Genomic DNA, 114178 nt, shown 5'->3' with positions numbered 1-114178 from the left:
TGGGCTATTTCAAAGCGGTGGGTACGCCGCCCTACGCTGTCTTCCTGCGGCCCAACCTGGTGAACGCCGGCGGCGGCGTGGAACTGAACGGCGCCTTCATCGGCACATTCGACCAGAAGACCGACGTGAAGGACTTCAAGTTCACCCTGGCGCACGAGATGGTGCACACCTTCATCCGCTCCCTGGACGCATCCAAGGGAGAGGGGCCGCAGAGCCTGTCGTCCTCATGGTTCAGCGAGGGCATCGCGGTCTATTACCAGAATCGCCTGCCGCTGCGCGCCGGCATGATCACGGGCGATGAGTTCCTGAAGGACCTCAACACCACCGCCGCCCGCTATTACACCAACGCCCTGAACGACACGCCCAACAGCGCCATCCCGGACCGCTTCTGGGCCGACACCCGCGTCCGTGTGCTGCCCTACGACCGGGGTGCCCTCTACTTCGCCCTGGTGGATGGCGAGGTGCGCAAGGCCAGCCACGGCAGGCGCTCCCTGGATGACCTGATCCTGGCCATGCTGGACCGACGCCGCCACGGCCGGCCCATGGACCATGCCGCCTGGGTGGAGATCGTCACCCGGGAGTTGGGCCCGCGCGGCCGGATTGAACTGGACGCCATGCTGAACGGCGCCCTGGTCCTGCCGGACGACGACGCCTTCGGCCCCTGCTTCACCCGCACCACGGCCCCCTTACGCCGCTATCAGCTGGGCTTCGATCCCGAGGTGCTGATCCAGCCCAAGCGGATCGTGCACGGCCTGATCCCCGGCTCCGCCGCCGCGGCCGCCGGCCTGCGCGATGGGGATGAGATCGTGAAGCCCGTGCCGCAGGACATGATCCAGGGCAACCAGCAGGCCACGCTGACCCTGCAGATACGCCGCGACGGCCAGGTCTTCCCCATCACCTACCTGCCCCGGGGCGAAACGGTGCAGGCCTATCAATGGGCCCGCCGCCCTGATGCGCCGGCCAGGTGCCGATAGGGCGGGAACCGGTGCGGTCAGCTTATGCGTGCTTCCGGCGGAATGCCGCATAAACCGACCGCCGCCACCCCGCCGGACCCGGGCATACGCAAAAAAGCACCCGCCAAGTCGAATAGAATTTAGGCATCGCAGGCGTCGATGGCCCTTCGCGCCCGAACGCCCCGCCCGAATAGGAAGTACGCCTTGAAATCTGCCGGTAAATCCGTCGGTCCCGCATCCACCGTTCCGCCCGGCAGCCCGTCCGGCGGCGACTTCTTCGCGGCCGCCCAATATTCCGACTGGGTGCGGGGCTCCTTGCGCGCGGTCGCCGGCCGGCCCAACGCCATCGCCCTGTACGACAGCACCATCAGTGAGCCGTCCGGCCTGCTGGCCGGGCTGGTGGCCAAGTCGCTGGTGACAGTGGATGGGGAGGGCGCCCCCCAGCTCAGCAGTCGTTATGTCAGCGTCTTCGCCAACGGAAACCGCTTCCTGGTCGACGCGCTGTGCGCGCGCTACGGCGAGACGCCGGAGCGGTTGCAGACCGTCACCGGCGTCACCGGCGGCCTGCAACTGATCCTGCGCGCCCTGGTGAAGCCGGGCGAGCGCGTGCTGATCGAAAATCCGGGGTTCAAGCTTCTCACCAACCTGGCGCTGGAGGCGGGCGCCGCGGTAGATGAGCTGGATCGGCCGGCACCGCATTTCGGGATCGACCCGGCCCAGGTGGCGGCCAAGCTGACGCCCCAGACCCGCCTGGTCATCCTGACCAACCCGCACAACCCCACCGGCACGATCCTGGACCATGCCACGCTGAAGGCCGTGGCCCAGGCGGCGGCCACCGTGGGCGCGTTGCTGGTGGTGGACGAGGTCTACGGTGATTTCGCCCGCCGGCCCTCCGCGGGGTTGGCGGCCAAGCTGGCGCCCAACATCGTCAGCCTGGCCAGCCTGACCAAGGTGTTCGGCCTGTTCGCGCTCAAGTGCGGCTGGATGGTGGCAGCACCCGAGGTGCTGGCCCGTATCCGCGCCGGCCAGCCGGAGGGCGACGTCGGCGTGTCCAAGCTGTCGCACGCCGTGGCCGCCCATGTCATGGAGAACGCCGACACCTTTGACCGGCACTGGCAGGCGGTCATGACCGCTACCACGCCCGTGCTGCGCCGCCACGCCGCCGCCATGCGGGATGAGGGCCTGATCGAGGGCGCCGTGCCGGCGGCCGGTTGCCTTTATTTCCCCCGTATCGTCGGGGTGGCGGACACCCTGGCGCTGACCCGCCACCTGTGGAACCAGGTCGATCTGCTGGTGGCGCCGGGCGAGTATTTCGGCCAGGCCGGCCATGTGCGCCTGGGCTACGCCGGGGATGCCGAGACGCTGGACCGGGGATTGCGCCGGCTGCACGCCGGCCTGCGGGCCTGGCGGGACCGCTAAGGAAAACGCGTCAACGGGGGAGTGGGGACATGCGGGCGGCGATACGGAACGGCATCAGCGCGGTGGCCCTGGCCTTGGCGGGCTGTGCCGCCCGCGATCCGGCGGTGGCGCCCCCGCCGGGGATCGCCCAGCAGATCACCCTGGCGGGCAAGCCGCTGCGCTACGTGGCCGAGGCCGCCACCCTGGACCTGACCGATGCGCAAGGGGTGGTGCGGGGCCACGTCTTCTACGTCGCCTATCGTGTTCCCGGGCAAGGCGGGCGGCCGGTCACCTTCCTGTGGAACGGCGGGCCCGGCGCCAATTCCACCTTGCTGCATTTCGAGGCCTTCGGACCCAAGCGGCTGGAGGGCGGGGCCCTGGTGGACAACGCCCAGACCCTGCTGGCCGACAGCGACCTGGTGTTCGTCGATCCCGTGGGCACGGGCTTCAGCCGCCCGGCGACGGCGGAGGATGGGTCGCGGTTCTGCAGCACCTTGGGCGATCAATCCGCCATCACCGATTTCGTGCAGGCCTGGACCGGGCGCCATGCCGACGCCCGGACACCGATCTACCTGGTGGGCGAAAGTTTTGGCGTCTGGCGCGCCGCCGGCGTGGCGGAGGCGTTGGAGAAGCGCGGCCGGCCGGTGGCGGGCGTCGTCCTCATTTCCGGCGGCATTCCCGTGGGACCGGTCTTGCCCAAGGAGCTGGTGACCGCGCTGAAGCTGCCCGGCCGCGCCGCCGCCGCCCAGGTGCATGGCCGCCTGCCGGCCAGCGTGGCGGGGACCAGCCCATCGGCCACGGCGGATTCCACCCGCGCCTGGGCCGAACAGGTCTACGCCCCGGCCCTGGCCCACCTGGGCGACCTCAGCGCCCAGCAGAAGACAGTGTTGGCCCAGGATGTGGCCCGGCACATGGGCGTGGATCCGTCCCTGGTCGACAGGACCACCCTGGCGGTCTCGTCCCGCCAGTTCCTGAACGCCCTGCTGCCCGGCCGCCGGCTGGACACTTTCGACATGCGCATCAGCACGCCGGCCGAGCCGGGGGCGGCGCAGGCGGACGCGGCGGAGCCGGGCGCCCCTGTCATGGTGCGCTATTTGCGTGAGACCCTGGGCTATCGCACCGACCTGCCTTACCTGGGGCTGGAGACGGACACCGACCCGGCGGCCAAGCCGGTGGGCGAGCAGTGGGATTACAATTCCGGCGACACCTCACCGGCCGCCTTCGCCGCCGCCATCGCCGCCGCGCGCGCGGGCGAGGGACCGCCCGGCGCGGAGCCCTGGATCCGCAGGGCCATGGAGAGGGACGGCGCCCTGCGCGTCTTCGCCGCCGCCGGGCTGTACGACAGCCTAAACAGCTGCGCCGCCAACGAGATCCTCAAGACCAGGCTGGAGCCGGGCCTGTCCGCCCGGCTGTCGGTGAATTGCTATGGCGGCGGCCACATGATGTACCGCGATGCCGAGGCGCGGGTGCGTCTCAGCGCCGATCTCGGCCGTTTTATCACCCACCGGCCCTGACCGGGCCCGGCGGGCAATTTTATTCATTGGAACTGGCGTGGCTTCAGCGGTACGGCCGTGGTGTGCTTGGCCTCCGACAGGGTGACGATGGAGCGGATGTCCTGCACGCCCGGCAGCTTCATCAGGCTGCTGAAAATGAACTGCTGATACCATTTGACGTCCGGCGCGACGACCTTCAGCAGGATGTCCATCTCCCCGAATACCGTATAGCATTCAAGGATCTCGGGGATGTTCTCCACACCCCGGAAAAAGGTCTGGCGTTCCTCGTCCGACAGCCGGGCCATCTTCACCTGGGCGAAGATCTGCATGTGGAAGCCCAGCTTCTCCCGGTCGACGATGACCACCTGGCCCTTGATATAGCCCTCGCCCTGCAGGCGCTGGATGCGGCGCCAGCAGGGGGATTGCGAAATCCCCACCTTTTCAGCCAGTTCCGCCGTGGTCAGTGACGCGTCTTTCTGCATCAGCGTCAGGATTTTCATATCTATGGCGTCGAGTTCCGCAGCCGGCATATCCTATGTGGTCCCCTGTTCATTCTGGCATCGCCCATGGGGTCTTCCGCCCCAGTCCGGCATAAATCTACCTTCTTTGAATCGTCCCCGGTAGTGCCGGTTCAGGGGGGCCACCGGGCGGCGGCCATGAAAAAGGCCGGGGAGAGCCCCCCGGCCTTGGAATGCGGCGACAGGCGTGCGTCACAGACGGCAGGCGCTGTCCTCTACGCCCGGCACGCGTTCCCAATGCCAGCTGGGCACGGCTTGGCCGCGGGGCAGGTAGGTGTAGCTCTGTTCCTGGCCGTCGCGCTTCACGGTGATGTCCATCTGCCTGGTCGCGTCATCGATCAGCGCCTGCTTGGGCGTGGATTTCACGATCAGGTCGCCTTCTTTCAGGCCGGCCTGGGCGGCGGGGCTGTCGGCGCGCAGATCGGCCACCACGCCCAGGCGCATCTCGTCATAGCCCAGGTCGAAGGGCCGTTCGTTGGTCTTCACGGCGCGATAGCAGGGGCCGAAGCCGGTGGCCGCCGGCTCGATCAGCTTGCCGGCCACCATGTCCTCGTATTCCTGCCGCGCGGGCTCGCCCAGTTCCCGCACCACCATGGTCACCCATTGTTCCAGGCCCACCGTCTCGCCCTGGCGCTGGCGGTCCAGCACCTCCAATGCCAGGTCGTCCAGGCTGCGCTTGCCGCCGGACGTGGCGCGGATTTCGGCATCCACACGGGCCAGGTACATGAAACCCCGGCCGTAGGGCACACGCTGGGCGCGGGCGTCGCTCCAGAACTTGGCGCCGGCCTGGGTGTTGGTCAGGGCCACGTAAGGGTTGGTGTAATAGCCGGACGCGTGATCGTTGACCACGCGCTGGAACTTGGCCTGGTCGATGACGCCGGCGCGCAGAGCCAGCACGGCGGAGTAATATTCGGCCATGCCCTCGGTGTACCAGGCGGTGGCGGCATGTTCCCCGCCATCCAGCTTGGGCCAGTTGTGGGTCATCTCATGGGCCAGCAGCATCTGGGTGTCGCTGCTGGCCGTGGTGCCGTCCACGCCGTAGCCGAACATGAAGGATTTGGCCAGGGCGGTGCCGCCGCCGGCCGGATAAGGGTTGGCGCGGATGAACACGCGATAGGGCGCGCCATCATCCTTGAAGAAGTGGGACATGTAGCCGTAGAGGCGCTGGATGCCCGTGGCCAGGCCGTTCACGTCGAAGGGTGGCTGGACCAGCCAGTAGAGGCCGAAGTTCCCCCCTTTCCCGTCCGCCGGCACGCTCTTCACCGACCCGGTGGCGTAGAAGGAGAAGGCCAGCAGCTCCGCCGGACCCACGGTGGACTGGTCGCCTTCGCCCAGGCTCCAGATCCCCCGGGCGCCCTTGGGCATATCCGACAGGTCCCACTTCAGGCTGATGCGATAGGGCTGCTCCCCCGCCGGCAGGGCCATGAAATAGACACCGGCGCCCATCAGGCCGTCCGCCTGCTGGCGCAGGTCGAACAGTGGCCCGTTGCGCGTGGCCACGCCGACGGCGCGGGGCGGGGTGCCGTACCGCACCACCACGTCGCCCACCGTGGCCCGGCCCACGTCATAGTGGCGGTAGGCGCCGGTGGGCGTGGGCGCCTCATCCGCCATGGTCAGGGGCAGAGGCCCCTTGTCGTCCCGCGCCACGATGGCGCTGGCGTCATAGCCCGCCGTGGGGGTGGAGACGATGGTGGTGGGCATGCGCAGCAAGGGCTGGCCTGCGGCCACGCCGGGATGGGCGATGCGCAGTTCCACGTCCATGCGGTCGGCCACGCCGCCGCCGGCATGCGGGCGCAGCACCACGTCCAGGGGCGCCGGCCCCTCGGCGGCGGCGGCCCCGAAGGTGAGCATGGAGGTGGCCAGCAGGCCCAAGGTCAGCTTTCTCATGAAGGGTTCCCACCTGTTCCGTCCGGCCGTTTCCCGGCCGCTCATACGCCCCCGCGTCACCGCATGATGGCGGGTGGCGCCGGGTTTATGTTTTCCAACTGCCGGGCCCGGGGCGCCCGCCCGGCATAGGCTATGCGCGATGGGTGCGCTTATTGGAATGTGCGCGGTTTCAGCGGGATGGCCGTGGTGCTCTTGGCCTCCGACAGGGTGACGATGGACCGGATGTCCTCCACCCCGGGCAGCTTCATCAGGGTGTTGAAGATGAACTCCTGGTACCACTTCACGTCCGGCGCCACGATCTTCAGCAGGGCATCCATCTCCCCGAAGACGGTATAGCACTCCAAGACCTCGGGAATGTTCTGGATGCCACGGAAAAAGGTCTCGCGCTCCTCTTCCGACAAACGGGCGATCTTCACCTGGGCGAAGATGTGCATGTCGAAGCCCAGCTTCTGCCGATCGACCAGCACCACCTGGGACTTGATGTAGCCCTCGTCATGCAGGCGCTGCACGCGGCGCCAGCAGGGGGATTGCGAGATGCCCACCCGCTCCGCCAGTTCCGCCGTGGTCAGCGAGGCGTCGCGCTGCATGTGGGTCAGGATTTTCATGTCGATGGCGTCCAGTTCCGCGTTCGCCATGGCTTCAGTCCTTCTTCAGCAGCGGCCAGGCGGCGGCCAGGTCCTGGACGACGTGGCCCAGCGACTTGTACAGCGTCACCTGTTCCGCCGACTGCCGGCCCTCGGCGTGGCCGGCCAGCACCTCCCCGATCTCCGCCGCCACGTGGGCGTCGCCGATCAGGCCGGCGGCCTTGGCCCGCAGAAACTCCGCCCCTTGGCGGAGCACGTGTTCCCGGCAATCGGCGATGAAGCGGGAGCGAATGACCAGGTCGTGATCCACCTCCGCCGGGCCGGCGATGCTGGAGCCCACGACGTTGACATGCGCCCCCGGCGCCACCCAGGCGCCCTGCAGGATGGGCTCCTTCGCAGCCGTCACGGTGCAGACGATGTCGGCGTCCACCACCGCCTCCTGCGCGCTGGCGGCGGTGCGCACGGGCAGGCCCAGTTCCGCCCCCAGCCGCGCGGCGAAGGCGGCGGCGCGGTCGGGGGCGCGGCCCCAGACGGTGATACGGCTCAGCCGGCGCACCCGGGCGATGGCGCGGGCGTGGGTCAGGGCCTGTTCGCCATAACCCAGCAGGGCCAGGGTCTTGGCCTCGGGCCGGGCCAGGGCGTCGGTGGCGACGGCGCTGGCCGCCGCGGTGCGGATGGCCGTGACTTCGCCGCCATCGACCACGCCCAGGGGCCGGCCGCTGTCGCGGTCGAACAGGACGATGACCCCCTGGTGCGAGGGCAGGCCCTTGTCGAAATTGTCCGGGAACACCGCCACCAGCTTGGCGCCGAAGGGACCGTCGTTGAGGGCGCCTGGCATGACGCCGAACATGTGGCCGTGGTCCAGGGGCAGCACGCCGCGCGGCAGCTGTTGCGTCTCCCCCTTCGACAGGGCCGTCATGGCCTGGCGCACGATGGGGATGCAGGTGTCATAGCCCAGGCGTTCCGCCACCGCGTGCCCGTCGACGATGGGCAGGGGCGACGTGGCGGGGTGGCGGGCGTTTTCATACAGCCAGGCGGTGGCGGCCAAGTCCTGCACGGCGTGGCCCAGGGACTTGTAGACAGTGATCTGCTCCGCCGTCTGCCGCCCCGGCGCCTGGCCCGCCAGCACGGCGCCGATCTCCGCCGCGATGTGGTCGTTACCGAGGATGCCGGCCGCCTTGGCGCGCAGGAACTCCCCACCATGGACCAGCACATGCTCCCGGTGGTCGACGATGAAGCGGCTGGCCGCAACCAGGTCGGTGTCGATCTCCGCCTGGGCCGGGCCGCTGGATCCCACGACGTTCACATGGGTGCCGGGGGCGATCCAGTCACCGCGCAGGATGGGGTCGGCGGCGGCGGTGACGGTGCAGACGATGGCGGCACCGGCCACCGCCCGTTGCACGCTGTCATGCGCCTGGGTGTCGATGCCGGTAGCGGCCTGCACCTGGGCGGCGAAGGCCAGGGCCTTGGCCGGGTCGCGGCCCCAGACGCGGATGTGGCGCAGGCGGCGGACGCTGGACAGCGCCAGGGCGTGGGCCAGGGCCTGGCGGCCGATGCCCACCAGGGCCAGGGTGTCGGCCTCCGGCCGGGCCAGGGCGTCGGTGGCGACGGCGCTGGCCGCCGCCGTGCGGATGGCCGTGACCTCCGCCGCGTCCGCCAGGCAGACGGGCCGCCCGCTGGCGCCGTCGAACAGCACCACCAGCCCCTCATGCGCCTTGCGGCCCTGGCCGTCATTGTAGACGCTGACCAGCTTGGCGCCGAAGTAGCCAGGCCGGTCCGCTCCGACGAAGGCCGCCGGCATGATGGCGAAGGTGCGGCCGGCGCCCAGGCTGATGAAACTGCGCAGCTGCTGGCGCACCCGTCCGGTGCTCAAGTCCACCATGGCCTGGCGGACGGCGGGTATGGCTGCCCCGTACCCCAGGGCCGCGCGAACGGCGGCGGCATCGAAAACGGCAAGGCCGGACGGTGCGAAACCCATGGGTGTCTTCCCTGTCATCCTGTTCCAGACCCACCTTAGGGCAGGGGGCGGGGTTTTTCTTTTCGGAGTTCCGGGAAAAGCCGGCTCCGGCCCGGTAAAATTTCCACGACCTTGCCAAACTGCCGCAGGTTTTATGCGCGGATGTCACGAAAGTGGGTGAGAAGCACCGCACTCCATCGCCGGCCTGATGGCACTCATGGCGGAAAGATAGTCCCGGGAATACTGCTGCCCGGCATATCCATGCGCCCATCATCCACCTCACGGATAAAATTTCCACACCGCCCGCCAAACGCCCGCAACTTCGCCAAAAATGCCCCCACGCTTTTAGCTAGCATAGGTTTCAGTCGGGCCCCGGTTTCAGGGCGGGGCCTGGCGCGCGACAGGGCGCCTTCCATAGCCACGAGTGACACGGATGAGAATGACGCGCAGGGACGTGATGCTGGCCGCCGGCACCCTCACCATGGCCGAAGTCGTGCCGGCCGCCGTGGGGGCCCAGACGGCCCCGGCCGCCGCGCCCAAGCCGGCGCTGCCCACGCGTTTTCCGGACAAGGCGTCCTTTTTCCCTAGCGACCTGGTCTACCTCGATAACGGGTCCCAGCACCCCATCAGCACGGGCGCCAAGGCCGCCGTCGACACCTATCTGTCCAAGCGCATGCTGGACCCTGCCGCGGCCCGGTATGATCTGCCGGACGATGGTGTGCGGGAGAAGTTCGCCCGGCTGGTGAACGCCGACGCCGACGACATCGCCTATGTGCAGAGCACCACGGCGGGTGAGCAGATGGTGCTGCGCGGGCTGGGTTTGCCCCAATCGGGCGGCCACATCGTCACCGACACGCTGCACTTCTTCGGTTCCCTGCCGCTGTATGAGGAGATGCAGCGCCGTGGGGTGGAGGTCACCTGGGTGGAGCCCAAGGACGGCCGCATCCTGCTTTCCGACCTGAAGCAAGCCATTCGCAAGGACACCAGGCTGGTGGCCTTGTCGCTGGTCTCCACCATCAATGGCTTCGAGCATGACCTGAAGGCGGTGTGCGACCTGGCGCACGCCCAGGGCGCCCTGGTCTATGCCGACATCATCCACGCCGCCGGCTGCGTGCCCGTGGATTTGAAGGGCAGCGGCGTCGATTTCGCCGCCTGCGCCAGCTACAAATGGCTGATGGGCGATTTCGGCCTGGGCTTCGTCTACGGCACCAAGGCCGCCCGCGCGCAGTTGGCCCGCACCGAGTACGGCTATTACGGGATGAGCGCGTTCAAGCCGCACATCTACCCCTTTGATCCGCCTGGCGGGATGATCGCCGACTACGCCTACGCCGACACGGCGGAGGGGACCTTCGCCCACGGCACCCACGCCCACACGGTGATCGCGCAGCTGGACCATTCCCTGGATTACATCCTGGGCGTGGGCGTGCCGGCCATCCAGGCGCACGCCCAGGATCTGATCGGCCGGCTGAAGCGGGAATTGCCCAAGCTGGGCTACAGCCTGATGACCCCGCCCGAGAGCGCCACCCCCCTGGTCACCTGCGCCTACGAGAACGCGCGGGAGACGCTGGGGCCCAAGCTGGCGGCGGCCAAGATCAAGATGACGGTCAGCGCCAACCGCTTCCGCGTCACGCCTTCGGTGTTCAACGACCACACCGATATCGACCGGCTGCTCGCCGCACTCGGTCACGCCTGAGGTCGTGCGTTTAGGTTGCCTGTTAAAAAGAGAGTTTTGGCAGTTGGGTTCATTGAAAAAAATACCGGGCAGGGTGGGGCGGTGACACGCCGTCCCACCCGCCGCAACGGGGACATGTTTCCATGCGCATCATCGGTTTGGCTTTGCTGGGCTGCCTGCTGGCCGGCCCCGCCCTGGCCCTGACGGCCGCCCCGCCCGGCGGCCCGGATGAGGGCGGCGGTGTCGGCGGCACCATCCTGGCGCCATCGGCCGGCGTCCAGTTCTACCGCCCGGACACGACCAAGGTGCCCTATTCCCAGGTCGTGCGCGTGGGCGACATCCTCTACGTTTCCGGCCAGCTGGGCGTGAACCAGGACGGCAAGGTGGTGGGCGACATGGGCGTCCAGGCCAAGGCGGCCATGGATAACATCAACGCCGCCCTGGCCCGGGTGGGCAGTGGCATGGGCGCAGTCTTCAAATGCACTGTCATGCTGACCGACATGGCGCAATGGGCGGCCTTCAACCAAGTCTACGTCAGCTATTTCAAGCCGGACCGGCTGCCGGCCCGCAGCGCCATGGGCGTCGGCGCCTTGCCGCTGGGCGCCGGGGTCGAGGTGGAGTGCTGGGCCTACGCGCCCAAGTAATGCCGGCGCTGGCTTTTCTTGATGCGCGCGCCGGCGATTGATGGAAAACAAGATACGGGGAAGAGTATGGGCAAACGGGTGCGCGGCCTGGTTCTGGGCCTGATGATGACGGCCGCGCCACTGGCCGCCCCGGGGACGGCGCTGGCCCAAGGCGCGCCGGTGCCTGAGATCGCGGGCCCTGTCTTGGGGCCGGTGACCACGCCGCACAGCGTCACGCTGAACGGCGAGACCGTGCGCTACACCGCCACCTTCGCGGAGACGGTGCTGAAGGACGCGGGCGGTAAGCCCCTGGCCACCCTGTCCGCCACCGCCTATGTGGCGAGCCCGATGGTGAAGACCCGGCCGGTGCTGTTCGTCTTCAACGGCGGGCCCGGCGCCTCGTCCTCGCCCCTGCATTTCGGCGCCTTCGGGCCGCGCAGCATCGTGAAGGGCGCCGACGGCAACCGCGTGATGGCCGACAACCCGCACAGCCTGCTGGCCGATGCCGACCTGGTGTTCATCGACCCGGTGGGGACGGGCTACAGCCGCGTGCTGCCCGGTGGCGACGGCCATCCCTACTGGAACGCCGATGGCGACGCCCAGGCGGTGCTGGGCCTGATCCGCGACTGGCTGCGCGATAATGGCCGCACGGGTGCTCCCGTCTACATCGCCGGGGAAAGCTATGGCGGCTTTCGCCTCGCCACCATGATGAAGTTCGCGGGCGACCTGCCCATCGCCGGCCTGATCTTCATCTCCCCCGCCCTGGACTTCACGGCGGCGGCGGAGAACCCCGGCAACGACCTGCCGTACATTTTCGAGCTGCCGGCCATGGCGGTGACGGCGTGGAAGCATGGCCGCGCCAAGATCGACGCCCAGACGCCGGAGCAGGTGTTCCAGGTGGCCGCCGATTACGCCGAGGGGCCCTATGCCCTGGCGTTGCTGAAGGGAGGACGGCTGCCGGTGGCGGAGCGCGACGCCGTGGCCGCCCGCCTGGGCGACCTGATCGGTCTGCCCGTCAAGACCATCGCCGACGCCAACCTGCGCATCGGCACGCAGAAGTTCCTGGAGACGCTGCTGGCCGATCAGGGCCTGGTGGTGGGCCGCCTGGACGGCCGGGTCACCGGCCCCGCGCCCAAAGACGCCCCGGCGGACCGTCCGGCCGCCGCCAAGGATCCGGCGCTGGGCCTGGGGCGCACCAACGTCATCACCTCCAGCGTGGCCACCGACTATTTCAAGCATGAGCTGAACGTGCCGGTGGACCGCGACTATGTGTCCCTGACCCTGGACGTGAACTTCGGCTGGAACTTCCAACCGGCCAAGCGCGAGGACGGATTCTACGTCAACGCCGCGCCCGACATCGCCCCGGTGATGAAGGCGCAGCCCAGGACCCGCCTGCTGCTGGTCGGCGGCTATTACGACATGGCCGTGCCGCTGCTGTCAGCCCGCTACGCCATCGACCGGGCCGGCATTCCTCTTGACCGCGTGACCGTTGCCGCTTTCGATGCGGGCCACAGCCCCTTCGACGGGGAGGCGGGGCAGGTTCGGATGCAGGAGATGATGCATGGCTTTTTGGTGGGGCGCTGATCGCGGGTTTGTTGGGGCAACGGCGATCGGCCTGGTGCTGGCGGTGTCCGGCGCGGCTTGGGGCGCGCAGGCTGCCAGCTCGCACCAGTACACCGGCCTCAGCCTGTCGGGCGATGGCAAGCGCCTGGCGGCGGTCGAGGCCGACAAGGCCGAGGGGGCGGGCAGCGCCGGCCATGGCGCCGTGGTGGTGCGCGGCACGGATGGCGCCGTCGCCCTGACACTGGACCCCTGCGCCGCCTGCCGCTATGCCGGGCCCGCCTGGTCACCGGATGACAAGGTCCTGGCCTTCGTCGGCACCTCCGGCGGCCAGGCCGTCCTCTATCTGGCGGAGGGTGGAGCAAAAGGCGGGACGGTGCGCCCGCTGGCCGCCGTCCAGGGCCTGGCCAGCACGCCGCGCTGGTCGCCGGACGGCACGGAGATCGCCCTGCTGGTGACCGAGAACGCCAAGAAGGAGGCGGGGGCCACCCATGCCGGCGCCCGCCAGGTGGGAGAGCAGGGCGAGGGCGACGACGTCCAGCGCATCGCCATCGTCACGGTCGCCAGTGGCGCCGTGCGCCTGGTCAGCCCGGACAAGACCTACGTCTACGACTACGACTGGATGCCGGACGGCAAGGGCTTCGTCGCCACCGCCGCCGAGGGCAACGGCGACAACAACTGGTGGATCGCCAGCCTGCGCGCCTTCGGCCGCGACGGTTCCGCCCGCGTCATCGCCAGCCCCCAGAATATCGGTACCGGGCCGCAGATCGCCTTTCCCCGCGTCTCGCCCGATGGCAAGACCGTGGCCTTCATCGGTGGGCTGATGAGCGACTTCGGCTCCTTCGGCGGCGACGTCTACACCGTGCCCGTCAAGGGCGGGGAGGCCAAGGACGTGACCGCCGGCTATGCCGGCACGCTGACCTCGCTGGCATGGCGGGGCCAACGCCTGGTGGCTGGCGTCACCGTGGGCGGGGAGACGGGCAGCGCCCTGGTCGATCCCGCCAAGGGCACTGTGACGGAGGTCAAGACCGCCCCTGCCACCCGCACCGCCGGCGATGGCCGCCTGGCGTTGGACCGCGCCGGCACCCACGCCGCCTGGGTGGCGGAGGGCTTCGATTTCGGCCCCCGCATCGAATACGGGCGCCTGGGCGACCTGGCCGCCATCACCCACGACAACGACGCCCTGGCGCCCCTGGTCACGGTCACCAACCTCAGTTGGAAGAACGATGGCATAGCCGTCCAGGGCTGGCTGGTGATGCCCAGGACGCCGGTGGCCGAAGGCGCCAAGCGGCCCATGGTGGTGAACATCCACGGCGGCCCGTCGGCCGCGCACACGCCGCGCTTCGTCTGGGGCGACATCATGGCCGCCTTCGCCAAGGCCGGCTACGCCGTGTTCCTGCCCAACCCGCGCGGCAGCTTCGGCCAGGGGGAGGCGTTCACCCGCGCCAATATCCGCGACTTCGGCGGCGGCGACCTGCGCGACATCATGGCCGGCATCGACACGGCGGAGGCTCAAGCCCCCATCGATGACGCCAAGCTGATGATCTTTGGCCGCAGTTACGGCGGTTTCATGAGCATGTGGGCCATCACCCAGACCCAGCGCTTCAAGGCCGCCGCCATCGGCGCCGGGCTGTCGGACTGGTATTCCTACTACGGCCAGAACGGCATCGACCGCTGGATGATCCCCTTCTTCGGCAAGTCGGCGTACGAGGACCCGGAGATTTACGACCGGCTGTCGCCCATCCGCTACGTCCGCAATGTGAAGACGCCCACCCTGCTCCATGTGGGGGAACGCGATATCGAAACCCCGGTGATGCAGACGCGGGAGTATTGGCACGCCCTGCGCGCCATGGGCGTGGAGACCAGCTTCATCATCTACGCCGATGAGGGCCACGTCATGCAAAAGGCGGAAAACATTGAGGATTTGAACCGTCGCATCATCGCCTGGTTCGACCGGCACATCGGCGCCGCCGGGACGGCCGGTGGCGCTCAGAACTAAGGGTGGGCGGGGTGTCGGCCGCGCCGGCACCCTTATGCCGCGATCGTGATGGTGCGGCATAGTTTATGCGGTGCCACGGCGGCTTTTCCCATATCGGCATAATCTATCCCCCCAGCCCGCGATAGGCTTTCCCCAATACAGGGATCCTGGCCCGGCCGCGCCGTCGGCGCGCCGGACAGGCTGGGCCGGCAACCAGGCGGCCCGCCCAAGCGGCCCCTTCAGGCGGCCCCAGGGAAAAAGCAGGAGCACCGGGCATGAACACACGCGTTTCCCCCCGCCGTCTGGCGATCCCCCTCTGGCTGACCGGCGCCGCCGCGCTGGCCCTGACAGCCGGTATGGCGCAGGCCGCCGCCGTCACCGAAAAACTGGTCATCATCCAGAATGGGGAGAGCATCGGCACCGTCACCGGCACGACCGATGGCGCGTCGGTCAGCGTCGACTATTACGTCGACGACAACGGCCGGGGCCCGAAGCACAAGGAAAATCTCACCATCGGCGCCGGCGACATCCCCACCAGCTGGACCGTGGGCGGCACCTCGCTGATGGGCGGTAGCGTCAACGAAAGTTTCAAATGGGAAGACGGCCAGGCCAGCTGGACCAGCCAGGCGGACAAGGGGGCGGTGCCGGCGGCCAAGGCGCCGCTGTATGTCGTCAATGACGACAGCCCCTGGGCCCTGGGCGTCTATGCCCGCGCCCTGCTGAAGGCGCCCGGCAACAGCCTGCCGCTGCTGCCCGCCGGCACCATGCGCCTGGTGAAGGTGAAGGCCGCCACGCTGGGCCAGGGCAAGGACGCCGTGCCCCTGACGCTCTACCGTATCGAGGGCGTGAACCTGCAGCCGGACTATGTGCTGCTGGACAAGGCGGGCCGACTGTTCGCCACTTTCGGCGGCCACTACCTGACCATCCGCCAGGGCCATGAGAAAGAGGCGCACGCCATCCAGGCCCTGGGCGCCGACGCCGAGCGTACGCTGGCGCGCGACCGGCAGAAGGCGCTGGCCCATCGCTACGCGCAACCGGTTCGGATCCGGAACGTTCATGTCTTCGATCCGCGCACGGGTACGCTGGGCGGCCTATCCACCGTCATCGTGCTGCGTGACCGCGTCACCGCGGTCATGCCGGCGGATCAAGATACCGCCGAACCGGAAGACCAGGTGATCGTGGACGGGCAGGGCGGCACGCTGATGCCCGGCCTGCACGACATGCATTCCCATACGACGCTCGATTCCGGGCTGTTCTACCTGGCGGCCGGCGTCACCGAGACGCGGGACATGGGCAACGACAACGCCTTCCTGCAAGACCTGATGCCCCGCATCGAGGCCGGGGAACTGGCGGGCCCGCGCATCACGCCCAACGGCTTCCTGGAAGGCCGCAGCCCCTATTCCGCCCGTTTCGGCATCATCCCGGAGACGGTGGCCGACGCGGTCAAGGCCGTGGACTGGTATGCCGACCGCGGCTATTTCCAGGTCAAGATCTACAACTCCATGACGCCCGACTGGGTTCGCCCCATCGCGGAGGAGGCGCACAAGCGCGGCATGACCGTCACCGGCCATGTGCCGGCCTTCGACACGCCCGACCGCTGCATCAGGGACGGCTATAGCGAGATCACCCACATCAACCAGCTGATGCTGGGCTGGCTGCTGAAGCCGGAGGAGGATACCCGCACGCCCCTGCGCCTGACGGCCATGGCGCGCGCCGCCGACCTGGACCTGAACTCCGCGCCCGTGCAGGCGACGGTGAAGCTGATGGAAGAGGGGCACATCGCCCATGACCCCACCGCCGTCATCCTGGAACGCCTGATGCTGAGCCGCGCCGGCGTGACGCCGCCGGGCGATGTCGACTATCTCGACAACATGCCCATCGGCTATCAGCGCTACCGCAAGCGCACCTTCGTGCCGCTGAAGTCGCCGGCCGACGACCAGGCCTACGTCAAGGCTTTCGGCAAGGTGCTGGAGACGCTGAAGCTGCTGCATGACAAGGGCATTCGCCTGCTGCCGGGCACCGACGACGTCACCGGCTTCACCGTGCACCGTGAGATGGAGCTGTACACCATGGCTGGCATCAGCCCGGCGGAGGTGCTGCGCCTGTCCACCCTGTCGCCCGAGGAATACATGGGCCACGGCGACGTGGGCACGGTGGAGCGCGGCAAGCTGGCCGACCTGGTGCTGATCGCCGGCGACCCCACCCAGGACATCCGCGCGGTGAAGAAGCCGCGCCTGGTGATGAAGGGCGGGGCCATCTACTACCCCAGCGAAATCTACCAGTCGCTGAGCATCAAGCCCTTCGCCGACGCCCCGCCGGTCACGGCGCCCAAGGCGGACGCCGGCCCTGGCGACAGCCTGGGCGCGCCCGGACTGTTCGGCGGTGGCCACGACGACGACATGGGCGACTAAGCACCCTGGGGCTTCAGAACAAATAGGAGTTGGGGAACAGCGATGGGCACTTGGAAGATGGCGTTGATGGCCGGCGTCATGCTGGCGTGTTTCGCAGGCAAGGCGTCGAACGCGACGGAGGCTGCGGGCGCGCCGCGCGTGTTCACCTCAGAGCACAGCGGCACCTTCAACGGCCATAAGCTGCGCTACACGGCGGCGGTGGCGGAAACCATCCTGACCGATCCGGCCGGGCAGAAGACGGCCAGCGTCTTCACCACCAGCTACATACGCACCGACGTGCCCAAGGGCACCGTGCGGCCGGTGGTGTTCGTTTTCAACGGCGGCCCGGGTTCGGCCAGCCTGTGGCTGCACATGGGCTTCGTCGGACCCAAGCGTGTTGACTTCGCCGACCCGGTGCACCCGCCGACGACGCCCCCCTTCCATACCATCGACAACCCCGACAGCCCGCTGGACGTGGCCGACATCGTCCTGATCGATCCGCCCGGCACCGGCTACAGCCGCATCCTGCCGGACGGCAAGCCGGAGCAGTACTACGGCACGGCGCAGGACGCGCAGATGACCGTGGACGTCATCGAGCGCTGGACGCGGGAGCATGACCGCTGGAATGCGCCCAAATACCTGATGTCGGAAAGCTACGGCACCATCCGCGCCGCCGTGGTCGCCCGCCTGCTGGCCGGCGGCCCCATGGCGACCGGCACCATGGACGGCATGACGCTGAACGGCATCATCCTGCTGGGCCAGGCCATGGACATGTCGGGCTCCGCGGGCGAGGACACGCGCTATCTGACAGCGCTGCCCACCCTGGCCGCCACCGCCTGCTATCACCATAAGGGGCCGGCCGGCTGCACCGCGCAGGGACAGGTGGCCGCCGCCCAGGCCTTCGCCGCCGACCGCTACCTGAGGGCGCTGTATGCCGGCAACGCCCTGGGCGATGCGGAGCGAGAGGCGGTGACGGCGGAACTCGCCACGCTCACCGGCCTGTCACCCGCCGTCATCAAGGCCAACGACCTGCGCGTGAGCACCACCACCTTCGCGCATGAGCTGCTGGCGCCGGAGGGGCAGGAGGTCGGGGCCTATGACGGCCGCTACACCCTGCCGCTGGCCGGCAGCGCCAAGGACCCGGTGGCCGACGACCCGGCCATGGGCCAGTACGTGCCGGGCTTCGTCGGCGCCTTCAACGACTATGTCCGCCAGGACCTGAAAGTGACGGTGCCGGAGGCGTACGAGGCCATTTCCTTCCGTACCGTCAATGCCCGCTGGGACTACGGCACGGCCTCCGGCGCCGAGACCAACCATGCCAAGGACCTGGCCACCGCCATGCGCCGCAACCCGCACCTGCGGGTCATGGTCGGCGCCGGCTATTATGACCTGGTGACCACCCTGGGCACCGCCGCCTACACCCTCGCTCATGCCGGCGTTCCCCAGGACCGGACGGAAACCCATCTCTACCCCTCGGGCCACATGCCCTATCTGGGAAACGAGGCGCGGGCCGCCCTGGCGCGCGACGTGCGCGCGTTTCTCAGCCAATAGTGTTCCCTCAATCGCCGGGCGCCCGCTTCCGCGGGCTTGGCTTCCTCACTGCGCCCTTCGGTACTCGTTCCGGCGGACGCCGTCGCGTCCTACAACGGCATGGTGATGCCGTTGACCGAGCACAATCAGGATTGGTTCCTTCCCCATGAGCGACAGCAAGGCCGGCCTTGAGCCCGGTGGCCTGAAACCCAGTGGCTTGAAACAGCGCGTCACCCTGATCGACCTGGTGATGCTCGGGGCCGGCACCGCCATTGGCGCCGCCATCTTCTCCGTCCTGGGGCCCGCCGCGCAGGTGGGTGGTGCCGGCATTCTGGTGGCGGCCGGGCTGGCCGCCTTGCCCATGGTGCTGTTCGCGCTGGTCTACGCCTACATGGCCTCGGCCGTGCCCCGCACCGCCGCCTCATACGAATGGCAGCGGCAGTTCAGCCATCCGGTCATCGCCTTTTCCATCGTTTGGCTGCGGGTGCTCAGCAATGCCGTGGTCATGATCGTGCTGGGCCGGGTGCTGATGAACTACCTGGGCATGGTTTTGCCCCTGCCGGCGGTGCCGGTCATCCTGGGCCTGTTCACCCTGATCTTCGCCCTCAACTACCTGGGCGTGGCCGTGGCGGCGCGGGCCCAGACGGTGCTGATGATCATGCTGCTGGGCCTGTTCGCCGTGCTGGTGGTCAGCGGCGCCCCGGCGATGAAGCCGCATTTGTTCGTGGAGGCGGTGACCGGCGGGTGGCATCCCATCCTGCTGGCCCTGCCGCTGATGATCCAGTTGTTCCTGGGCATCGAAACCGCGACCGAGGTGGGGGAGGAGGTCAAGAACGCCAAGGTGGTCGTGCCCTGGGGCATCGCCCTGGGCCTGTTGCTGACCGTGGTGGTCTACGTCGCCGTTTCCTTCACCGCCCTCAGCGTCGTGGGACCGGCGGCGCTGGGCTCAGCCAAGGCGCCCCTGCTATTGGTGGCGCAGGCGACTCTGGGTCGCTGGGCCACGCCGCTGATCGTCACGGCGGCGGTGGCGGCGCTCATCAAGTCGATGAACGCCATCTTCCTGGTCTACGCCCGCTTCCTCTACGCCATGGGCGCCACCGGTGTGCTGCCGGCGCCGCTGGGCCGCATCCATCCGCGCTTCGGCACGCCGCATGTGGCGACGGTGGTGGCCTTCCTGGCATCGTGCACCGGCCTGTTCCTGCCCGACAGCCTGCTGTTCCTGCTGCTGTCCATCAATGTGCCGACCATGATGAAATACTTCGGCTCGTGCCTGGCCGCCTACAACGTGGCGGACAGGCACCCCGAGGTGCGGGCCCAGGCCCGGCTGCGCTTCAGCCCGGGCCTGGTGAAGGCGCTGTCGGCCCTGGGCATGTTGGCCGCCCTGGTCATCGCGGCCCTGGGCTTCGGCACCGACTGGCGGCCCTACGCCCTGCTGGCCGTCTGGCTGGCGCTGGGCTTGGCCTATTACTTCCACACGCGGAGACAGCGCCTGGCGGCGGTTTAGCCGTTCAAGGCCGCGTTCTCCTCGTCCGTGAACAGCCGCGACCGGGTGAGGAAGCGCACGCCCTCCGGCCCCTCCAGGGAGAACATGCCGCCCCGTCCGGGGACGACGTCGATGGTCAGGCGGGTGTGCTTCCAATACTCGAACTGGGCCTTGCCCATGTAGAAGGGCTGGCCGCCGATCTCGCCCAGCAGGACGTCGCCGTCGCCGATCATGAACTCCCCGCGCGGGTAGCACATGGGCGCGCTGCCGTCACAGCAGCCGCCGGACTGATGGAACAGCAGGGGGCCGTGGCGGGCCTCCAGCCTCTTGATCAGCGCCAGCGCCTCCGGCGTGGCGTCGACCCTCAGCACGGCGGCCCGGACCACCGTTTCCGATGGTCCGGGATCCGTGGAGGCCTGGCTGTCCGGGTTGGGAATGGCCAGGCCCGCCATCAGAAGAAGCCCAGGGCGTTGGGGCTGTAGCTGACCAGCTGGTTCTTGGTCTGCTGGTAATGGTCCAGCATCATGGCGTGGTTCTCGCGCCCGATGCCCGACTGCTTGTAGCCGCCGAAGGCCGCATGCGCCGGGTACAGGTGGTAGCAGTTGGTCCACACCCGGCCCGCCTGGATTTCCCGGCCGAAGCGGTAGGCGCGGTTGATGTCGCGCGTCCACACGCCGGCGCCCAGGCCGTACAGCGTGTCGTTGGCGATGTGCAGCGCCTCTTCCTCGTCCTTGAAGGTGGTGACGGCCACGACCGGACCGAAAATCTCCTCCTGGAAGATGCGCATGCGGTTGTTGCCCTGGAACACCGTGGGCTGGACATAGAAGCCGCCGGCGAGGTCGCCCGACAGTTCCGCCCGGTTGCCGCCGGCCAGCACCTTGGCGCCCTCTTTCCTGCCGATGTCGAGGTAGGAGAGGATCTTCTCCAGCTGCTCGCTGCTGGCCTGGGCGCCGATCATGGTGTCGCCGTCCAGCGGGTTCCCCTGTTTGATGGCCTGCACGCGGGCCAACGCCTTGTCCATGAAGCGGCCGTACAGGCTTTCCTGGATCAGGGCGCGCGAGGGGCAGGTGCAGACCTCGCCCTGGTTCAGGGCGAACATGACGAAGCCCTCGATGGCCTTGTCCAGGAAGGCGTCGTCCTGGGCCGCCACGTCGTCGAAGAAGATGTTGGGCGACTTGCCGCCCAGCTCCAGGGTCACCGGGATCAGGTTCTGCGAGGCGTACTGCATGATCAGCCGGCCGGTGGTGGTTTCCCCGGTGAAGGCGATCTTGGCGATGCGGGAGCTGCTGGCCAGCGGTTTGCCGGCCTCGACCCCGAAGCCGTTGACGACATTGACCACGCCCTTGGGCAGCAGGTCCTGGATCAGTTCCATCAACACCAGGATGCTGACCGGCGTCTGTTCCGCCGGCTTCAGCACCACGCAGTTGCCGGCGGCGAGCGCCGGGGCCAGCTTCCACGTCGCCATCAGGATGGGGAAGTTCCAGGGGATGATCTGGCCGACCACGCCCAGGGGCTCATGGTAGTGATAGGCGATGGTGTTGTGGTCGATCTCCGAAATCCCGCCCTCTTGCGCGCGGATGGCGGCGGCGAAATAGCGGAAGTGATCGGCGGCCAGGGGGATGTCGGCGGCGCGCGTCTCGCGGATGGGCTTGCCGTTGTCCCAGGTTTCCGCCGTGGCCAGGGTTTCCAGGTTGTCGTCGATGCGTTGGGCGATCCTTTCCAGCACCCGGGCGCGGTCGGCGGCCGAGGTGCGGCCCCAGTCGCGCTTGGCCGCGTGCGCCGCGTCCAGCGCGCGCTCGATATCTTCCGCGTTCGACCGCGGCACCTCGCAGATGACCTGGCCGGTGATGGGCGTGGTGTTCTGGAAATACTCGCCGGACGCCGGCGGCACCCACTCGCCGCCGATGAAATTGCCATAGCGGGTCTTGAACGACACCGGGCTGCCGTACTGTCCGGGGGCGATCTTGGCCATGTAACGTGTCCTCCAGCTTGTTTTGCGCCTCAGGCGGGCGGTTTGCGCTGGCTTACTAATGGCAAGGGCCGTGCCAACGGCGCGGGCCATTTCAGGAATCCCGCCGGATCAAGCCCTTAATCCATGCCACTTAGGTCGGGTTGCGGGGGCCGGCGATCTGCCCCATGCTCTCCCCCAAAGACGGGCGCTGGACCTGTCGCATCGCGCGACATGTCCGCGACACCTGTCGCAAATATCGGGAGGATCAGCATGGCGAACGCCCCGCAAAGTCCGGCGGCCGTCCTGGCCATGGCGCGCGAGCGGCTGGGCGAGGCGGGCGGCCTGGAGGGGACGCCCATTCCGCCGATCATCGCCCGGTCCTGGCGCCGCTGCGCCGACCGGGGCCTGCGCGCCGACCGGCCCGCCCGCCAGGATCCGTTGTCGCGGGCCGACCTGGCGGTGCTGCGCGAGCGCCACCACACCCTGATGCATCTCGCGACACCGGAGCTGGACACCCTGCACCAGGCCATGCGCGACCTGGGCGGCATGGTGCTGCTGACCAACGACCGTGGGCTGATCCTGGACGCGCGCGGCGACGCCGGCTTCGTCCGCCGCGCCCGCCGTGTCTCCCTCCAGCCCGGCGCCGGCTGGGGTGAGGATGACGAGGGCACCAACGCCGTCGGCACCGCCCTGGCCGAACGCGCGTTGGTCCAGGTGCGGGGGGCGGAGCATTACCTGACCGACAACGCCTTCCTCATCTGCACCGCCATGCCGGTGATGGACCCCTATGGCGCGCTGGCCGGTGTCATCGACCTGTCGGGCGACACGCGCGCGGCGCGGTCGGACGCCCAGGGCGCCAGCGCCCGAAGCCTGGCCAGCATGGCGGTGGCCCACCTGGAACATCGCTGGACGGGCCAGGCGGCAGAGGGGCACGAGTTGGTGGTGCGCCTGCATGCCCACCCCGGCTGGCTGGGCACCCCGCAGGAAGGCCTGCTGGCGGTGGACGATGGTGTGGTGCGGGCGGCCAACCCGGCGGCGCTGGCCCTGCTGGGCCTGGACGCCGGCGCCATCGGCCGGGTGCGGCTGGAAAGTGTGCTGGACGGCGGTTTGGCGCGGGGCGAGCGTATCTTGCGCACCGCCGACGGCGGCCGCCCGCTGCATGCCCGCATCACCACGCCGGGCAGGACCCGCCCGGCGATACGCCGACCGGCCAAGGAATTGCCCCCGCCGGCGGCCACCAGGGACGGCATGCTGTGGGATGGCATCACCCGGCCGCTGCTGGACCGCGCCATCCTGGCGCTGGACGCTGGCATCCCCGTGCTGCTGCAGGGGGAAACGGGAACGGGCAAGGAGGTGTTCGTGCGCGCGGCCCATGCCGCCTGCGCGCGGGCGCAAGCCCCCCTGGTGGCGGTCAACTGCGCCGCCATTCCGGAAGGCCTGCTGGAATCAGAGCTGTTCGGCTATGAGGACGGCGCCTTCACTGGCGCCCGGCGGGGCGGCCATCGCGGCCAGATCCGCCAGGCCGACGGCGGCATCCTGTTCCTGGATGAGATCGGCGACATGCCGCCGGCCCTGCAGGCGCGCCTGCTGCGGGTGCTGCAGGATGGGGAGGTGACGCCCGTGGGCGGCCGCCCGGTGAGGGTGGATTTCCTGCTGGTCACCGCCACCCACCGCGACCTGGCGGCCTGCGTGGCCCAGGGCACATTCCGCGCCGACCTTTATTACCGGCTGAAACATCTGGTGGTGACCCTGCCGCCCCTGCGCCAACGCCCGCTGGACGGCATCATCGATGCGCTGATGGCCAGCTTCGGCGCCGCCGACCGGGGGATCCGCCTGGCCCCCGCCGCCCGCGACCGGCTGCGCCGCCATGACTGGCCCGGCAACCTGCGCGAACTGGCCAACCTGCTGCGCACCCTGGTGGCCCTGTCGCCGCCGGGGGCCCTGGTCACCCCGGCCGACCTGCCGCCCGACCTGGCGTCCGCGGCACCGGTTGACACCCCGGCGCCCAACCTGAAGACGCGGGAGGATGACGCCATCCGCCAGGCCCTGGCCCGGCACCAGGGCAACATCAGCGCCGCCGCCCGGGAACTGGGCGTGCATCGCAGCACCCTGCACCGGCGGATGCGGCTGGATTGATCCTGCGACCGGCCAGGGGGGCTGGTCACGGGGCGATGACGGTCAGGGGGCGATGACGGCCAGCACCGCCTGGGCCATGGCGTGGTACCCGGCATCGGACGGGTGCAGGTGGTCACCGCAGTCATAATCTGCGCGGATGCGGTCGGGGTGGGCGGGGTCGCGGACGGCGGCGTCGAAATCGATCACGTCGTCGAACGCGCCGCTGGTGCGGATCCAGGTGTTGATCTTTTGCCGGACCGCTTCCTTCTCCGGCGTGGCGTAGCCGGGGAAGGTGGCGCCCATGGCGGGGGTGAGGGTGGCGCCATGCACCCGCAGGTGCCGCGCCCGCGCCCGGTCGATCAGCTGGCGATAGCCGGCGATGATGTCCTCCCCCGTCACCACCGGGTGCGTCGCGCTGGTCCGCAGGGTCGGCAGACCGCTCAGGCCCAGGTCGTTGATTCCCTCCAGCAGGACGAGGTCGGTGACACCGGGGACCGCCAGCGCGTCACGGTCGAACCGGGCCAGGGCCGACGGGCCGACCTCCCCGCGCAAGATCCGGTTGCCGCCGATGCCGGCGTTGGCGATGCCGATGTCCCGCAGGCCCTTGGCCCGCAGCAAGGCCGCCAGCTGGTCCGGCCAGCCACGCATCAGCCTGTCCTTGGCGCCGAAGCCGTCGGTGATGGAATCGCCGAACGCGACGATGGTCCGGGCCTTCGCGCCCGAATGGACAAGTAGGGCGGACACGATCTCCCGCGCGTCCTCGGCCCGCGCGCCGTCCAGGGCGACCGCCTCCGTCCGGTCATCGCCGGGCAGGATGTCGGTGTGATGGTTGTTGTCCGCCTGCGGCACCGTCACCGGCTGGGGCAGGTGCAGGCTCACCACCAGCACGGCGCCGGCATCGAGCGGCAGATCCAGGGGATCGCTGACCAGCGGGGCGCCCGCCGGCACGCGCACGGCGCGGGTGCCATCGAAGGTCAGGGTGCGGAAGGTGCCGGGCGCCACATGCCCCTGGACATCGGCAACCGCGACGGTGGCATGGTCGACCAGCAGATCCTGCGGCAAGGTTTCGGCCGAGAGCCGAACGCGTAGCTGGTCGCCCCCGGCGCTGATGCGCAGGGTGTAGCGCACCGTGCCCTGCGTCTCTGGCGCCGGCTTCCAGAAGGGCAAGGGCAGCTTTTCGATGGGCAGGGAGGGGCTGGACGCCCAGGTGGTGATCCAGGTGCCGGCATCGGCCGCCCCGGCCGGGCCGCATAGGCCCGTGACCAGGCCAGCCGCGAGCAGCGCGGAAAGCATCGTGGGTCGCCGCATGGATGTGATCCTCCCTTCAATTTTTGTTGGCGGCGTTTGGGCTGGCGGCCGCCATGGCCCCATCCTATCGCCGCAATAAATGGATGTTAGGCATAACTTTTATGGCGTGCCGTCGCCCGAGGCAAGGGCAATTTGCAACCGATTGCAGAGGCCGCTGATCATCCATGCCGGTGGCCAGGCGTCACTTCGGACTTGGCCGAAACGGCGCCTGGCGGGGCCTTCCTCACACCCGCAACTGATCCCGGATGGGCAGGCTGCGGATGCGCTTGCCGGTGGCGGCGTGGATGGCGTTCAGCAGGGCGGGGGCGATGGGGGGTACGCCGGGCTCACCCACGCCGCCCAGGGGCGCGTCGTACTTGGCCGCCGGCATCAGGTGGACGCGGATATCCCTGGGCGCCGCGTCGATGCGGGTGACCTCATAGGTGTCGAAGTTGTTCTGCTGGACCTGGCCGGCCTTGAAGCTGATCTCGCCCAGCGTGGCCAGGCTGACGCCTTGGGTCACCGCCCCCTCCAACTGCGCCCGCACCCGGTCGGGGTTGATGACGGGGCCGCAGTCGAAGGCGATGTCGACGCGGGGGATGGTCAGCTTGCCCTGGGCGTCGACATCCACCTGCACAACGGCGGCGGCATAGCTGGCGAAGCTGCGGTGGGCGGCGATGCCCCGGCCCTGGCCCTTGGGCAGCGGCTTGCCCCAGCCGGCTTCCTTGGCCGCCCGCTCCACCACGCCGCGCAGGCGGCCGGTGTCATAGGCGTAGGCCACGGGGTCCTCGTTGTAGTTCCAGCTGTCTGACATGTCCGCCGGGTTGATCTGGCGCGCCGGGCCGATCAGCTCCAGCAGGAAATCCTTGGGGTCGCGTCCCGCGGCCTCCGCCAATTCCGCCACGAAGCTCTGCACCGCGAAGGCGTGCGGGATGTTGGAGACGCTGCGGAACCAGCCGATGCGCGTGTGGCTCTCGGCTTCAGGGTTCTCCACCCTCAGGTTGGGCACGATCCAGGGCGTGTTGACGGCGCCCATGCCCAGCTCCGACGCGCCCTCATGCTTCACGCCGGCGGTGAAGGTGGCGCCGATGGAGGGGGCCACGGTGCGGTGCAGCCAGGCCACCGGCTTGCCCTTGGCGTCCAGTCCGCCTTCCAGCCGTTCCACCGACACGGTGTGCAGGAAGCCGTGGTGCAGGTCATCGGTGCGGGTGTAGGTCAGCTTCACCGGCCGGCCGTCCATGGCGCGGGACAACAGGGCCGCCTCCGCGATGTAGTCCGGCTTGGACTTGCGGCCGAAACCGCCGCCCACCAGGGTCTGGTGGACGGTCACGTTCTCCGGCGGGATGCTCAGCACCTTGGCCACCGTTTCCCGCGTGGTCTGCGGCGCCTGGGTGCTGCCCCAGATCTCGCACTTGTCGCCCGTCACCTGGGCGGCGGCGGCCGGTGGTTCCATGGGCGCCTGGGCCAGGTGGGGGATGTAGTATTCGGCCGTGACATGCTTGGCCGCCGTCTTCAGCGCGGCGTCCACGTCACCCACGGCCCGCACCACCTGCCCGGGGGCGCGGGCCGCCGCCTCCAGCTCCGCCCGGTAGGCGGCGCTGTCATAGCCAGCGTTTGGCCCATCCTCCCAGGTGATCTTCAGCTTCTCCCGCCCCTTCAGCGCGGCCCACGTGTTCTCCGCCACCACGGCCAGGCCGCCCTTGGGCAGGAAGCCGGAGGGCAGGGGCGCGGTGTTCAGCACCACCACCTTCAGCACGCCCGGCACCTGCAGCGCCTCATCCACGTTGTAGTGGCTCATCTTGCCGCCATGCACCGGCGGGCGGGCCACCACGGCGTACAGCATGTTGTCCCGCCGCACGTCGATGCCATAGGTGGCGTGGCCGGTGGTGATGTCGAAACCGTCGACCAGCCCGACGTCGCCCCGGCCGATATAGCGGAACTTGGCCGGGTCCTTGAAGACCAGCGTCTCGCGCGCCGGCACGGGCAGTGCCGCAGCGGCCGCCGCCACCTCGCCATAGCCCAGGCGCCGGCCGCTGGCGGCGTGCACCAGGCTGTGGTCGTCCGCCGTCACCTCCGCCGCCGGCACGCCCCACTGGGCGGCGGCGGCCTGGACCAGCATCTGCCGCGCGGCGGCGCCGATGCGGCGCAGGGCCTGGAAGTGGTGGCGCATGCTGCGCGAGCCGTCGGTGTTCTGGTTGCCGTAGCGCGCCTCGTCGCCCAGCGCCTGGTCCACCTTCACCTTGGCCCAGTTGGCGTCCATCTCGTCGGCGATGACCATGGCCCAGCTGGTGCGCACGCCCTGGCCCATCTCCGCCCGGTGGCACAGGATGGTGACGGTGCCGTCGGTGGCCACGGCCACGAACAGGCGCGGGTCGTCCTTGACCCCGCCGGGCATGGCGTCGCCGCCATACTTCTTGGGCGTGTCCTCCGCCCGTGCGACGGGGCCGAGCCCACCGGCCAGCCCACCGGCCAAAACGAAGGTGCCGGCGCCCAGGCCCATCAGGACGGCGCGGCGGCTGAGGTTGCTGATCCCGTCCATCACTTGGCGCTCCCGCTGCTGGACTGGGCGCTCCCGCCGCTGGCCGTCTTGCGCTGCACTTCGCCGGCCGCGCGCTTGATGGCGGCACGGATACGGGGGTAGGTCGCGCACCGGCAGATGTTGCCGCTCATGGCGTCGTCGATGGCGGCGTCGCTGGGATGGGGCGTGTCCTTCAGCAGGGCCGCCGCCGACATGATTTGCCCGGCCTGGCAATAGCCGCACTGGGCCACGTTCAGTTCGCGCCACGCCACCTGCACGGGGTGCATGCCGTCGGGCGACAGGCCCTCGATGGTGGTGACGGCCACGCCGGACAGGTCGCCTAGCGTCGTCTGGCAGCTGCGTATGGGGGCGCCGTCGGCGTGCACGGTGCAGGCGCCGCACAGCGCCTCGCCACAGCCGAATTTGGTGCCGGTCAGCCCTTGGACATCGCGCAGGTACCACAGCAGGGGCATTTCGGGATCGCCCTCGAAACGCAGTACCTGCCCGTTCAGCGTGAACGTGATCATGTCAACCGCCCATTCATTGTCGTGCCGAACAGTGTGCCACCGGTCCCGGAAGAGGGGAACCGTTCTCGGGCGGCCCCGGTGACGCAGGCGGGTGGCGGTCCGCCGTTGGCGAAACAGGAATACGCACCATGATCAATGCCGTCGCCCGCGCTTCCCCCGGGCGGCATACAGCTTCCGCGCGCATGAGTTGGAGCGGCCGATACGGCTAGGGTGTGGCCCTCCAGCGGGCCGCCTCCCTCCCGGGCCCGCCCTCGACAGGGTACCGCATCCCATGCCGCTCGTTCCCAACTGCACCTTCGCCCATCCGCAGGGCGCCCAGATTCCGGCGGAGCCGGCGCCCAACGCCGCTCCTCCGTTGGCGCCCATGCAGGGTGACCACGTATTCGGCGACGTCGTCGGCGTCATCCGCAACGCGCTGTCGGACATCTTCGGCGGCGGGGCCGTCTGGCCCACCCGCATGGCCAACTACAGCGGCGTGCTGGCGGAGGTATGGAACGGCCTTTCCTCCGTCGATCTCGGGCATGCCAACATCGGCGCCCCCGTGGTGACGCGCGCCGGCCTGCCGGAGCAGGACCAGCACGCCCACATGTTCGGCGGCTACGCCAGCCGGCTGCGCTGGTGCCTGGCGGAGGTGGTGTGCGCCGGCCACGTCGGTGGTGTGGAGGACAGGCGCATCGGCGGCGTCACCACCCGCTGGCGGGGGGAGGTGCTGCAGGCCCTGGATGACGTGCTGCGCCACTTGGTGGATGAGACGGCGCTGCTGGCCTATATCCGCGCGCCCCACGCCACCCGCCAGGCCGCCCCGGCCACCGTCGTCCACCGGGCCATCGCCTTGGGTGAGGCCACCACCCGGGCGGGGGAGACCGCCGGACCGGGCCAGGCGCAGGTGCAGGCCATCCTCAACCGCTATCAAAGCCTGCCCGGCCTGCTGGACGGCTTGCTGCGCCGCTTCGAGGGGCCGGTCAAGCGCCTGGATCCCAACACCAATGGCTGGACGGTGCTGCCCAGCGCCTGATGCCGGAACCGGTCAGCCGATGCCCTGCATTTTCTGCGTGAAGGTCAGCTCGATGAACTCCCCGGGGTGGACCATCTGCAGGGTGACGGAAACGATCATGTAGCCGTTCAGGATGTCCTGCGCGGTCATGGTCGACCCCAGGCCGCATTGGACGCTGAAGGCGTCGCTGGCCTTGTCACCCAACAGGCCGCCCTGGCTCCACAACCCTGTGAGGAAAGTGGAGATCATGGACGTGACGGTGACCCAGGTCTGACCATCATTCGCCGCAAAAACAAACTGTTGCAAGGCGGTCTTGATGGATTGCTCGATGTATATCAGGGTGCGCCGCACCTGGATGTAGCGGTAATCGTTGCTGTTGCCATCCAGCGTGCGGGCGCCCCACGGCACGGTGCCGCGATTGATGAAGGCGCGCAGGATGTTGATCGCGTTGCCGTTCAGCGGAAGGTTGTAGTCCCCCTGCTGCGCATCGGTCAGGGTCACGGTGGGCGCCACCACGCCGTTCAAGGTCAGGTTGGCGGGGGCGTTCCAGACGCCGCGATTGGCGTCGTTCTGTGCCCAGACGCCGGCCATGATCCCGCTGGGCGGCGCCACGTTCAGCTTACGCGCCATGATACCTTCGATCTGGGCCAGCAGGGGCAGGGCGTTCAACAGGTATTGGTTGGTGGTGCTGATCTCACTGGGGCTGGGCGCCGGGGTCGGGGGCACGGCCGGGAAGGCCGTGGCCAGCCGCGCCTGAACCTCCGCCAGCTGGGCGCCGGTGTACAGGGCCGATGCCTGCTGGCCCAGAAGCTCCCGCATCAGGGCGGCGCTGCCCTGAAGGCGCGTGTAGTCGACTTCGCCCTCTGGGGTCAGGTTGGTATGCAGCGCCGGGGCATAGGCGGCACCATAGCTGAAGGCGTCCACGGCCGGGACGATGGCGGTGTAGAAGGCGTCACGCTGCGCCGCCAGGCCGTCGACGGTCCCGCCAGTGGGGCTTGTCGCACCCGGCAAATCCAGGATGGCCATCCGGTCCCCCAGGGTACCCGCCTGGGTGAGCATGGCCGTGACCACCACCGCATAATCGGCGTCGGGCAGCAGACAGGCATCCGGCACCACCGTCATGGTGGGGCCGGCCTGCGCGCCGGCGGCTTGCAGGCCGGCCAGCAGGGTGTCCTTGGCAACCCGGCCGGCGCCGTAATCGGCCACCGACACGACATAGCAGGCACCACCGCCATTGGCGTAAAAGGCCTGGATGGCCTGCGCCAGATTGAATCGCGGCCCGCTGGGGTCGACTGTGTAAGAAGCGGTCCCCTGGCCGTTCGGCTGTGTGGCCTGGAAGTCGGCCGGCCCGGTCTTGGCTGGCGTCACCTGGAAGGGCTGGGCATAGGCGCCGCCGAAACAGGCCGTGTAGTCGGCAAGGGCGCTGATCGCGACGGCTTGGCCGGATAGCGGCTTCTGGCTGACGGGGTCGCGGGCATATTCGGTATAGCCGATGAAGACAGGGACGGCGGTCTGCACCCCGATGATGGACGTCGGGAAGGCCGAGGATTCCGTCAGATAAACGCCGGGCGTGGCGCGGTTGATCAGGTTGGGCACGGGCGGTGTTCCCCATCGTTGGCACGTTGCCGTCAGTATGCCTACCGCACAACACACGCCCAAGGCGAATATCGCCGCCTCATGTCCGCTGCGTCAGCTCGCGCTTGGCCGTGGCCACCACCCGCCGGCTGAGGTCCGCCAGCTGATCGGCGGCCAGGCGGCTCACCTGCCAGAACAGGGGCACGTCCAGCACGGCGCCGGGCACCAGTTCCACCAGCCGGCCCGCGTCCAGATGGCCGCGCGCCAGCTGGGCGGGGTTCATGCCCCAGCCCATCCCGGCCAGGGCGCCGTCGACGAAGCCCTGCGTCGACGGCAGCCAATGGGTGGGGTGGACGACATCGCGGCCCAGCGCCCGCCGGATCCAGTCATGTTGCAGCCGGTCCTTCTGGTTGAAGGTGAGCGCCGGCGCCTGGGCCAAGGTCTCGGCCGTCACCCCGCCCGGAAAATGGCGCGCCATGAAGTCCGGGCTGGCCGTGGCGTGATAACGCAACGCGCCTAGGGCCGTGACGCCGCAGCCCTGGATGGGCTTTTCCAGCGAGGTCACCGCCGCCAGCACCCGGCCGCGCCGCAGCCAGTCGGCGGTATGGTCCTGGTCGTCGATGACGATGTTCAGCAGATGGTCGCAGCCTTGGGTGAAGGCGGAGGCCGCCGCCAGGAACCAGGTGCCCAGGCTGTCGGCGTTGACGGCGATGGCCAGGGTCACGCGCGGCACCGGTGCCGCCAGGTCGACCAGGCCCGGCAGGTGGGCCGTCAGCTCCCGTTCCAGCATGCCGACATGGTCCATGTGGCGGCACAGCCATTCGCCCTTTTCCGTGGCGGTGCAGGGTGTGCCGCGTTCGACCAGCACGGCGCCCAGCCGTTCCTCCAGCTGCCTCACGCGCTGGGACACGGCGGAAGGGGTGACGTTCAGCGCGGCGGCGGCCTTCTCGAAGCTGCCGGTCTGCACCACCAGCGCCACGGCGCGCGCCGCCGGATAATCGATCATGGCTAAGTTTCGCTAAATTCGGATTAGGTGATTTAATTAGCCTAATCCGCGAGTGGCGCCTACCACAAGGCTTGGCCACCGTCTGGAAATCGCCGTAACCATGGATGTCTCGGTTTATATCGCGGGCCTGAGCATGGGGCTCAGCCTCATCATCGCCATCGGCGCGCAGAACGCCTTCCTGCTGCGCCAGGGCCTGCGCGGCCAGCACGTCTTCGCCGTGTGCCTGGCCTGCGCCCTGTCGGATGCCATCCTCATCGGCGTCGGGGTGGCCGGTTTCGGCACCGCCGCCGCCTGGCTGCCCTGGCTGGACCCGGTCATGCGCTATGCCGGCGCCGCCTTCCTGGCCTGGTATGGGGCCAAGAGCCTGTGGTCGGCCTGGCGCTCCACCGGCGCGCTGACGGTGGGGCCCCAGGCCGAGGGACCCGGCCCGGTCAAGACCCTGTTGGCCTGCCTGGCCATCACCTGGCTGAACCCGCATGTCTACCTCGACACGGTGGTCCTGCTGGGCACCATCTCCACCCAGTTCGACGGTTTCCAGGCGTCCTTCGCCGCCGGTGCCATCACCGGTTCCTTCCTGTTCTTCTTCTCGCTGGGGTATGGCGCGACCAAGCTGCGCCCGATCTTCGCCCGCCCCGCCGCCTGGCGGTTGTTGGAAGGCGTCATCGCGCTGGTGATGTGGGCCATCGCGGTCAGGCTGGTCACGGGTGGGTGACGCCCGGCGGGGGAACCGTGCCGGCCCCGCCAGGTTGTATGCTCCACCAGCTGAAGGAGGCCACCCCGTGCGTACCCTGACCCCGATCGATGTGTGGGAAGCCCCCTCCGTCCGCCGGACCATCACGACGGTGGACGAGGCTTCCAACTGGCTGATCTACCGTTGGCCGGAGGCGCACCTCAACGATCCCGCCCGCCAGGCGGCCACCGCCGCGTGCCTGGCTGCCCTGGACGGGTCGGGTGAGGCGGAGGCGGCCCGCGCGGCCTTCGTCACCGCCGCCGAGACCGCCCACATCCTGGCGGAATAACCTTGGCGGTTCCAGCGGGCCCGGCGGCCGCTGGAACCAAGCCGCGCTTATTTGCCGTGCAGCGCCTTCACCGCGTCCAGCATCAGTTGCACGTGCTGGTCCGGGTTGTTGTCGGTATAGCTGGCGACCACCTTGCCGTTCTGGCCGATGACGTAGGACGTGCGGTTGGAGATGGCGGGATTGCCCTGGTTCTTGGCGTCGTACTCGGCGGCGATCTTGGCGTCGGGGTCGGCGGCCACCATGAACTTGTCGCGGCACTCGACGGAGGAGAACTCGGCCACGCGGTCGATGTTGCCGGCGGTCACGCCCACCACGGTGGCGCCGTACTGCTTGAACGTCTCCGTCGCCTCGGCGAACTCATGCGCCTCCACCGTGCAGCCCTTGGTGAAGGCGGCGGGGAAGAAGTAAAGCACCACCGGTCCCGTCTTCAGCGCGTCGGTCAGTGAAAAGGTCGAGGTTTTGCCGCCTAGGGCCCCTTGGGCGGTGAAGGCCGGGGCCGCGGCGCCGTTGGGCAAGGCCGCCCAGGCCGGAACCGTGGCCGCCAGGGAGAGGGCGGCGGCGAGAACGATGGTGCGCATGTCATCTCCACAGAGTTTATCGGGACGCGTCGGCCCAGGTTGGGGGCCTGACCCTACGCCATTCAAGGTCCCGGCGCGGGGCGGTGTTTTGCCTCAGGCGCGCTTTGGCGCCTCACGCGATTCCCGCCAGCCCCCGCGCGGCGGCGACGAAGGCGTCCACATGCGCCGGGTCGGTGTTCCAGGCGGTCACCAGGCGGATGCACGCGCCGTCCCAGCGGTAGAAGTGGAAGCCGGCCGCCTCCAGCCCGGCGATCATGGGCTCCGGCATCACGGCGAAGACCTCGTTGGCCTGCACCGGGCTGCGCAGGCCGACGCCGGGCAGGGCGTCCAGGCCCAGGGCCAGGCGCGTCGCCATGGCGTTGGCGTGGGTGGCCAGGCGCAACCACAGACCGTCGGTCAGGTAGGCGTCCAGCTGCGCCGACAGGAAACGCATCTTGGAGAACAGGTGGCCGGCCCGCTTGCGGCGATAGGCGAAGCTGTCGGCCAAGGCCTTGTCGAAAAAGATCACCGCCTCCGCCGCCAGGGCGCCGTTCTTGGTGGCACCGAAGGACAGCACGTCCACGCCGGCGCGCCAGGTGATGTCGGCCGGGGCGCAGGCCAGGCTGGCCACCGCGTTGGCGAAGCGGGCGCCGTCCATGTGGACGCGCAACTTGTGCGCCCGCGCCACGTCCGTCAGGGCCATCACCTCGTCGGGGGTGTAGACGGTGCCGGACTCCGTCGCCTGGGTCAGGGTCAGGGCGGCCGGTTGCACGTGGTGGACGACGCCGGCGCCGCCCTTGTCCAAGGCGGCCTTCAGCGCCATCGCGTCCAGCTTGCCATGGGGCCCCGCCAAGGAAACCAGCTTGGCGCCGCCGGACATCAGCTCCGGCGCGCCGCATTCATCCACCTGCACGTGGGCCTCGTCATGGCAATAGACGGCGCCGTAAGGTGGGGTCAGCACCGACAGGGCTAGGGCGTTGGCGGCGGTGCCGGTGGCGACGGGGAAGACGGTGACGTCGCACTCGAACAACTCGGCCAGGTCCCGGGTCACCCGCGCCGTCAGCGGGTCACCGCCGTAGGAGGGTTGCGCGCCGTCATTGGCCGCGGCCAGGGCCGCCAGGATCTCCGGGGCCGCGCCCACCACGTTGTCGCTCATGAAGTTCATTGAGGACCGTCTCGCCTGTTGCTGGATGTCGGATGATGATCGGTGGCGGCGCGCACGAAGAGGAAGCAAAAAAGTGTGGAAATGCCCAATGCTGCCGTGCGTCGCCGAAATATTGGGCAGTCGCCCGAGGCCTTCATTCCAGCGCCGGCTTCCTGACAGGGGCCATTAAATCTCTGTCATGTAGGGTGATTACGCTGGTGGGTGGCCGGCCGGTGTGACCGTAATCACGGCGTCCGGGGAACCTGCGGGCGCATCGTCTGGTTGGGTTCAGACACCCCACCCGTGGAAGATGGGGTGTCCGATGAAGTGGTTCCAGTAACGACCGCGATCTGGACCTTTCCGGTACTGGGCTCCAGCAGGACGATCTGTTGGGCACCGCCGGGAAGGGCGACCTGGACGGCCAGGCGGCTACCCACGCTGGTCATGGCTTCGATGCGGCTGCCTTCCGGCAGTTTCAGCAGCGGGGCCAGGGCCTCGGGCGGCAGGGCCGAAGCGGTGGTGGTGCCAGGGGTCGCCGTATCGGCATGGCGGCCGAAGGCGCGGGGGTGGTTCGGGTCGGTGGCACGCCGCCAGACCTCCACCCCGATGAAGGTGAAACCGGCGACGATCAGTACGCCCATGATGACGAGGAAGGTCTTTATTGTCCGCACTTGCTTCAACCATCTGTGCCGCCCCGGGCCAGCCTGCCGACACCGCCGTCGCGCGCTTCAGCGCCGTGGCGGGTGAGGGCGGGGCTGACCGCCTGGACCTTGGCGCCCCGGTGGTGGACGGCGCGGAGGATGAGGATCTGGAGGGCGACGAGGCGGGTTCCGCCCTGGTCGCCGTCACCATCCCCGACACCGCGGCCCGCGACCGGTTGGACAAGGCCCTGGCCCAGCTGGTGCCGGAGGCCGCCGGCCTCACCCGCTCACGCCTGCAGGCGCTGATCGGGGAGGGGCGCGTGGCCTTGGGTCAGCCGGGCGGCCAGACCATAGACGACGCCTCATACCGGGTCAAACCCGGCCAGGTGTTTCAGATTTCCGTGCCGGCGCCGGAACCAGCCGTGCCGGTGGCGCAGGACATCCCGCTGACCATCGTTTTCGAGGACGATGACCTGCTGGTGATCGACAAGCCGGCCGGCCTGGTGGTGCACCCCGCCGCCGGCAATCCCGATGGCACGCTGGTGAACGCCCTGCTGTTCCATTGTGGGGAGCGGCTGTCCGGCATCGGCGGCGTGCGTCGGCCGGGCATCGTCCACCGCCTGGACAAGGATACCAGCGGCCTGATGGTTGTGGCCAAAACCGATCGCGCCCATGCCGGCCTGTCGGCCCAGTTCGCCGACCGAACTCTGTCGCGCACCTACCACGCCGTGGTCTGGGGCTCGCCGGCGGCGGGTGAGGGGGAAATCGAGGGCAATATCGGCCGCCATCCGACGGATCGCAAGCGCATGGCCGTGGTAAGCAAGGGCGGTAAGCCGGCGTTGACCCGCTGGCGCACGCTGGCCCGTTACGGCCTGCTGGCCGCCCATGTGGAGTGCAAGCTGGCCACCGGCCGCACCCATCAAATCCGGGTGCACATGGCCCAGATCGGCCATCCGCTGGTGGGCGACCCGCTGTACGGCAAGGCCCGCCCCACCGGCGCCCTGGGCGCCCGGCTGAAGGAGGCGACGCCGGACGCACAGGCCCAACTTCTCGGTTTTCGTCGCCAAGCGTTGCATGCGAAGGACATCGCCTTCCGTCACCCGGCCAGCGGTGACATGGTTGCCTTCACCAGCGACCTGCCCGCTGATCTTGCAGGGCTGATCTTTAGTTTAGAATGATTTTAAAATGTGGTCGGATACGAGTCAGAGGCGTATACTGATCAATGTGTCACCCCAACCCCGTCCGGGGGGCTCCATTTGAGCATCCGGTACGGGGGGACCGCCCGATCCCCGGGGGTCCTTAACCGTGAAAGGTTGTTGACCATGGCCACCTTGCCCGCCATCCCCGCCGTCAGTTCGGAATCGAGCCTGTCGCGGTATCTCCAGGAAATCCGCCGCTTCCCCATGCTGGAGCCGGAGAAGGAGTTCATGCTGGCCAAGCGCTGGCAGGAACATGAGGACGGCATCGCCGCCCACCAACTGGTGACCAGCCACTTGCGCCTGGTGGCCAAGATCGCCATGGGTTATCGCGGCTACGGCCTGCCGCTATCGGAGCTGATCTCCGAAGGCAACGTCGGCATGATGCAGGCGGTGAAGCGCTTCGACCCCGACCGCGGCTTCCGCCTGGCCACTTACGCCATGTGGTGGATCCGCGCCGCCATCCAGGAATACATCCTGCACAGCTGGAGCCTGGTGAAGATGGGCACCACGGCCGCGCAGAAGAAGCTGTTCTTCAACCTGCGCAAGCTGAAAGGCCAGATGCAGGCCATCGAGGACGGCGACCTGTCGCCGGAGACGGTGACCGCCATCGCCACCAAGCTGGACGTGCCGGAACAAGACGTCGTGTCCATGAACCGCCGCTTGGGCAGCCCCGACCATAGCTTGAACGCGCCCCTGCGCGTGGATGGCGAGGGCGAGTGGCAGGATTGGCTGGTGGATGAGACGGAAAGCCAGGAAATCCGCCTGGCCGACCGGGAAGAGTTGGGCAAGCGCAAGGCCCTGCTGGCCGGCGCCATGAAGGGCCTGAACGACCGTGAGCGTCGCATCCTGGCGGAGCGCCGCCTGCGCGACGACCCGACGACGCTGGAGGACCTGTCCCAGGAGTTCGGCATCAGCCGCGAGCGTGTGCGCCAGATCGAGGTGCGGGCGTTCGAAAAGCTTCAGAAGGCCGTGAAGAACGCGGCCCTGGAGACCCATTTGGCCTAATTCTGGACGTGGACGCGCCTGACCGGACGACAACGCCACGGCAGGCGCCCACGGGCAAGAACATGAATTCAAGGGCAAGTGGCAGTTGGACGGAACGGCGGGACCCTCGGGTTCCGCCGTTGCCTTTTGCGACAGGGCCTATGGCAGTTCCCTTTAAAAGAGATATGCCGTCGTCACAATCTATCAGAAAGCAAAAATCAAGATGACCTGTTGGTTTTTTCGCTGATATTTTGATTCTCGGTAGGGCAAACTTCAAATTAATGACCTTTTATTAACGAAGGGTCGCTATCACATAGGCTCACTGCGGTGATGAACCTTAAAGCCTGAGACCCAGATGAGCCATAGGGCCGACGTTGACAGCCTCGATATCGGATACCGGCGCCTCTCGGCCGCGGAAATCGAGCAGGCCCTGACCCTGCATCTGCGATACCTCCAGGGGCAGCGGGGCGGGGCGCGGGCCAGCCTGAAATTCTGCGATCTCTCCAACGCCGTGCTGCGCGGCCGGGTGCTGGCCGGCGCCGACCTGACCGGTGCGCGGCTCAGCGAGGCCGACCTGTCGGAGGTGGATTTGCGTTCCGCCTGCCTGTTCGGGGCGGACCTGCGTCGCGCCACGTTGGAACGCGCCAACCTGACCCGGGCCGACCTGCGTGGCGCCGCCTTTCGCGGGGCCAGCATGCGGCGGGTGGTGATGGTGGAGGCCGACCTGCGCGACGGTCACCTGATGCGCAGCAAGAATGGCGAGCTGACGCCCAACGTGCAGGGCAATCCTTCGGCCGAGCTGGCCGAGGCGTCCATGACCAAGGCCGACCTCAGCTATGCCAAGCTGTCCAACGCCTTCGTCGTCCAGACCGACCTACGCGACACCGACCTGCGCGGCGCCGTCTTCGTGAAGGCGGACCTCAGCGGCTCCGACCTCACCGGCTGCAACCTCGAAGGGGCGGACCTGTCCGAGGCCAACCTCAGCGGCACCAAGCTGGATGGCGCGGTGCTGACCCGCGCCCTGCTGCGCAGCGCCAACCTGTCCAAGGCCAGCCTGCTGGGCGCCCTGCTGGACGACGTCGATCTCTCCATGGCCAACCTGACGGGGGCCGACCTGGTGCGCCGCCTGGACGATATCGAGGGCACCATCGGCGAAACCCTGCGCCAGCACCGCCTGTGGATATTGAGCAATGGCGGCAAGGGCAAGCGCGCGGACCTGTCGGCCACCGACCTCAGCGGTCAGGACCTGTCCAACCTGAACCTATCGGCCGCCATCCTCAGGCAGACGACGCTGAAGGGCGCCAACCTCAGCGGCACGGTATTGGCCATGGCCGACCTGTCCATGGCCGACCTGCGCGGCGCGGAACTCGCCGGTGCCGATCTGCGCGGCGCCTGCCTGGAGCGCGCGACCCTGAACGAGGCCAACCTGGCCAACGCCGTGGCCTGCCCCATGGATTTGCGCAACGGCCACGAATGGCCCACCAATTTCAGCAAGGCGCGCATGGTGCGGGTGAACTTGGCGGGCGCCGATCTGACCATGGCCCGTCTGGAAGACGGCGACCTGACCCAGGGCAATCTGCGCAACGCCGTCCTGACCGGCGCCAGCCTGACCGACGCGACCCTGACCATGACCGACCTGCGCCAGGCTGACATCCGCAACGCTGACTTCCGCGGCGCCAAGAACTTTTCCGCTGAAGCCTTGGCCGTCTGATCCGGTAGCATGGCGCCATGACCGATGAGACGACACCCGCCGCAGCCGACCGCCGCCAGGCCACGCGCCTGTCCGGCGACGCCTACCCGTTGCGGGTGGGCCGGCTTCAGGCCCGCCTGGTCGACTGGTCCGCCAAGGGCATCGGCCTGCAACTGCACGGCGGGGTGGAGGATATGGTCCCGGGCCAAGCCCTGACCGTCAGCATCCACAGCGAGCTCACCAACGGCGTCGCCCTGTTCCCCATCATCGTGCGGCGGGTGGATGCGGAGCGGCGGATCATTGGCGCGGATTTCCTGGCCGACGCCGAGGATGCGGCCGATTTCCTGGCCTGCCTGCTGGCGGCGTCGGCGGCCGATCACTGACTCGGCAGGCCTGGCCACACAGCCGCCGTCGGATGGTGAAATTTCAGAATAAGTAAAGCCGTTCAGGCGCAATTCAAATTCCGCCGTCGGCCCTCCGTTAAGCATTAGGTGCGTGTGACGATCGAGCTGGATCGGCGTGATCCGTTTGCCGGTGGCCCGGTACGTGCGACCCGGGATTCCGCAGTTTTCCTAAAATGTCGCAGCTACGACCGCCGAGGTGGCACTCATCCACGCCGGGCCCTGCGGAGTGGCGATGGGAGCGTGATCGGCAGGGAAAGCCCAGCATGTTATGGGCAACTACTGACAGGTCAGATGCCGCGTCAGGACTTTACGGCCGGCAAATCCATCGCTAGGATGGGGCAACTTCGTCGCTATCGTTCCCTACGGCGGCGGTTCAGTCGTTGCATCGCTTGTCAGGGATAGGCATGGGGCCGGGGTTCGGAAAAGAGGCATGTCAATGCCGGACATGCCCCCGTCGCAAGGCTCTGTTCATGCCCCCCCGTTGCCGAAAGGTCGCTTTTGCCTGGAGCTACGTTACTGAGGACGCATTGCCATTGGCATTATGGCATGCGGAAATCGTGACGGTTGGGCCGTCGTTAACAGCTTCTGACAGGTCACGGATTCTGAATGGCCATTGTTCAACTCCAGCGGCCTGTCGCCAGCCCTGCAGGCCGATGCCTAAGCTTTATTCGTCCGGGGGGAATGATCCCATGCCTAACCATCCCACCGCCTGCCGCCATGGGTTGAATCTACCGGGGGGCGTCCAATGAGCGGGCCAATGACCGGGCCAGTCTTCACCTTTCGACAAGGCACGGCGCCGCTGCTGATCTCTTTCCCCCATGTCGGCATCCAGATACCGGGTGACATATCATCCCGCCTGGTGCCGGAGGCCCATGGCCTGGTCGATACCGACTGGCATGTCGACGCGCTGTATGACTTCGCGGCCAAGCTCGGCGCCTCCACCCTGGTGGCGGGCTACAGCCGCTACGTCGTGGATCTGAACCGCCCGGCCGACGACGCCAACCTCTACCCTGGCCAGGCCGGCACCGGCCTGATCCCTGAGGTCATGTTCGACGGCACGCCCTTGTATCTGACGGGGCAGGGGCCGACCGATGCCGAAAAGGCTGCCCGCGTCGCCACCTATTGGCAGCCCTATCATGCCCAGCTGGTGACGGAGCTGGAGCGCATCAAGACCCGGCACGGCTATGCCCTGCTGTGGGACGCGCACTCCATCGCGGCGGAGGTGCCGCGCCTGTTCGACGGCCGACTGCCCGACCTGAACCTGGGCAGCAACGCCGGCGCCGCTTGCGATCCGGCCATCGCCGAGGCCGTTTACGCGGTGGCCCAGGCCAGTGGCTACAGCGCCGTGTTGAACGGCCGCTTCAAGGGCGGGCACATCACCCGCCACTACGGCCAGCCGGCGGAACATGTCCACGCCCTGCAGCTGGAGCTGTCGCAGGACACGCACCTGACGCCCGGCCTGGTCCCCGCGCTGGATGAGGGGCGCAGCAGCCGCCTGCGCCCGGTCCTGCGCCAGATGATCGAAACCTTCCTGTCCTCCGCGACGGCGCGTTATTCCGTTGCCTGAAGGCAGGGCCATAATAGTTTGATTTCTCTCGGGAGTTCTCGTGCCATGCACACCTTCACCCTGGTCCCCGGCCGCCTGACCCTGGCTGACCTGCGCGCCACCCTGGCTGGCCCCGTCCACCTGGTGGTGGATGACGCCACACTCGCCCATGCGGAGAAGTCCGCCGCCACGGTGGACGCCGTCATGGCCGCCGGCCGCACCGCTTACGGCATCAACACCGGTTTCGGCTTGCTGGCCAAGACACGCATCGGCAACGACCAACTGTCGCAGCTCCAGCGCAACCTGGTGCTGAGCCACGCGGTGGGCACCGGCCCGCTGCTGGACGACGCCATCGTGCGCCTGATCCTAGTGCTCAAGATTTCCAGCCTGGCGCGCGGTTACTCCGGCGTGCGCGGCAGCGTCATCCGTGCGCTGGCGGCGCTGGCCAACCATGGTGTCTACCCCTGCATCCCGTCCAAGGGCTCCGTCGGTGCCTCGGGCGATCTGGCGCCGCTGGCCCATCTGGTGGCGCCGCTGCTGGGCGTGGGCGAGGTGCGGGTGGACGGCCAGGTCCTGCCGGCCGCCGAAGGCATCAAGCGGGCGGGGCTGGCGCCCATGGAGCTTGGCCCCAAGGAAGGCCTGGCCTTGCTGAACGGCACCCAGGTATCGACCGCCCTGGCCCTGAACGGCCTTTTCGCGGCGGAGCGGGTGTTCCAGGCGGCCCTGACCGCCGGCGCCCTGTCGGTGGACGCGGCCCGTGGGTCCGACACACCCTTCGACGCCCGCATCCATGAGCTGCGCGGCCAGAAGGGCCAGATCGACACCGCCGCCGCCTATCGCCGCTTGCTGGACGGCAGCGCCGTGCGCGCCAGCCACCTGGATTGCGAGCGGGTGCAGGACCCCTATTGCCTGCGCTGCCAGCCGCAGGTCATGGGCGCCTGCCTGGACCAGTTGCGCATGGCGGCGGGCACGCTGCTGATCGAGGCCAACGCGGTTACCGACAACCCCCTGGTCTTCCCCGACACCGGCGACATCCTGTCCGGCGGCAACTTCCATGCGGAGCCGGTGGCCTTCGCCGCCGACCAGATCGCCCTTGCGTTGGCCGAGATCGGCAACCTGTCGGAACGCCGCATCGCCATGCTGGTGGACCCGCACCACAACGGCGGCCTGCCGGCCTTCCTGGTCAAGGACGGCGGCATCAATTCCGGCTTCATGATCGCCCACGTCACGGCGGCGGCCCTGGCCAGCGAGAACAAGGGCCTGGCCCATCCGGCCTCGGTCGACAGCATTCCCACCTCCGCCAACCAGGAGGACCACGTCTCCATGGCCACCTGGGCGGCCCGCCGCCTGATCGACATGGCCGACAACGCCGCCGGCATCGTCGGCATCGAGGCGCTGGCCGCCATCCAGGGCCTGGAATTCCACCGGCCGCTGAAGACCTCCGAGCCGCTGGAACAGGCCCGAGCCAAGCTGCGCGCCGTGGTGCCGGCCTACGACCAGGACCGCTACTTCGCCCCCGACATCGCCGCCGCCAAGGCCCTGGTGGTGAACGGGGACCTGGGCGCGGGGTTGGAGTTCGCTTAAGAGGGGCGCCATTGGGGCGGCATGAGCAGGAGGGAAGCGGGCCTTGTCCACCACTGAGGAACGCTTGAGCGAACGGGCCTACCAGGCTCTGCGCGCCGACATCATGCTCTGCCGCCTGACGCCGGGGCAGCGGGTCAGCGAGGCCCTGCTGGCGGAGCGGCTGGGTTTCGGCAAGGCGCCGGTGCGCACCGCCTTGGCCCGGCTGTGCCAGGAAGGGCTGATGGCGGCGCGAGCGCGCAGCGGCTTCACCGTGGCACCCATCACGCCCGAAGACATCATGCACTGCTTCCAGATCCGCCTGGCGTTGGAGCCCATGGCCGGGCGACTGGCGGCGGGGCGGCTGACGACGGCGCATGTCCGCCGGCTGGTGCGCGCCACCACCATAACGGTGGAACCGGACGACCCTGACCAGCACCGCAAGATCCTGGAGGCCGACCAGGACTTCCACGAAACCATCGCCGAGGCGTCGGGCAACCCGCGCCTGCAGCAGATCCTGCGGAACCTGTTCGAGCGCGGGCAGCGCCCCCTGTTCATGGGCATCCCCCAGTCGGAGGGGGCGGCGGCCTACCGGGCGGGCAGCCAGCCGGTGCTGGCCGCCCTGTTTGCCGGTGATGGCGAGAAGGCGGCCCAGCTGCTGTATGAGCATGTCTACGCCGGCCAGAATTTCGTCATCGAGGCGGTGCTGCGCCAATATCCGTCACCGGAGGATGAAGGCGTGGATTAAAAATTTGATCGCGTTCAGGGCCCGGGCTGGGACGGGCGTGCCGGAACGTGCTAGGACGGGAATAACGGATAGGACAGGGCCCCGGACGTGCGGCCCACCTTGTGGCGCGAACGGGGAAAGGGACGGGTATGGGGTTGTGGACGGTCAAGCCGGTCGATGCGCTCATCGCGGCCGGTGAGGGGAAGCAAGGGGTCGCGAAGCTGACGCGCGGCCTGGGCACGTTGGACCTGATCCTGGCGGGCGTGGGCTGCACGGTGGGGGCCGGCATCTTCGTCATGACCGGATCGCAGGCCGCCACCCATGCCGGCCCGGCGGTCGCCCTCTCCTTCGCCTTCGCAGCACTGGCCTGCCTGTTCGCCGGGCTGTGCTTCGCCGAACTGGCCACCGTCATCCCCGTCGCGGGCAGCGCCTACAGCTACACTTATGCCACGCTGGGTGAAATCGTGGCCTGGCTGGTCGGCTGGAACCTGGTGCTGGAATACATGATCAGCGGTTCGGCCGTGGCCGTGGGCTTTTCCGGCTATCTCAACGCCTTCCTCGGGCAATGGGGGGTGCATCTGCCCACCAACCTGGCATCGGCCCCCTTGTCCTATTCGGATGAGAAGGGCTTTGAATGGACCGGCGCCTTCATCAACGGGCCGGCCGTGTTCATCATCGCCCTGTGCGGCGTGGTCCTCAGCCTCGGCATCAAGGAAACCGCGCGCTTCAACAACATCTCGGTCGCCATCAAGGTGGGCGCCATGGTGTTGTTCGCGGTGGTGGGCATCTTCTATGTCGACACCGCCAACTGGCATCCCTTCATCCCGGAGAGCACGGGCGACGGCGCCTTCGGCTGGTCCGGCGTGTTCCGCGCCGCCGGCACCCTGTTCTTCGCCTACATCGGTTTCGACGCGGTTTCCACCGCGGCGCAGGAGGCGCGGTCGCCTCAGCGCACGGTGCCGCGCGGCATCCTGGGCGGCCTGGCCGTCTGCGTCACCTTGTACGTGGTGGTCGGCATGGTCATGACCGGCTTGGCGCCCTACACCATGCTGGACGCGCCCGAGGCCATTTTCATCGCCATCAAGAACGCCGGCCCGTCCCTGGCTTGGCTGGGCATGATCATCAACCTGGCCGCCATCCTGGGCCTGGGCTCCGCCATCCTCATCTGCAACTACGGCCAGATCCGCATCTTCTATGCCATGGCGCGCGATGGCCTGATGCCGCCGTCCTTCGCCTCGGTCAATCCGGAACACCATGTGCCGTGGCAGGCGACGCTGTGGGTGACGCTGGTGGCCGCCATCATCGGCGGCATCGCCCCCCTGGATGTGCTGGGCGACCTGGTGTCCCTGGGCACGCTCATGGCCTTCGCCCTGGTCTGCGTCGCCACCCTGGTGCTGCGCGTGCGCGACCCGCACCGCCCGCGCCCCTTCCGCGTGCCCTACCTGCCGGTGGTGGCCGTCACCGGCGCCGTGATCTGCGTGGCGCTGATGATCTCGCTGGGCCTCAGCAACTGGATCCGCTTTGGCGCGTGGAGCCTGCTGGGCCTGGCCATCTACTTCGCCTACGGCATGCGCAACTCCGCCCGCCAGCGCGAGGCGCAACTGGCGGAGTGATTGCGGAGCGGGAGGGGCTCACCCCTCCCAATCCCTTTCCAGCCGGCGGCTGGAAAGGATGAAGAACAGGGCGCTCAGCAGGTAGAAGCCCAGGCCGATCAGCATGGAATAGCGCAGGGCCTCCGCGCCAAAGCGGGGGGCGAGAAAGTCGGACAGGCGGCCGAAGAAGAAGATGCCGAAGCCGATGCCCACCAGGTTGTTGATGAACAGGAAGATGGCCGAGGCGGTGGCCCGCATGGCCGGCGGCACCACGTGCTGCACGGCGGCGATGACGGGGCCCAGCCAGGCCAGGCCCAGGGCCAGGGGCAGGGTGCACAGCGCCGCCACCAGCCACAGCTCCCGGGCGAGGAAGCCCAGGGCGTAAAGCGGCACGGCGATCAGGAAGGCCACGGCCGGCACCAGGGGATAGGCCGCTTTGGCGCGGCCGCCCAGCCGGTCGGCCAGGGCGCCCCCCGCCCAGATGCCCAGTGTGCCGGCCACCAGGCTGCCGACACCCAGCAACAGCGACACGTCCTTCAGCGCCATGCCGTGCATGCGCGCCAGGAAGGCCGGCATCCAGAAGGCCAGCCCATACCCCAGGACGGAGCAGGAGGCGGCGCCGGCGGACAACAGCCAGAACGACGGCTTGGTGCCCAGGATGGCCAGAACGGCCCGCAGCGGCACCGGCTCGGCCGCGTTCTTCACGGCGTCGAACGCGCCGCGTGCCGGCTCGCGCACGCAGATCAGGAAGATGGGCGTCATGACCAGGCCGGCGATGCCGCAGACGGTGAAGGCCAGGCGCCAGTTCACGGCCGTGGCGATGTAGCCGCCCAGCAGGATGCCCAGGGCGCTGCCGAAGGGAATGCCGAAGGAATAGACGGCCAGGGCGCGAGCGCGCTGGTGCTTGGGGAAATAGTCGCTGATCAGGGAATAGGCGGGGGCCACGCCGCCGGCCTCCCCAACGCCCACCCCCATGCGGCACAGGAACAGTTGCCAGAACAGGCCCACCTGGCCGGTCAGCGCGGTGAAGCCGCTCCACAACGCCAGCGACACCGCCATGATGCGCACCCGGCTCATGCGGTCGGCCAGGCGGGCGATGGGGATGGCGAGGAAGGTGTAGAACAGGGCGAAGGCCGGCCCGCCCAGCCAGCCCAACTGGGTGTCGGTCAAGCCCAGCTCCGCCTTGATGGGCACGGCCAGGATGCTGAGGATCTGCCGGTCCACGAAGTTCAGGGTGTAGACGACGAACAGCGCCGCCATCACCAGGACGCGATATCCTGGCCGGACCAGGGTAGGGGCCGGCTGAAGGGCGGTCTCGGTCATCGTGCTCTCGCTCATGGGTGATCCTGGCTGATCTCTAGCATGGGGAAGCGGGCGGAACCGCTGATCTGGATCCCGCCCGCTTGGGGGCTCGAACGGACCGTTGTCAGAAATGCAGGCCGATGGTGCCGGTGATGGTGCGCGGCGGGCCGTAATAGGCGGCGAAGGAATTGGCGTAGGTGGCGCCGCCGAAGGGATAGCCGCCCACGCGGTAGCGTTCGTCCGTCAGGTTCTTGGCATGCAGCCCCACCTGCCAATGATCGTCGGCGGAGGTCCAGATGAAATTCAGGTCCAGCAAGGTGTAGCCCGGCTGGTCCAGGATGCTGGCGGTGTCATACAGTTGAGTGAAGCTGCGGTAGGATACGCTGGCCGAGGAATTCAGGGTGCTCTTGTCGTCGAAGGGCAGCAGGTAGGACAGGGTGAAGCCCGTGGTCCATTTGGGCGTGTTCTGGAAGCCGCGGGTGTTGGCCACATCCACGTACTGCCTGCTGGTCAGGTCGTAGGACAGGAACTTGTCGAACTGCGCCAGGGTGTAGCCGACATTGGCCTGGGCGGTCAGCGCGCGGGTCAGCTTGGCCACGGCCTCGAACTCCAGGCCGTAGATGTGGCTGGCACCGGCGTTATCGACGAAGCTGGCGATGCCGGTGGCGGTGGGAACCTGGGTCGTGACCTGCTGGCCGCTATAGTCGGCGTAGAAGCCGGCCAGGTTCAGGGTCAGGCGCCGGTCCAGATAGTCCCCCTTCAGGCCCACCTCATAGCTGTTGACCGTCTCGGGGTTGTAGCCCTTGACCGTGTCGGGGGTCAGCACGGCGTCGCCGCGCATGTCGAAGCCGCCGGACTTGAAGCCCTTGGAATAGGAGACATAGCCCGTCACGTCCGGCGTCAGCTTGTAGCTGACGCTGGCGCGCGGCGTGAATTCGCCGAAGCTGCGGTCGTTTGTGTAGTTGGTTCGGATGGAGAAGGGCGCCTGCTGCTTGCCGCCGAACATGGGGCTGCGGATGCCCAGGTAATAGGCGCGATAGACGCTGCCGGTCTTGTCGTCGTTGGTGTAGCGGCCGCCCAGCGAGACCTTCAGGTCATCGGTGATGTCATAGCTGAGGTCGGTGAAGCCGGCGATGCTCTTGGTCTTGACCGAGCCGGAGGTCAGGATGCTGAGGCCCAGGTTCTGCACGTCGGTGTCGAACGCGCCGGCGGCGGTCGCGTCCATGTAATAGATGCCCGCGACACCCTGCAGCCGCTCACCGGTGTAGACGGCCTGTACCTCCTGGCTGAACTGGTGGTCCTTGTACCAGGCGGGCACGTCCAGATAGGGCTGGGGCAGATTGTCGAAGTCGATATTGGTCTGGGTGTAGCCGTCGCGATAGGCGCTGATGGCCTTCAGCAACCACTGGTCCGACAGCTGCAATTCCGCCGTCAAGGACATGCCCCGGTTGGTCACGAAGTTATGGTCGCCCACCCCGGCCATGGTGTCGTAGTCGTCGGGCAGGGGCGCGGCGCCGGCCGGTGTCGCCGTTTCGCGGTGGCCGCTCTTGGCGTTGGACATGTCGTTGGTCTGGTCGGCCGCCACCTTGATGGTGAATTTCTCGGTGGGCTTGAATTCCGCGCTGATGCGGCCGGCCACCACGTCCTTGTTGTACTGGTCGGCGCCGGTGTAGAGGTTGTGGCCATAGCCGTCGTGGCGGTAGATGGCGACGGCGCCGCCAATGGCGAACTTCTCGCTGAGCGGCGTGCTGCCTGACAAGATGACGTTGTGCTCGTTATAACTGCCGAACTCCACCCGCGCGTTGGCGGTGGGCTGGTCGGTCATGTCGCGGGTCACGTACTTGATGGCGCCGCCGATGGTGTTGCGGCCGTACAACGTGCCCTGCGGCCCGCGCAGCACCTCGATGCGGCTGACGTCGTAGATGTCCAGCACGGCGCCCTGTGGGCGGGCGACGTAGACGTCATCGACATACAGGCCCACGCCGGGCTCGAAGCCCCACAGCGGGTCCTGCTGGCCCACGCCGCGGATGAAGGCGATGAGGGTGGAGTTGGAGCCGCGCGCCACCTGCACCGTGGTGTTGGGCGACTTGTATTCCAGGTCGGTCAGGTTGACGGAGCCCTGGGCCTGCAACTGGTCGGCGGAAATGGCGGTGACCGCCACCGGCACGTCCTTCAGGTTTTCCGCCCGGCGGCGGGCCGTCACCACCACCTCCTGCAGCACGTCGCCGTCCGTGGCGGGATCGGCGGCCTGTTGCGCCCATGCCGTATCCCCCAGCACCAGACCCGCGACCGAGACGCCCAACAACCAGCGTGCAGCCTTGCTCATTCCCTTTGTCCTCCCGTCCATGGCCCCGTTCATGGGCCCGTTCTTTCGCCCGTTGATCGCCGTTCCCCACCCAGCCCATCAGGGCGGCAGGCCGGCGGCGAAGCCGGTGATGATCTCGTTGAAGCGTTCCGGCTCCTCCAGGTGCGGCGCGTGGCCGGAGGCGGCGAAGGTCACCTGCCGCGCCTGGGGCAGGGCCGTCCCCAGCCAGTCGGCCGTGTCGGCGGGATAGAGTTGGCTCAAGCCCCCGCGCAGGATCAGCGTGGGCAGGTCCAGCCGGCCCAGGTCGGCCCGGAAATCCTGGGCCAGCAGGTCCAGCCATAGGGCGGCCATGGCCTCGGCATCGCACCGCGCGACCTCTTCCTCCACCCAGCGGCGCAGGTCGGTGTGCGGGCTGCCGGCGGCGAAGATGCGCCGCGCGATGCGGGGCGCGAACGCCGCCCAGTCCGTGGCCAGCAAACGCGCGGCCTGGGGCCCGCGCGCCTGAACGGCCCCCCGCAGGCCCCAGGGCCAGCCGGCGTCGTTGCACAGGCGCGGGCTCATATCCACCACCACCAGGCCAGCGACGCGGTCCCCCGCGCCCTCCAGCAGCGCGCGCCAGGCGACCATGGCCCCCATGGACCAGCCCACCAGGACGGCGCCGCGCAGGTCCAAGGCGGCCAGCAGGGTGCGCAGCGCGTCCGCCTGCCCCCGCACGGTGGGGTGGGCGCCGGGCGTGCCACCATGGCCGGGCAGGTCGGGCGCCAGCACTTGAAACGACGCGGCCAGCCCGGTGACTTGCGGGGCGAAGAAGCCGCCGTGGGTGGCCCAGCCGTGCAGCAGCACCAGGGGACGCCCCTCGCCGGCCAGGCGGTGGGCCACTAGGCCGCCGCCGGCCGGTATCAGCGGGCATGAGTCCGCCCCGCGTGGCCGGGCCCCGGCCTGTCGCCCCAGTTCGTGCATCGGTGTTTTCCGCGCTTCGTGGTATCCACCGACGGTAGCGTCGGCGGATCATCCTCCCGCCGTCATGCTTGCCGTAAGATGAAAGTTGAGTCAACGTTCAAGTTCTAGAAAACGAGAGAGGGAGGTTGAGGCATGGCGCGTTCACCCGAGGCGGCGAAGCGGGCCGCCGGCGATGGCGAAACCGATGCCATGACGCGGGGCGGTGTGGGCGAGGGGCCTGAGGCCGAGGCGGCGCCTGGGGAATCGTCCGCCGACAAGACACCGCGCACCGAACGGGGAAAGCGCACCCTGCGCAAGCTGCTGGACGCCGCCGCCCTGGAATTCGGTGAGCGCGGCTTCCACGAGGCGTCGGTGAGCGGCATCACCCAACGCGCCGCCGTGGCCTTGGGCACCTTCTACACCTACTTCGACAGCAAGGAATCGCTGTTCCGGGCGCTGGTGGAGGATATGGGCGCGCTGACCCGCCGCTGGATCGCGGAGCGGGTGGCCCACGCGCCTGACCGACTGACGGCGGAGCGCCTGGGCCTGGAGGCGTTCATCGAGTTCGTGCGCGCCCATCGCAACCTCTACCGCATCGTGATGGAGGCGCAGTTCGTTGCCGAGGATGCCTACCGGCGCTACTATCAGGTGTTCGCCGACGGCTATATCAACAATTTGGAGTCGGCCAAGAAACGGGGGGAGATACGCGAGGGCGACGTGGAGGTGCGGGCCTGGGCCTTGATCGGCGTCAGTGTCTTCATCGGCCAGCGCTATGCCGTCTGGGGCGACGACCGCCCGGCGGCGGAGGTCGCGGCGGAGGCGGCGGACTTCATCGCCCGGGGCCTGAAGCCGTAATTGACCAAGCCTTAAGTTGACTGGATCATTTCTGAACCGGAACGACGAGGGAGCGGGGCGCCCGGCGCCAAACCATGTGGGATCTGTTCGACCTGACGGCGCAGCGCGCCCGGTTGTCGCCGGACCGCAGGGCCCTGGTGGACCTCACTGCCGGCGAGGGGGCCGGCGTGGCGCTGACCTATGCCGGCCTGGACGACCGCGCCGCGCGTGCCGCCGGCCTGCTGGCCGCCCTGGGCGCCGAACCCGGCGACCGGGTGGCGGTGCTGTGCCGCAACCGGCCGGATTTCTTCACGCTGCTGTTCGCCTGCGCCAAGCTGGGCTGCCTGCTGGTGCCGCTGAATTGGCGCATGCCGGCGGCGGAACTGGCCCCCGTGCTGGCCGATTGCCAACCCCGGCTGCTGTTCCATGGGGGCGAGGATCGGGCCACGGCCCAGGCCCTGGCCGCTGGGCCGGCCCTTGTCGATCTGGACGATGACTTCGAAGCTCTGGTGGCGAAGCAGCCGCCGTTGCCGTCCCGCGAGGTCTGGCCGGCCGATGACGTCTGGTATCTGCTTTACACCTCCGGCACGACGGGGGAGCCCAAGGCCGTGCTCTACACCTACGGCATGGCCATGGCGAACTACGTCAACCTGCGCCAGGGCGTGGATTTGTCGGAGGACGACCGCACCCTGAACTACCTGCCGCTGTTCCATACCGCCGGCATTAACCTGCACACCCTGCCGCTGCTGATGGCGGGGGGCGAGGTGCTGGTGCAGTCGCAATTCGATGCCGGCGCCGTGCTGGACCTGATCACCCAGGGCCGCATCACCACCTTCTTCGGCGTGCCGGCGGTCTATCGCCAACTGGCGCTGCATCCCCGATTCAGGACCACCGACCTGGGCGCCGTGCGGCGCTGGGCCTGCGGCGGCGCCCCGCTGGAGGATGCGTTGGCCCGCCGGTTTGTCGAGCGCGGCGCCCTCGTGTGCAATGGCATGGGCATGACGGAGACGGGTCCCACCCTGTTCCTGAACGACCCGGCCGGGGCCGCCGCCAAGCTGGGATCCATCGGCAAGCCGCAGATCCTGTGCCGGGTGCGCGTGGTGGACGGGGCCGGGCGGGACGTGCCGCCTGGTCAAGTGGGCGAGGTCTGGGTCAAGGGCGCCGCGGTCACGCCTGGCTATTGGCGCCAGCCGGCGGCCACCGCCGCCGCCTTTTCGCCGGACGGTTGGCTGCGTACCGGCGACTTGGTGCGCCAGGACGGAGACGGCTACTACTACCCCGTGGGGCGGTTGAAGGAGATGTTCATCTCGGGCGGGGAGAACGTCTATCCGGTGGAGGTGGAGAACGCCCTGCTGCGTCATCCCGGCGTGCTGGAGGTGGCCGTGGTGGCCGTGCCCGATCCCGTGTGGGGGGAGGTGGGGCATGCCCACGTCCGCGCCCAGCCCGGTACCGACGTCGACAGCCTGGCCAGGCATTGCCGCGGGCTATTGGCCGGGTACAAGGTGCCGCGCCGCTTCGTGCTGGTGGAGGATTTTCCCCGCACCGCCGCCGGCAAGATCCAGAAGCACCGCCTGGTGCCACCGCCGGGCCTGGATCTGGCCTCGTGATCCTCAGCCGCGCCCTGACCCAGGACGATTTCCACGCCTTCGCCCGGTTGTCGGGCGATGACAACCCCATCCATGTCGACCCCGGCCACGCCGCCCGCACACGCTTCGGCCGCACCGTGGCGCATGGTGCGCTGCTATGCGCACTGCTGCGCGGCCTGGCCGCCGATGCGCGGCCGGGGCAGCCCCTGGCCCGCCTCGCCGTGACCTTCCCGGCCCCGGCCTACGCGGACGAGGCGCTGACCTTCCGCGCCGACCCTCAGGACGGCGCCCATGTGCGCCTGCTGGCCCAGCGGCAGGTGGATGGCCAGGCGGTGTGCGACGGGGTGGCCACCCTGGCCCCGCTGGCGCCGGATAGGGACTGGCACGAGCCGCCGCCGGGTGCCGCCGCCCACATCACCCGCCTTTACGCCGACCAGGATTTGGCGCTTTACGAGCGCCTGACCGGCCATCGCCTGCGCGAGCCGCTGGTGCTGAGCCTCTTCTCCTTCCTGCTGGGCGTCCGCCTGCCGGGGCCGGGCACCAACTACCTCAAGCAAGACACGGTGTTCTGGCGCCGCGTGCCCTTGGATGCGGCGCTGTCCGCCACCGTGGCCATCATCCGCCTGCGGCCTGAAAAGCGGCTGGTGGATTTGGCCACGGTCTGCCGTATCCACGACAGCGGGCGCGACGGCGAGATCGTCGCCACGGGGCGCGCCCTGGTGCTGGCGCCGCACTGGACGCCGGATGACTGGGCCAGCCATGCCCAATTGGCCGCTTGCCAGGCCTGACGGTTGGGCGTATCCACAAGCCGCCGGTATTCGTGCCGGCACTGTTGCATCAGGAGCGGGACCGGCGTCCCGCACCAACCTGCCAACCCAGGCAAGGTGGTTTCCGCGTTTACGCGGAGATGTGGCGGCCCCCGGTTTTCCGGGCGGCGGCAACCAAGTGGGTCGCAGCGTATGGTCGCGTCATGCCGGGTCCGTTCCGTTTGGAGTGGACCTTCCGTGCATATTCCCGCCGCTTTCCCGCTCGATACGCCCGCCACCGTTACGCAAGAGGAAGAGGCTTCGCGAGGCCCTGTCCTGGATACGGCCCCGGGCATCGCCAGCCATCCGGGCGACACCGTGCACCTGCTGCGGGAAGAGCGCATGCCCCTTGCCGGCGTGCCGGACTGCGTCGCCCGCACCTACGCCGTCGTCCACCGTCGCCACGGCCTGTACACCCATATCTACACGGTGCTGGAAAGCCGGCAGCATGTGCGCCGGGTGACCCATTTGCGGCGGGTTCTGGACGGTGAACGGCTCGCCGCCGCCCGTGCCTGGGTGCTGGCCGGCCGCCACCTTGGACGCCTGGCTTTTTGACGCCAGGTTTGGGTCAGGTCTTCGGCATCGCCGGCTGCAGATAGCGCATCAGCACCATCATCTCGGCGGCGTAGCCGTCGACATCGGGCGGGTCGTCCATGGCGTGCAGGATCTGCGCGCGCCCTTGCATCCAGGTGGACACGATCTGCGCCTGGAAGGGGGAGAGGGAGGCCTGGAGGCCCACCACGTAGTCCAACGCCGCGCGGATGCGCGAGCCGCGATCCTGGCGGAAGGCCAGGTACAGCGGCACCAGCGTGGCGTCGCGGCAGGATTCCAGGGCGAAGTCACCCATGGCGTGGGTGGTGTTGCGGCCGGCGATGCGTCCGCCTTCCACCGGCGTCAGCATGTGGTCGGCGACGGCCCGCAGGAAGATGCCCAGCGGCGGCGGCTCGCGATGCACCGTCGGGATTTCGCGGCGCAACTCCTCATGGATGAACTGGAAGGCGCGCCGGATGATGTCGCCGCGTGAGCGGAAGTAGTAGGTGGTGGAGGAGAGGGAGACGCCCGCCCGCTGCGCCACCGCGCGATGGGTCACGGCGGCCACGCCCTGGTCGATGATGGTGGCGACGGCGGCGGCGACGATGCGCCGCTCCGTCTCTCCCACCGGCTCCCCGGCGTCATCGCCCGCACCGCCGGGACGACGCAGACGCCCATACCATAAGGCGCCGCGGCCTTCTTCCGGGTCGCACAGTTGGCGGATGTTCTCCACCACCGACAGGGCGAAGCCCGACGCGCCGCCAGCCACCAGCAAGGTGGACCGGTCGCCCACCAGATAGTGGGTCATGATGTCGGCGATATGGGTGGGCAGGCCGGCCAGCGCGAACAGGTCGCGATAACGGCCCCGGCGCTCCTCATACCACTGCGTCAGGATGGGGCGCAGGGCGGGGGTATGGCGGGCTTGATGGATCAACTCATACCACACCAGCTCGATGGTGCCCTGGCGGGACGACAGGTCCAGCGCCTGCACCACCAGCGCGTCGGCCAGGGCGTGGACGGGCAGGCCGCCATCGCCCAACGACACGCGGAACTGTGCCCACGCTTGCCGGTCACGCTCCGCCGCGGCCAGGAACACGGCCTGGGTCAGGCTGTCCTTGTCGCCCAGGTGATAGGGGACGGCGCTGGTGGACAGGCCGGCGGCGGCGGCCAGGTTGCGGACGCTCAGCGCCTTCAGCCCGCCCTGCGCCAGCAGGGTGTGCGCCTGGTCGATCAGCCGTTCCCGGGTGCCGTCCTGGGGCCGGGCCGCCGTGCGGGATGGCGGCGAACCTCCCGCCGCCGCCGGCGGGGCATCGGAAAGGGACGGGTCCAGGGGGGGGATCAGGCCGGGCTTCATGACCGCGCTTTTATCTGCCGAAGCGCACTGATAGTCCATCCCCGACACGACGGCAACGGCGCCGTGTCAGAATACGTCACAACGGTCCCGAAAGGGCGGCCCGGCCCGGGGTCACACCGGCTGGCAGTAGGCGCCGCCTAGTGATTTTCGGCCAGATACGCGGCGCTGAAGGTCTTCTTGGCTTCGGCGATGGGGCTCAGGGTCGGATAGAATTGCACGAAAGTAGTGTTCACCGCGCCGTGCTCCCGATGGCAGCTGTAGCAGCTCTGCTCCACCGGCAACTGCTCCGCCGGCGGGGGCGCCGCCTTGCCCGCGTCGAAGGAATAGAAGCCCCAGCCGTCGTCGTGGAAGCGGGCGGAATCTTTCACGTGGACCTCCAGCCCCATGACCTCCGGCGTCTGGAAATGGCCGGACTTGTTGATGGAGCCTTTGTCCGCCGCCCCGCGCACCTCCAGCACAAAGGTGGTCTTCTCCGGCCAGGTGCCCGTCTGTTTGAAGGCCAGGTAGGCCTCACGGTTCACGAAGACGTTGTCGAACATGGAATGGCCCATGCGCATGGCCGGGCCATAGGCCATGTCGATGCCGGTGGTGACATAGACCCATTCCCGGTAGTCGGCGGGGAAGGTCAGGCGGTCGTCCTTGTCGAATTGCGGAACGAAGGGGGCGGGGGGGCCGTCCGCGGCGCCGGCATCGATGGCGGGGGTGATCAGCAGGCAAAGCAGGGGCATCGCCGCCGCGAGGCGGCGGGCAGGGGAAAACCAGGCCATGGGGCCCTCCGGTGGTTCAGGGTTGGATGGGACGGCTCAGCTGCTGCCGGCCGGTGAGAAATGCGCCTGATATTGGCTGGGGGACACGCCGTAGCGTTGGCGGAAAGCCCGGCGGAACGCGTCGGCGCTGCGGAAGCCGATGGCGGCGGCCAGCGTCTCCACGCTCACGCCCGGCTGCACCAGGCGGCGGCATGCCTCGCCCAGGCGCAGGTCGGCGACATAGTCGGCTGGGGGGCGGCCCAGGGCGGCGGTGAAGCGGCGCCGGAACTGCCGGGGGCTGAGGTTCACCCGCGTCGCCAGCTCCTCCACCGACAAATCGCGGTCCAGGTTGCCCAGCATCCAGGCCGACAGGTCGGCGAAGCGGTCGGCCGCCCGGCTTTGAAACCGCAGGGGTTCGGAGAATTGCGCCTGGCCGCCCGGGCGCTTCACGAACACCACCAGTTCCCGGGCCGTCGCCAGGGCCAATGCCGGCCCATGGTCCTCCTCCACCAGCGACAGGGCCAGGTCGATGCCGGCGGTGACGCCGGCCGCGGTGTAGAAATCGCCGTCCTTCAGGAACAGGGCGTCGGCGCAAACATTCAACCGGGGGAAGCGGCGGGCCAGATCGGCGGCGTGGCGCCAGTGGGTGGTGACGCGGCGGCCGTCCATCAGGCCGCTGGCCGCCAGGCCGTAGATGCCGGTGCAGACGCTGGCCACCCGGCGGAAGCGATGGGCGTTCCCGGCAAGCCAGCCGGCCACGGCGGCATTGGTCACCGGCTCGCGCAGGCCCTTGCCGCCGGCGATGATCAGCGTGTCCAGGTCCGGCACGTCATCGGCCGCCAGGCTGTGCGCCGGGGTGAAGGTCAGCCCGGACTCGCTGGTGAAAGGCCCCGCCTTCACGCCCAGCGGCACGACGCGGTAGGGGCGCCCACTGGATCCAGTATTGGGGGCCGGCAGGCCCGCCTCGCCCCATTCCGCCAGGTCGGCGGCATTGGCGAAAACCTCGGCCGGACCGGTCACGTCCAGGGCGTTGACGTCGTCATAGCCCAGAATTCCGATGCCTGCCGGCGCGCGCGCCATTCCCCATCCCCGTCACCGCTGTCCACCCAAGGACATCTCATGGCCGGCAGTATCGGCCGGGTGGGCGCCGCGCGGAAGGACATCCATCCGACACCATCGGCCATGGCCGGTGGCACCCTGCCAAGTGGCACCATGTGGCCCCGGCCGGCGGCGGTTCCCGACGCCGTGGTCCGCGACGGTTGGCAGGCGGGGCCAGGGGGACTTACACGCTTCAGGGCACCTCGTGGCCCTGGCTGGCCTCCAGGATCTGGAACCAGTGCTGGCGCTGCATCTTCAGCTGGGCGGCCTGCATGTAGGCGCGCACGCGGTCCAGCCGCGTGGTGCCCAGCACCGGCACCGGACGCGACGGGTGGCGCATCAGCCAGGCCAGCGCCACCGTGCCCGGGTCGCCGACGCCCATTTCCGCGCCCACGGCCTCCAGCGCCGCCAGGGTGCGGCGCGCTTGATCCGTGGCGCCGGTGAACAGGCCACCGCCACCCAGCGGCGACCAGGCCATGGGCCGCATACGCAGTTCCAGCGCCTGGTCCAGGGTGCCGTCGAACAGCGGTGCCAGGCTGGTGACCGAAAATTCGATCTGGTTGGTCACCAGCGGCCGGCCGAGGCGGGACTGCAGCAGCCGCACCTGTGACGGGTTGTGGTTGGACACGCCGATGTGGCGGATCATGCCCGACCGCAATAGCCGATCCAGCGCGTCGGCGGTGTTGTCCGGGTTCATCAGGGGGTCGGGTCGGTGCAGCAGCAGCAGGTCGATATAATCCGTGCCCAGGTTGCGCAGCGACTGCTCCACCGAGGCGATGATGTGATCGCCGCAGGTGTTGTAGTGCTTCACCACATGGCCCGGGCGCTGTGGTGACAGCAGGGCGATGTCGCACTTGGTGACCAGCTGCAGGGCGGAGCGCTTGCCGCCCCATTCCTTCAGCGCTTGGCCGAACAGGGCCTCCGCCCCGTAATCGCCGTAAATGTCGGCATGATCGAAGCTGCTGATGCCCAGTTGCAGACATCCGTCCAGGAAGCGGGCAAGCTTTGCCGGGGTGCCGGTTTCTTCCCCCTCGCGTGAGCGCCAGGCGCCCCAGACCAGCGGCGACAGTCGCGGGCCTTCGGCGTGCAGGCAGCTCTGGGCGTCGGGAACGGGCGGGGTGTGGGTGGGGGTGCCAGGCATGGATCAGGATCCGGTTCTGAGATGGGAATGGAAACCGTATGAAAATCGTCTTGGGAGGGGGACGTCCTTGCCGTCCCGTCCGTCCTGCGCCGATCTTCGACCTGTCCAGGGACCGCCGTCGAGTGGAAAACGTCAAGCCCACGCCCTATACCACGCCCAGCCCCCTTACGGCGGCCACAGGCGGGGCGCCGCCAGCCAAGTGTCCCCTCAATCAAAGGCCCACTGCCATGAAGGGTAGGACCGTCCCCTTGCGGCCGCGCCGGCGGTCCTGGCACAATCCATGCATTCTTGTCAGGCCATGCGTCGTCCACACTGGCGGTGCCGGTATTGAGGAGGGATCGCGATGGGCCTGACCATACTGTTCGATGACAGCCGCCGGGTTCCCGACGACATCCTCAGCATGACCGGCGTGGGCAGTTTCGGTGGCCTGATCCACGGCCGCCGCACCTTGCTGCGCCACGTGCAGGAGGCGGCGCAGGAGGCGGGCCTGCCTCCGCCCGTGGTAGCGACCACCCGTGCCGCCCTGGATGAGGCGGCGGAGCGGGCGGGGACGGCCCCGGCGTCCACCCAATTCCTGCTGTTTCCCGCCAATCTCGCCGCCGCCGGCGCGCGCGGGCAGCTGACGCAGTTGCTGAAGACCTTGGCCCAGGCCAGCGGCAACCAGGCCTTGCCCGTGCGTACCGCCGCGGAATGGACCGGCCTGGTGTTGGTGGAACAGCGCCTGGCCGAGGGTGCCCTGAGCGCCCTGGCCCAGGGGCGCCTGCGCGAATTCGTGTCGCGGCGGCGCAAGGACTTCACGGCACCCGACCTGGCCGACACGGGCCTGATCGATTTGCGCGACCCGGCGCAGTTCGTCGGCTTCCTGGCCAACAACTTCGACGCCCGCCACTTCAACTCCATCAGCGACGGGCCGGACTATACCCTGGTGAAACGGTCGCGCGACCGCGCCAAGCTGCGGCGGGAGTTCGAGTATTACGGCTTGCTGCCGGCGCAGCAGCGCATCTTCTTCGTCCAGCCCTTCGACTTCCAGGATGACGGCGAGACCGCCAGCTATCGCATGGAACGCCTGCTGATCGCCGACATGGGCATCCAGTGGGTGCATGGCACCATGACCCCGGCGGAGTTCGGCCTGTTCCTGGACCGGGTGTTCAGCTACGTCACCCAGCGCCCGGCGCGGCGCGTCGGCCGGCCGGAGGGCAGGGCCGTCATGGACCGCCTCTACCGCGACAAGGTGGCGGAGCGGGTGGCCCTGCTGAAAAGCCTGCCGGCCTATGGCGACCTGGCGCCTCTGCTGGCCCGCGCCGTGGGCGGCATCGACGCGCTGGCCGACCGCTACCTGGCGGCCTACGAGGGTCTGCGGGACCGCTTCCCCGCCGACCGGCTGGTGGTGGGCCACGGCGACCTGTGTTTCTCCAACATCCTGTATTCCAAGGCGACGCAGCTGCTGCGCTTCATCGACCCGCGCGGCGTGGAGTCGGCGGACGAGCTGTATACCGACCCCTATTACGACCTGGCCAAGCTGTCCCACTCCATCCTGGGCGGCTACGACTTCGTCAACAGCGGGCAGTATGAGGTGGCGCTGGGCGCCGACCTGGGCCTGACACTGGCCAGCAATGCCGGGGAACGCGCCTGGGCGCAGGAGCTGTTCCGCGAGCGCCTGGCCCAGGCGGGCTTCGATCCGCTGCTGGTGCGGCTATGCGAGGCCTCGCTGTTCATCAGCATGGCGCCCTTGCACATCGACGTGCCGAAGAAGATTTTAGGCTTCGCCCTGACCGCCCGTTCCATCCTGGAAGAGATCGAGCAGGCGCGCGCCGCTTGAGTGAAGGAAGGTTCGCCGGCCCATGACCACTGCCGCCCCGCCCACGGTCATCATCACCATGGCGGGCATGGGCCAGCGCTTCCGTGACGCCGGCTATACCGTGCCCAAGTACCGGATCGAGGCGCACGGGCGCACCCTGTTCGCCTGGTCCATGCTCAGCCTGCGGTCCTTCATCGCGGCCGGATCGCCCTTCATCTTCGTGGCCCTGCGCCAGGACGGGGCGGAGGACTTCATCCGCGCCCAGGCGGCGGCCCTGGGCATCCGCGACGTGGCGCTGGTGGAGCTGGATGCCCTGACCGACGGCCAGGCCACCAGCGCCCTGGCGGCCCGGGACGCGGTTGCCCATCCGGACCGGCCCATGCTGGTCTACAACATCGACACCCATGTCGATCCAGCCCACCTGCCGGCCGACGCGGTACGCGGCGATGGCTGGGTCCCCTGCTTCCCCGGCCCCGGGGCGGCCTGGAGCTTCGCCCGCGCCGATGAGACGGGCCGCATCGCGGAACTGCGGGAGAAGGAGCGCATCTCCGACGACGCCACCGTCGGGCTCTACTGGTTCTCCTCCTTCACGCTCTACGCCCGGTCCTATGCCGCATTCTTCGCCGACCCGGCCAACATGGCGAAGGGGGAGAAATACATCGCCCCGCTCTACAACCACCTGATCCGGGCGGGCCTGCCCGTCTACCTACACCGCATGCCGTTCGAGGCGGTGGTGCCGCTGGGCACCCCGGCGGAGGTGGCGCGCTTCCTGGCGGCGGTGCCGCCGGTGCTATAGCGCGCAAAGGTGAGACGCGGGTGACAGGTGTCATTCCACCCCATTAATTTCTATGGGCAGGGATGTCGGCCGCGCCATCGCGGCCGCAGTCACAGTGGCGTCGGTCCGAGCGGCTTTCAATTCCGCCACCAGACCATCCCACCCGCCTCGTGGCTCCAGTACAAATTGATCGGGTCGCAGTCGCCGTCCTCTATGGACAGGGCCACTGTCCCCCTGCCGATCTTGCAGCCGGACAACTGGCCCTCTTCCGTGTCGCAAACCAGCTCGTTTGTGCGCAACGTGACCGGGAGGCTGCAGACGCCCTGTTGAACCCCGCCGCCAATCGCGAATTGAATGATTTGGGGTTGAAGCTGGCCTCCCTGGCGTATGGCCAGGAGAAGCAGGTGGTCGCGATACCCCAAAACCGCTTGGTCCGGAGCACCATCGCCGTTGACGTCGCCGCACACCATGGACCCCGCATCCCACCGCACATCTGGGGCAGACCGCGCCAAAACAGATAGGGTTTGCGCGGCAGCGCGCTGGGTAGGGCAGGAGGCAGCCGCCACGATACGCGGCGCGAACATAGCCAAGAGGCCAAGCGCCATCGTCACGCACCACCGGCGGCGCGGCGGCGTTCTCACGCCAGCACCCCACCCAGGATCATGTCCTGGTGCAGGCGGATCAGGTCTTCCTCGCCCATGCGGCCGCCGGGGTTGTACCAGGTGCACACGCCGGTCAGCATGGCCAGGATGGCGTAGGCGGTGACGGGCGGGTCGGTGCGCTTGAACTGGCCGGCGGCCATGCCGTCCTCCAGGATGGCGACCAGCAGGCGTTCGTAGTCGCGGCGCATGGCCAGGATGGCGGTGCGGTTCTCACCCTCCAGGCTGCGCAGCTCGGACCCGCCGATGAACACCTCGTCCGTGCGGCGGATGTGGTATGAGACGTGGAAACGGATGAAGCGCCGCAACCGGTCCAGGGGATCGGCCGCCCCCTCCAGCGCCGTGGCAACCTCGGCCGACAGGGCCACCATGTGGTCGCGGATCAGGATGAACAGCAGTTCCTGCTTGGACTGGATGTAGTTGTACATGGACCCGGGCTGGATCCCCACCTGCTGCCCCAGCTGGCGCAGGGTGATGGCCTCATAGCCATGCTCACGGATCAGCCGCAGGCCAGCCGCGCGTATCGCCACCATCGTCTTCGGGCCGCGTGAGCCCACCGTCCGCACCATGCTGAAAAATCCAATTCCTGATGTTTCCGGGGCTTAGGGCCGCCGGCGCCCGCGACTTTTCAGCTTGCCGCTGGCGGCCGTCAAGATCACGCCCCATTTGGTCCCTAAATCACCCTTGCGGCCCGCTCGAAAGAAACGTATGACCGTTTGTAAATAAGCAATCTCACATTCCCCTAGGGAGGACAAGCCCGCCATGTCGATCTCCGCCGCGTTCCCCACCATGGATTTTGGCCTTGGCGAAACCGCCGACATGCTGCGCGACGCCGTGGCGTCCTTCTCGGCGGCGGAGATCGCCCCGCGCGCGGCGGAGATCGACCGCACCGATCAGTTCCCCATGGACCTGTGGCGCAAGCTGGGCGATCTGGGCGTGCTGGGCGTGACGGCGGAGGAGGAGTACGGCGGGGCGGCCATGGGCTATGTCGAGCACATGGTGGCGATGGAGGAGATCAGCCGCGCCTCCGCCTCCGTGGGCCTCAGCTATGGCGCCCATTCCAACCTGTGCGTCAACCAGATCCGCCTGAACGGCTCCGTGGAGCAGAAGCGGCGCTACCTGCCCAAGCTGATCTCGGGCGAGCATGTCGGCGCCCTGGCCATGAGCGAACCCGGCGCCGGTTCCGACGTCGTGTCCATGAAGCTGAAGGCCGAGCGCCGGGGCGACCGCTACGTCCTGAATGGCACCAAGATGTGGATCACCAACGGCCCCGACGCCGACACCCTGGTGGTCTATGCCAAGACCGACGTGACGGCGGGCCCCAAGGGCATCACCGCCTTCCTGATCGAGAAGGGCTTCAAGGGCTTTAGCTGCGCGCAGAAGCTGGACAAGCTGGGCATGCGCGGCAGCCACACCGGCGAGCTGGTGTTCGAGGACTGCGAGGTGCCGGAAGAGAACATCCTGGGCCAGGTGGGCGGCGGCGTCCGCGTGCTGATGAGCGGCCTGGACTATGAGCGCGCCGTGCTGGCCGCCGGCCCCCTGGGGATCATGCAGGCCTGCCTGGACGTGGTCGTGCCCTACGTCCATGACCGGGAGCAGTTCGGCCAGCCCATCGGCGAGTTCCAGTTCATCCAGGGCAAGGTCGCGGACATGTACGTGGCCCTGAACTCCGCCCGCGCCTACGTCTATGCCGTGGGCCGCGCGGCCGACGCCAAGAAGATCACCCGCAAGGACGCGGCGGGCGCCATCCTGCTGGCCGCCGAAAGCGCCACCAAGTGCGCGCTGGACGCCATCCAGGTCCTGGGCGGCAACGGCTACATCAACGAATACGCCACCGGCCGCCTGCTGCGCGATGCCAAGCTGTATGAGATCGGCGCCGGCACGTCGGAGATCCGCCGCATGCTGATCGGCCGGGAACTGTTCCGCGAAAGCGCCACTTGATCGGTGGCTTCCGCGCCTGACCTATCCGCCTCTGCCTGACAACCCGTCCCTGTTAATGGGGGAGGAACACCCGCGTCATGCCCCAGCTGATTTCCCAGATCGACACCCGCGCCGCCGCCTTCGCCGACAATGTCGCGGCCATGCGCGCCCTGGTCGACGACCTGCACACCACCGTCACCGGCATTAAGCAGGGTGGGGGCGAGAAGGCGCGGGCCAAGCACCTGTCGCGCGGCAAGCTGCTGCCCCGCGACCGGGTGCGCCACCTGCTGGACCCGGGCAGCCCGTGGCTGGAGTTCTCGCAACTGGCCGCCCACGGCGTCTATGACGACGTGGTGCCGGCGGCCGGCATCCTGACCGGCATCGGCCGCGTCTCGGGCACCGAGTGCGTGGTGGTGGCCAACGACGCCACGGTCAAGGGCGGCACCTACTACCCCCTGACGGTGAAGAAGCATCTGCGGGCGCAGGAGATCGCGCGGGAGAACAACCTGCCCTGCGTCTACTTGGTGGACAGCGGCGGCGCCAACCTGCCGAACCAGGACGAGGTCTTTCCCGACCGCGACCATTTCGGCCGCATCTTCTACAACCAGGCCACCATGTCGGCGGCGGGCATCCCCCAGATCGCCGTGGTCATGGGCAGTTGCACGGCCGGCGGCGCCTATGTCCCGGCCATGGCGGACGAATCCATCATCGTCCGCAACCAGGGCACCATCTTCCTGGGCGGCCCGCCCCTGGTGAAGGCGGCCACGGGTGAGGTGGTGAGTGCCGAGGATCTGGGCGGCGCCGACGTGCACAGCCGCACCAGCGGCGTCACCGACCACCTGGCCCAGAACGACGCCCACGCCCTGGCCATCGCCCGGCGCATCGTCGGCAATTTGAACCGGGTGAAGGTGCCGGCGTTGGCCCTGCGCAAGCCGGTGGCGCCCAAGTACGCCGCCGAGGAAATCTACGGCATCATCCCCACCCACAGCCGCAAGCCCTTCGACGTGCGCGAGATCATCGCCCGCCTGGTCGACGGGTCGGAGTTCGATGAGTTCAAGCAGCTGTACGGCACCACGCTGGTCTGCGGCTTCGCCCACCTGTGGGGCTATCCCGTCGGCATCATCGCCAACAACGGCATCCTGTTCTCTGAAAGCGCGCTGAAGGGCGCGCACTTCATCGAGCTGTGCAATCAGCGTGGGATTCCCCTGATCTTCCTGCAGAACATCACCGGCTTCATGGTCGGGCAGAAGTATGAGAACGCCGGCATCGCCAAGGACGGCGCCAAGCTGGTGACGGCGGTGGCCTGCGCCCGGGTGCCCAAGTTCACCGTCATCATCGGCGGCAGCTTCGGCGCCGGCAACTACGGCATGTGCGGCCGGGGTTATTCCCCGCGCTTCCTCTACATGTGGCCCAACGCCCGCATCAGCGTCATGGGCGGGGAGCAGGCCGCCGGCGTGCTGGCCACCGTGAAGCGCGATGGCCTGGAGGCCCAGGGCAAGAGCTGGGGCGCCGAGGAGGAGGAGGCGTTCAAGGCCCCCATCCGCGCCCAGTACGAGCACCAGGGCCATCCCTATTACGCCAGCGCCCGCCTGTGGGACGACGGCATCATCGACCCCGCCGAGACGCGCATGGTGTTGGCGCTGTCCCTTTCCGCCGCCCTCAACGCGCCGGTGGAACCCACCACCTATGGCGTCTTCCGGATGTGAGATCAAGACCATGACTGATGTTCTTGCCACAGTGGATCAAGCCGGCGTCGCCACTGTCACCCTGGACCGGCCGGCCCTGCATAACGCGTTCAACGAGGGCGTGATCGCCGAGCTGACCCAGTTGTTCGACCAGCTGGGCGCCGATCCGGACGTGCGCGTCATCCTGCTGAAGGGCAATGGCCCCAGCTTTTCCGCCGGGGCGGACCTGGACTGGATGCGGCGCATGGCGGGCTATAGCCGCGACCAGAACCACGCCGACGCGCTGGGCCTGGCCACCATGCTGCGCACCCTGAACCGGGCGCCTAAGCCCACCATCGCGGTGGTCCACGGCGCGGCCTTCGGCGGCGGCGTCGGCCTGGTGGCCTGCTGTGACATCGCCGTCGCGGCCGAGGGCGCCACCTTCTGCCTGTCGGAGGTCAAGCTGGGCCTGATCCCCGCCACCATCGGCCCTTATGTCGTGGCCGCCATGGGGGAACGCGCCTGCCGCCGCTATTTCCTGACGGCCGAGCGGTTCAGCGCGGCGGATGCCCAGGCGGTGGGGCTGGTGCACCAGGTGGTGCCGGCCGACCAGCTGGACGAGGCCGTGGCCACGCTGGTCAAGCGGCTGGGCGATGGCGGCCCGCACGCCCAGATGGCCGCCAAGGCCCTGGTGTTCGACTGCGCCAACCGGCCGGTGACCGACGCGCTGATCAGCGACACGGCGGAACGCATCGCCCGCATCCGGGCCAGCGACGAGGGGCGGGAGGGTGTCGCCGCCTTCCTGGAAAAGCGCAAGGCCAGTTGGGTAAAGGGTGGGGACAAGTGATGATGATCGATACGCTGCTGATCGCCAACCGCGGTGAAATCGCCTGCCGCGTCATCCGCACGGCCCGGCGCCTGGGCATCCGCACCGTCGCCGTCTATTCCGACGCCGACGCGGGCGCCTTGCATGTGGCCATGGCGGACGAGGCGGTGCGCATCGGCGCGGCGCCGGCCCGCGACAGCTATCTGCGCATGGACGCCATCCTGGACGCGGCCGCCCGCACCGGCGCCCAGGCCATCCACCCGGGCTATGGCTTCCTGTCGGAGAACGCCGGCTTCGCCGAGGCCTGCGCCGCCGCCGGCCTGATCTTCGTCGGTCCGCCGGCCAGCGCCATCCGCGCCATGGGCGGCAAGTCCGAGGCCAAGGCCCTGATGGAAACCGCCGGCGTGCCCCTGGTGCCCGGCTACCATGGGGAGGAGCAGAACAGCGGCGTGCTGGCGGCCGAGGCAGCCCGCATCGGCTTCCCCGTGCTGATCAAGGCGTCGGCCGGCGGCGGCGGCAAGGGCATGAAGGTCGCCACCTCGGCCGAGGACTTCCACGAACAGTTGGCCTCGGCCAAGCGCGAGGCGCAGGCCGCCTTCGGCAATGACCGGGTGCTGATCGAGAAATACCTGGGCCGTCCGCGCCACGTGGAAATCCAGGTGTTCGCGGACAGCCACGGCAACTGCGTCTACCTGTTCGAGCGTGACTGTTCCATCCAGCGCCGCCACCAGAAGGTGGTGGAGGAGGCGCCGGCGCCCAACCTGCCGCTGGAGCTGCGGCAGGAGATGGGGGCGGCGGCCGTGGCGGCGGCCAAGGCCATCGGCTATGTCGGCGCCGGCACGGTGGAATTCCTGCTGGATCCGGTGGAGACGGGCGGCGACGGCCGCTTCTACTTCATGGAGATGAACACCCGCCTGCAGGTGGAACATCCGGTGACCGAGTACATCACCGGCCAGGACCTGGTGGAATGGCAGCTGCGGGTGGCGGCCGGCGGCGCCCTGCCGCTGAGCCAGGACCAGCTGGCGGTGAACGGCCACGCCATCGAGGTGCGCCTCTACGCCGAGGATCCGGACAAGGGCTTCCTGCCGCAGACCGGCACCCTGTCGCACCTGCGCTTCCCCCCGGCCGGACCGGCATCGGGCGGGCATGTGCGCGTGGATACGGGCGTGCGCCAGGGCGATGTCATCTCCATCCACTATGACCCCATGATCGCCAAGCTGATCGTGTGGGATGTGGACCGCCCTGCCGCCGTGCGGCGCCTGCGCCAGGCCCTGGCGGGGACGGAAGTGGGCGGCCTGGCCGCCAATATTCCCTTCCTGGCGTCCATCGCCGGTCATCCGGCCTTCCTGGCGGCGGACCTGGACACCCGCTTCATCGAGCGGTACCAGGCCGACCTGCTGCCCCCGCCGGCTGCGCCGGACGATGACGTGTTGGCGTTGGCCGCCCTGGGCGTGCTGCTGGAGCGCAAGGCGGAAACGGTGGCCGCCGCGGCCCGGACCAACAACCCGTGGAGCCCCTGGGCCACGGCGGACAGCTGGCGCCTGAACGACGCCGTGGCGGAAGTCCTGACCTTCGCCGATGGGCGCGAGGGCGGCGAGCCGCAGGAGGTGCGGGCCTGCCGCCGGCGCGATGGCGGCTTCGACATCACCCTGCCCAGTGGCCAGGAACTGGCGGGTAACGCCCGCTTTGAGGCCGATGACGCTCATGGGGAAGGCCGCTTGGTGGCCGAGGTCGGCGGGCGTCGTCTGACGGCCGGGTGGTCACGCCGGGGGCGGGAGCTGGACCTGTTCCGCCCCGGCCGGCACCACCGTTTGACCCTGATCGACCCGCTGGACGTGGGCGTGGTCGATGCCGGCGGCGGCGGGCGCCTGGTGGCGCCCATGCCGGGCAAGGTCATCGCCGTGCTGGTGGCGGCCGGCGACCGGGTGGAGAAGGGCCAGGGCCTGGTGGTGCTGGAGGCCATGAAGATGGAGCACACCATCAAGGCGCAAGGACCGGGCACGGTGGAAAGTGTACGTTACACCGTGGGCGACCAGGTGCCGGACGGCGCCGAACTGATCATCGTGAAGGGGGATGAGGCATGAGCGCTTCGGCCATTCGCATCGTCGAGGTCGGCCCCCGCGACGGCCTGCAGAACGAGGCGGCGCTGGTGCCCACCGACACCAAGGTCGCCCTGATCGACCGCCTGTCGGCCACCGGGCTTCCGGTGGTGGAGGCGGGCGCGTTCGTCTCGCCCAAATGGGTGCCGCAGATGGCGGACACGGCCGATGTGCTGGCCCGCATCCAGCGGCGGCCGGGCGTCGGCTATCCCGTGCTGGTGCCCAATGAGCGCGGCTTCGCCCAGGCCCTGGCGGCGGGTGTCACGGAAATCGCCGTCTTCGCCGCCGCGTCGGAGGCCTTTTCCCAGCGCAACATCAACTGTTCCATCGCCGAGAGCCTGGACCGCTTCGCCCCCGTGACCCGCCTGGCGCGGGACAACGGCATCGCCGTGCGCGGCTACGTCTCCTGTGTGCTGGGCTGCCCCTACGAGGGCGCGATCGACCCCGCCAAGGTGGCGGAGGTTTCGGCCCGCCTGGTCGACCTGGGCTGCGCCGAAATATCCCTGGGCGACACCATCGGCGTGGGCACGCCGGCCAAGGCGGCGGCCCTGGTCCGCCGCGTGGCCGAAGAGGTCCCGGTGTCCCGGCTGGCCGCGCATTTCCACGACACCTACGGCCAGGCCCTGGCCAATCTGCTGGCCTGCCTGGACGAGGGCATCCGGGTCATCGACAGCTCCGTCGCGGGCCTGGGCGGCTGCCCTTACGCCAAGGGGGCCACCGGCAACGTGGCGACGGAGGATGTGGTCTACATGCTGGAAGGGCAGGGCCTGTGCACCGGCGTGGACCTGGACGCGCTGTCGGCCATCGGCGGCTGGATCTCAGACGCCATCGGCCGCCCCAACGCCAGCCGCGCCGGCCGCGCCCTGCTGGCCAAGGCGGGCTGAGGCGCGGCTACTCGCCGATCTTACGCAAGATCAGGTCATGAAGCGCGGACCCGGGCTGGCTCAGCCGGGTCCCGGCGCGGGTGACCAAACCCAGGGTGCGGCTGAGCTCAGGGTCGCGCATTGGTATGCCCACCAGCGCCGGATAGGCGTTGTTGGCCAGGGCCAGGGCGGGGAGCACGGCCACGCCCAGCCCGGCCGACACGAGGCCCAGCGCCCCGGCGACGTGGTTGGCCTCGTAATGGATGGTCGGCCGCCGCGGCAGGCCGGCCAGCACGTTTTCAATCAGGATGCGGTTGCCGCTGTTCAATGAGACGGCGATCAGCCGTTCCGCCTCCAGGCCGTCCCAGCGGGCCGCCGTCGCCGCCGCCAGGGGATGGTCGCGGCGCACCGCCAGCACATAGGGTTCGCTGCGGATGGGGGTGAAGTCGACCTCAGCGTTCTGGGCGCCCAGGAAACTGATCCCGATATCGGCCTCGCCCTCCATCACGGCATCCAGCACCTTGCCGGCGCTTTCATCGATGATGCGGATCCGCACCCCCGGATGGGTTTGGGCGTAAAGACGCAGAATGTCGGGCAGCACGTGGTTGGCCACCGACGGCACGCAGGCCACGGTCACCAGTTGCTTGGCCCGGCTGGCGCGTTCCACCATGCTGGCCCGGGCGAGCTCCAGCTCTTCCAGGATGACGACGGCGTGGTTCAGGAACTGGCGGCCAGCCTCCGTCAAGTCCACCTTGCGCGTCGTCCGCTCCAGCAGGCGCATGTCCAACGCCGCCTCCAGCTTCTCCACCCGCCGGCTCAGCGCCGGCTGGGATAGGTGCAGCCTGTCCGCCGCCGCGCGGAAGTTCAACGTCTGCGCCACCGTGACGAAGGCCAGCACCTCCCCAAATTCAAAGTCCAACCGCATGCCGCGCGCTCCAATTGATGCGCCATCATTATTAATTGAGAAGATAAATGCAATTCATGTTCGGTCGTCGGCGTTCCACAATGACCGCGACATAAAAACCGGAGGAGACGGTGATGACCGGAAGTGTCCCGCGTTCCGCGGGCGGCGTCATGTCGCGCGTGGTCGCCCTGCTGCTGGCGCTGTCGCCGCTGCCGGCCAGCGCCGCGGAACTGCACGTCGCCAGTTCGGGGGGCTTCGCCGCCGCGTACAAGGCGCTGGCGCCCGAGTTCGAGAAACGCACCGGGCATACGCTGGTGTCCGTGTGGGGCCCGTCCATGGGCGACACGCCGGAGGCCATCCCCAATCGGCTGCGGCACCATCAGGATATCGATGTCGTCATCATGGTGGGGGACAGCCTTGAGACGCTGGTGCGGGCCGGGCAGGTGATGGATCTGGACCACAGGGTCCTGGCCCTGTCCAAGATCGGCTTGGCCGTGAAGGCCGGCGCCCCCCATCCGGACATCTCCACCGTCGCCGCTTTGAAGAAGGTGCTGCTGGACGCCAAGTCGGTCGCCTATTCGGACAGCGCCAGCGGCGTTTTCCTGTCCACGCTCCTGTTCCAGCGCCTGGGCATCGCCGACGCCATGAAGGACAAGGCGCGCATGATCCCGGCGGAACCGGTCGGCGCCGTGGTCGCGCGCGGCGAGGCGGAGATCGGTTTCCAGCAGATCAGCGAATTGTTGCCGCTGTCTGGCATCGACATCGTTGGCCCCCTGCCTGACGAGGCGCAGAAGGTGACGCCGTTTTCCATCGGCATTGTCGCCGGAACGCGGGAGACGCGGGCGGCCGAGGACTTGATCGCGTTCCTGTCCTCGCCCGACGCGGCGTCGCTGATCATCAAATCCGGGCTGGTGCCCGCCCCCGCAGCCCCCCGCTGAGGATCGCCCCCTATGCCGAGTTCCAATGCCAAGCAGCCGTCCAGGCTGGCCACGGTGCTGCGTGTGACAAGTGGCAACTTCCTGGAGATGTTCGATTTCTTCCTCTACGGTTTCTACGCGCCCTACATCGCCAGCACCTTCTTCCCCAGCGGCGACGACACCGCGTCGCTGATGCTGACCTTCGCCACCTTCGGCGCCGGATTCCTGATGCGGCCGGTCGGCGCCGTCATCCTGGGCAGCTATATCGACAGGATCGGGCGCCGCAAGGGTCTGGTGCTGACCCTGGCCATCATGGCGCTGGGCACGGTGCTGATCGCCTTCGTGCCCGGGTACGCCAGCATCGGGCTGCTGGCCCCCGCCCTGGTGCTGATCGGTCGCCTGTTGCAGGGCTTTTCCGCCGGGGTGGAGATGGGCGGCGTCTCGGTCTACCTGTCGGAAATGGCCACGCCGGGTCGCAAGGGCTTTTACGTCAGCTGGCAATCCGCCAGCCAGCAAGCGGCCATCATGGCCGCCGCCCTCATCGGCTATGGCTTGAGCCGGATTTTGACGCCGCAGCAAATCCACGACTGGGCTTGGCGCATCCCCTTCTTCATCGGCTGCCTGATCGTGCCGGTGATCTTCGTCATCCGCCGCTCGCTGGAGGAGACGGCGGAATTCCAGCACCGGCGGCATCGCCCCACCTTCCGGGAAATCGTCCGGTCCATCGCCGCGAACTGGCGGCTGGTGCTGGCCGGCATGATGATGGTGGTGATGACGACGGTGTCCTTCTACCTCATCACCGTCTACGCGCCGACCTATGGCAAAAGCGTGCTGAAGCTCGATGCCGGGCAAAGCCTGCTGCTCACCTTTTGCGTCGGCCTGTCCAATTTCATCTGGCTGCCGGTGATGGGGGCGCTGTCCGACAAGGTGGGCCGCCGGCCCCTGCTGACGGCCTTCACCCTACTGGCCATGCTGACGGCCTATCCGATGCTGAGCTGGCTGGTTCATGATGTCAGCTTCGGCACCATGCTGGTGGCTGAGCTGTGGCTGTCCTTCCTGTACGCCAGCTACAACGCGGCGGCCCTGGTGACCCTGACGGAGGTGATGCCCCCGGAGGTGCGGACGGTCGGATTCTCCCTGGCCTACAGCCTGGCCACGGCGCTGTTCGGCGGCTTCACGCCGCTGGTCTCGACTTGGCTGATCGACCTGACGGACGACAAGGCGGCACCCGGCCTGTGGATGGCCGCCGCCGCGCTGTGCGGCTTGCTGTCCGTCCTCATGGTTTACCGGCGTGACCCGTCGACCGCGCGGATGCTGGCGGATACGCCATGATGTTAATACCTTGGATGAAGGCGTCCGACGTTCCGGACCAGGCCGGCCGCCGTTGACACAGCCAAGCCACTGGACATCCGGTGGCGGGGCGGTAGAAGATGGAGCAGGCACGCGCCCGGCGACAGGGCCGGCCATATTTTGAGGGTGGAGCTGGCGGCAAAGACCGGCCCACCCGTACTCAACTTCGGGGAGTAGCGCACAATGACCTTCACCCACGGAATCCATCGACGATCCCGTTCGCGGGGCGAGCGCCCTGCCGCACCCGGCCTGTCCGGTGCCAGGGAGGCATGCGCATATAGTTGACCTGTCAACGGTCGGCCATCGCGCCCTTGAACGCCCCATACCCATCATGACCGTCTGCGCCGATGGAAGCGGCGCGGCATCGTTTGCCGTCGGCTGTGCCCACGCCCCGCCGGCCCTCAAGGAACGATGCCGCACATCCAGCGCTTCCGTCGACGGCCGGCGCACCTCCCCGGGCCAGGCAGGCCGGGACGGCGCCGGGCCACCCGCCAGCGGTTTCGCGGATCGAAAGGTAGAATATTTCCATGAGCAGCACCGTCACGACGTCCCTCACCGGCGCGCCCACCACCAACCAGGCCCTGCTGGACTGGGTTGACGAGGTCGTCGCCCATTGCCAGCCGGCGGCCGTCCATTGGTGCGACGGCAGCCAGGAGGAATATGACCGGCTGTGCGAAGAGATGGTGGCCCAGGGCACCTTCATCCGCCTGAACCCGGCCAAGCGGGCCAATTCCTTCCTCTGCCGGTCCGACGCCGGCGACGTCGCCCGGGTGGAGGATCGCACCTTCATCTGCACCCCGACGGCGGAAGAGGCCGGCCCGACCAACAACTGGGCCGATCCGGATGAGATGCGCCAGACGCTGCGGGGCCTGTTCAAGGGCAGCATGCGCGGCCGCACCCTCTACGTGGTGCCCTTCAGCATGGGGCCCCTCGGTTCCCCCATCTCTCACATCGGCGTGCAGCTGTCCGACAGCCCTTATGTCGCCGTGAACATGCGCATCATGACCCGCATGGGCGAGGCGGTGCTGCGCCAGCTGGGCGATGGCGACTTCGTGAAGTGCCTGCATTCCGTGGGCGCCCCCCTGACGGCCGGCCAGAAGGACGTGGCCTGGCCCTGCAATGCCAAGCACAAGTACATCGTCCACTTCCCCGAGACGCATGAGATCATCAGCTTCGGCTCCGGCTATGGCGGCAACGCCCTGCTGGGCAAGAAGTGCTTCGCGCTGCGCATCGCGTCATCCCTGGGGCGCGAGGAGGGCTGGCTGGCTGAGCACATGCTGATCCTGGGCGTGGAAAGCCCGGAGGGCGAGAAGACCTACGTCGCCGCCGCCTTCCCCTCGGCGTGCGGCAAGACCAACTTCGCTATGATGGTGCCGCCGGCCGCCTTCGACGGCTGGAAGGTACGCACCATCGGCGACGACATCGCCTGGATCAAGCCGTCGCCGGACGGCACCCTGCGTGCCATCAACCCGGAGGCGGGCTTCTTCGGCGTGGCGCCGGGCACCAGCCTGAAGTCCAACCCCAACGCCCTGCTGACCCTGCACGCTAATGTCATCTTCACCAACTGCGCCCTGACCGATGACGGCGATGTGTGGTGGGAGGGCCTGACCGAGACGCCGCCGGCCCACCTGATCGACTGGGAGGGCAAGGACTGGACGCCCGCCAGCGGCCGCAAGGCGGCGCACCCCAACGCCCGCTTCACCGCCCCGGCCAGCCAGTGCCCCAGCATCGACCCGGCCTGGGAAGATCCCGCCGGCGTGCCCATCAGCGCCTTCATCTTCGGCGGCCGCCTGTCGCGCACCTTCCCGCTGGTGTTCGAAACCCGCGGCTGGAACGAGGGCGTGTACTGGGCGGCCACCCTGGGCTCGGAGGCGACCGCCGCCGCCGTGGGCCAGGCCGCCATCCGCCGCGATCCCTTCGCCATGCTGCCGTTCTGCGGCTACAACATGGCGGAGTACTGGCGCCACTGGCTGGACATGGGCAACAAGATCAACGACCTGCCGCGCATCTACCGCGTCAACTGGTTCCGCAAGGACCAGGACGGCAAGTTCGCCTGGCCGGGCTTCGGCGACAACATGCGCGTGCTGAAGTGGATCGTGGACCGTGTGCGTGGCCGCAGCCCGCAGACGGAAGAGAACCTGTTCGGCCTGACGCCGCGCTATGAGGATCTGACCTGGACCGGCCTGGACTTCGGTCGCGACCAGTTCGACGCCGTCATGGCGGTGGACGAGGTGGAGGCCGAGACGGAACTGCGCGATCAGTCCGAACTGTTCGGCCGTTTCGGCGGCGACACGCCCCAGGAACTGATCGATCAGCAGGACGCCCTGCTGGACCGCCTGGCGCAGAACCGCGAAGCGGCCTGAGAACGGCGCCCGGCAGGTGAGGGCGGGCGCATGGACGAAGCCCCGGATGGTCCGCCATCCGGGGCTTTTTACTGACTGCCAGCCTTTGGGGCTCCTGTGCCTCCGGGGCTCAGTAGCCCTTGGCCCAGTAGACGAAGGCCACCGTGTTCCAGCTGGCCGGGCCATTGGGGCGGCCACCGGCGTCCTGGCCGCCGATGACGAAGCCGGTCAGGCTGGGATCGTCGAAGGGGATCTTCACCACGGTGGAGGGGGCGAAGCCGCCGCCCGGATCATAGGACATGGTGATGCTGACCTGGCGGCCGTTGCCGGGCGGGATCACCACCTGGCCCACCAGCTTGTTGTCCTGGGCGCCGGTGCCGTTCCAGGTGATGGGCGCCTGGCCCGTGACCTCGACCACGATGCGCTGGGCCCAGTAGGCGGAGTTGGTGAAACCGTTGATCTTGATGGTGGTGCCGTCCGGCACGGGGAAGGTGGCGGTGTTGTACATGCTCTTCTCCAGGGCTGGCGCGACAACCTACGCGCGCATAGACGATGTTCCTCCTAATACATCGTTTTGCGTGAGCTTCCCACAAAAATAGATTGCTCAGGTTGTGGCGCTTCCGCCTGCCCCCGAAAGGGAAGGGCCGGCCGTCGGCACCGGTTCAGCCGCCGGCGCCATGGCCGCCAAGCTGGCGGCGTAGCGGCGGCACACGACCAGCGCCAGCAGGATGCAGGCGCCCAGCATGGCGGGCACGGTCAGCAGCAGGGACATATCCAGCCGGCTTTCGTCGCGCAGCACCTTGTCCGTCACCAGGGCCACCACCGACGGGCCCGCGCCCAGGCCCAGCAGGGTGGCGATCAGTGCCGCCACGGCATGCTGAAAGCCACGCAGGCGGTTGGGGGTGATCTCCTGCAAGGCCGGGGGGCTGGAGCCGATGGCCAGCGTCATGCAGCCGATCAAGGGCCCCAACCACGCCAGCGCGCCGTCGCCGTCCGGCGCGCGCAGGGCGGGATAGAGCAGCAGGCAGGACGCGCCGGCGCCCATGACCATCACGGCCAGGCGCCCCTGGGCCAGGCCCCGGCGGCGCAGTAGATCGCCCAGGATGCCGGCCAGCAAGGCGCCACCGGCGCCGAACACCATCAGGCGCCAGCCCATGCCCTGGCCGATATCCAGCGGCTTCATGTGATGGATGCGGGCCAGCAGATGGGGCAGCCAGGCGCCCAGGCTGTACAGCGCCATGGCGGCGAAGGTGCCGGCCAGGTTGACCAGCAGGGCATTGACGCCATGGGCGCGGTAATAGGCCCGCACCTCGGCCCAATCGGGCGCGGTGTGGGCCCCGGCCCCCGTCCGCACCGGTTCCCGCACGCTGGCGACCCACAGCGCCATCAGCAGGCCGATGGGCCCCAGCATTAGGAACACAACCTGCCAGCCGCGCAGGTCGCCCAGCAGGGGCAGCACCACGTCTGGCGGCAGATGGTGCAGCACCAGCCCGCCCAGGATCAGGGCCAGCCCGGCCCCCACATAGGGGCCCATGTTATACAGCCCGATGGCCAGGCCCAGCCGGCGGCCGTGGAACAGGTCACCGATCAGGGAGTAGGCCGACGGGACCATGGCCGCCTCGCCAAAGCCCACACCCACGCGGGCCAGGAACAGGGCAGGGAAGGACCGCGCCAGGCCGCAGGCGGCGGTGAACAGGCTCCAGGCCGCGACGCCGGCGGCCAGCACCGCCGTGCGCCGACGCCGATCGACCAGGCGGCCAATGGGCAGGCCGCCAACGGCCAGGAACAGGGCGAAGGACAGGCCCTGCAGCAGACTGAGCTGCAGGTCGCTCAAGCCCAGATCTGCCTTCATCGGCACCGCCAGCAGGGTCAGGATCTGGCGGTCTATGAAGGCCAGCACATAGGCCAGCACCAGCACCACCAAGACATAGACGGAATAAGCCACAGGATTTCCCCACAGTTCCTGGTCCGGCGCCGGCTCTTTGTCCCCAACCCGGCGCCGGATCTTCTCACGGAAGTATACACATCCTTGTAGTCACTTACTTGTAGTCACTTAAGAGTGTGGTGGCGGTACCATCCTCACCGCTGCCGTGCCGGGCGAAATGCGTTAGAATGGAACGAAACCTTGGCAGGGAAGGGAGGGGCGGCATGACCCATCGCACCGCCGACTTGGTCGATGCCTATGAGGACAGCCTGCAAAGCTGTGAGATCCAGTTCCGCTCCTTCGGGGCGCGGGCGTCCTTCCACGGGCCCATCCGCACCGTGCGCTGCCATGAGGACAACGCCCTGCTGAAGCACACGCTGTCCGAGGCGGGCGAGGGCGCCGTGCTGGTGGTGGACGGCCACGGCTCGCTGCGGACCGCCCTGGTGGGCGACGTCATCGCCGGCCTGGCGTTCAAGCACGGCTGGGCCGGCCTGGTGCTGTGGGGCGCCGTGCGTGACAGCGTAGCCCTGGCCCATATCGACCTGGGCATCAAGGCGCTGGGCACCAACCCGAAGAAAAGCGCCAAGACCGGCGCCGGCCAGGTGGACGCGCCGCTGTCGTTCGGCGGCGCGCAGTTCACGCCCGGCGCCTGGCTCTACGCCGATGAGGACGGCATCGTCGTCAGCGCTGCGCGCTTGTGAAGCCATCAGACACCGGCTCACCCCGGCAGCGGAATGAATTCCTTGTCGTCCAGATCCGGCAGCTTCATGCGGCCGGCACGCCAGTCGGCCTTGGCCTGCTCGATCCGCTCCTTGCGGGAGGAGACGAAGTTCCAGTCGATGTAGCGGTCGCCCAGCGGCTCGCCGCCCAGCAGCATGACCACGGCGGGGGTGACGGCGGTGAACAGCACCGGTTGGCCGGGGGTGAACACCAGCATGTGGCCGGCCTCCACCGTCCTGCCGTCCACCTCCACCGAGCCGACGGCGACATAGGCCGCGCGCTCCGGATACTCGGCCGGCAGCTGCGCCTTGGTGCCGGGCTGCAGCACCCAGTGCACGTAGAACAGGGGGGAGTGGGTCTTGACCTTGGCCTTGGCGCCGAAGGCCTCACCCGCCACCAGCCGGGCCCACAGGCCGCCATGCTCATAGGTCGGCAGGTCATCCACGCCGTGGTGGTGGAAGCTGGGGGCGGTCTCCTCGTCCGCCTCGGGCAGGGCCACCCAGGCCTGGATGCCGTGCAGGGCGCCGCCCTCGGCCCGCGCCTTCTCGAAGCGTTCGGAATGGGTGATGCCGCTGCCGGCGGTCATCCAGTTGACTTCGCCCGGCCGTATGGCCTGTTCGGAGCCGACGCTGTCGCGGTGCATGATCTCACCATCGAACAGGTATGTGACGGTGGACAGGCCGATGTGCGGGTGCGGGCGCACGTCCCGCTCCAGCGGGATGCCCTTCGGGAAGTCCACCGGGCCCATGTGGTCGAAGAAGACGAAGGGGCCGACATGGCGGCGCTGGGCCACGGGCAGGATGCGCCCGACCTCGAACCCGCCCAAATCACGCCGCCGCTGGTCGATGACGAGTTCGATCATGATGCCTTTCCCCCTGAATGCCGTGGCCCCGGATATCGTGGCCTCGGATATCGTGGCGGAAAAGGATGCCAAGGACCGGGGCGCGGATCAACCGCGCCCCGCGCAACATGTCAAAGCAGGTGGCGCAACAGGGCGGTGGCCGCCACGCCGACGATGACGGTGGGCAGCATGGAGAAGCGGCAGGCCATGGCCAAGGTCACCGCCAGGCCCAGCAAGTCCGCCGGATTGGTGGTGGTGAAGGCCGGGGCGATGACGGAGATCAGCACGGCGCCCGGCACCGCCTCCAGCACCGCGGTGGCGCGGGGGCTGAGAGCGCGCTTGCGCAGCACCAGGTACCCTGTGACGCGGGTGGCGTACGTCACCGCCATCATGGACAGGATGGCCAGCAGCGACGGGACATCCAAGGCGACATAGCGGGAGAAATCGTTCACGGCGCGGCCTCCGGCGTTTCGGTGCCGGCGACGAAATAGGCGACGGCCAGGCCGGCCAGCGTGCCGGCCGGCACATACCAGGCGCCGGGCACCGCCAGATGGGTCAGGGCGGCCACGCCCAGGCTGACCGGCCAGGGCAGGGCGCGGCGCCAGCCCTTCCACATGCCCCGGATCAGCACCAGGAAGACGGCGGTGAAGGCCATGTCGAAGCCATAGGCGTGCGGGTCGCCCAGCACCGGGCCCACCACGGCACCCAGCACCGTGACCGCCACCCAGGCGACGTAGAGGGAAACGGCCAGGCCGGCGTAGTAGGGCAGGCTGATGCCCGGCCGGCCGGTGACGGCCATGCGGCGGCGGGCGTCGTCCATGCCCAGGGCCCAGGTCTCATCCGCCATGACGAACAGCACCAGGGCCGCCTGCCAGGGGCGCAGGCGCCGCAGATGGGGGGCGAAGGACGCCCCCATCAGCAGGTGGCGGCAGTTGACCAGCAGGGTCATGCCGGCGATCAGCGCGATCTGCGGCGGGCTGCGCCACAGCTCGATGGCCACGAACTCCGACCCGCCGGCGAAGTTCAGGCCGCACATCAGCGCCACTTCCAGCGGGCTCAGGCCCTTCATCGCGGCCTGGGAGCCCAGCACCAGGGCGAAGGGCGCCACGCCCAGCAGGATGGGCGCCATGGCGGCAAGGCCCCGGCGGAACTCAGCCCATACCGACCGGCCGGGCTCCCGCTCGTCCGGGGCGATATCGTCGGGCACGGCGGTGGCGGTCATGGATGGTCCGTTGGTCAGGGCGGGCCAAGGGCGGGGCCACAGGGAAGCAAGACGCGCATGGTAGGCGAATGGTGCGCGTGGGGAATTGCATAGTCCGTGCCCTTGCCCCGCCAATTTGGCATCCTGCCGCCCACGCGCCGCCCCCGTGATACGGGCAAACCTTCGGGGGCGCCAATAACGTGGCCAATAACGCGGAGGACGCAAGGAATGCTGACAGTGGACATGGCCGACCTGCCCGCCCTGGTGGGGCGGGATCTGGGTTACTCCGACTGGGTGGTGGTGGATCAGGACCGCATCAACGGTTTCGCCGACGCCACCGGCGACCATCAGTGGATCCATGTCGACGTGCCACGCGCCACGGCGGCGCTGGGGGGAACCATCGCCCATGGTTTCCTCACCCTGTCGCTTCTGGCTGCCTTCAGCTACCAGACGCTGGAGGTGCGTGACGCCGGCAAGGGCGTGAACTATGGCTTCAACAAAATCCGCTTCCTGGCGCCGGTGCCGGCCGGGTCGCGCCTGCGCAGCCGCCAGACCCTTGAGTCGGTTGAGGAAAAGGGCGGTGGCTGGTTGTTGACCCGCACCGTCATCATTGAAATCGAAGGCCAGGAAAAGCCCGCGCTTTTGGCCGAATGGCTGACCGCCGTCTATCCCTGAAGGCTAAGTGATCAATTCTTCGTTTGGGCGGCACGGCGAGTATATGCCGCCCATCGATTCCCCTATCCATTTTAAAATACCCATGCGCCGCGAAGGGATTAAGCATATAGAGCTGCGATTATTGCCAAATTCCGGCCATATTACGGGGTTGAACTCTGGTCGGTAACAGGCAGGCGCATCGTTTCATGTGATGCCCGCCGTACGCGGATACGGAGGAATAACCATGAATACCCGTCTTCTTCTGAGCAGCGTGGCTTTCGCCAGCCTTCTGGCCGGTGCGGCGTGCGCCCAGTCCGAAACCACCACCTCGCGCACCACGACGACCACCGCCGTTCCGGCGGCCCAGTCGCGCACCACCACCACGGAAACCACCACGCAGCAGCCCCCGGCCCCGGATGCGGCCATGCCCGGCACCACCCAGTCGACGGAGACCTACAGCTCCCAGTCCGGCTCCGACGATGATCGCACGGCCAAGTCGAAGACCACCACCACCACGTACCCGGACGGCAGCAAGTCCACGCGCAGCAAGAGCAAGGTGGAAACCCCGGACGGCAGCACCGTGGAACATCAATCGACCCAGACCGATGGCTACGGTAATTCCACCAGCACCTCCACGACGACCAGCACGCCGCGCTGACGCCTAATGGGGTGCGGCCTGCACCCGTAATAGCGTCCCAGGATAGCGCGCTGAATAAAGAAGGGTGGGATGTCCCGGCGGGACATTCTGCCTTTCTTTATTTGTTTATATTGAAAATATACTCCCAATATACGTTGATTTTGATAGTATTCTGGCAAATTTATTCCCTCGATCTGCCGAAATCCAGCCATATTCAAAGATAAATTTTGAATCCGTAGCAAGGCGGGCGCGATGACTTCAATGGATGACACCCGCCACGACTCAATGGAGGAATAATCATGAACACCCGTCTTCTTCTGAGCGGCGCGGCCCTGGCCAGTCTGCTGGCCAGCGCGGCCTGCGCCCAGTCCGAAACGACCACGACCCGCACCGTCACCACCAGCGCGGCGCCGGTGGCCCAGTCTCGCACCACCACCACCGAAACCACCACGGTGCAGCCGCCCGCGCCCGACATGATGGCGCCCGGCAGCACCCAGTCGACCGAAACCTCCTACAGCTCGGTCACCGGCTCGGATGACGATCGCGTCACCAAGTCCCGCACCACGACCACGACCTACCCGGATGGCACCAAGACCACGCGCAGCCACAGCAAGGTGGAGACGCCGGACGGCAGCGTGGTGGAACGCCAGGCGACCCAGACGGACGGGTACGGCAACACCAGCACCACGACCACCACCACCAGCACGCCGCGCTAAGCGCCGCTGGTATCCACCGATCCTTGCGGTCGGTGAACGCAGGGCGGGATGTCCCCGGGACGTCCCGCCCTTTCTTATGGATATGCTATTGAAAAAACTCGCGTAAACTCAGGAAACGTTGGGATAGTTTATGGTGCTATTTTCATCTTCAATTGAACGACCAATATTTTAAATGTTTGGCCATTGTGGCCTTAGACCTAGGCATATTGAATCCATTTCCTTGCCAAATTACCGCCATCATTGGGTAATGAACTGGCATCCGTAGCAAGGGCAGGCGCGGAAACTTGAAAGCGCTTGCCGCACTGCGATACGGAGGAACACCATGAATACCCGTCTTCTCCTGAGCGGCGTGGCTGTCGCCGCCCTGCTGGCCGGCGCCGCCAACGCGCAGTTGATCGGCGGCCATGCCACCGGTGCCGTCACCGGCGGCGTCAACAGCACCCTGACCACCGCCGCCGGCGCCAACCTGGGCGCCCGGCAGGACGCGATGGCCGGCTTGAACACCCAGGCCGCCACGCATGCCGCCAGTGGCACCGCCGCCACCGCCGGCCGGGTGACGGACAGCGCCGCCGTGACCGCGCAGAACAGCGCCAACACCGCGACCGATGCCGCCAAGGCGAACGCCAACGCCGCCGGTAATACCGCCGCCAGCGCCGCGGCCACCACCCAGGACGTGGAGAACGGCACCACCGCCGGCGCGATGGGCGTGACCAATGGCACCGCCGCCGGTACCACCCAGACTTCCGGCAGTACCAGCACCACGGCCGTGGGCGCCACGAAGGCTCCGACGCCGCTGAACGGCGCCGCCGACATGTCGACCGGCAGCACCGGCGGCGCCGGCGTCTCGGCCGGCAAGTCTGGCGTGTCCGCCGGCGATCATGCCAAGGTGCAGACTCAGGACAGCGTGTCCGCCGGCGGCGCTTCGGCCAAGGTGAACGCCTCGACCGGCACGTCGACCAGCACCGGCGTGACGCCGCGCTAGGCCCTAGCGGCGCTTAATGACGATAGGCGGGACAGCCGAAGGGCCGTCCCGCCTTTTTTATTCAACTGAAGACGATGGTCTTCTGCCCGGTCACCAGGATGCGGCGCTCAATGTGCCAGCGGACGGCGCGGGCCAGGACGGCGCACTCGATGTCGCGGCCGATGTCCACCAGATCCTCCGGCGTCTGGGTGTGGTCCACCCGCTCGATGCCTTGCTCGATGATGGGGCCTTCGTCCAGGTCGGTCGTCACGTAGTGGGCGGTGGCGCCGATCAGCTTCACGCCACGGGCATGGGCCTGGTGATAGGGCTTGGCGCCCTTGAAGCTGGGCAGGAAGGAATGGTGGATGTTGATGCAGCGGCCCGCCAACTGGCCACAGAGGTCGGCCGACAGGATTTGCATGTAGCGGGCCAGCACCACCAGATCGGCGCCGGCCTGGTTCACCACGTCCATGAAAGCGGCCTCCTGCGCCGCCTTGTCCCCCTTGACGGGCAGGTGGTGATAGGGAACGCCGCTCCATTCCACGAAGGACCGCATGTCGTCGTGGTTGGAGATGACGGCCGGGATGTCGATGGGCAGGGAGCCGGAGCGGGCGCGGTGCAGCAGGTCGTACAGACAATGGCCGAACTTGGACACGGCGATCACCACCTTGGGCTTCACCGTCATATCCACCAGCTGCCAGTCCATGCGGAAGCGGCGGGCGATCAACTGAAAGCCCTGGCGCAGGCTGTCCAGGTCGGGAAAGCCCGGTCCGTCCGGCCGGAAGGCCGTGCGCATGGAGAAGCTGTTGGTCAGCTGGTCGTTGAAATGGTTGGATTCGGTGATCGAGGCGTCATTGTCGGCCAGATAGCTGGAGACGGCGGCCACCACACCCTTCACGTCGGGGCAGGTCAGGACCAGGACGTAGGGGCTGTGGGGGGCGGGGGGCGGCTGCGACGTCACGGCGAACGATTCCTCAAGGCATGCGGGTGTTATTTGGAAGGAAGTTGCCCGGGTCTAGCATAAACCAAGGGCGTGTCACAGCCCTGGGCGCGTGCATGCCGGCCATCCGCGCGGGGCCGGTTCAGGCCCGTTCCGTGAGATCCTGGGCGATCTGCCGGGCGGTGGCTTGCACCATGCCTATGGCTTCCGCCAAGGAACGGACCAGGGGCGTATGCTGCATGAAAGGCACGGTCAGGGCCGCCACCGCCGCCCCGGTGCCGCCGATGACGGGGGCGGACAGGTCCGTGACACCCAGGGCGTAATCGCTGGTGGCCTGGGCATACCCCTGGGTGCGCACGGCGTCGGCGCGGGCGACGAATGGCGCCACCCGGTCCGGCCCCACGGCGCGTTCCAGCATGGCGCGCCACAGGACCTGGGTGTGCGGCGGCTGGAAGGCGTAGAGCACCATGCCGGACGTGGCCTCCACCAGGCTGCGGTGATAGCCGGGACGGACGGAGAAGCCCAGATGGCCAGGGTTCTCGATGCGCGCCACCACCACCATCTGGTCGTCCGAGGCCACCGCCAAATGGCAGGACTGGCCGATGGCCAGCGCCAGCTCGCGCATCCGGGGCAGGGCCGCCTCCAGCAGGGTGCGCACCGATGCCCGGGCCATGCCCAAGGTGAACAGCTTGTTGGTCAGCTCATAGCCATCGGCCGTCGCCGCCGGCGCGATGTAGCCCCGGAACTCCAGCACCTGGATCATGCGGAACAACTCGCTGACCGAGCGGCCCAGCCGCGCGGAGATTTGCGACGGTGTCATGGGCGCGCCGTGACTGGCCATCAACTCCAGGATGTCCAAACCCTTCTCCAGGGCGGGCGCCCGGTACTTGCGCACGGCGTCCCCCGCGCCATCGCCGGTCAAGCCGTCGGTGGCGTCGAGGTCGGGCACGGTATCATCGGGAAGGGTGGTCATGGATAATCCGGCCTGGACCTGAGGGCTGGGGGAGCGGCTCTCCGGCTATGCCATCAGGGCGCCCGCCGGGCAAGAGATGGCGTGAGGCGCCTTGACTTACGGTAAGGGGACGATGATTTTATATGCGGAAGGCGATTTCGTATATGAATGGAAAGTCGCCCCGCTCCGGGAAGGCCCCAATGGACGCATCCTCTTCCTTCACCCCGACATGCCCGCCCTTGCCCCCGCTGGGTTTCGGCGCGGCCGCCATTGGCAATCTGTACCAACGGGTGGAGGAAGGGGCGGCCCGCGCCGCCGTCGCGGCGGCGGTGGATTCCGGCATCCGCTATATCGACACCGCGCCGCACTATGGCTTCGGCCTCAGCGAGAGCCGCCTGGGCGCCGCGCTGGCGGAGCTGGACCCCGGTGAGGAACTGCTGGTTTCCACCAAGGTGGGCCGCGTGCTGGTCCCGGTCGGCGCCGGCGCGGGACAGGTGAGGCATGGCTTCGCCGACGCCGCCCCCTATGAACCGGTGTTCGACTACAGCTATGACGGCGTCATGCGGTCCTACGCCGAAAGCCGGCGGCGGCTGAGGCGGAAGCGTATCGACCTGCTGCTGGCCCATGACCTGGGCACCATGACCCATGGTGACGGCCACGCCACGCATTTCCGCCGTTTCCTGGAGGGCGGCTACCGCGCGATGCGGGAGTTGCGGGAGCAGGGGGCGGTGAGCGCCATCGGCCTGGGCGTCAACGAGTGGCAGGTGTGCCTGGAGGCGATGGGCCATGCCGACTTCGACGTCGTTCTGTTGGCCGGCCGCTACACGCTGCTGGAGCAGACGGCGCTGGACGCCTTCTTCCCCGCCTGCGCCGCGCGCGGGGTGAGGGTCATCGTCGGCGGCCCCTACAATTCCGGCATCCTGGTGAACGGTACCCGGGGCGCCGCGCCGCTGTACTACAATTATGAACCGGCGCCGGCCCCCGTCATCGACCGCGTGCGCCGGCTGGAGGCGGCCTGCGACCGCTTCGACGTGCCCCTGGCCGCCGCCGCCTTGCAGTTTCCCCTGGCCCATCCGGTGGTGGCCAGCGTCATCCCCGGCATGGCGGACGCGGCGCAGGTGGCCCAAACCCGGGCCTTGATGGACACCGTCATTCCGCCGGAGTTGTGGCGGGCCCTACGCGCCGACGGCTTGCTGCACCCGGACGCCCCCGTTCCCACCCCCAACGCGACGAAGGCCGCATGAGCACGCCCATCTCCCCCCTCATCCTGCTGCATCCGGATGACAACGTGCTGGTCGTCCGCGCCGCCATCCGCGCCGGCGACGCCCTGGACATCGATGGCGCCCCTGTCACCGCCGTCCAGGACGTGACCGTGGGCCACAAGCTGGCCCGCCGCGCCCTGGCGCCAGGGGACAAGGTGCTGAAATACGGTGCGCCCATCGGCTCCATGACCGCCGCGGTGGATATCGGCGGCCATGTCCACATGCACAACATGAAAAGCGACTACATCGCTAGCCATACCCGGCAAGTCGTTGGAGGCCATTGAAATGCGCGGTTTCTTGAGAAGCGATGGCCGCAAGGGCATCCGCAACGTCGTGGTCGTGGCCTATCTGGTGGAATGCGCCCACCATGTGGCCCGCCGCATCGTCACCCTCAGCGATGACATGGACGTGCAGCTGATCGGCTTCCCCGGCTGCTATCCCAACAGCTACGCCTTCCAGATCATGAGCAAGCTGTGCACCCACCCCAACGTGGGTGGCGTGCTGCTGCTGTCCCTGGGGTGCGAGAGCTTCAACCGCGAGGCGCTGCGCCAGGCGGTGGCGGCCAGCGGCCGGCCGGTGGAAACCCTGGTCATCCAGCAGGCCGGCGGCACCAAGGCCACCATCGAGGCCGGGCGCGCCGCGGTGGCCCGCCTGAAGGCCATCGCCGGCCAGACCCCGGTGGTGCCCATGGCCCGGCATGAGCTGGTGGTGGGCACCATCTGCGGCGGGTCCGACGGCACCAGCGGCATCACCGCCAACCCGGCCGTGGGCCGCTGCTTCGACTGGCTGGTCGAGGCCGGCGCCACCTGCATCTTCGAGGAGACGGGCGAACTGGTGGGCTGTGAGCGCATCATGTCCGACCGCGCCGTGACGCCGGAACTGGGGGCGGAGATCGAGGCCTGCGTGCAGAAGGCGGAGCGCTACTACACCATCATGGGCTTCGGCAGTTTCGCCCCCGGCAACGCCGAGGGCGGCCTGACCACCCAGGAGGAAAAGTCCATGGGCGCCTATTCCAAGTCCGGCTCCTCCCCCATCAGCGGCCTGATCAAGCCGGGCGACATCCCGCCCACGGGCGGCCTGTACCTGATGGACGTGGTACCGGATGGGGAACCGCGCTTCGGCTTCCCCAACATTTCCGACAACGCGGAGATCGTGGAACTGATCGCGTCGGGCAGCCACGTGATCCTATTCACCACCGGACGCGGCTCGGTCGTCGGTTCCGCCATCTCCCCCGTCATCAAGGTCTGCGCCAACCCGGAGACCTACGCCCGCCTGTCGGAGGATATGGACGTGAACGCCGGCCGCATCCTGGAGGGCAAGGCCACGCTGGATGAGGTGGGGGCCGAGATCCTGGGCCTGGTCGAGGCGGCGGCGGCGGGCGAGCGCACCGTGTCCGAGGCCCTGGGCCACCAGGAATTCATCCTGACCTACAAATCGTTCGAGCCGGTGGGCCCCGCCTGCCTGCCCACGCGGGCCGCTTAAGGGAGATTACTATGGGACGTCTCGAAGGCAAAACGGCGCTGGTGACGGCGGCGGCGCAAGGCATCGGCCGCGCGGCGGCGGAATTGTTCGCGCGTGAGGGCGCCACCGTCCACGCCACCGACATCAACACCGACAAGCTGGCCGAGATGGCGGGCTGCCGTCCCCATCGGCTGGACGTGCGCAGCGACGCGGACGTGGCCGCCATAGCGGCGGAGGTCGGGCCCATCGACGTGTTGTTCAACTGCGCCGGCTTCGTCCATGCCGGCACCATTCTGGAGTGCGACGCGGCCGCCTGGGACTTTTCCTGGGACCTGAACGTCAGCGCCATGTACCGCACCATCCGCGCCTTCCTGCCCGGCATGCTCGAGGCGGGCAGGGGCAGCATCGTCAACATGTCGTCGGTCGCCAGTTCCATCAAGGGCGTACCCAACCGCTTCGCCTATGGCGCCACCAAAGCCGCCGTCATCGGCCTGACCAAGGCCGTCGCGGCCGACTTCGTGGGCCGGGGCGTGCGTTGCAACGCCATCTGCCCCGGCACGGTGCACACCCCCTCGCTGGATGAACGCCTGGCCGCCACCGGCGATTATGCCGCCGCACAGGCCGCCTTCGTCGCCCGCCAGCCCATGGGCCGCCTGGGCCGGGCGGAGGAGATCGCGGAACTGGCGCTCTACCTCGCCAGCGACGCCTCCTCCTTCACCACCGGTGCCATCCACGTCATCGACGGTGGCTGGACGGCCTGAGAAGTTCATCAAATGGCCCTCACTCGCCGGGCGCCGGCATGCGCTGGCCTCCGCCACTGGTAGTACGCCTATCTAAGCCGGAAATCGGGCCCTGTTCCGCCGCTGGTCGCAATGGCCGGCCGGCGGCGGCGGTGGCACGATCCGGCCATGCCGCCCCGCCTCAGCTTCGTCAAACCCGCCCTTATCGCCTTTGCCCTGGTTGGCTGCCTCGCCGGCTGCGCCACGCTGCCCTCGGCCGATCCCGACATCGCCCGGGCGCTGGCCACGGCGGACGCGACCAGCCGGCTGGATCTGCTGCGCCGGCAGGGGGAGATCATCGGCGGCGCGCCCTTCGTCGGCGGCAACAGCGTCACCCTGCTGCGCAGCGGCACCGAGACCTATGCCGCCATGGACGCCGCCATAGACGGCGCCCGCATCCGCATCGACATGGAAAGCTATGAGTTCGACGGGGTCGAGGGCTCCCGCTTCGCCGAACGGCTGGTGGCCAAGCGGGCGCAGGGGGTTGAGGTCAACCTGATCTACGACGCCTGGGGCTCGCAGGACACGCCCAAGGAGGTGTTCGAGCGCCTGCGCCAGGGTGGGGTGAACCTGCTGGTCTTCAACCCGGTCGATCCCGGCACGCTGCTGACCCTGGATGTCAACCGCCGCGACCATCGCAAGCTGCTGATCGTGGACGACGCCGTCGCCATCGTGGGTGGCGTGAACATCAGCGAGGTTTACGACCGCCGCCATCACGTCGGCGCGGGGGCGGAGAACCAGGACCCGGAACAGCGCCCCTGGCGCGATACCGACGTGCGCATCGCCGGCCCGGTGGTGGCGGAGTTCCAGCGCCTGTACGCGGACACCTGGGAACAGCAGCGCCAGGCCCAGGGGCCCGACACCGCCCCGGCCCTGAACACGCCGCCGCCAACCCCGCGCACCCGGCCGGGCGACATCGTCCTGCAGGCCTTGAGCGGAGCGCCGACGGAGGGGCGGCCACTGATCTACCGCAGCCTGCTGGTGGCCATCACGTTGGCGCGCAGGTCCATCCACCTCACCACCGGTTATTTCGTGCCGACGCCGGACTTGGCGCGGGCGTTGATCCAGGCGGCGGGGCGGGGTGTGGACGTCACGGTGCTGGTGCCGGGGCCCAGCGACAGCCCCCTGTCGGTCATGGCCGGGCGCGGCTATTACAGCGATCTGCTGGCCGCCGGCGTGCACATTTACGAGTACGCGGACGCCATCCTGCACGCCAAGACCGCCGTCATCGATGGCGACTGGTCAACCGTCGGTTCCTCCAACCTCGATTGGCGCAGCGTGGCCTTCAACAACGAGATCAACGCCGTGGTCCTGGGCGCCGGATTCGGACAGGAGATGGAGGCCATGTTCCAGCATGACCTGACCCACGCCCGCGCCATAGAACCCGAGGCCTGGCGCCATCGCGGCCTGGACGAGCGTCTGGGCGAGTGGGGTGCCCGGCTGGTGGAGGAAGTTCTTTAAAGACGATAGAAGCGCCGCGCCGTGCCCTCGAACACCGCCTCATGCGCCCCGGCCGGCACCAGATCGCGCGCCATGGCCAGCCAGCCGGCGTAGTCGCCCGCCAGGTTCAGCACCGGCCAGTCGCTGCCCCACATCAGGCGGTCCGGGCCGAAGGCATCCAGCAGGACGTCCACATAGGGCTTCAGGGCGTCCGCGGTCGTTCGGTCGCCAGCCTCGGTCAGCAGGCCGGACAGCTTGGCATGGACCTGGGGCAGGGTGGCCAGGTCGCGCATGCGGGCGGCCCAATCGTCGATCTCCCCCCGGGCGATGTAGGGTTTGGCGCCGTGGTCGATCACCATGGCCAAGTCCGGGTGCCGGCGGGCGAAGTCCAGCAGGGCGGGCAGGTGGGGCGGCAGGACCAGGGCGTCGAAGCCCAGCCCATGGGCCACCATGGCCCGGGCGGCGGCGTCGACGGTCGCATCGGCGATCCAATCCACGGGCAGGGACTGCAGCATGGGGCGCAGGCCGCGCATCTTGGGCCGGGCGGCCAAGGCGGCGATGCGCGCCGCCGCCGCCGCCTTCAGATCGGCCCAGCCCACCACGCCCAGGACGAAGGGCTGGCGCGCCGCTTCCTCCAGCAGGAAGTCGGTGTCCTCATCACAGGGCTGGGACTGCACCAGCACGCTGCCGGTGATGCCCACGGGGGCGGCCAGGGCTTCCAGGTCCGCCACCTCATGGTCGCGGTGGATCACGGCCAGGTCGGGCGTGGGCCAGCTGTGCCCGTGCCGCCCCAAACGCCAGATGTGCTGGTGGGCGTCGATCATGGCGGGCGCCTCAGTGCGTGGCCACGACCTTCAGGCGCTCATCACGCTCACCCGCCGGCGCCGCGCGCCCCGCCAGGCTGAAGGCGCCGACGACGGCGAAGCACACCCCCGGCACCACCATGGCGACGGCGATGTTGGCCATGTCCGACACACGGCCCATGACCACGGGGATGGCGGCACCGCCGATAATGGCCATGACCAGCCAGGAGGACCCCAGCTTGGTCAGCGGCCCCAGGCCGCGCAGCGACAGGGCGAAGATGGTGGGGAACATGATGGACATGAAGAAGCTGGTGGCGATCATGGCGCCCAGCCCCAGCCAGCCGCCGCCAAACGCCCCCACCAGGCACAACACGACGTTGACGACGGCGAACACGCCCATCAGCCGTTCCGCGGGCACGCGGCCCATCAGGGCGGTGCCGGTGAAGCGCCCGGCCATGAAGGCCACCAGGGACAGGGTGAGGTAGGCGGCGGCCGTCTTCTCCCCCGTACCCGGCAGGGCGTGCTGGGAATAGCGGATCAGGAAGCTCCACACCCCCACCTGGGCGCCGACGTAGAAAAATTGCGCCACCACGCCGAATAGGAAATGTCGGTGGCCCAGCAGGCGGCGGAAGCCGCCCCCATCACCGGCCGCCGCCGCGTCCACTCGTTCCTCCGGCCCGTCGGTCAGGGTGGGGAAGCGCACGGCGACCACCACCACGGCCCACAGCAGGACCAGCAGGCCCAGCACCAGGTATGAGGACTGGGCCGCCATGGCCTCGGTATCCCGGAACCGGGCCAGCGCCTCGGGCGACAGCGCCGCCAGCTGCTCCGGCGTGTATTCCACGCCGGACAGGATGAACTGCCGCCCCACCAGGACGCCCGCGACGGAGCCCAGGGGATTGAAGGCCTGGGCCAGGTTCAGCCGCCGCTCCGCCCCCGCCGGATCGCCCAGCACGGTCATCAGCGGGTTGGCGGAGGTTTCCAGGAAGGCGAGGCCGCTGGCGATGACGAACAGGGCGCCCAGGAAGGCGCTGTAGGCCCGCAGTTCGGCCGCCGGATAGAACAGCAGCGCGCCGATGCCATAGAGCGCGAGGCCCAGGACGATGGCCGCCTTGTAGCCGTAACGCCGGGCGAACAGGGCCGCCGGCATGGCGCAGAAGAAATAACCCAGGTAGAAGGCGGACTGCACCAGGCCCGACTGCCAATCCTTGAGGTCGAAGGCCTTGCGGAACTGCGCGATCAGCACGTCGTTCAGGTTGTTGGCCACGCCCCACAGGAAAAACAGGCTGACGATCAGGGCGATGGGGATCGCCCATTTCGGCTGTGCGGCTTGGTGCTGATGCGGATGCGCGCGGCCGTCCGACATGTCCCCTCCCAGGGTGTTCTTTTGGCCGGCGTGCGGCCCGGCTGGCTCTCAGCACATCAAATATGAATTTATACGTCAAATATAAAAACGCCGGTCAACCACCTTATCACGGGGCGCCGGCTTGGGGCCTAGCGCGCCGCATGGCAGGGTTCGGAAGGCGGGCGCGTCCGGGGGATTGGCGGCGCAGGGCGCTGCGGCTAATGTCCCGCCACTTCTTGGAACCGCTGGCGGAGGATCAGGTCATGGCGCACATCATCGACGGCAAGGCGTTCGCCGCGGCCTTGCGGGAACGCATCGGCGCCAAGGTCGCCGACCTCACCGCCCGCCACGGGCTGAAGCCCGGCCTGGCCGTGGTGCTGGTGGGCGAGGACCCGGCCAGCCAGGTCTATGTCCGCAACAAGGGCGAGCAGACCCACGCCGCCGGCATGCACTCCGTCACCCACCGGCTGGAGGCCAGCACCACGCAGGAAGACCTGCTGGCCCTGGTGCACAGCCTGAACGCCGATCCCGCCATCCACGGCATCCTGGTGCAGCTGCCCCTGCCGGCCCATATCGACAGCAACGCCGTGTTGGCCGCCATCGACCCCAACAAGGACGTGGACGGCTTCCACGTGGTCAATGCCGGACGCCTGGCGGTGGGGCTGCCCGGCATGGTGCCCTGCACCCCGCTGGGCTGCCTGATGCTGCTGAAGGACCATCTGGGCAGCCTGAAGGGCAAGCATGCCGTGGTGGTGGGCCGGTCCAACATCGTGGGCAAGCCCATGGCCCAACTGCTGCTGCAGGCCGACTGCACCGTCACCATCGCCCACAGCCGCACCGCCGACCTTCCGGCCCTGTGCCGCACCGCCGATATCCTGGTGGCCGCCGTCGGCCGGCCGGAGATGGTGAAGGGCGATTGGGTGAAGCCCGGCGCGGTGGTCATCGACGTGGGCATCAACCGCGTGCCCGCCCGCGACGCGCAAGCCGCCGCCGGCAAGACCCGCCTGGTGGGCGACGTCGCCTATGACGAGGCAGCATCCGTGGCCGGCGCCATCACCCCCGTGCCGGGTGGCGTGGGGCCCATGACTATCGCCGTGCTGCTGCTGAACACCCTGACCGCCGCCTGCCGCAGCCGCGGGCTGGAGGCGGAGGTGGCGGAGTTCGCCTAAGCGCTTGCCCTTTCAAGCCCCTGGCTGGATGCTGTCGATGCGGCATCTGGTCATAGGCTTTTTCATGCGCGATGACTGGCGCAAGGGGTGGTTCGGTCCCCAACGTGGCGCCCTCTCCGTTCGAGGCCTTAAGGCAAGCCCCTCAGGCTGGAAAGGCTGGGTGCTCTATATCGGGTTTTTTCCGGTGCACCTGGCGTTGCTTGGCACAGCCACGCTTCTTCACAGCGCTTGGCCTATATATGCTGCGGCACTGTGGGTTGGGGCCTTCGTCATGGCGACGCGATTGCTCTACCACGACCCGCATCCGCCAGCGCCGTCCGCACCTCCGCCACCACGCGGTCCCAGTCCCCCGGCGCCGTCTGGTTGAACAGGCGCAGGGTGGGGTACCACGGGCTGTCGTTCCGGTCCCGGAACCATCGCCAGCAGCTGTCATGACGGTTCATCACCCAGACCGGCTTGCCCAGCCCGCCGGCCAGGTGGACGACGGAGGTGTCGACGCTGATCACCAGGTCCAGGTTGGCGACCAGGGCGGCGGTGTCGGCGAAGTCCGCGACCTCGGCCATAGGGTCCGACATGGGGAAGCCGGGCGGTGGCGCGCCATCCTTCTGCAGGCTGTAAAGGCGCACGCCCGGCACCTGGGCCAGGGGCAGCAGCGTTTCCGACGCCACGGAGCGGCGGCGATCCACGGCCGCCAGTTCCGGTCGGTCGCGCCGGGGATTGCCGGCCCAGGCCAGGCCGACGCGCAAGCCGGGGCCATCATCGGCCAGGCGGTCCCGCCACCTGGCCGCGTCCGCTGGGTCGGCTGCCAGATAGGGCACCGCCGCCGGTATGGTCTCCACCGTGGTGCCGAAGGCCAGCGGCAGGCTCATCATGGGGCATTGCAGGTCGAAGGGTGGCAGGGGTTCCCCCTCCACCAGGATGTGCGCCACGCCGGGCAGGGGGCGCAGCAGGCGGGCCAGCTGCGGCTGCACCGCCAGGGTGATGGTCAGGCCCCGCTCCGCCACCAGGGGCAGGTAACGGCTGAACTGCAGGGTGTCGCCCAGGCCCTGTTCCGCATGGATCAGGATGGTCTTGCCCGCCGCCGGCTCCCCCCGCCATTGCGGCTGGGGAAACTGGCGGGCGTAGGGCGTCATCTGCCGGGTGCGCCAGCGCCATTCATATTCCCGCCAGCCTTCCGCGTACTGGCCGGCCGCCAGCAGCGACATGCCCAGGTTGTTGTGGCAGGCGCCATAGTCGGGCTTCAGCGCGATGGCGCGACGGAAGCAGGCGATGGCCCGGTCCAACTCACCTTTCGCCTGAAAGACGGCGCCCAAGTTGTTGTGCGCTTCCGGATATTCCGGATTCAGGGCAAGGGCCGCCTGAATGCTGGCCTGCGCCCGGTCCATCTGGCCTTCGGCATGCAGCGCCATGCCCATGTTGTTGTGCGGCTCGGCATAGTCGGGCTGGGCGTCGATGGCGCGGTCGAAGGCGCGGGCCGCCTCCGCCCCTTTGCCCTGCGCCAGAAAAGCGAGCCCTAAGTTGTTGTAGGTCTTTGGATTATCGGGCAGCAGCGCGATGGCGCGGGAGAAGCAGGATTCAGCCTCGGCATAGCGGCCGTGGACATAGAGGATGAGGCCCATGTTGTTGTGAGCGTCGGCGAAATCAGGATTCAGCGCCAGCGCCCGCTGATAACACAGCAGCGCCTCCGGCGCGTGCCCCAGGGTTTGCAGGGTGGTGCCCAGGCTGCCGTGCGGCACGGGATCGTCGGGGCGCAGGGCCGCCGCCCGGCGCAGGTGCGGCAGGGCGTCGTCATGGCGGTCCAGGTCCTGCAAGGCGAGGCCCAGGTTGAAGCAGGCCTCGGCATGGCCGGGCGACCGGTCCACCGCCTGCTCCAGCCAGGGCAGGGCCTCCTCCAGCCGGCCGGTCAGGCGCAGCACGAGGCCCAGGTTGTAGAAGGCGTTGACATAGGCGGGCTTGACCGCCAGCGCCTGGCGGAAGCCGGCCTCGGCCTCCACCCAGCGGCTTTGCAGGCGATGGACGACACCCCGGTTGTTGAGCGCCTCCGCATAGGCGGGGCGCAGGTCCAGCGCCCGGTCCAGCGCCGCCAGGGCCTCATCCAACTTTCCCTGTGCCTTCAGGGCGTTGCCCAGGTTGTTGTATCCTTCGGCAAAGTCCGGCTTCAGCGCCACGGCGCGCTGGAAGCAATCGGCGGCGGTAGCGATATCGCCCTGCGCCTCCCGCACCGTGCCCAGGTTGTTCAGCGCCTCGGGAAACGCCGGCCTCAGGGCCAGGGCCTGGGTGATCAGCGCCACCGCCTCATCCATGCGCTTCTGCTGGAAGGCGACGACGCCCAGCAGGTGCAGGCTTTCCGGGTGCCGGGGCATCAGCGACAGCGCCTTGCGGTACAGCACCGCCGCAGCCTCCAGCCGGCCAGCCTTGTGCTGTACCACCGCGGCGGCGAAGGCCTTCTGCGCCGGCGGCAGGGGCGGTTTGGGAACGGTGGCGGGGCGGGCGGTCATGGGCGGTTCCCAGAGGTGAAGGTGGCGGCCAAGGCGGCGCGTACCGATTGAACGACGTCCCCCCAGTCACCCAGGCGCGTTTGCCGGAACTGACGCAGGGTCGTGGGGTACCAGGGGCTGTCGTCCCGGCCGCGCAGCCAGCGCCAGCAGCTATCGAACCGGTTCAGCAGCCAGACGCTGACGCCCATGCCCGCCGCCAGATGGGCCACGGCGGTATCGACGCTGATCACCAGATCAAGGTTGGCGACCAGGGCGGCGGTGTCGGCGAAGTCCACCACGCTGTCGATCAGGCCGCCCAGACGGGCCGGCACGTCCACCTCCGTCGCGCCCTTTTGCAGGCTGATGAAACGCACGCTGTCTTCATCCAGCAGGGGCGTGAGGGCGGCCAGGCCCATGGACCGGCGGCGGTCGGCCACCGCCACGTCGGGCGTGCCGGCGCGGGCCGCCCCCGCCCAGACCAATCCCACCCGGGGCCGGTCGTCGCCCGGCGCCGCCAGCACCAGGCGCCGTCGCCAAGCCTCCACCTCCGGCGGGTCGGCCGCCAGATAGGGCGCGGCCGCCGGGATGGTTTCCACCGTGGTACAGAAGGCCAGCGGCAGGCTCATCATCGGGCAATGCAGGTCGAACGGCGGCAGGGCCTGGCCGTGGGCCACCACCTGCTCAACCCCCGGCAGCCGGCGCATCAGACGGACCAGGGGCGGGGGCACTTCCACCACCACGCGCAGGCCCCGGTCCGCCACCAGGGGGATGTAACGGCAGAACTGCAGGCTGTCGCCGTAGCCTTGCTCCCCATGGATCAGCACGATGCGGCCGGGCGCCTCCTCACCGCGCCATTGCGGACAGGTGAAGGGGCGGCGGGCGCCGGCCAGCTGGGGATCCTGCCAGCGCCACTCGAGCTCCCGCCAGCCTTCCTCGTACCGGCCGGCGGCCAACAGGGTCATGCCCAGGTTCTTGTGGGCGGCGGCATAGTCGGGGCGCAGCGCCACGGCCCGGCGGTACTGGGCGATGGCTTGATCCAGCCGGCCCTGCATCTGCAGCACCACGCCGCCGTTGTTCAGCGCCTCCGGATAGTCCGGGCGCAGGGCCAGCGCCCAGTCGAAGAAGGCCACCGCGTCGTCCAGCCGGTTCTCCACCTGCAACAGGTGGCCCATGTTGTTGTGGGCCTGGGGATCGTCCGGATCGCTGGCCAAAGCGTCCTCGAAACAACTCATGGCCTGGGCCAGGTCGCCGGCGTCGTGGTGGATGATGCCCAAAGCGTTGTGCAGCCGGGCGTCGAAGGGGTTCAGCGCCAGGGCCTGGCGGTACTGCGCCACCGCCTCGTCCCGCCGGCCGTGGGCCTGTAGCAGGACGCCCAGGTGGAAGCGCGCGTCGATGGCGGTGGGGCTGTCCGCCACCACGCCCTCCAGGCGCAGGATCGCGCGCCGGATGGCCTCGGCATCGGGCATGCCGTCCGTGGGCACGGTCGTCGTGCCGGATGCCCATCGCATGATGCCGATTGCCCCCTATACCGGGCACCCGCCCACGGGGCGCCTGGATCATTGAACGGGGTGCGGCCCGTCAACTGTCGGGGACTATTGGCCTGCGACGTCATGTCCTGGAATGAAAGGGGCGGCGCCCTTCGGCACCGCCCCCCTCATACACGTCCCGGCCGACCGCTTCACCGGGCCTTGGGCTTGCTGGCCGGGGCCGCCGGCTGGGGTTCTGCTGCCGGGGCCGCCTGGGGCTGGGCGCCCTGCGGCGTCGGATGGGGCAGCTTGGTCAGGGGCGTCTTCAGCACGGCGTCGGAGCCTACGACCGCCACCGTGGCGGTGCGGCCGGGGATCAGGCGCAGGTCGGCCGGCGGGTTGTCCAGCACCACGCGCACCGGGATGCGTTGGGCCAGGCGCACCCAGCTGAAGGTGGGGTTCACGTTGGCCAGCAGGTTGCTGCCGTCCGTGCGTTCGCGGTCCTCGATGGCGGCGGCCACGCTCTCCACATGGCCGGTGAAGGCCCTCGGGTCACCCATCAGGCGCACGGTCACCGGGTCGCCCACATGGATGCGACCCAGCTTGGTCTCCTCGAAATAGCCCTGTACGTGCAGGCTGTCGCTGTCCACCAGGGCCGTCACGGCCTTGCCGGCGGTGACGTAGTCGCCGGGGCGCAGATCGAAGTTGGTGATGTAGCCGTTCACGGTGGCCATCACCTCCGTCCGGTCCAGGTTCAGCTTGGCGACGTTGCGGTCGGCCACGGCCTGAAGGTAGATGGCCTCGGCCTGCTTGGCGGCGGCCACCGTCTGCTCCTGCTTCTCGCGTGACACGGCGGAGGCACTCAGCGACTGGTAGCGATTCCGCTCCAGCACCAACTCGTCGAAATTGGCCTTCTTGGCGGCCACGGCGGCGTCGGCCTGTTGCAGCGCCAGGGTGAAGCGGGCGCGGTCGATGCGGAACAGCACCTGGCCCTTGGTCACGGTCTGGTTGTCATGCACCAGCACCTCATCCACCAGGCCGGAGACGTCGGGCGTCACGCCCACGATGTCGGCGCGCACCCGGCCGTCGCGGGTCCACGGCTCCTCCATGTAGTAGATCCAGAAACGCCAGCCCACCAGGGCGGCGATGGCGACCACGACCAGGGTGACGGCCAGGCGGGTCAGGGCGGTGATGAGGCTGCGCATAGCGGCGACGTCCAGCAAGTCGAGGAAGATCAGGGAACGGAGGTGTAATGGGTGAAGACGGCGGCGACGCCGCCCAGGACGATGACGTAGACGGCCAAATCGAACAGCGGCCGGTGCCAGACCAGGCGATAGGCGCCCACCCGGCGCAGCACCCAGCGCACGGCCATGGAGATGAGGAAGGCGACCACGCCCCAGACCAGCAGGGGGGAGACGAAGACGCCGTGGATGTCCATTTCGCCGATCATGCGGCCAGGCTTTCTTCCGGGGTGGGAGGGGCGGGAACGGCGGGCGGGGGCGGTGGCAGGTCGGGCACGCCGTTCGACAGGGCCCGGCGGATGCCGGCCAGGGCCAGCAGCGCCTGGCGCGGCTTGCGGTCGGGCAAGGGCATCAGCGCCGCCATGGCGGTGTCGATGCCGGCCAGCAGCTCCGGCGCGGGCGGGCGCGGGGCGCCGGCGCGGCAGACCGCCCGGTAGTGATCGGCCAACAGGGACAGCGCCCCGTCCACCGCCACCCGGGCAGGGGCGGGCAGGGCGCGTTCCACGCCGCGCAGCTCCAGCACGTTCATGCCCGTGCGGATGTCGGCCAGGGCGTCGGTGGCGGCGATCTCCGACCCCGGGGGCAGGGCGGCCAGACGCGGCACAAGCAGGCCCATGCGGTCCAGCAGCCTGCCGGCGAACACGGGGCGCAGGCCGCCGTCGGGTGCGGGCGTGCGGATATCGGCCACGGCCCGGATGTCGTGCCAGCAGGCGCGCAGGATGCGCCGGGCGCCCCATTCCGCGCCCACCGCGCGCACCAGCGCCGTCACCAGCCCCGCGAACCCCATGCCCAGCACCAGCGACATGGCGCTGTTGAGGTAGGAGGCGAAGTCGGCGCTGTAGGTGTTGGTCAGGCCGGCCAGGGTGGGCAGCGTGGCGCCCACGGCCAGCGCCCGGCCGGCCAGACGGGGATTGGCGATGACGCGGCCCAGCAGCAGGAACATGGGGCCCAGGGCGAAGGCCAGCATCACGAAGCCGTCGATGTGCGGCATGATGGCGAAGATGTAGATGCCGGCCAGCACCGCGGCCACGGCGTTGTACAGCGCGAAGTCCAGGATGGCCGGCACCGGGTTGTCCTGCGCCGCGAAGAAGCAGCAGGCCACCGCCGCCATCTCCAACGCCGTGGCGCCGTCCGCCCATTCCGTACCGATCCAGAAGGCGCTGCCCAGCAGGATGGTGATGGCGGCCCCGGCCCCGGACCACAGGGCCATGCCCAGGTCCCGGTGCATCACCACCTCCGCCCCCGCCCGTCCACCCCGGCGGCGGCGCACCTTGGGGCCCTGGCCGCCGCTGATTATGTAGAGGCGCAGGTCGCGGCAATCCTGCAGCGCGTCCATCAGGTCCTTCAGCCGCGTCAGCAGGTTCAGGGTCAGCACGTCGCGCCAATCGGCCGGCGCCGCGCGCAGCGCCGCGATGCGGGCGCGCAGATCCGCGGTGCGGTCCGCCGGCGCCTCCACGTCCGCCACCCAGTCACCGACATCGGCCAGCAACGCCTCCAGCGTCGCCGGCAGTGGGCGGCCGTCGGCTTTCAAGGCCCGGACGCGATCACCCAGGCCGGACAGGATGGGCAGCAACATGACCAGGCGCTGACGCAGCTGGCGGACCTCCTGGCTCATGCCGTGCAGACGGCTGGTGTCGTAATCCAGGTGGGTGGCCATCATCTGCAACTCGACCGCGTCGGCGGCCAGGCGGCGCCGGTCGGAGCGCGTGGCCGCCGTTTCCTCCGCCCCGGCCAGGGCGTCGCGCGCCCAGCGGGTGACGTCGGCCGCGAAGGCGTCGATGCGATCGCTGACCACCGGCCCGATGCCGCGCGGAAAGATGACGCTGCCGATGACGGTGGCGCACAGGATGCCGACGGTGATCTCCTCTACCCGGGCCAGGGCCGCGTCGAAGACGGTGCCGGGATCGGTGACGGTGGGAAAGCCGATCAGGGCGGTGCTGTAGGCCGCCAGCATGAAGACGTAGCTGCGCGGCGTGCGGTCCAGCAAGGCCAGGGTCAGGCAGGCCATGGTCCACAGCGCCATGGCCACGCACAGCAGCGGTGGGGCGTCCACCAGGTTGGGGATGATGGCCACCGTGGCCACGGCGCCGATGACGGTGCCCAGCACGCGGAACACGCCTTTCGACCGCATGGCCCCGGCCAGCGGCTGTGACACGATGAAGACCGTGCCCGCCGCCCAGTAGGGACGCGGCAGGTCGAGGCTGAACCCGATATATAGGGCCGCCAGGGCGGCGGCGGCCGTCTTGGCGGCGAACATCCAGTCGCCGGCGCCCTTGGAGAAGCCTTTCAGCCAAGCGGCGGCGGTCACGGCGCGTCCCCCTCATCGCCGGCGGCGTCCTTGGTCCCCAAGGGCCGCCCCAGGGCGCGTTCGACGGCCGCGAAGACGGTCAGCGCGGTCTCCAGCTGCTCCAGCGTCACCTCGGCCAGCAGCCGCTGGCGCATGCCGTCCAGCGCGTCGTCCAGGCGGAGGGCCAGCGCGCGGCCCTCCGCCGTCAGGTGCAGGGTCTTCACCCGCCGGTCGCGCGGGTCGTTGCGGCGTTCCAACAGGCCGTCCCTTTCCAGCATGTCCACAAGCCGCACCAGCGACGGGCCTTCCACGCCCACGTGATCGGCCAGCTGGCCTTGGCGGATACCGTCGCCCAGCCGGGCCAGCACCACCAGCGGCAGGGCCGTCGCCTCGGACTGGTCATAGGCCTTCAATGCCGCGTCCGCCTCCCGCCGCCAGCACCGCGCGAGATAGCAGAGCGTCAGGCCGAAGGCGCGATGCCGGGGGGTAATGGGAAGGGGGGCGGTTTGTTCCATGTCCAGAATGTTAGTATCCTAACAATTAGTGTTCAAATGTTCAGGGATAGGGATCAGATCTGCGCCGACGTGATGGCGCCGCCGGGAACGGAACTGGTGTCGGGTGGGAGGACCGCATGAGGCTGTAGTCACGGCCAAGGTGCTGCAACAAAGGGCGAAACAAGCGACCACGCCGCCACCGGCCGAGCACAGGGTGAACTCGCCATTAACAGCGGCATGGCGTCAACATACCACTTATGATTGCCCAGGGGCCAGGCGCCTACCGTGTCTCCTTGACCAGGCTATCCATCCGAACTATTTGCAGCGCTCGCGCCATAGCCTGATGCATCGCTTAACCGCCGGGCCCCGCGCGTCCATAGTTTCCGTGGGGTAGGGGGGATCGAGGCCATGGCGCGTGCGCCATTGTTGCCCTATTGGGGTTGGTGGATGGCCGGGCGGGCCGTGCTGGCGGGCGCCCTGCTGGGTTGTGTCCTGCTGGCACCGGGCCATGCCGCCGAGGCGGAGGCCGGCGGAGCCGTGGACCTGACGCCCGGCGCGCGCGAACGGGTACGCTTCGGCGGTTCCACCACCGTCTTTCCCTATGCCCTGCTGGCGGCCGAACATTACGCCGCGCGCACCGGCCGGCCGCTGCCCATCGGGGAGAGCACCGGCACCACCGCCGGCGCCCGCCTGTTCTGCGCCGGCAGCGGCCCGCTGACGCCCGACATCGCCATGACCTCCCGCCCTTTGAACCCGGCGGAGAAAGAGGCCTGCCTGGCCCACGGCGTGCGGGATGTCGTCACCATCCCCATCGGCATGGACGCCCTGGCGGTGGGGGAGAAGGCGGGCATGCCGCCCCTGGCCCTGACCCGCGCCCAGATCTGGCGGGCCCTGGCCGCCCGGGTGCCGGTGGAGGGCCATTTCGTGCCCAACCCCTATCGTTTCTGGCGGGACGTGGATCCCAGCCTGCCCGACCTGCCCATCAAGGTCATCGGCCCGGCCAACACCTCGGGCAAGTACGACGCGCTTGAAACCGTGATCCTGGAGGGCGGCTGCCGCGGCGTGGCGGAGGTGGACGCCATCGCCGACAAGGCGCAGCGGCGGCGGATGTGCGTGACCCTGCGCGAGGACGGCGCCTATGTGCCCCACACCCTGCTGGCCATTCCCTATGTGGAGCGGCTGATGCAGGAACCGGGCCCCGCCATCGTGCTGATGAGCCTGCAGGAACTGGACGACGCCCGCGTGACCCCGGTGAGGGTCGAGGGGGTGGTGCCCGACCGCGACGCCGTCATCAACGGGCGCTACCCCGTGGGCAGGGCGCTGTACCTGCACATCAAGCGGCCCGGCGCCGTGCCCGGCGTGATCGACTTCGCCCAGGAATTCCTGCGGGACGACGCCAGCGGCCCCAACGGCTACCTGTCCGCCGCCGGACTGGTGCCGCTGGACGCCCAGGCGCGCGCCACCATGCGGGCGCTGTTGGACGCGCCGCCGGCGCCCACCCCCGCGGAGGGCACGCCATGACCGGCGGTTTTAACCTGCGTGGCATCCGCGAACGCCTGCTCGCCTGCCTGGGCGCCCTGGTGCTGGGCCTGCTGTTCGTCACGGTCACGGGCTGGCTGTCCATGAACTTCGTGACGGAGCGGTACAATGCCGCCATCCGCGCGCACGTGGAGCCCCTGCGCGACCTGAAGCTGCTGTCCGACCGCTACGGCTTGGGCATGGTGGAGATCCTGCAAAAGACGCGGCTGAACCGTGCCCGCCAGGATGACGCCGCCCGCACCATCGAACAGGCGCTGACGGATAGCGAGGCGCTGTGGCGCCGCATCGTGGCGCCGCTGTCGGCCGGCAATGAGCTGGCGGTGGTGCACGACATCGAACCCTATCGCCTGGCCGCCACCCAGCTGGGACGGGACGCCGTCGCCATTCTGCATGAGGGTGACGACGCGGCGCTGGGCGAGATGCTGGACCTGCGGCTCTATCCCGTCATGGAGCCGCTGATCGGCCAGCTGAACGCGCTGTCGCAGATCGAGATCGACGCCATCGAGCGCGAACGGGGGGACCTGCGCGGCCTGCTGCGCCGCATGCGCCTGGCCTATCTGGTCATTGTCCTGGGCGGCCTGGGCGTGGCGGCGCTGGCCACGGCGATGGTGCTGCGGCGGGTGGTGGCCCCCATCGGCCGCATTTCCGAGGTGATGTTGCGCCTGGCCGATGGCCAACTGGACGCGCCCTTGCCGACCATGGCCGGAGACGATGAGGTGGCGCGCCTGGCCCGCGCCACCGGCGTCTTCCGCGACACCGCCCGTGAACAGGCGGCGCAGGCGGATGAACTGCGCATCGCCCGCGACCAGGCGGAGGACGCCACCCGCGCCAAGTCCGCCTTCCTGGCGATGATGAGCCATGAGATCCGCACACCCATGAACGGCGTCATGGCCATGGCGGAAATGCTGGACCAGACGGCACTGACCGATGACCAGCGCGGCATGTTGGGCGTGGTCCGTTCCTCCGGCACCTCGCTGCTGTCCATCATCAACGACATCCTGGACTTCTCCAAGATCGAGGCCGGCAAGCTGGACCTGGAGATCCTGGACTTCCCCCTGGCCGAGACGGTGGAGGAGGCGGCGGAGCTGGTGGTGGCCCGTGCCGAAGAGAAGGGCTTGGACCTGGTGGTCCAGATCGACCCGGCCCTGCCGGCCACCCTGCGCGGCGACCCCACCCGCTTGCGCCAGGTGCTGATCAACCTGGCGGGCAACGCCGTGAAGTTCACGGAACGAGGGGAGGTCACCCTGTCTGCCCGCCTGCTGCCGGCCGAGGGTGGGCGGGACGCCCGTTTGCGTCTGGCCGTGACCGACACCGGCATCGGCCTGACTGTGGAACAGCAGGCCCGCCTGTTCCAACCCTTCCAGCAGGCCGACACCTCAACCTCCCGCCGCTATGGCGGCACCGGCCTGGGCCTCAGCATCTGCCGCCGCCTGGTCGATCTGATGGGAGGCGACATCGGCATCCACTCGGCCGTGGGTGAGGGCTCCACCTTCTGGCTGGAACTGCCGCTGGGCCGGGCCGAGGCGCCGGACCGCCTGACCCCCGAACAGCCGGAGATCGACATCGCCGACGCCCATGTCCTGGCCGTGGGGTTCCAAGGAACCGGCGCCGAGGCCCTGCGCCAGGCGCTGACGGCGGCCGGGGTGGCGGACCTGGCGCAGGTGGACTTCGACGCCGATCTCATCCCTTTGGCGGTCGCGGCCGACGTGGTGCTGCTGAACGCCCAGGCATCCGGCGACCATGCCCTGGCCGCCGCCCGGCACCTGGCGGGGACTGGCCGCCCCCTGGTGCTGGCGGCGCCACGCATCCTGGCCTCCACCCTGGCCGAGGCCGACCGCATCGGCCTGTTCGCCACAGTCACGCGTCCCCTGCGCCGTCGCCGCCTGTGGCGCGTCGTCGCCGCCGCCCTGGGCTTGACCACCCTGGAAAGGGCACAGCCGACACGGGTGGATAACAGCAGCGGCTGGGCCCCACCGCCCCATGACGAGGCGCGGGCGGCCGGTGCCCTGGTGCTGGTGGCGGAAGACAACGTCATCAACCAGACCGTCATCCGTCGCATGCTGAACCAGCGCGGCTTCGCCCTGGACTTGGCCAAGGATGGGCGCGAGGCGTTGGAGATGTGGCGCCGGGATCGGTACGGCCTGTTGTTGACGGACTTCCACATGCCGGAGATGGACGGCTTCGCCCTGACCGCCCACATCCGGGCGGCTGAGCGGGAACAAGGAACGGACCAGCGCCTGCCCATCGTGGCGCTGACCGCCGACGCCCTGCCGGGGACGGAGCAGAATTGCCTGGACCATGGCATGGATGGCTACCTGTCCAAGCCCATCGACACCCGGGCGTTGGACGGCGTGCTGGACCGCTTCCTGCCCCAGGCCCGGCGCCTACGCCGGCCGGCCACGGCGGCGGCGGCCCCGGCCATCCCGGTGCTTCCCGATGTCGATCCGGCGCTGTTCGACTTCGACCGCCTGCTGGAGCCCTTCGGCGGCCGCACGCGCGCCCTGACAGACGGTGGGGCGGAGGCCAAGGCCTTCCTCACGGCCTTCCTGGGCAGCGTGCCCGCCCTGATGGCCGCGGCCGATACCGCCTTGGCCGCCGGGGACATGGAGGCCGCCCGCCACGCCGCCCATATATTGAAGGGCGCGGCGCGCAGCGTGGGGGCCGTGCGCCTGGGCCAGGTGGCCGCCGACCTGCAGGACGTGGTGGAGGCCGGCGACCCCGACACCGGCGCCCTGCTGGCCAGCCTGCTGCCCCCAACCTATGAGGAACTGTTGGCGGCCCTGGGCCCCTGGAGTCCCGGCCCCGTCTCCGATAAAGACGCCGCCCCTGACCACGGCCATGCCCCCGCGCCCGCCGTCGCGCCGGAGATCCGCTGATGCGCCCCTTGGATTATAGCCGCCTGCATGTCCTGGTCATCGAGGATGAGGACTACACCCGCCAGCTCATCGTCCGCATGCTGCGGGAAATCGGCGTGCGCACCATTGGCGAGCGGGACAACGGCCGCGACGGCCTGATGGAACTGGTGCGCACCCGGCCCGACATCGTATTGTGCGACATCCACATGACACCGATGAACGGCATCCACTTCCTGCAGGGCGTGCGCAACATCAAGGTGAAGGGCGTGGACCGCACCCCCGTCATCTTCCTGACCGCCGACAGCAGCACCGAGGTGGTGCGTGTGGCCGGCGCGCTGGGCGTTTCCGGCTACCTGGTGAAGCCGGTCAGCCTGGGCAAGCTGAAGGAACGGCTGGAGATCGTGATCAGGGACGATACCGAGCTGTGCGCCCGGATGATGGGGCTGTTCTAAAATTAAATAGCAGGAAAAGAACATGGTCGATAAGACTAAAATAACAAAACTTGCTGATGATACAGTGTTTTCAATAGGTTGGCAGAGGGTATTGTTTGCATCCAATATTTTAATATATTCGTTCTTGACATACTTTATGGTGTTTAGCGATTTCTCGAAATATGCAAAACCGGCGATGGGAACGTGGGCTGCGTGGCAATCTTTAATTCAGGTTTCCATATCGACATTCATTGCGTACATAGCATTCTCATTTTTTGAGGATTCTGAGATCATTAAAATCAGAAGTGCGCATGAAGAAATAATGGAAAAGAAATCGGATCTTGAAAAGAGTGGCAATAAAATAAGTATACACAGACTAAATTTCTTCTATGAGATGGAAAGCGCTATAAGCGACTATAGAACACAACGATTACTTGATATATTATCTCCTTCTTATATGCTTATAATAAGTATTATCATAATGATAAAATCTTCAATTGATTATGATAGAAATATATCAATTAATCATGTCATTATTATAGTTGCATTTTTATTAATTTCCGTTTCTTCTCCGATATCCACTAGGTATTCCAAATACACATATCGGAAAAGGATGAGTGATATAGTAAAAAAATACGACAGTGAGACGAATTAAGGCATCAGTATTATTTTAATCTGTTTTGACGAAACTCCAGGAAGAACCTGAATACGCCGCTTGCTCCAACCGGTCCGCATTCAAAAAGCCGTGCGCCCGGGCGGCCACGCCGACGTGGGCCGCGGCGGCCCGGCGCAATCGGTGGCTGGGTGCCGTGCGGGCCACCACAGCCAACCCATCCAGGCCCCGCACCACCAGGTCCAGGAACGTGTCGTGTCGAGCCAGCTGGGCCAGCTGCCAGTAAAACTGCGTCGTGCGCTCAAGGCGGGTCATCAGCCTCTCCACAGGGAAAGGACTCCTCAGGCGGTCAGCGCTTGGGGAAGGGGAACATCGGCTGAACAGCCGCTGCCCTGACGGTGCCTGAGCGGCAACCGCCCGTCAACTCATAAGTTGCCCTATCAGCAACAATCGCATCGAAGACGGGTGGCGGTCAGAGGCGCCGGCCCACCCAGACGACACGGCCGATGATGTCGATGTCGGCCGCCGCACGCTCATAGACACGGTGATGCGGGTTGTCCGACCGGATTTCAACCATGGGCGGATGGCTGCCCATGATCAGCTCCAGCCGCTTGATCACCACGCCCTGCCCATCCCACAGGGCGAAGATGCCGGGGGGCGAGGGCGACTGGTCCGCCAGGTTGACCATGACCCGGTCGCCAGGCAGCAGGGTGGGTTCCATCCCGTCGCCCCGCACCTCCACGATGCGCACGGCGGCGGGCCGCACCTGCAATTCGGCGGAAAGGTAGCTGGCGGGGAAGCGCCAGGGGGCGATGGTCTCATCCTCGCGGAAGCTGTGCGGCTTGCCGTCGTGGCTGGCCAGGAAGCCGCCGCGCCGGTCACCATAGATGTCGACCTCCGCTACCTCGACGGACGCGTCCTCCTGTCCCCACTCGGACGACACCGATGCCGGCCCCGCCGGCTCCAGCAATTCCGCCACGCCGCAGCCCAGGCTGGCGGCGATCGCCATCATGCGTTGCTGCGACAGGCGGGTGCGGCCGGATTCCAGCTTTGAGATCACCGTTTTGTCGGTGCCGATCAGGGCGCCCAGCTGTTCCTGGGTCATCCTTTTGGCTTCACGAAGTTCACGGATACGGTTGGGTGGACGGTCAATCATGGCAATGAAGTTGCCACAGTGGCTACCAATCGTCAGTCGCCATACGGGCAACGCGTTGACAGAAAGTTGCCGATTCGGCACCATCCCCCGATGACGCTCGCCGACTATCTCCAGGCGCACGGCCTCACCGCCGCCGAATTCGCCCGTCGCATCGGACGCAGCCGCTCCACCGTCGCCCGGTGGTGCACCGGCCAGCGTCACCCGGATGCCGCCGCCATGCGGGCCATCATGGACGAGACCGAGGGGGCGGTGATGCCGAACGACTTCTTCGGCACCGCTACTTAGGGTGCGGCTCAGCCAAACCGCGCCCGCACCCCATCAGCCTTGGCCAGCGGCCGGCCCATGAGGCGGCTGCCTTGGGCGGCGGCGGCCACGAGGGCGGCGTTGTCGGGGGCGAGGGTGCCGTCGGGCAGATGGAGGTTGTTCTCGAAGCCCACACGGATGTGGCCCCCCAGGCCGGTGGCGGTCAGCACACAGGCGTTCTCCCGCCGGCCAAAGGCGCAGACCGCCCAGGGCACGTCGCCGGTGTTGTCGTTGGGCGCGTCCGCGACAGGCTCCAGGAAGGGCAGAAGGTCGCGCGGGTCGCTGACCTGGCCGGCGGTGTAGCGGCCCAGGACGTACAGCAGGAAGTGCGGCACCTCCGGCACCACGCCGCGCCGGCGCAGATCGTGCCAGCGCAGCAGGTCGTCCCGGGAATAGAGGATGGTCTGCACCATGATCCGCTCCCGCGCCAGCCAGGCGAAGAAGTCGGCGGCATCCTTCTCGTGCGCGGCGTCCGGAGCCAGCTCACGGATGGCGAGCGACACCGCCTCAGGCCTTAACGCGCGGATGACGGCCATCTGGTGAGGTGGGTGGTAGATGCCGGCGGCTTCCGTCGTGACCTGGATGACCAGGCGGTCGCCCACGGCTTGGCGCACGGCCGCCGTGGCGGCGGCATAGGCATCGGCGTCCAGCAGGTGGCGGCCCTGGGCGTCGCGCACGTGCATGTGGATCATGGCCGCACCCGCCTCCAGGCAGGCGGCGGCGTCTTGGGCGATGTCCGCTGGGTCCAGGGGAATGGCCGGATGGTCGGTCTTCAGCCGGCGGGCGCCGTTGGGCGCCACGGTCAGGATCACGGGATCGGCGTTCATTCGGTGCCCCAATTCATTCCGCGCCGCCAATATTCAGGCGTTTCATCTTGTCGTACAGCGTCTTGCGCGGCACGCCCAGCGTTTCCGCGGCGCGCGTCACCTGGCCGCCGCTGGCGCGCAGGGCCTCGGTGATCAAGTGGCGTTCCACCCCGTCCAGGATGTCGGCCAAAGGGGCGTTCGCGCTTGTTCCACCCTCGACGGCCGCCGCCTCATCCTCCGCCAATCCCAGCACATGGCGATCGGCGGCGTTGCGCAGCTCGCGCACATTGCCGGGCCAGTCCTTCAGCATCAGGGCGCGCAACAGGGCCGGCGTGGGCTCGGCATAAGGCCGGCGGAAGCGGGCCGCCGCCTGCAAGGCGAAGTGCTGGAATAGCAGGGGGATGTCCTCCCGCCGCTCGCGCAAGGGGGGCAGGGTGAGCGTGACGACGCTCAGCCGGTAATAGAGGTCGGCGCGGAACCGGCCGGCGTTGGCCAGGTCCAGCAGGTTTTCCTTGGTGGCGGCCACCACGCGCAGGTCCACCGCCACCCGGTCGTTGCCACCCAGCCGTTCCAGCGCCCGGTCCTGCAGCACCCGCAGCAGCTTGACCTGCAGGGCCAGCGGCATGCTCTCGATCTCATCCAGGAACAGGGTGCCGCGATGGGCGTATTCGATCTTGCCCACCCGGCGCTTGGCGGCGCCGGTGAAGGCGCCGGCCTCATGCCCGAACATCTCGCTTTCGAACATACTGTCCGGGATGGCGCCGCAGTTCACAGCGACGAAGGGGTGGGCCGCGCGGGGGCCGCCCTCGTGCAGGGCGCGGGCCACCTGTTCCTTGCCCGTGCCCGTCTCGCCCAGCACCAGAACGTCCACGTCGGTGCCGGCCAAGTCGGCCACCAGGCGGCGGGTGCGCACCAGGGCGGGGCTTTGCCCCAACAGATGGTTCTCCACCGCCGCGTTCTGGTCCAGGGCCTGGCGCAGGCGCCGGTTCTCCCGCACCAGCGCGCGTTTTTCCAGGGCGCGGCGGATCACCTCCACGAAATGGTCGGTGACGAAAGGCTTCTCGATGAAGTCATAGGCGCCGTCCTGCATGGCGCGCACAGCCATGGAGACGTCGCCCTGGCCGGTGACCAGCACCACCGGCAGCTCCGGATCCAGCGCCCGCACCCGCGACAGCAGGTCCAGCCCGCTCATCCCCGGCAGGCGCACGTCCGTCACCAGGATGCCCGGCGTGTCCGCCGACAGGTGGGCCAGCGCCGCCTCGGCCGTCGGGTAAGTGGCCACGGCAAGGCCCGCCAGCTCCAGCGTCTGGCGCACGGTCAGGCGGATGATCTCCTCATCATCCACGAACAGGATAATGGGCGCGGTATCAGGCGGTTGGGTCATCACGCTCAACTGAGGTCAAAGGTAGGGTCAGCAGGAAGACGGCGCCGGCGTTTTCGCCGGGCCGGGCCTCCCCGTCGCGGGCCTCCAGCTGCCCGCCATATTCCTGGGTGATGGCCAGGGAGATGGCAAGGCCCAGACCCAGGCCCTGGCCGCCCGGCTTGGTGGTGACGAAGGGGTCGAACAGCCGGTCGCGCACGGCGGGATCCAGGCCCGGGCCGTTGTCCACCACCGCCACCCGCACGGCGGCGCGTTGGTCCAACCGGGCCGGCTCGGCGGTGATGGCGATGCGCGGCTCGGTCACCTCGGCCGTGGCGTCCTCCGCATTGCGGATGAGGTTGACCAGCACCTGTTGCAGCCGCACGGGATCGAAGGCCACCGTCACCTCCGGCACATCCACCGTCACCTGGACCCGCGCCTCTTTCAGGCGGCGGTCCAGCAGGGCCAGCGCCTCCTGCACCGCGCCCGGCAGGGCGACGGGCTGGGCCGGCCCCTCGCTGCGGCGGGAGAAGTTGCGCAACTGGCCGGAGATTTTGGCCATGCGGTCCACCAGGCCGGCGATATGGACCAGGTTCTGGCTGACCTCCGCCTGGCGCCCCTGGTCCAGCAGCAGGCGGGCGTTGTCGGCCAGGGCGCGCAGGGCCGTCAGCGGCTGGTTCAGCTCATGGGTCACGCCGGCGGCCACTTGGCCGATCATGGCCAGCTTGGCCGCCTGCACCAGTTCGGCCTGGGCGTCACGCAGGTCGGCGGTGCGTGCCTCCACCTGGCGTTCCAGATCCTGGTAGGCGCGGTCCAGGGCCCCTTTCGCCAGCCGCTGATCCCGCTGGCGCTTCACCCGCTGGCGCACGTACAGCCCGATGGCCAGCGCCAGCAGCAACAGCAGCGCCAGGCCGATGCGGGCGGTGGCGGCCGCCTGGGCCACGGGATGGGCGTCGGCCGCCAGCGCGATGGTCCAGCCATAACGGCTGAGCCCCCGTTCCACCAGCAGGTCCGGATGGGTTTGCAGGGAGCGGGGCAGCACCAGGGGCGGATGGTCGAGCCCAACGTACTCCCGGGTCTCGTCCAGGTATTTCACGGTGTCCGGGTCCAGCGGCCGGCGAGCCCGGAACTTCCACTCCGGATTGGACGACAGGAAGATGACGCCGAAACGGTCGGTCACCAGCACCGCGTCGTGGGAGGTGCGCCAGCCATCCTCCAGCGCGTCCAGCACGATCTTGACCGCCAACACGCCCACGCGCCGTCCGTCCCGCTCCACCGGTGCCGCGATGAAGTAGCCGGGCAGGCGGGTGACCGTGCCCACGCCATAGAAACGGCCCACGCCCTGGTCGCGCGCGTCCTTGAAATAGGGACGGTAGGAAAAGTCCACGCCCAGGTAGCTGTCCGGCCGGTTCCAGTTGCTGGACGCCACGGTCCGCCCCTCGGCGTCCATCAGGTACAGGACAGCGGATCCGGCGCTGGCGTTCACCGCCTCCAGATACCGGTTCACACGGTCGACCTCGGCCGGATCGGTGTGGCCGAAGCCGGCCGCCGCCAGCGCCGCCACCGCCGGGTCGCGCGCGGCGACGGAGGGTAGGTAGTCGAAGCGCTCGACCGCGCTGTCCAGGTTGTTGGCGTAGATCTCCAGCCGGTGGCGGGCGTCGGCGGCCACCGCCTCCACCGCCCGCCGCTCGGCATGGCTGACCGCCAGCACCCACAGCCCCACGGCCCCCGCCGCCGCCAGCAGCAGCGCCAGGGCGCCACCGGTGCCGACGGCGCGCAGGCGCGCCGCGAAGGGGAAGGGGGCGGCCAAGTGAGGGTCAGTCGGTGGTGAGGCCGGCGCGTTCCGCCGCCTCATGCCGCTGCTGCTCCTCCGACACCAGGCGGGACAGTTCGCGCTTCAGCGTGTTGAACTCGGGCGAGGCGGCATCGCGCGGCCGCGGCATGTCCACCCGGATGTCGCGCTTCACCGTGCCGGGGCGGTAGGTCAGGACGACGATGCGGTCGGCCAGGTAGATGGCTTCTTCGATCGAGTGGGTGACGAAGACGATGGTCTTGCCCAGGCGCGCCCAGATCCTCAGCAGTTCATCCTGCAGCGACCGGCGGGTCAGGGCGTCCAGCGCGCCGAAGGGCTCATCCATCAGCAGGACGGGGCTGTCCAGCGCCAGGACGCGGGCGATGGCCACGCGCTGGCGCATGCCGCCGGACAGGTCCTTGGGGAAGCGCTCGCCGAATTCCGACAGGCCCAGCATGTCCAGCAATTCGCGGACCCGGGCATCGGCCACGTCATTGGCCACACCCTTGACCTCCAGCCCGAAGCGGACGTTCTTGAACACCGTCATCCACGGGAACAGGGCGTATTCCTGGAACACCATGCCCCGGTCGGGCCCGGGGGCCACCACCGGGCGGCCGCCCACGGTGATGCTGCCCTCCGTGGGGTGGGAAAAGCCGGCGATGGCGTTCAACAGGGTGGACTTGCCGCAGCCGGACGGGCCCAGCAGGCAGACGAACTCCCCCGACGCGATGTCCAGGTTGATGTCCTTCAGCGCCACCACCTCGTTCCCCGGGACGGCGAAGCGCTTATAGACGTGGTTGATCAGGATGTCGGACATGGTTCAGTGCTCCAGCCCGCGGTGCCAGCGCAGCAGGTGGTTGTTGATGCGGGTGACGCCGCTGTCGATGGCCAGGCCCAGCAGGCCGATGGTCAGCATGCCGGCGATGATCTTGTCGGACCAGAAGTACTCCCGCGCCTCCAGGATGCGGAAGCCCAGGCCGTTGTTGACGGCGATCATCTCCGACACGATCACGACGATGAAGGCGGTGCCGATGCCGATGCGCACGCCCGACAGGATGTAGGGCGTGGCCGCCGGCAGCATGACCCGGCGGAAGATGGTCAGGGGCCCGGCGCCCAGGTTGCGCGCGGCGCGCAGATAGATGCCGTCCACCTGGCGCACCCCGGCGATGGTGTTCACCAGCACGGGAAAGAAGGCGCCCAGCGAGATCAGGAAGATGGCCGGCGGGTTGCCCAGGCCGAACCACAGGATGGACAGCGGGATGTAGGCGATGGGCGGGATGGGCCGCAGCACCTCCACCAGGGGGTTCAGCCAGCGGAAGGCCGCCCGGCTGGCGCCCATGGCCAGGCCCATCGGCAGGGCCAGGATGCCGCCCACCAGGAAGCCCATGACCACGCGGTACAGGCTGCCCATGGCGTCCATGATCAGCTCGCCGGAGAACAGCCAGGCGATATAGCCGCCGTTGGCGGGATCGTAGGGCTCGGCCGGGGCGAGATAGACCCACCAGCGCACGGCCACCGCCACTGGCGATGGCAGGATCTTCGCGTTGACCAGGCCGGAACTGGACGCCGCCTGCCAGAGGGCAAGCAGCACGAGCGGCACGACGGCCCCCTGCAGGGCCGCCAACCAAGTGTTACGCCGCATTCGGGTACTCCCCATGAAAGCGCGAAAGGAAAGGGTCGGGAAGCGGCCCGCCGTCGCCCGGGCGACGGCGGGCCCTTGGACCTTACTGGACGCCCAGGTCCTTCTTGGCGTCGGCCAGCAGGTCCAGCTTCACATAATCGGTGGCGGTCGGCACCTTGGCCATCTTGGACACGCCGTACTTGGCCATGGTCTCGGCCGTGACTTGGATCTGGGCGGGATCGATGTCATAGCTGTACTGGGCGTTGCCCATGGCGCTGTTGAAGTCGGCCTCGGTCAGCTGCTTCTTGAACAGCGTCTCGCGCACATATTTGGAGGCCACGTCCGGCTTGTCGATGAAGGTCTTGGTGGCCTTCACGAAGCAGCGCATGAACTTCTCGGCCACGGCCTTGTGCTTGTCGTGGAACTCCTCCGACATCACCAGGGTGCGTACCGGCGTGCCGATGGCGGTGTCGTAGGGTTTCATCACCTCGACGCCGAAGCCGCCGTTCACGGCCTGCGAGCCCTGCGGCTCCGTCTGCATGATGGCGTCCAGCTGCTTCAGCATCAGGGCCTGGTTCAGGTCCGGATAGTTCAGGTAGACGATCTGCACGTCCTTGCCCGGCTGGTCGGACCAGGTGAGGTTGTTCTGCGCCAACTCGGCGGCCAGCAGCACCTCCTGGATGCCGCCCCGGGTGACGCCCACCTTCTTGCCCTTCAGGTCGGCGACCTTGGACACCTTGGCCTCGGGTGCGGCCACCAGGCGGGCGCCGCCCTTGGCGAAGCCGGCGACGATGTAGATGGGGGCGCCGGCGGCACGGCCGGAGATGGCGGCCTCCGACGCGGTGGCGCCCACGTCCAGCTCACCGGCCACCATGGCCTGCATGATGTCGGGGCCCTTGGCGAAAATCCGCTCTTCCACCTTGATGCCACAGTCGGTCAGCATCTGGGTGTAGGACACGGCGCCGAAATGGGCCAGCTTCAGGTTGCCCAGGCGCACCACATCCTCGGCGGCGGCCGGCAGCGCCGTCAGCGACAGGGCGGACGCGGCAAGCAGCGTGGCCAATAGGGTCTTCTGGGCCAGGGTCTTTGGGGACAGGGTCTTCTTGGACTTCATCTAAGGTGCCTCCCGGGCTTTGGTATCCAACGGCCGCCGATCGATGCCGGCGGTTCCTGATCGTCTTGGAACTGTTACGACCTTAGCAGAAGCCGTGCCAATCGCCGGCAGTACCGGTTTTCCTGGCGAAACACCAAGGTTTCGGCGGCTTGACTGCCTAAGGGGGCATGGCGGGGCGAAGGGGCACCGCCGGCATTCCGGCGGATTTCCCGGCAGGACCGGGGCTGACTTGTAACCTTTTCCGCCGTTGAGGATGACGCGGGGCCCGCCGATAGTCTATGGGCGAACCATGCCCCGGTGTCGTCCGGGGCCAATAACGGCAAAGGGAAGGGGGCGCCCATGTCCGGCGATAGTGTGCTGCGCGCGACGCTGTTCGGCCTGGTCCTGCAATTGATCATGGTGGCCGCTGGCCATTTCAGCCCGGCCGTGGCCCAATTCTTCGCCGTCGGGGGCATGCTCATCTCGCTGCTGGCCGGCCTGGTCCATGGCCGGACGCGGCTGACCTGGGGCTCGGCCGCCGGCGGCGGGGCCGTGGCGGGCGGGGCCTGCGCCCTGCTGGGCATCTTCGTTTCCTGGCTCTTGGGCGACGTGCCGGCGATGATCCTGGCCCTGGGCACCGCCCTGTCGGCGCTGACCGGCGCCATTGGCGGCCTGATGGGCTGGCGCCTGCCCCGGGTCCTGGCATAGGGCGCGGCGGGGCTTGTGCGATCAAGCGCCGTAGGCGACGGGGACGAATTGCGCTATGACGGCCCCCAAGCGGCCGCAAGGCCGATGGGGTTCCTGCCTTTCGGAGAGCTTGGATGAACCGTTCCCTATACGCCCTTGGGTACGCCATGGGCGCGCCGTTGGCGTTGGCCCTGGCCGTCACCGTTTCGCCTGTTGCCATGGCCGCGGACGCCGCGCACGGCCTCACGCCGATGGAACTGGCGACGATGGACCGCGCCAGCGACGCGCGCGTCTCGCCCGACGGCCGCCTGCTGGCCTTCGACGTCCGCAC

Annotated in this window: 101 protein-coding genes and 1 riboswitch (2 of these 102 only partly in view); of the genes, 54 read left to right on the top strand and 47 right to left on the bottom strand. The window is 68.6% G+C overall.

The window, feature by feature from the left end; genetic code table 11:
• The 3 genes from UAJ10_RS05005 to UAJ10_RS04995 form a co-directional block, all read left to right on the top strand.
• Positions 1-974, top strand: partial view of a M61 family metallopeptidase gene (locus UAJ10_RS05005; protein ID WP_322914258.1) — the 3' portion only. 772 nt of this gene lie to the left of the window's left edge; only the last 974 of its 1746 coding nucleotides appear in the window; its start codon lies beyond the left edge, outside the window; it ends in the stop codon at positions 972-974.
• 183 nt (positions 975-1157) lie between these two features.
• Positions 1158-2372: a pyridoxal phosphate-dependent aminotransferase gene (locus UAJ10_RS05000; RefSeq protein ID WP_322914257.1), complete on the top strand. Its 1215-nt coding sequence runs from the start codon at positions 1158-1160 to the stop codon at positions 2370-2372.
• 29 nt (positions 2373-2401) lie between these two features.
• On the top strand, positions 2402-3865 hold the full coding sequence (locus UAJ10_RS04995; protein ID WP_322914256.1) for a S10 family serine carboxypeptidase-like protein: 1464 nt from the start codon (positions 2402-2404) through the stop codon (positions 3863-3865).
• Positions 3866-3888: 23 nt separating this feature from the next.
• Here the strand turns inward: UAJ10_RS04995 and UAJ10_RS04990 are convergent, their stop codons facing one another.
• The 4 genes from UAJ10_RS04990 to UAJ10_RS04975 all read right to left on the bottom strand — a co-directional run bounded on the left by UAJ10_RS04990 (position 3889) and on the right by UAJ10_RS04975 (position 8811).
• Positions 3889-4374 carry an Lrp/AsnC family transcriptional regulator gene (locus UAJ10_RS04990; protein ID WP_322914255.1) on the bottom strand — a complete coding sequence of 162 codons (486 nt, stop codon included), beginning with the start codon at positions 4372-4374 and terminating at the stop codon, positions 3889-3891.
• Between the two features lie 180 nt (positions 4375-4554).
• The gene (locus UAJ10_RS04985; RefSeq protein WP_322914254.1) at positions 4555-6249 is read right to left on the bottom strand and encodes a M61 family metallopeptidase; all 1695 of its coding nucleotides are present in this window, start codon (positions 6247-6249) and stop codon (positions 4555-4557) included.
• Between the two features lie 149 nt (positions 6250-6398).
• A complete protein-coding gene (locus UAJ10_RS04980; RefSeq protein ID WP_145612652.1) occupies positions 6399-6884 on the bottom strand; it encodes an Lrp/AsnC family transcriptional regulator in 486 nt (161 codons plus the stop codon).
• 4 nt (positions 6885-6888) lie between these two features.
• Positions 6889-8811: an ornithine cyclodeaminase family protein gene (locus UAJ10_RS04975; RefSeq protein ID WP_322914253.1), complete on the bottom strand. Its 1923-nt coding sequence runs from the start codon at positions 8809-8811 to the stop codon at positions 6889-6891.
• Positions 8812-9229: 418 nt separating this feature from the next.
• On the opposite strand from UAJ10_RS04975, the gene UAJ10_RS04970 reads away from it, so the two are divergent.
• The 7 genes from UAJ10_RS04970 to UAJ10_RS04940 all read left to right on the top strand — a co-directional run bounded on the left by UAJ10_RS04970 (position 9230) and on the right by UAJ10_RS04940 (position 20047).
• Positions 9230-10483, top strand: a complete 1254-nt coding sequence (locus tag UAJ10_RS04970) for an aminotransferase class V-fold PLP-dependent enzyme (protein ID WP_322914252.1) — start codon at positions 9230-9232, stop codon at positions 10481-10483.
• Positions 10484-10605: 122 nt separating this feature from the next.
• A complete protein-coding gene (locus UAJ10_RS04965) occupies positions 10606-11106 on the top strand; it encodes a RidA family protein (protein ID WP_322914251.1) in 501 nt (166 codons plus the stop codon).
• A 66-nt stretch (positions 11107-11172) separates the two neighbouring features.
• The gene (locus UAJ10_RS04960; RefSeq protein ID WP_322914250.1) at positions 11173-12669 is read left to right on the top strand and encodes a S10 family peptidase; all 1497 of its coding nucleotides are present in this window, start codon (positions 11173-11175) and stop codon (positions 12667-12669) included.
• Positions 12647-14644, top strand: coding sequence for a S9 family peptidase (locus UAJ10_RS04955; protein WP_322914249.1), 1998 nt, complete (start codon positions 12647-12649; stop codon positions 14642-14644). The genes UAJ10_RS04960 and UAJ10_RS04955 overlap by 23 nt, the downstream gene beginning before the upstream one ends.
• A gap of 254 nt (positions 14645-14898) precedes the next feature.
• Entirely contained in the window at positions 14899-17034 is a 2136-nt protein-coding gene (locus UAJ10_RS04950) for an amidohydrolase family protein (protein ID WP_322914248.1), read from the top strand.
• A gap of 42 nt (positions 17035-17076) precedes the next feature.
• The gene (locus UAJ10_RS04945) at positions 17077-18564 is read left to right on the top strand and encodes a S10 family peptidase (protein ID WP_322914247.1); all 1488 of its coding nucleotides are present in this window, start codon (positions 17077-17079) and stop codon (positions 18562-18564) included.
• Between the two features lie 145 nt (positions 18565-18709).
• Positions 18710-20047, top strand: coding sequence for an APC family permease (locus UAJ10_RS04940; RefSeq protein ID WP_322914246.1), 1338 nt, complete (start codon positions 18710-18712; stop codon positions 20045-20047).
• Here the strand turns inward: UAJ10_RS04940 and UAJ10_RS04935 are convergent.
• Together UAJ10_RS04935 and adh are read right to left on the bottom strand one after the other, a co-directional pair.
• Positions 20044-20478, bottom strand: coding sequence for a DUF779 domain-containing protein (locus UAJ10_RS04935; protein WP_322914245.1), 435 nt, complete (start codon positions 20476-20478; stop codon positions 20044-20046). The genes UAJ10_RS04940 and UAJ10_RS04935 overlap by 4 nt on opposite strands.
• Positions 20478-21998 carry an aldehyde dehydrogenase gene (adh, locus tag UAJ10_RS04930; RefSeq protein WP_322914244.1) on the bottom strand — a complete coding sequence of 507 codons (1521 nt, stop codon included), beginning with the start codon at positions 21996-21998 and terminating at the stop codon, positions 20478-20480. The genes UAJ10_RS04935 and adh overlap by 1 nt, the downstream gene beginning before the upstream one ends.
• Before the next feature lie 249 nt (positions 21999-22247).
• Between adh and UAJ10_RS04925 the strand changes: the two genes are divergently transcribed.
• Positions 22248-24113: a sigma-54-dependent Fis family transcriptional regulator gene (locus tag UAJ10_RS04925; protein WP_322914243.1), complete on the top strand. Its 1866-nt coding sequence runs from the start codon at positions 22248-22250 to the stop codon at positions 24111-24113.
• A 42-nt stretch (positions 24114-24155) separates the two neighbouring features.
• Here the strand turns inward: UAJ10_RS04925 and UAJ10_RS04920 are convergent, their stop codons facing one another.
• The 3 genes from UAJ10_RS04920 to UAJ10_RS04910 form a co-directional block, all read right to left on the bottom strand.
• Positions 24156-25400: an SGNH/GDSL hydrolase family protein gene (locus UAJ10_RS04920; protein WP_322914242.1), complete on the bottom strand. Its 1245-nt coding sequence runs from the start codon at positions 25398-25400 to the stop codon at positions 24156-24158.
• Positions 25401-25623: 223 nt separating this feature from the next.
• A complete protein-coding gene (locus tag UAJ10_RS04915) occupies positions 25624-27918 on the bottom strand; it encodes a xanthine dehydrogenase family protein molybdopterin-binding subunit (protein ID WP_322914241.1) in 2295 nt (764 codons plus the stop codon).
• Positions 27918-28424, bottom strand: a complete 507-nt coding sequence (locus UAJ10_RS04910; RefSeq protein ID WP_322914240.1) for a (2Fe-2S)-binding protein — start codon at positions 28422-28424, stop codon at positions 27918-27920. Before UAJ10_RS04910 ends, UAJ10_RS04915 begins: the two co-directional genes overlap by 1 nt.
• 271 nt (positions 28425-28695) lie before the next feature.
• Between UAJ10_RS04910 and UAJ10_RS04905 the strand changes: the two genes are divergently transcribed.
• The gene (locus UAJ10_RS04905) at positions 28696-29439 is read left to right on the top strand and encodes a hypothetical protein (RefSeq protein WP_322914239.1); all 744 of its coding nucleotides are present in this window, start codon (positions 28696-28698) and stop codon (positions 29437-29439) included.
• 12 nt (positions 29440-29451) lie between these two features.
• Here UAJ10_RS04905 and UAJ10_RS04900 read toward each other — a convergent pair whose 3' ends face one another.
• The gene (locus UAJ10_RS04900) at positions 29452-31014 is read right to left on the bottom strand and encodes a phage tail sheath family protein (protein ID WP_322914238.1); all 1563 of its coding nucleotides are present in this window, start codon (positions 31012-31014) and stop codon (positions 29452-29454) included.
• A 79-nt stretch (positions 31015-31093) separates the two neighbouring features.
• Positions 31094-31999, bottom strand: coding sequence for a LysR family transcriptional regulator ArgP (locus tag UAJ10_RS04895; RefSeq protein ID WP_322914237.1), 906 nt, complete (start codon positions 31997-31999; stop codon positions 31094-31096).
• 100 nt (positions 32000-32099) lie between these two features.
• On the opposite strand from UAJ10_RS04895, the gene UAJ10_RS04890 reads away from it, so the two are divergent.
• Positions 32100-32711 (top strand): LysE/ArgO family amino acid transporter, encoded by a 612-nt coding sequence (locus tag UAJ10_RS04890; protein WP_322914236.1) that lies wholly within the window; start codon positions 32100-32102, stop codon positions 32709-32711.
• Positions 32712-32778: 67 nt separating this feature from the next.
• On the top strand, positions 32779-33018 hold the full coding sequence (locus UAJ10_RS04885) for a DUF982 domain-containing protein (RefSeq protein WP_145612637.1): 240 nt from the start codon (positions 32779-32781) through the stop codon (positions 33016-33018).
• Positions 33019-33065: 47 nt separating this feature from the next.
• On the opposite strand, the gene UAJ10_RS04880 is transcribed toward UAJ10_RS04885, so the two are convergent.
• The 3 genes from UAJ10_RS04880 to UAJ10_RS04870 form a co-directional block, all read right to left on the bottom strand.
• Complete coding sequence (locus tag UAJ10_RS04880; RefSeq protein WP_322914235.1) at positions 33066-33596, bottom strand: peroxiredoxin; 531 nt, start codon at positions 33594-33596, stop codon at positions 33066-33068.
• Positions 33597-33708: 112 nt separating this feature from the next.
• On the bottom strand, positions 33709-34731 hold the full coding sequence (locus UAJ10_RS04875; protein ID WP_416235342.1) for a threonine aldolase family protein: 1023 nt from the start codon (positions 34729-34731) through the stop codon (positions 33709-33711).
• Positions 34732-34964: 233 nt separating this feature from the next.
• Positions 34965-35390 (bottom strand): hypothetical protein, encoded by a 426-nt coding sequence (locus UAJ10_RS04870; RefSeq protein WP_322914233.1) that lies wholly within the window; start codon positions 35388-35390, stop codon positions 34965-34967.
• A 110-nt stretch (positions 35391-35500) separates the two neighbouring features.
• On the opposite strand from UAJ10_RS04870, the gene UAJ10_RS04865 reads away from it, so the two are divergent.
• The 8 genes from UAJ10_RS04865 to UAJ10_RS04830 all read left to right on the top strand — a co-directional run bounded on the left by UAJ10_RS04865 (position 35501) and on the right by UAJ10_RS04830 (position 45083).
• On the top strand, positions 35501-36538 hold the full coding sequence (locus tag UAJ10_RS04865; RefSeq protein WP_416235347.1) for an RluA family pseudouridine synthase: 1038 nt from the start codon (positions 35501-35503) through the stop codon (positions 36536-36538).
• A 144-nt stretch (positions 36539-36682) separates the two neighbouring features.
• Positions 36683-37564 carry an RNA polymerase sigma factor RpoH gene (gene rpoH / locus UAJ10_RS04860; protein ID WP_004272279.1) on the top strand — a complete coding sequence of 294 codons (882 nt, stop codon included), beginning with the start codon at positions 36683-36685 and terminating at the stop codon, positions 37562-37564.
• Positions 37565-37898: 334 nt separating this feature from the next.
• Positions 37899-39254, top strand: coding sequence for a pentapeptide repeat-containing protein (locus UAJ10_RS04855; RefSeq protein ID WP_322914232.1), 1356 nt, complete (start codon positions 37899-37901; stop codon positions 39252-39254).
• Between the two features lie 17 nt (positions 39255-39271).
• Positions 39272-39616 (top strand): hypothetical protein, encoded by a 345-nt coding sequence (locus tag UAJ10_RS04850; protein WP_322914231.1) that lies wholly within the window; start codon positions 39272-39274, stop codon positions 39614-39616.
• A gap of 778 nt (positions 39617-40394) precedes the next feature.
• Entirely contained in the window at positions 40395-41204 is an 810-nt protein-coding gene (hutG, locus tag UAJ10_RS04845; RefSeq protein ID WP_322914230.1) for an N-formylglutamate deformylase, read from the top strand.
• A gap of 45 nt (positions 41205-41249) precedes the next feature.
• On the top strand, positions 41250-42767 hold the full coding sequence (hutH, locus tag UAJ10_RS04840; protein WP_322914229.1) for a histidine ammonia-lyase: 1518 nt from the start codon (positions 41250-41252) through the stop codon (positions 42765-42767).
• A gap of 43 nt (positions 42768-42810) precedes the next feature.
• Positions 42811-43491 (top strand): GntR family transcriptional regulator, encoded by a 681-nt coding sequence (locus tag UAJ10_RS04835; protein WP_322914228.1) that lies wholly within the window; start codon positions 42811-42813, stop codon positions 43489-43491.
• A 128-nt stretch (positions 43492-43619) separates the two neighbouring features.
• Positions 43620-45083 carry an APC family permease gene (locus UAJ10_RS04830; RefSeq protein WP_322914227.1) on the top strand — a complete coding sequence of 488 codons (1464 nt, stop codon included), beginning with the start codon at positions 43620-43622 and terminating at the stop codon, positions 45081-45083.
• A gap of 18 nt (positions 45084-45101) precedes the next feature.
• Here UAJ10_RS04830 and UAJ10_RS04825 read toward each other — a convergent pair whose 3' ends face one another.
• From UAJ10_RS04825 to UAJ10_RS04815, 3 genes are all read right to left on the bottom strand, one after another.
• Positions 45102-46400, bottom strand: coding sequence for a spinster family MFS transporter (locus tag UAJ10_RS04825; RefSeq protein WP_322914226.1), 1299 nt, complete (start codon positions 46398-46400; stop codon positions 45102-45104).
• An 88-nt stretch (positions 46401-46488) separates the two neighbouring features.
• A complete protein-coding gene (locus UAJ10_RS04820) occupies positions 46489-48690 on the bottom strand; it encodes a TonB-dependent receptor (protein WP_322914225.1) in 2202 nt (733 codons plus the stop codon).
• A gap of 78 nt (positions 48691-48768) precedes the next feature.
• A complete protein-coding gene (locus tag UAJ10_RS04815) occupies positions 48769-49548 on the bottom strand; it encodes an alpha/beta fold hydrolase (RefSeq protein WP_322914224.1) in 780 nt (259 codons plus the stop codon).
• A 213-nt stretch (positions 49549-49761) separates the two neighbouring features.
• Between UAJ10_RS04815 and UAJ10_RS04810 the strand changes: the two genes are divergently transcribed.
• The 4 genes from UAJ10_RS04810 to UAJ10_RS04795 all read left to right on the top strand — a co-directional run bounded on the left by UAJ10_RS04810 (position 49762) and on the right by UAJ10_RS04795 (position 53389).
• Positions 49762-50463, top strand: coding sequence for a TetR/AcrR family transcriptional regulator (locus UAJ10_RS04810; RefSeq protein WP_322914223.1), 702 nt, complete (start codon positions 49762-49764; stop codon positions 50461-50463).
• A gap of 74 nt (positions 50464-50537) precedes the next feature.
• Positions 50538-52049, top strand: a complete 1512-nt coding sequence (locus UAJ10_RS04805) for an AMP-binding protein (RefSeq protein WP_322914222.1) — start codon at positions 50538-50540, stop codon at positions 52047-52049.
• On the top strand, positions 52046-52816 hold the full coding sequence (locus UAJ10_RS04800; RefSeq protein ID WP_322914221.1) for a MaoC family dehydratase: 771 nt from the start codon (positions 52046-52048) through the stop codon (positions 52814-52816). The genes UAJ10_RS04805 and UAJ10_RS04800 overlap by 4 nt, the downstream gene beginning before the upstream one ends.
• Before the next feature lie 41 nt (positions 52817-52857).
• Positions 52858-52983: riboswitch (SAM-I-IV-variant riboswitch) on the top strand.
• A 49-nt stretch (positions 52984-53032) separates the two neighbouring features.
• Positions 53033-53389, top strand: a complete 357-nt coding sequence (locus UAJ10_RS04795; RefSeq protein ID WP_322914220.1) for a hypothetical protein — start codon at positions 53033-53035, stop codon at positions 53387-53389.
• Between the two features lie 13 nt (positions 53390-53402).
• Here UAJ10_RS04795 and UAJ10_RS04790 read toward each other — a convergent pair whose 3' ends face one another.
• The 4 genes from UAJ10_RS04790 to UAJ10_RS04775 all read right to left on the bottom strand — a co-directional run bounded on the left by UAJ10_RS04790 (position 53403) and on the right by UAJ10_RS04775 (position 57704).
• Positions 53403-54719 carry a TetR/AcrR family transcriptional regulator gene (locus tag UAJ10_RS04790; RefSeq protein ID WP_322914219.1) on the bottom strand — a complete coding sequence of 439 codons (1317 nt, stop codon included), beginning with the start codon at positions 54717-54719 and terminating at the stop codon, positions 53403-53405.
• A gap of 137 nt (positions 54720-54856) precedes the next feature.
• Positions 54857-55486 (bottom strand): cytochrome P460 family protein, encoded by a 630-nt coding sequence (locus tag UAJ10_RS04785; RefSeq protein WP_322914218.1) that lies wholly within the window; start codon positions 55484-55486, stop codon positions 54857-54859.
• 36 nt (positions 55487-55522) lie between these two features.
• Entirely contained in the window at positions 55523-56545 is a 1023-nt protein-coding gene (locus UAJ10_RS04780) for a GlxA family transcriptional regulator (RefSeq protein ID WP_322914217.1), read from the bottom strand.
• A gap of 211 nt (positions 56546-56756) precedes the next feature.
• Positions 56757-57704, bottom strand: a complete 948-nt coding sequence (locus UAJ10_RS04775) for an aldo/keto reductase (RefSeq protein WP_322914216.1) — start codon at positions 57702-57704, stop codon at positions 56757-56759.
• A gap of 343 nt (positions 57705-58047) precedes the next feature.
• Between UAJ10_RS04775 and UAJ10_RS04770 the strand changes: the two genes are divergently transcribed.
• Both UAJ10_RS04770 and UAJ10_RS04765 read left to right on the top strand, forming a co-directional pair.
• Positions 58048-59523 carry a hypothetical protein gene (locus UAJ10_RS04770; RefSeq protein ID WP_322914215.1) on the top strand — a complete coding sequence of 492 codons (1476 nt, stop codon included), beginning with the start codon at positions 58048-58050 and terminating at the stop codon, positions 59521-59523.
• A 22-nt stretch (positions 59524-59545) separates the two neighbouring features.
• On the top strand, positions 59546-60298 hold the full coding sequence (locus UAJ10_RS04765) for a glycosyltransferase family 2 protein (protein WP_322914214.1): 753 nt from the start codon (positions 59546-59548) through the stop codon (positions 60296-60298).
• Between the two features lie 116 nt (positions 60299-60414).
• On the opposite strand, the gene UAJ10_RS04760 is transcribed toward UAJ10_RS04765, so the two are convergent.
• Positions 60415-60747: a hypothetical protein gene (locus UAJ10_RS04760; protein WP_322914213.1), complete on the bottom strand. Its 333-nt coding sequence runs from the start codon at positions 60745-60747 to the stop codon at positions 60415-60417.
• 167 nt (positions 60748-60914) lie between these two features.
• Complete coding sequence (locus tag UAJ10_RS04755) at positions 60915-61505, bottom strand: TetR/AcrR family transcriptional regulator (RefSeq protein WP_322914212.1); 591 nt, start codon at positions 61503-61505, stop codon at positions 60915-60917.
• 193 nt (positions 61506-61698) lie between these two features.
• Between UAJ10_RS04755 and UAJ10_RS04750 the strand changes: the two genes are divergently transcribed.
• The 5 genes from UAJ10_RS04750 (at position 61699) to UAJ10_RS04730 (ending at position 68329) form a co-directional block, all read left to right on the top strand.
• Positions 61699-62877 (top strand): isovaleryl-CoA dehydrogenase, encoded by a 1179-nt coding sequence (locus UAJ10_RS04750; protein ID WP_322914211.1) that lies wholly within the window; start codon positions 61699-61701, stop codon positions 62875-62877.
• Between the two features lie 77 nt (positions 62878-62954).
• Complete coding sequence (locus UAJ10_RS04745; RefSeq protein WP_322914210.1) at positions 62955-64562, top strand: carboxyl transferase domain-containing protein; 1608 nt, start codon at positions 62955-62957, stop codon at positions 64560-64562.
• 10 nt (positions 64563-64572) lie between these two features.
• The gene (locus UAJ10_RS04740; RefSeq protein WP_322914209.1) at positions 64573-65367 is read left to right on the top strand and encodes an enoyl-CoA hydratase/isomerase family protein; all 795 of its coding nucleotides are present in this window, start codon (positions 64573-64575) and stop codon (positions 65365-65367) included.
• Positions 65368-65369: 2 nt separating this feature from the next.
• A complete protein-coding gene (locus tag UAJ10_RS04735) occupies positions 65370-67430 on the top strand; it encodes an acetyl/propionyl/methylcrotonyl-CoA carboxylase subunit alpha (protein ID WP_322914500.1) in 2061 nt (686 codons plus the stop codon).
• Complete coding sequence (locus tag UAJ10_RS04730) at positions 67427-68329, top strand: hydroxymethylglutaryl-CoA lyase (protein ID WP_322914208.1); 903 nt, start codon at positions 67427-67429, stop codon at positions 68327-68329. The genes UAJ10_RS04735 and UAJ10_RS04730 overlap by 4 nt, the downstream gene beginning before the upstream one ends.
• A 7-nt stretch (positions 68330-68336) precedes the next feature.
• On the opposite strand, the gene UAJ10_RS04725 is transcribed toward UAJ10_RS04730, so the two are convergent.
• Complete coding sequence (locus UAJ10_RS04725; protein WP_322914207.1) at positions 68337-69233, bottom strand: LysR family transcriptional regulator; 897 nt, start codon at positions 69231-69233, stop codon at positions 68337-68339.
• A gap of 113 nt (positions 69234-69346) precedes the next feature.
• Between UAJ10_RS04725 and UAJ10_RS04720 the strand changes: the two genes are divergently transcribed.
• From UAJ10_RS04720 to UAJ10_RS04710, 3 genes are all read left to right on the top strand, one after another.
• Positions 69347-70150 (top strand): substrate-binding domain-containing protein, encoded by an 804-nt coding sequence (locus UAJ10_RS04720; RefSeq protein ID WP_322914206.1) that lies wholly within the window; start codon positions 69347-69349, stop codon positions 70148-70150.
• A gap of 12 nt (positions 70151-70162) precedes the next feature.
• On the top strand, positions 70163-71461 hold the full coding sequence (gene tcuC / locus UAJ10_RS04715; protein ID WP_322914205.1) for an MFS transporter: 1299 nt from the start codon (positions 70163-70165) through the stop codon (positions 71459-71461).
• Between the two features lie 545 nt (positions 71462-72006).
• Positions 72007-73842: a phosphoenolpyruvate carboxykinase (GTP) gene (locus UAJ10_RS04710; RefSeq protein WP_322914204.1), complete on the top strand. Its 1836-nt coding sequence runs from the start codon at positions 72007-72009 to the stop codon at positions 73840-73842.
• A 109-nt stretch (positions 73843-73951) separates the two neighbouring features.
• Here the strand turns inward: UAJ10_RS04710 and UAJ10_RS04705 are convergent, their stop codons facing one another.
• Both UAJ10_RS04705 and UAJ10_RS04700 read right to left on the bottom strand, forming a co-directional pair.
• A complete protein-coding gene (locus tag UAJ10_RS04705; protein WP_322914203.1) occupies positions 73952-74329 on the bottom strand; it encodes an SRPBCC family protein in 378 nt (125 codons plus the stop codon).
• Positions 74330-74425: 96 nt separating this feature from the next.
• Complete coding sequence (locus UAJ10_RS04700; RefSeq protein ID WP_322914202.1) at positions 74426-75766, bottom strand: MFS transporter; 1341 nt, start codon at positions 75764-75766, stop codon at positions 74426-74428.
• A 203-nt stretch (positions 75767-75969) separates the two neighbouring features.
• Between UAJ10_RS04700 and rraA the strand changes: the two genes are divergently transcribed.
• Positions 75970-76446, top strand: a complete 477-nt coding sequence (gene rraA / locus UAJ10_RS04695; RefSeq protein WP_322914201.1) for a ribonuclease E activity regulator RraA — start codon at positions 75970-75972, stop codon at positions 76444-76446.
• 17 nt (positions 76447-76463) lie between these two features.
• On the opposite strand, the gene UAJ10_RS04690 is transcribed toward rraA, so the two are convergent.
• The 3 genes from UAJ10_RS04690 to UAJ10_RS04680 all read right to left on the bottom strand — a co-directional run bounded on the left by UAJ10_RS04690 (position 76464) and on the right by UAJ10_RS04680 (position 78528).
• Positions 76464-77327 (bottom strand): pirin family protein, encoded by an 864-nt coding sequence (locus UAJ10_RS04690; RefSeq protein ID WP_322914200.1) that lies wholly within the window; start codon positions 77325-77327, stop codon positions 76464-76466.
• 110 nt (positions 77328-77437) lie between these two features.
• Entirely contained in the window at positions 77438-77758 is a 321-nt protein-coding gene (locus UAJ10_RS04685) for an AzlD family protein (RefSeq protein WP_322914199.1), read from the bottom strand.
• The gene (locus UAJ10_RS04680; RefSeq protein ID WP_322914198.1) at positions 77755-78528 is read right to left on the bottom strand and encodes an AzlC family ABC transporter permease; all 774 of its coding nucleotides are present in this window, start codon (positions 78526-78528) and stop codon (positions 77755-77757) included. Before UAJ10_RS04680 ends, UAJ10_RS04685 begins: the two co-directional genes overlap by 4 nt.
• A gap of 207 nt (positions 78529-78735) precedes the next feature.
• On the opposite strand from UAJ10_RS04680, the gene UAJ10_RS04675 reads away from it, so the two are divergent.
• The 4 genes from UAJ10_RS04675 (at position 78736) to UAJ10_RS04660 (ending at position 81496) form a co-directional block, all read left to right on the top strand.
• On the top strand, positions 78736-79182 hold the full coding sequence (locus UAJ10_RS04675; protein WP_322914197.1) for a MaoC family dehydratase: 447 nt from the start codon (positions 78736-78738) through the stop codon (positions 79180-79182).
• A 223-nt stretch (positions 79183-79405) separates the two neighbouring features.
• Positions 79406-79819, top strand: a complete 414-nt coding sequence (locus UAJ10_RS04670; protein ID WP_322914196.1) for a hypothetical protein — start codon at positions 79406-79408, stop codon at positions 79817-79819.
• 278 nt (positions 79820-80097) lie between these two features.
• Complete coding sequence (locus UAJ10_RS04665; protein ID WP_322914195.1) at positions 80098-80514, top strand: hypothetical protein; 417 nt, start codon at positions 80098-80100, stop codon at positions 80512-80514.
• A 322-nt stretch (positions 80515-80836) separates the two neighbouring features.
• On the top strand, positions 80837-81496 hold the full coding sequence (locus UAJ10_RS04660; protein WP_322914194.1) for a hypothetical protein: 660 nt from the start codon (positions 80837-80839) through the stop codon (positions 81494-81496).
• A 61-nt stretch (positions 81497-81557) separates the two neighbouring features.
• Here UAJ10_RS04660 and purU read toward each other — a convergent pair whose 3' ends face one another.
• Complete coding sequence (gene purU, locus UAJ10_RS04655) at positions 81558-82436, bottom strand: formyltetrahydrofolate deformylase (protein WP_322914193.1); 879 nt, start codon at positions 82434-82436, stop codon at positions 81558-81560.
• Positions 82437-82557: 121 nt separating this feature from the next.
• Entirely contained in the window at positions 82558-83388 is an 831-nt protein-coding gene (locus UAJ10_RS04650; RefSeq protein WP_322914192.1) for an IclR family transcriptional regulator, read from the bottom strand.
• A 179-nt stretch (positions 83389-83567) separates the two neighbouring features.
• On the opposite strand from UAJ10_RS04650, the gene UAJ10_RS04645 reads away from it, so the two are divergent.
• The 5 genes from UAJ10_RS04645 (at position 83568) to UAJ10_RS04625 (ending at position 88330) form a co-directional block, all read left to right on the top strand.
• Positions 83568-84611 carry an aldo/keto reductase gene (locus UAJ10_RS04645; protein WP_322914191.1) on the top strand — a complete coding sequence of 348 codons (1044 nt, stop codon included), beginning with the start codon at positions 83568-83570 and terminating at the stop codon, positions 84609-84611.
• Positions 84608-84913, top strand: coding sequence for a UxaA family hydrolase (locus UAJ10_RS04640; RefSeq protein WP_322914190.1), 306 nt, complete (start codon positions 84608-84610; stop codon positions 84911-84913). Before UAJ10_RS04645 ends, UAJ10_RS04640 begins: the two co-directional genes overlap by 4 nt.
• 1 nt (position 84914) lies before the next feature.
• Entirely contained in the window at positions 84915-86111 is a 1197-nt protein-coding gene (locus tag UAJ10_RS04635; protein ID WP_322914189.1) for a UxaA family hydrolase, read from the top strand.
• 11 nt (positions 86112-86122) lie between these two features.
• Positions 86123-86851 (top strand): SDR family oxidoreductase, encoded by a 729-nt coding sequence (locus UAJ10_RS04630; RefSeq protein ID WP_322914188.1) that lies wholly within the window; start codon positions 86123-86125, stop codon positions 86849-86851.
• Positions 86852-86998: 147 nt separating this feature from the next.
• Positions 86999-88330 carry a phospholipase D-like domain-containing protein gene (locus UAJ10_RS04625; RefSeq protein ID WP_322914187.1) on the top strand — a complete coding sequence of 444 codons (1332 nt, stop codon included), beginning with the start codon at positions 86999-87001 and terminating at the stop codon, positions 88328-88330.
• Here the strand turns inward: UAJ10_RS04625 and UAJ10_RS04620 are convergent.
• Both UAJ10_RS04620 and fucP read right to left on the bottom strand, forming a co-directional pair.
• The gene (locus tag UAJ10_RS04620) at positions 88327-89133 is read right to left on the bottom strand and encodes an amidohydrolase family protein (protein WP_322914186.1); all 807 of its coding nucleotides are present in this window, start codon (positions 89131-89133) and stop codon (positions 88327-88329) included. The genes UAJ10_RS04625 and UAJ10_RS04620 overlap by 4 nt on opposite strands.
• A gap of 10 nt (positions 89134-89143) precedes the next feature.
• Positions 89144-90478: an L-fucose:H+ symporter permease gene (gene fucP, locus UAJ10_RS04615; protein ID WP_322914185.1), complete on the bottom strand. Its 1335-nt coding sequence runs from the start codon at positions 90476-90478 to the stop codon at positions 89144-89146.
• 200 nt (positions 90479-90678) lie between these two features.
• On the opposite strand from fucP, the gene folD reads away from it, so the two are divergent.
• Entirely contained in the window at positions 90679-91626 is a 948-nt protein-coding gene (gene folD / locus UAJ10_RS04610; RefSeq protein ID WP_416235341.1) for a bifunctional methylenetetrahydrofolate dehydrogenase/methenyltetrahydrofolate cyclohydrolase FolD, read from the top strand.
• A 269-nt stretch (positions 91627-91895) separates the two neighbouring features.
• Here the strand turns inward: folD and UAJ10_RS04605 are convergent, their stop codons facing one another.
• From UAJ10_RS04605 to UAJ10_RS04580, 6 genes are all read right to left on the bottom strand, one after another.
• Positions 91896-94124 (bottom strand): tetratricopeptide repeat protein, encoded by a 2229-nt coding sequence (locus UAJ10_RS04605; RefSeq protein WP_322914184.1) that lies wholly within the window; start codon positions 94122-94124, stop codon positions 91896-91898.
• Complete coding sequence (locus UAJ10_RS04600) at positions 94121-95611, bottom strand: tetratricopeptide repeat-containing glycosyltransferase family protein (RefSeq protein ID WP_322914183.1); 1491 nt, start codon at positions 95609-95611, stop codon at positions 94121-94123. The genes UAJ10_RS04605 and UAJ10_RS04600 overlap by 4 nt, the downstream gene beginning before the upstream one ends.
• 170 nt (positions 95612-95781) lie before the next feature.
• Positions 95782-96774 carry an HlyD family secretion protein gene (locus UAJ10_RS04595; RefSeq protein WP_322914182.1) on the bottom strand — a complete coding sequence of 331 codons (993 nt, stop codon included), beginning with the start codon at positions 96772-96774 and terminating at the stop codon, positions 95782-95784.
• Positions 96775-96803: 29 nt separating this feature from the next.
• Positions 96804-97019: a DUF1656 domain-containing protein gene (locus UAJ10_RS04590; RefSeq protein ID WP_322914181.1), complete on the bottom strand. Its 216-nt coding sequence runs from the start codon at positions 97017-97019 to the stop codon at positions 96804-96806.
• Positions 97016-99118 (bottom strand): FUSC family protein, encoded by a 2103-nt coding sequence (locus UAJ10_RS04585; protein ID WP_322914180.1) that lies wholly within the window; start codon positions 99116-99118, stop codon positions 97016-97018. The genes UAJ10_RS04590 and UAJ10_RS04585 overlap by 4 nt, the downstream gene beginning before the upstream one ends.
• Positions 99115-99612 carry a MarR family winged helix-turn-helix transcriptional regulator gene (locus tag UAJ10_RS04580; RefSeq protein ID WP_322914179.1) on the bottom strand — a complete coding sequence of 166 codons (498 nt, stop codon included), beginning with the start codon at positions 99610-99612 and terminating at the stop codon, positions 99115-99117. The genes UAJ10_RS04585 and UAJ10_RS04580 overlap by 4 nt, the downstream gene beginning before the upstream one ends.
• 387 nt (positions 99613-99999) lie before the next feature.
• On the opposite strand from UAJ10_RS04580, the gene UAJ10_RS04575 reads away from it, so the two are divergent.
• Genes UAJ10_RS04575 through UAJ10_RS04560 form a run of 4 tightly spaced genes read left to right on the top strand, consistent with a single transcriptional unit; the run spans position 100000 to position 105071 of the window.
• Positions 100000-101112, top strand: coding sequence for a PstS family phosphate ABC transporter substrate-binding protein (locus UAJ10_RS04575; RefSeq protein ID WP_322914178.1), 1113 nt, complete (start codon positions 100000-100002; stop codon positions 101110-101112).
• Complete coding sequence (locus UAJ10_RS04570; protein ID WP_322914177.1) at positions 101109-104006, top strand: ATP-binding protein; 2898 nt, start codon at positions 101109-101111, stop codon at positions 104004-104006. The genes UAJ10_RS04575 and UAJ10_RS04570 overlap by 4 nt, the downstream gene beginning before the upstream one ends.
• Positions 104006-104437 carry a response regulator gene (locus UAJ10_RS04565; protein WP_322914176.1) on the top strand — a complete coding sequence of 144 codons (432 nt, stop codon included), beginning with the start codon at positions 104006-104008 and terminating at the stop codon, positions 104435-104437. Before UAJ10_RS04570 ends, UAJ10_RS04565 begins: the two co-directional genes overlap by 1 nt.
• Before the next feature lie 22 nt (positions 104438-104459).
• A complete protein-coding gene (locus tag UAJ10_RS04560) occupies positions 104460-105071 on the top strand; it encodes a hypothetical protein (protein ID WP_322914175.1) in 612 nt (203 codons plus the stop codon).
• A gap of 15 nt (positions 105072-105086) precedes the next feature.
• Here UAJ10_RS04560 and UAJ10_RS04555 read toward each other — a convergent pair whose 3' ends face one another.
• Together UAJ10_RS04555 and UAJ10_RS04550 are read right to left on the bottom strand one after the other, a co-directional pair.
• On the bottom strand, positions 105087-105344 hold the full coding sequence (locus UAJ10_RS04555; RefSeq protein ID WP_322914174.1) for a hypothetical protein: 258 nt from the start codon (positions 105342-105344) through the stop codon (positions 105087-105089).
• Positions 105345-105501: 157 nt separating this feature from the next.
• Positions 105502-106185 (bottom strand): XRE family transcriptional regulator, encoded by a 684-nt coding sequence (locus tag UAJ10_RS04550; RefSeq protein ID WP_322914173.1) that lies wholly within the window; start codon positions 106183-106185, stop codon positions 105502-105504.
• 90 nt (positions 106186-106275) lie between these two features.
• Here UAJ10_RS04550 and UAJ10_RS04545 point away from each other — a divergent pair, with 90 nt between their 5' ends.
• Positions 106276-106470 (top strand): helix-turn-helix domain-containing protein, encoded by a 195-nt coding sequence (locus UAJ10_RS04545; protein ID WP_322914172.1) that lies wholly within the window; start codon positions 106276-106278, stop codon positions 106468-106470.
• A gap of 8 nt (positions 106471-106478) precedes the next feature.
• On the opposite strand, the gene UAJ10_RS04540 is transcribed toward UAJ10_RS04545, so the two are convergent.
• The 6 genes from UAJ10_RS04540 to UAJ10_RS04515 form a co-directional block, all read right to left on the bottom strand.
• On the bottom strand, positions 106479-107315 hold the full coding sequence (locus UAJ10_RS04540) for a beta-keto acid cleavage family enzyme (protein ID WP_322914171.1): 837 nt from the start codon (positions 107313-107315) through the stop codon (positions 106479-106481).
• Between the two features lie 13 nt (positions 107316-107328).
• A complete protein-coding gene (locus tag UAJ10_RS04535; RefSeq protein ID WP_322914170.1) occupies positions 107329-108678 on the bottom strand; it encodes a sigma-54-dependent transcriptional regulator in 1350 nt (449 codons plus the stop codon).
• A complete protein-coding gene (locus tag UAJ10_RS04530; protein ID WP_322914169.1) occupies positions 108662-110464 on the bottom strand; it encodes a sensor histidine kinase in 1803 nt (600 codons plus the stop codon). Before UAJ10_RS04530 ends, UAJ10_RS04535 begins: the two co-directional genes overlap by 17 nt.
• A gap of 7 nt (positions 110465-110471) precedes the next feature.
• On the bottom strand, positions 110472-111263 hold the full coding sequence (locus tag UAJ10_RS04525) for an ABC transporter ATP-binding protein (RefSeq protein ID WP_322914168.1): 792 nt from the start codon (positions 111261-111263) through the stop codon (positions 110472-110474).
• Between the two features lie 3 nt (positions 111264-111266).
• Positions 111267-112088, bottom strand: coding sequence for an ABC transporter permease (locus UAJ10_RS04520; RefSeq protein WP_322914167.1), 822 nt, complete (start codon positions 112086-112088; stop codon positions 111267-111269).
• A gap of 82 nt (positions 112089-112170) precedes the next feature.
• A complete protein-coding gene (locus tag UAJ10_RS04515; RefSeq protein WP_322914166.1) occupies positions 112171-113181 on the bottom strand; it encodes an ABC transporter substrate-binding protein in 1011 nt (336 codons plus the stop codon).
• Between the two features lie 339 nt (positions 113182-113520).
• Here UAJ10_RS04515 and UAJ10_RS04510 point away from each other — a divergent pair, with 339 nt between their 5' ends.
• Positions 113521-113868, top strand: coding sequence for a hypothetical protein (locus UAJ10_RS04510; protein ID WP_322914165.1), 348 nt, complete (start codon positions 113521-113523; stop codon positions 113866-113868).
• 113 nt (positions 113869-113981) lie between these two features.
• Positions 113982-114178: the beginning of a S9 family peptidase gene (locus UAJ10_RS04505; RefSeq protein WP_322914164.1), read on the top strand. It continues 1900 nt past the right edge of the window; 197 of the gene's 2097 nt are visible here — the first part of the coding sequence; the start codon lies at positions 113982-113984; the stop codon falls past the right edge of the window.

The sequence above is a fragment of the Nitrospirillum guaranorum genome (genome assembly GCF_034653275.1).
GTDB lineage: Bacteria > Pseudomonadota > Alphaproteobacteria > Azospirillales > Azospirillaceae > Nitrospirillum.
This window is presented reverse-complemented; position numbering and strand designations above follow the sequence as displayed.

Coding starts and splice junctions, on each gene's coding strand:
- UAJ10_RS04995 (WP_322914256.1), top strand. CDS start 2,402: ATGCGGGCGGCGATACGGAACGGCATCAGCGCGGTGGCCCTGGCCTTG.
- UAJ10_RS04990 (WP_322914255.1), bottom strand. CDS start 4,374: ATGCCGGCTGCGGAACTCGACGCCATAGATATGAAAATCCTGACGCTG.
- UAJ10_RS04985 (WP_322914254.1), bottom strand. CDS start 6,249: ATGAGAAAGCTGACCTTGGGCCTGCTGGCCACCTCCATGCTCACCTTC.
- UAJ10_RS04980 (WP_145612652.1), bottom strand. CDS start 6,884: ATGGCGAACGCGGAACTGGACGCCATCGACATGAAAATCCTGACCCAC.
- UAJ10_RS04975 (WP_322914253.1), bottom strand. CDS start 8,811: ATGGGTTTCGCACCGTCCGGCCTTGCCGTTTTCGATGCCGCCGCCGTT.
- UAJ10_RS04970 (WP_322914252.1), top strand. CDS start 9,230: ATGACGCGCAGGGACGTGATGCTGGCCGCCGGCACCCTCACCATGGCC.
- UAJ10_RS04965 (WP_322914251.1), top strand. CDS start 10,606: ATGCGCATCATCGGTTTGGCTTTGCTGGGCTGCCTGCTGGCCGGCCCC.
- UAJ10_RS04960 (WP_322914250.1), top strand. CDS start 11,173: ATGGGCAAACGGGTGCGCGGCCTGGTTCTGGGCCTGATGATGACGGCC.
- UAJ10_RS04955 (WP_322914249.1), top strand. CDS start 12,647: ATGGCTTTTTGGTGGGGCGCTGATCGCGGGTTTGTTGGGGCAACGGCG.
- UAJ10_RS04950 (WP_322914248.1), top strand. CDS start 14,899: ATGAACACACGCGTTTCCCCCCGCCGTCTGGCGATCCCCCTCTGGCTG.
- UAJ10_RS04945 (WP_322914247.1), top strand. CDS start 17,077: ATGGGCACTTGGAAGATGGCGTTGATGGCCGGCGTCATGCTGGCGTGT.
- UAJ10_RS04940 (WP_322914246.1), top strand. CDS start 18,710: ATGAGCGACAGCAAGGCCGGCCTTGAGCCCGGTGGCCTGAAACCCAGT.
- UAJ10_RS04935 (WP_322914245.1), bottom strand. CDS start 20,478: ATGGCGGGCCTGGCCATTCCCAACCCGGACAGCCAGGCCTCCACGGAT.
- adh (WP_322914244.1), bottom strand. CDS start 21,998: ATGGCCAAGATCGCCCCCGGACAGTACGGCAGCCCGGTGTCGTTCAAG.
- UAJ10_RS04925 (WP_322914243.1), top strand. CDS start 22,248: ATGGCGAACGCCCCGCAAAGTCCGGCGGCCGTCCTGGCCATGGCGCGC.
- UAJ10_RS04920 (WP_322914242.1), bottom strand. CDS start 25,400: ATGCGGCGACCCACGATGCTTTCCGCGCTGCTCGCGGCTGGCCTGGTC.
- UAJ10_RS04915 (WP_322914241.1), bottom strand. CDS start 27,918: ATGGACGGGATCAGCAACCTCAGCCGCCGCGCCGTCCTGATGGGCCTG.
- UAJ10_RS04910 (WP_322914240.1), bottom strand. CDS start 28,424: ATGATCACGTTCACGCTGAACGGGCAGGTACTGCGTTTCGAGGGCGAT.
- UAJ10_RS04905 (WP_322914239.1), top strand. CDS start 28,696: ATGCCGCTCGTTCCCAACTGCACCTTCGCCCATCCGCAGGGCGCCCAG.
- UAJ10_RS04895 (WP_322914237.1), bottom strand. CDS start 31,999: ATGATCGATTATCCGGCGGCGCGCGCCGTGGCGCTGGTGGTGCAGACC.
- UAJ10_RS04890 (WP_322914236.1), top strand. CDS start 32,100: ATGGATGTCTCGGTTTATATCGCGGGCCTGAGCATGGGGCTCAGCCTC.
- UAJ10_RS04880 (WP_322914235.1), bottom strand. CDS start 33,596: ATGCGCACCATCGTTCTCGCCGCCGCCCTCTCCCTGGCGGCCACGGTT.
- UAJ10_RS04875 (WP_416235342.1), bottom strand. CDS start 34,731: ATGAGCGACAACGTGGTGGGCGCGGCCCCGGAGATCCTGGCGGCCCTG.
- rpoH (WP_004272279.1), top strand. CDS start 36,683: ATGGCCACCTTGCCCGCCATCCCCGCCGTCAGTTCGGAATCGAGCCTG.
- UAJ10_RS04855 (WP_322914232.1), top strand. CDS start 37,899: ATGAGCCATAGGGCCGACGTTGACAGCCTCGATATCGGATACCGGCGC.
- UAJ10_RS04850 (WP_322914231.1), top strand. CDS start 39,272: ATGACCGATGAGACGACACCCGCCGCAGCCGACCGCCGCCAGGCCACG.
- hutG (WP_322914230.1), top strand. CDS start 40,395: ATGACCGGGCCAGTCTTCACCTTTCGACAAGGCACGGCGCCGCTGCTG.
- hutH (WP_322914229.1), top strand. CDS start 41,250: ATGCACACCTTCACCCTGGTCCCCGGCCGCCTGACCCTGGCTGACCTG.
- UAJ10_RS04830 (WP_322914227.1), top strand. CDS start 43,620: ATGGGGTTGTGGACGGTCAAGCCGGTCGATGCGCTCATCGCGGCCGGT.
- UAJ10_RS04825 (WP_322914226.1), bottom strand. CDS start 46,400: ATGAGCGAGAGCACGATGACCGAGACCGCCCTTCAGCCGGCCCCTACC.
- UAJ10_RS04820 (WP_322914225.1), bottom strand. CDS start 48,690: ATGAGCAAGGCTGCACGCTGGTTGTTGGGCGTCTCGGTCGCGGGTCTG.
- UAJ10_RS04810 (WP_322914223.1), top strand. CDS start 49,762: ATGGCGCGTTCACCCGAGGCGGCGAAGCGGGCCGCCGGCGATGGCGAA.
- UAJ10_RS04805 (WP_322914222.1), top strand. CDS start 50,538: ATGTGGGATCTGTTCGACCTGACGGCGCAGCGCGCCCGGTTGTCGCCG.
- UAJ10_RS04790 (WP_322914219.1), bottom strand. CDS start 54,719: ATGAAGCCCGGCCTGATCCCCCCCCTGGACCCGTCCCTTTCCGATGCC.
- UAJ10_RS04785 (WP_322914218.1), bottom strand. CDS start 55,486: ATGGCCTGGTTTTCCCCTGCCCGCCGCCTCGCGGCGGCGATGCCCCTG.
- UAJ10_RS04780 (WP_322914217.1), bottom strand. CDS start 56,545: ATGGCGCGCGCGCCGGCAGGCATCGGAATTCTGGGCTATGACGACGTC.
- UAJ10_RS04775 (WP_322914216.1), bottom strand. CDS start 57,704: ATGCCTGGCACCCCCACCCACACCCCGCCCGTTCCCGACGCCCAGAGC.
- UAJ10_RS04770 (WP_322914215.1), top strand. CDS start 58,048: ATGGGCCTGACCATACTGTTCGATGACAGCCGCCGGGTTCCCGACGAC.
- UAJ10_RS04765 (WP_322914214.1), top strand. CDS start 59,546: ATGACCACTGCCGCCCCGCCCACGGTCATCATCACCATGGCGGGCATG.
- UAJ10_RS04760 (WP_322914213.1), bottom strand. CDS start 60,747: ATGGTGTGCGGCGACGTCAACGGCGATGGTGCTCCGGACCAAGCGGTT.
- UAJ10_RS04755 (WP_322914212.1), bottom strand. CDS start 61,505: ATGGTGCGGACGGTGGGCTCACGCGGCCCGAAGACGATGGTGGCGATA.
- UAJ10_RS04750 (WP_322914211.1), top strand. CDS start 61,699: ATGTCGATCTCCGCCGCGTTCCCCACCATGGATTTTGGCCTTGGCGAA.
- UAJ10_RS04745 (WP_322914210.1), top strand. CDS start 62,955: ATGCCCCAGCTGATTTCCCAGATCGACACCCGCGCCGCCGCCTTCGCC.
- UAJ10_RS04740 (WP_322914209.1), top strand. CDS start 64,573: ATGACTGATGTTCTTGCCACAGTGGATCAAGCCGGCGTCGCCACTGTC.
- UAJ10_RS04735 (WP_322914500.1), top strand. CDS start 65,370: ATGATCGATACGCTGCTGATCGCCAACCGCGGTGAAATCGCCTGCCGC.
- UAJ10_RS04730 (WP_322914208.1), top strand. CDS start 67,427: ATGAGCGCTTCGGCCATTCGCATCGTCGAGGTCGGCCCCCGCGACGGC.
- UAJ10_RS04725 (WP_322914207.1), bottom strand. CDS start 69,233: ATGCGGTTGGACTTTGAATTTGGGGAGGTGCTGGCCTTCGTCACGGTG.
- UAJ10_RS04720 (WP_322914206.1), top strand. CDS start 69,347: ATGACCGGAAGTGTCCCGCGTTCCGCGGGCGGCGTCATGTCGCGCGTG.
- tcuC (WP_322914205.1), top strand. CDS start 70,163: ATGCCGAGTTCCAATGCCAAGCAGCCGTCCAGGCTGGCCACGGTGCTG.
- UAJ10_RS04710 (WP_322914204.1), top strand. CDS start 72,007: ATGAGCAGCACCGTCACGACGTCCCTCACCGGCGCGCCCACCACCAAC.
- UAJ10_RS04705 (WP_322914203.1), bottom strand. CDS start 74,329: ATGTACAACACCGCCACCTTCCCCGTGCCGGACGGCACCACCATCAAG.
- rraA (WP_322914201.1), top strand. CDS start 75,970: ATGACCCATCGCACCGCCGACTTGGTCGATGCCTATGAGGACAGCCTG.
- UAJ10_RS04690 (WP_322914200.1), bottom strand. CDS start 77,327: ATGATCGAACTCGTCATCGACCAGCGGCGGCGTGATTTGGGCGGGTTC.
- UAJ10_RS04680 (WP_322914198.1), bottom strand. CDS start 78,528: ATGACCGCCACCGCCGTGCCCGACGATATCGCCCCGGACGAGCGGGAG.
- UAJ10_RS04675 (WP_322914197.1), top strand. CDS start 78,736: ATGCTGACAGTGGACATGGCCGACCTGCCCGCCCTGGTGGGGCGGGAT.
- UAJ10_RS04670 (WP_322914196.1), top strand. CDS start 79,406: ATGAATACCCGTCTTCTTCTGAGCAGCGTGGCTTTCGCCAGCCTTCTG.
- UAJ10_RS04665 (WP_322914195.1), top strand. CDS start 80,098: ATGAACACCCGTCTTCTTCTGAGCGGCGCGGCCCTGGCCAGTCTGCTG.
- UAJ10_RS04660 (WP_322914194.1), top strand. CDS start 80,837: ATGAATACCCGTCTTCTCCTGAGCGGCGTGGCTGTCGCCGCCCTGCTG.
- UAJ10_RS04650 (WP_322914192.1), bottom strand. CDS start 83,388: ATGACCACCCTTCCCGATGATACCGTGCCCGACCTCGACGCCACCGAC.
- UAJ10_RS04645 (WP_322914191.1), top strand. CDS start 83,568: ATGGACGCATCCTCTTCCTTCACCCCGACATGCCCGCCCTTGCCCCCG.
- UAJ10_RS04640 (WP_322914190.1), top strand. CDS start 84,608: ATGAGCACGCCCATCTCCCCCCTCATCCTGCTGCATCCGGATGACAAC.
- UAJ10_RS04635 (WP_322914189.1), top strand. CDS start 84,915: ATGCGCGGTTTCTTGAGAAGCGATGGCCGCAAGGGCATCCGCAACGTC.
- UAJ10_RS04630 (WP_322914188.1), top strand. CDS start 86,123: ATGGGACGTCTCGAAGGCAAAACGGCGCTGGTGACGGCGGCGGCGCAA.
- UAJ10_RS04625 (WP_322914187.1), top strand. CDS start 86,999: ATGCCGCCCCGCCTCAGCTTCGTCAAACCCGCCCTTATCGCCTTTGCC.
- UAJ10_RS04620 (WP_322914186.1), bottom strand. CDS start 89,133: ATGATCGACGCCCACCAGCACATCTGGCGTTTGGGGCGGCACGGGCAC.
- fucP (WP_322914185.1), bottom strand. CDS start 90,478: ATGTCGGACGGCCGCGCGCATCCGCATCAGCACCAAGCCGCACAGCCG.
- folD (WP_416235341.1), top strand. CDS start 90,679: ATGTCCCGCCACTTCTTGGAACCGCTGGCGGAGGATCAGGTCATGGCG.
- UAJ10_RS04605 (WP_322914184.1), bottom strand. CDS start 94,124: ATGACCGCCCGCCCCGCCACCGTTCCCAAACCGCCCCTGCCGCCGGCG.
- UAJ10_RS04600 (WP_322914183.1), bottom strand. CDS start 95,611: ATGCGATGGGCATCCGGCACGACGACCGTGCCCACGGACGGCATGCCC.
- UAJ10_RS04595 (WP_322914182.1), bottom strand. CDS start 96,774: ATGCGCAGCCTCATCACCGCCCTGACCCGCCTGGCCGTCACCCTGGTC.
- UAJ10_RS04590 (WP_322914181.1), bottom strand. CDS start 97,019: ATGATCGGCGAAATGGACATCCACGGCGTCTTCGTCTCCCCCCTGCTG.
- UAJ10_RS04580 (WP_322914179.1), bottom strand. CDS start 99,612: ATGGAACAAACCGCCCCCCTTCCCATTACCCCCCGGCATCGCGCCTTC.
- UAJ10_RS04575 (WP_322914178.1), top strand. CDS start 100,000: ATGGCGCGTGCGCCATTGTTGCCCTATTGGGGTTGGTGGATGGCCGGG.
- UAJ10_RS04570 (WP_322914177.1), top strand. CDS start 101,109: ATGACCGGCGGTTTTAACCTGCGTGGCATCCGCGAACGCCTGCTCGCC.
- UAJ10_RS04565 (WP_322914176.1), top strand. CDS start 104,006: ATGCGCCCCTTGGATTATAGCCGCCTGCATGTCCTGGTCATCGAGGAT.
- UAJ10_RS04560 (WP_322914175.1), top strand. CDS start 104,460: ATGGTCGATAAGACTAAAATAACAAAACTTGCTGATGATACAGTGTTT.
- UAJ10_RS04555 (WP_322914174.1), bottom strand. CDS start 105,344: ATGACCCGCCTTGAGCGCACGACGCAGTTTTACTGGCAGCTGGCCCAG.
- UAJ10_RS04550 (WP_322914173.1), bottom strand. CDS start 106,185: ATGATTGACCGTCCACCCAACCGTATCCGTGAACTTCGTGAAGCCAAA.
- UAJ10_RS04545 (WP_322914172.1), top strand. CDS start 106,276: ATGACGCTCGCCGACTATCTCCAGGCGCACGGCCTCACCGCCGCCGAA.
- UAJ10_RS04540 (WP_322914171.1), bottom strand. CDS start 107,315: ATGAACGCCGATCCCGTGATCCTGACCGTGGCGCCCAACGGCGCCCGC.
- UAJ10_RS04535 (WP_322914170.1), bottom strand. CDS start 108,678: ATGACCCAACCGCCTGATACCGCGCCCATTATCCTGTTCGTGGATGAT.
- UAJ10_RS04525 (WP_322914168.1), bottom strand. CDS start 111,263: ATGTCCGACATCCTGATCAACCACGTCTATAAGCGCTTCGCCGTCCCG.
- UAJ10_RS04520 (WP_322914167.1), bottom strand. CDS start 112,088: ATGCGGCGTAACACTTGGTTGGCGGCCCTGCAGGGGGCCGTCGTGCCG.
- UAJ10_RS04515 (WP_322914166.1), bottom strand. CDS start 113,181: ATGAAGTCCAAGAAGACCCTGTCCCCAAAGACCCTGGCCCAGAAGACC.
- UAJ10_RS04510 (WP_322914165.1), top strand. CDS start 113,521: ATGTCCGGCGATAGTGTGCTGCGCGCGACGCTGTTCGGCCTGGTCCTG.